Raw genomic sequence first — 115,343 nt, 5'->3', positions numbered from 1 at the left:
GACGACCCGGTGAGACATGGCGATGTCACTCCCGCGTTGTGCCTACGCCACATGTGTCCTATCGGACGGGATATTCGTCGAATGCTTAAGACGTTCAGTGAAACGAAGGCAGACATCAACGGCTTCTCACTTCACCATCCCGGCTTCCCGGTGAGCGGGAACCGGTCACCCGCCGACAATGCAAAACCCGTTGACGCGCAACCCGATGATTCAGAATCCGGATTACCGCAAAGCGAGGTGACTGAGCGTGGATCTCGGAACGATAGGAAAGGACGGCGAACAGGATGACGTCCGGCCGTCCGGCATGACCGATTGCATGTCGCAACGCAGCGAAAATCGGCTGGAAACTGGCGTGGATCAACAATTCCACAGTTTCCCTGCTTGACACCTTCCCACCTTTCCCGTAAAAAAACGGGTGCATGAACGTTGTATGGCGAGTCTTGTGTCATCTAATGTCGCCCTCTGCGTCAACTCGGTTGTACCTGATCAGCTTTAATGTCATGCGCTCGCTGAGCATCTCGCTCGCTCATTTGAAAACTTTAAGGATTTAAGAAATGGCAACTGGTACCGTCAAGTGGTTCAACGACGCCAAGGGTTTTGGTTTTATTACGCCGGACGAAGGCGGTGAAGATCTCTTCGCCCACTTCTCGGAAATCCAATCGAAGGGTTTCAAGTCGCTGCAAGAAAACCAGAAGGTCAGCTTCGAAGTGAAGATGGGACCGAAGGGCCGTCAAGCCAGCAACATCCAGGCCATCTAAGGTCTGCGATTCGCTGAGCGGTCGCTAACGCGATCGACGCGCCTCGGGCAGTACGCTAAACCCTAGCGACTGCCCGAACTGAAAACCCCGCCAAGGCGGGGTTTTTTCGTTATGGGATGCGACCGGATGGAGGCTCAGACAGCGCGCGGCTTCACCCGACTCGCCGCTTCCACTGCATTGCTGCGCGCAACGTCAAGATTCTCGTCGTACGCCAGCGCCACTCCCATACGACGCTTCACAAAGCTCTCCGGCTTGCCGAACAGACGAATGTCCGTCTGCGGCACCTGCAAGGCCTGATCGACGCCGTCGAACACGATGCCCTTGGCGTCCACACCGCCATAGATCACGGCACTCGCGCCCGGCGTCTTCAGCGTGGTATTCACCGGCAGACCGAGAATCGCACGCGCATGCAGTTCGAACTCGTTCTGCCACTGGGTGATCATCGTCACCATGCCCGTGTCGTGCGGACGCGGACTGACTTCGCTGAACCACACGTCGTCTCCCTTCACAAACAGCTCGACACCGAAGATACCCTGCCCGCCCAGATTGTTCGTCACGTCACGTGCAATGAGCCGCGCACGTTCAAGCGCGACGGACGACATCGGATGCGGCTGCCAGCTCTCCACGTAATCGCCACTCACCTGCTTGTGGCCGATCGGCGCACAGAAGTGCGTCTCGACCTGTGCATTGGCGCCGCGTGCACGCACGGTCAACAGCGTGATCTCGTAATCGAAGTCGATAAAGCCTTCGACGATGATGCGACCGTGACTCACGCGCCCGCCTGCCATGGCGTAGTCCCACGCGGCTTTCACGTCGGCTGCGCTGTCGATCTTGCTCTGCCCTTTACCCGAGCTGCTCATCACCGGCTTGACGATGCACGGATAGCCGATGCCCCCGTCGATGGCCGCTTGAAGTTCTTCCAGCGAATCGCAGAACTGATACGGGCTCGTCGGCAGGCCCAGCGTTTCGGCCGCCAGACGACGAATGCCTTCGCGGTCCATCGTCAGACGCGCGGCACGCGCCGTCGGAATCACGCGCACCACGCCGTCGGCTTCCAGTGCTTCGAGCATCGGCGTGGCGATGGCTTCGATTTCCGGCACGACGAGATCGGGCTTCTCGGCTTCGATCAGTGCCTTGAGCTGTTCGGGATCGGTCATCGCAATGGTGCGCGAATGATGCGCCACCTGCTGGCCCGGAGCGTTCTCGTAGCGATCGACGGCAATCGTCTCGACACCGAGACGCTGCAAGGCGATCAGCACTTCACGGCCGAGTTCGCCAGCGCCCAACAACATGACCTTCGTCGCGCTCGGCGACAGCGGGGTTCCGATAGTGGTCATTTGCGACCTTTGGAGAGTAAAAAATTAGGGAGGACGACGGGGGACGGCGAGCCCTCAGCCGCTCGACTGACGTCGTGGCCGTCGTACGTGAAAGCCGTATTGTAGCGAGCCATGCGCAAATCACATCAGCGCGCCTCGCAGCACGCGACGGCAGCTCGTCACCATGCACGCCTGCGTGTCCTGATAGCCCATGAGGACCCACGCTGTTCCCGCGTTGGTCATCGCGCCCACCAGCGCCAGCCCGACGATCCGGGCCTGCGCCTGCGCGTCGGCATCGGTCGGCGGTGGCGTCTCGGCCATGGCGAGGATCAGCTTCGCGAATTCAAAGATGTAGCGCTGATAGGTCAGGTCCGTCTCCGGGCTCACGCCCATCACTTCAAGCAGCAGCACGCGGGCCGCCTGAGGCTGACGCAGGAACGCGAAGAAGGCGTTCAGGCCAGCATCGAGCCGCGCGTCGAGCGTCGGGGCGCTATCGGCGATGGCGGCCTGTAACTGTTCGAGCAGCGTCTGCGCGTGATGCGCGTAGGTCGCCCGCAGCAGATGCTCCATGTTGTCGAACGCCGCGTAAAAGTACCGGTCGTTGAGCTTTGCCAGACCGCACACCGAGCGTACGGTGGCGCGGCGAAAGCCGACAGTGCCGAACACCTCGGTGGCGGCGTCGATCAGCGCGGTGCGGCGCGCCTGTTCCCGCTGCGCCTGCGCCACGCCGCCATAGCGCCGCCCTCCCTCCCGGGCCGTCGGTGCAGCATCCTTCGATTCGAGTCCTTGTTCCATTTCGCTATTTGACATCACCTTAATGGAAAACTAAAGTGGTGACACGCAACACCAAATTTGCGTGACCTCATTATAGGCAACGCGAGCGCCGCCGCAAGACGACTTAAGATCCATAAGAGGCGGCATGCGACAGGCATCCCCCAGGGGAGACAGGGAGACGGCACGATGAAGACGTTCACGGACAAGGTGGCGGCCATCACGGGTGCGGGATCGGGCATGGGACGCTCGCTCGCCTTGGAACTGGCACGCCGGGGAGCGCACCTCGCGTTATCCGATATCGACGAGGCAAGCGTCACGCACACCGCCATCGCGTGTCGTGCGCTCGGCGCGCGCGTGACGTCGCAACGCCTCGACGTCGCCGATCGCGACGCCGTCTTTGCGTGGGCGCTCGACACCGCCGCCGCACACGGCAAGATCAACCTCGTTTTCAACAATGCAGGCGTGTCGTTGTCCGTGCCGGTCGCGACCACACGTCTTGAAGATATCGAGTGGCTGATGAACATCAACTTCTGGGGCGTGGTGCACGGCACACAGGCGTTCCTCCCCTACCTCAACGCTTCCGGCGACGGTCACATCGTCAACACGTCGAGTCTCTTCGGCATCATCGCCATGCCGACGCAATCGGCCTACAACGCCAGCAAGTTCGCCGTGCGCGGTTTTACCGAAGCACTACGTATGGAGCTGGAGTTGGCGGGCTCCCCCGTGTCGTGCACGTGCGTGCATCCGGGGGGCGTCGCCACCAATATCGTGACGGCATCGCGCATCGACGACAGCATCGCCGCGTTCACCGGCATCGACGCGCAAACACATCGCCGTCGCGCCAACAAGCTGATCGACGTGACGAGCGCCGACGCTGCCGCGCGCCAGATGCTCGCCGGGGTCCAGCGCAATGCGCGGCGCGTACTCGTGGGCGCCGACGCGCGCCGCGTCGACAAGCTCGCCCGCCTGCTCGGCGCAAGTTACCAGGCAATGGTCGTCTGGTTCTACCGGCGCTCGGCCATGTCGAGCAAACGGTCTGCGGCCGCTGCAAACCCGCGAACCGCCGCGACCGATTCATCCACGAACTGAAAATTTCCGGCCGGAGGATTTCGTCATGACGGCAAATACAACCGTGTCCGATATCGCAAGCGCGTCCCGCACACGCAGGGATCTGGACGTCATCATTGTGGGCGCAGGACTCTCGGGCATCGCCGCCGCGCACTATCTGCGCGAGCGTTGCCCCGGCACCCGATTCGCGATGCTCGAAGCCCGTCAGTCACTGGGCGGCACGTGGGATCTGTTCCGCTACCCCGGCGTGCGCTCCGACTCCGACATGTACACGCTCGGGTTCAGCTTCCGTCCGTGGGCGAGCGATCAGGCCATCGCCGACGGCGGCAAGATTCTCGACTATCTCAAGGAGACGGCCCGCGAAGAAGGTCTCGATGAGGCGATTCGTTATGGACACAAGGTAAGCGAAGCACGCTGGGACTCCGGCATTGCCCGATGGACGCTCGACATCGAGCGCACGCACGAGGACGGTCGTTGCGACACCGAGACGCTCACATGCCGCTTCCTCTTCATGTGCAGCGGCTACTACGCCTACGACGCCGGCCACGCCCCCACCTGGCCCGGCATGGAGACGTTCGGCGGCACCGTGGTCCACCCGCAGCATTGGCCCGCCGATCTCGACTATCGCGACAAGCGCGTCGCCATCATCGGCAGCGGTGCGACGGCCGTCACCCTGCTGCCGAGCATGGCGACGAGTGCATCGCACGTCACGATGTTGCAGCGCTCGCCGAGCTACATCCTGTCGATGCCGCAGCGCGACGGCGTCGCCGAGCGTCTGCGCAAATGGTTGCCTGCGGGGGTCGCGCACCGGCTCGTGCGCACGAAGAACGTGCTGATCACGCTCGGTTTCTACAATGCCGCGCGACGCTGGCCGAACGCCATCCGCCGCGTATTGATCAAGCGTGCGGCACAACAAGCGCAGGGTCATGCCGACGTCGAACGCGATCTCACGCCGCGCTACAACCCGTGGGATCAGCGACTGTGCCTCGCACCGAATGGCGACATCTTCAAGGCGTTGCGCAGCGGTCGTGCCGACATCGTCACCGACGAAATCGCGGCATTCACCCCTGCCGGTCTCACGCTCAAGAGCGGCAAGACGCTTGAGGCCGACATCGTGGTGACGGCGACCGGCTTGCGCGTGCAACTGATGGGCGGTGCGCGATTGCGGGTCGACGGCCAGCCCGTCACGCTCTCCGACACAGTGGCCTACAAGGGGATGATGTACAGCGGCGTGCCGAATCTTGCGTCGGTCTTCGGTTATACGAATGCCTCCTGGACACTCAAGGCGGAACTGATCGCGCAGTACGTCTGCCGTCTGATCAACCATATGAATGCGCATGATGCCGACACGTGTGTGCCCTATCTGCGTGACGGCGAACACGGCGAGTTGCCCGCCATCGGTCTGACGTCGGGGTACATTCAACGCGCCGCCGGCGCGCTGCCCCGGCAAGGCGGACGCAAGCCGTGGGTGTTCTATCAGAACTACCTGCGCGACTTGCGACTGATGCGCTGGAGTAGCGTCGACGACGGTGCGATGCATTTCGAGCGTCGCGCAACGCTGCGACGTGTCGTCGCATCGTCGGACCTCGCAACACCTTGTTAGGATGCGTTTTGACGCGCACGTCGCGCACGCTTCATGCATCCTTCTTTGCCTGCTCTTCGGCCCGACACCATGCTCATCGTCTACTTGATCGCCTGCCTCGTCATCGCCTTCGCCACTGTGGTGCTCGTACTGGTGCGCTTTACGCGGCGTGTAGCCAAACGCGCCGAAGCGGCCGTGCCGCCGGACGGACAGTTTCTCGATATCGACGGCGAACGACTGCATTACGTCGATTTCGGACACGGCCCCGCCATCGTATTCATTCACGGGCTCTCCGGGCAATTGCGCAACTTCGCTTATTTGCCACTGGCCGCGCTGGCGCGCACGCATCGCGTAGTGCTCGTCGACCGCCCCGGCTCCGGCTATTCCACACGTGGGCCGCAACACGATGCCGCGATCGCATGGCAGGCGAACGTCGTTGCGCAACTGATCGACACGCTTGCGCTGGACCGTCCGCTGGTGGTCGGGCATTCGCTGGGCGGTGCGGTATCGCTGGCGCTCGCGCTCGACCATCCACATCGCGTAGGCGCGCTCGCGTTGATCGCGCCGCTGACGCAGCCGGTGTCCGAAGTGCCTGCGCCCTTCCGTGCACTCGCCATCCGGAGTGCCTGGTGGCGCCGCTGGGTTGGACGCACGCTCGCCGTGCCGGTCGGCATGATGACGGGACGCACGACGCTCGCGTATGTCTTCGGGCCTGAAGACGCGCCCGAGGACTTCCTCATCCGCGGCGGCGGCGTGCTGGGCTATCGTCCCGGCAACTTCGAAGCAAGCTGCGTCGACATCCTCGCGGCGGAGCGGGACATGCCCGCGCTGGCGGCGAGATACAACGACCTGGCAGTGCCCGTCGATGTGCTTTACGGCCGCAGCGACCGCGTGCTCGACTACCGCCAGCACGGCGAAACCTTGCCGGTGGCGAGCCCGCGTGCGCAACTCACGCTCGTCGACGGCGGCCACATGCTCCCCGTCACGCAGCCGGAGCTGACCGCCCAATGGCTGAGTGAGGTCGCTGCGCGCATGCCGTCTGCACAGAACTATCGTCCTCGTCACGATGTGACGATGGTGTCGACGCACGCCGCCAACGACGCCGCCTGATCGTCACGAGGGCATCACGATGCCCGTCCCGATTTCTCCTCGTCGATGACGTAACGCGCAGCGCGCCGCAAGTTGGGGATCGCCCCGCCTGCGGTGTCTCTATTCCGATGGCACACTAGGGGCTTTCCGATATTGCGCGCCCTCAGTGCGCACGTCTCATGGCAGATCGTCCCGAAGCGCAATCGTCTACGCCTGACGGCCAGCATTCCTCGCCTTCCCAGTCGCCCTCACAGCGCTCGCCAACGTCCTTGCGGATGGCGGCGAGTCTCGTCGTATTACGCGAACGCCCGAGTGGTCTGGAAGTGCTGCTGTTACGGCGTGCCGTCCGGGCCGGTGACTTCAGCTCCGACGCCTACGTCTTTCCCGGCGGTGTTGTCGACGCGGCCGATCGGCAAGGACACACGGCGTGCATCGGGCTGAACGACGCCACGGCGAGCGAACGTCTCCAACTGACCGATCATGGCCTCGATTACTACGTCGCGGCCATCCGCGAATGCTTCGAGGAAACGGGGGTGTTGTTCGCGGTCGATGCTACGGGTGTGCCAATCGATGCCTCCGCGCTCGACGACATGCGCACCCAACGTGACGCGCTGCACGACGGCAAGATCGATATCGCATCGTTGTGCCATGCGTCCAACGTTCGGCTGGCGCCCGACCGTCTGCACTATCTGAGTCACTGGGTCACGCCGCTCGCGCTGCCGAAACGTTTCGACACGCGCTTCTTTCTGGCGATGCTCCCCGAGGGCCAATCGGTCGAAGTCGATCAGATCGAGACCGCGGCACACCGTTGGATGCGTCCGCACTATGCGCTGACGCACGCGGACCAACTGCGACTGTTGCCGCCCACGCGCAAACTGCTCCAGTGGATCGAAAGTATGGGGACTGCCGAGCGGGCGATAGCGACGGCATCGACGCTGGCCGCGCGGCACGAAATCCCGCGTATCCAGCCGCGCCTCGCCAACGGCAAACGCGGCCGCTGGCCCGTCACGCCGGACGAGCCGGCGTGGGCCGAACTGACGCTGACCGATCCACAGGAGCAAGGCACCGGAAGCTACGACATCGTGCCGGGAAACGTCGTGACGCTCATGCCCGGCGTGCTTCGCGTCACCGCTTCGAATCCGGGGATGATGACCGGCCCCGGCACCAACACCTATCTGATTGGCGGCGGGCCTCAGAACGAGTGGGCTGTCATCGATCCCGGCCCCGACGATCCCCTGCATACAGAGACGATCCTGCGTGCAGCGCCAGGCGTCATCCGACAGATTTTCGTCACGCACACGCATCGCGATCATTCGCCCGGCGCGCGGTTGTTAAAGGCGAAGACCGGGGCCGTGACGTATGGCATGCACGCGCGTCATGACGAAGGGCAGGACACGGCATTCGTGCCGGACGTCGCCCTCTCCGACGACGACGAAGTGACGCTGCCGGATGGACGCATGCTGCGCGCCGTCCACACACCGGGGCACGCGGCGAACCATCTGTGTTATTCGCTTGACGACGCGAAGCTGGTCTTCACCGGCGATCACGTGATGCAAGGCTCGACGGTGGTCATCAACCCGCCGGATGGCCATATGGCGACTTATCTGGCATCGCTGGAAAAGCTGGCGGCGTTGGCGCCACAGTGGCTCGCGCCGGGGCATGGCTTCGTGATGGATCGTCCGGCGCAGCGCATCGCGCGGCTGGTGGCACATCGGCTTGCGCGGGAAGCAAGCGCGCTGGCGGCGCTCGCGGACGTCGGTCCGGCGAGCATCGACATGCTCACACCGGTGGTCTATGCGGACGTACCAGCGACGCGGCACGGTGTCGCGCGACGTTCGCTGCGCGCGCATCTGGATAAGCTCGCAGAAGACGGACGCGCCGTCCTCTCGGCGGACGGCGTATGGCGTTTGTGTGGCGAGACGGAGGCGGGCTAAATGACCAAGGGCGCGCGAAAGGTCACGCGTCCCCGTCACCGAGTAGTTCGTCGACGATGCGCTCACCGGCCTTGCGTCCAGCCATCTCGGCGTCGAGCCGGTTGTCGCGATGACCATCGGGAGAGCGCACTTCCGGCCCTTCCGGCTTGTCGTGTCGCAGCACTTGCACCAGATAGTCCCACGGTCCGGCGTACTCATTCTGAAACGCCTGAACGCGAATTCGATAGCCTGCACGGTAATCGTAGACCTGCTCATGCGATGCGTAGCTCATGAAGGACTCCGTGTTTCCGGTTAGCGGGATGCCGCCTGTCTGGCGGCAAGGTGCTGCGACGTTCAATTTGAATATCAAACGCTCATTGCTTGCCGACTTCGATTGGCTCGACGCTGGCACCCTGCGCAATCGCCTTGGCGGCGAGGTCGACGATTTCGTCTTCGAAGTCGACGAACTGATCGAATAGCGCCTCGCCCCCGGCATCGACGCCTGACAGGTGATTGAGCGCGGCGCGACCGATCTGGCAGGTCCAGACCTTGCCGTCGACATGCACATTAAAACGCACGGACTCGCCGTCGCTCCCCAAGCCGAGGCCACCGTGCAAAAAGGTACTCATTGCTATCTCCACACTATCCTGAAAGTCGAAAAACGCCCTGCGATGCCAAAAATCGTAGCACGTTCGAATTTCATAGGGGACATCGTAGCGTTACGCAAAGCGCACATTTCGGATCGTACCGGACATAAAAAAAGCCCGCCTGAGGGAGGCGGGCTTCAAAACCGGGACGCATGGGGCACCATGGGCACCGGGAAGACAGGGTCATGAAAACATGACGAGTCCATTATGGACGGCCCTGTACGGCACGGCGTAACCCATCGAGCGGGAAATTAGATGTAGATCAAACTTTGGCAGCATCAAAAGCGAATGCACGTCAGTAATCGACGGGGCACTCAGGAATAATGGGAACTTGCACGCCTGCCAGAACGCCGTCACCTAAGGCCTCGACGACCTTATGCCCCGCCCACTTGCGGCTGCGGCTTAAGCGCTCTCAAATCCGTTGGCGTCATGGCGTACGCAAGGGTATCGCTTTGCGGCGCAATCGATTTGATATCGATCTTCACTTCGTATCGATTTGCCAGCTTGGGAGGTGCGGCCGTCGCCAAGAATTCGCTATCGACGTCGGCCTGGAAAAATAGCGTACTGTCGGCTTGAGACCAATCCTGATAGTCCGTTTCGTGATCCTCGACGACATCGAGTGATTTTGAGAAGTTGAACGTCTTTTTCAGGAGCGACGTCAGTTCGGTCTGAAGTAAGGCCCGCCCCGCTGCGCTATCGAGATAGGTGAATGGGTCCTGCTTCCAGAAGGTGTTGACGGCCTGAATGTCCCACGCGAATGTCGGAAGATAGTGGCGCTTGAAAATGTGACTCCATGTCTCGGGCGGCACGCTCGCCGTCACCATGACGGGCACGTTGACCAGTGTCGGTCTGCTCCCGACCCGGGTCATGGATTTGACGATGAAGGTGAACTTGAGGTCGGTCCAGTCGTCCTGCTCCTCCACGTCCTCCTGCCCGATGTCCTCCGCCTCGTCGCTTTCGCCGGTGAGCCATGTGGCACTCCGCTTCTTCACCCAGCTTCCGTCGAATTGGTACCAATGCTCCTTCGTGTAAGACGAAATGGGTGCGGCATTGAGCTTGACCATTTGCGCCGTGGCTTCTTTGAGCAGTGCTACCAGATGCTCTTCCACGTCTGAATCGTGATGCGTCGCCTTTTTCGAGTCGGCCACCTTCGTCGGCAGAAAATCGTGCACCACAAGCTGATTGATCTGACGTATCGCATCGTCGAGCTTACGCATCTCCAGAGAGAATGCCGTCTCCTGGACAGTCGCGCCCTTCCCGCTCATTTCCGGATCGAAGAAGTTTTTTGCACCTTGCACCTGATTTGCCCGTCCCGGAACAATGTTCTCGGGAATGTTGATCAGGTGTTGCTCACTGAGTACCACGTGCGCTCCGGCGGTCTTGTTCGCCTCCGTTCTGAACGCCGCAAGCGCGGCGCCCAAGTCCGCCCAACGACTGCTCCCATCCATTGTCATTGGCGCCAGTGTCTTGGTTAGCGTTTCGCTGAACGTCCGCCAACTCTCTTGCGACACCATATGGTCAAGCTGCACGTCTTCCTTGTCGATGACCTGCTCTTCCCTGCGTTTGTCGTTCGCCGCATCGGGGAAATTGCCTTGCAGCACACGAGCCCCGCTCACTATTTCCCTGAGCGTAGAAGATGACGCGGGCCCCTGCCGCATCGCCAGCGCCCCCATGCGATCTGCTTCATGCTCGAGGGCGGGATCGTCGTTGATCTGCGTGGCTTGCAATTGCATTGTCGGCTGAACACGGCCCTGCGCCTGTTGCACGACGTGCCAGGCCTCGTGCGGGAGATGCTGTTCTTGCCCGGGGGCCAGGTGGATGTCAGTGCCCTGCGCGTACGCATGGGCATCGAGTTGCGCTGGCTGCGATGAGTTGTAATGCACCTTTACCGCGTCCATCGACATGCCGCTGAGGCTTTCAATGCCCGACTTTAGCCCGTCGGGAATACCGGTGTTGTTAGGCCTTGCCTCGCGCTGAACGGCAGAATCGGCAGATGTGCCGCCAGCCGTCAGTCCCTGAAGCGACTTCAGTTGCACGGCACGGGGACTGTGGTGAGCAATCGTCTGGAGTTGTCGGAGTGCGACCGTCGAAGGCCGGTTATCTGCCAATGGCGCGTCGGCGGCTTGCGCTTCGTCGCGCCCTAGGCTCGTTGCTTGCGTCCGATGTTCTTCGTCTTTGCCCGAATCCGAATACGTTCTCATGAGTTCGCAATCTCAGGATTTCCGCGGTCAAACCACAAACAATTGTGAAGTACGACGCACTATCGACGCGATGGCCGATCGTGAAAACCATGGAGCGCTTAGCGTGATTCAGCCCCGCCTTCGCCGCCTTTTGTAATGCTGATTGGCTGCGCGATGTGCTACGCAGACGGCAGCATAGCAGAGTTATTTGTATGTCTTGTGGCCGCAAAACACGGGCGTGGAATCTCTCGGCGCGTTGCCGAATAATGTCCAAACGGGCGTATCTCGAGCCGCTTAGACTGGATTTGATACGCCCGAATTGGCTATTCCATCATCTCGACGGACGAGACGCCACGGATTCCGCCCGCGTAACTTCAAAGGTTCTTGCGGTACATCACAAACCCAGGCTTCTCGGCGACGTCGTTGTAAAGCCGCATGGCGGTGAGGTTCGTTTCGTGCGTGTGCCAGTACACCCGCGATGAATTGGATGCCTTCGCGTGCGCGTAGACGGCCTCGATCAGCGCGCGTCCCACACCCTGCCCACGCGCCGCTTCGACAGTAAAGAGATCCTGCAAATAGCAGGTCGGCCCTTCCATCGTCGTGCTGCGGTGATACAGGAAGTGCACGAGCCCGAGCATATGTTCGCCACGTTTGGCGATGATGGCATGCATGGGCTCATACCCGTCGAAAAAGCGTGACCAGGTCGTGCGCGTGATGTGTTCCGGGAGAGCGGTGGCGTCGAAGCGTCCGTAGAAGCGGTTGTAGCCGTCCCACAGCGGCCCCCATGCATCGAAATCTTCCGGTGTGACGGCGCGGACTTCCAGCGTCGAATCGGTCATGTGTTATCTCCATTTGTCGGCTGATTCAAACCGCCAAGCGTAAGCGACACATGGTCCCCGTGTTAGTCCCAGGCAAGCCAAAAACTGTGGAGCCAGCGGTTGGGGGAACGTATGAGTGGTGACGACCGATGCGATGAATTCCACGCGCACGAAACCCGTGAGCATGCACAAACACGATGACCGTCGCTCAAGCAGAACGCACGTCGATTATCGACTGAGCAAGAGAACTTTTTTTTTCGGGAGAATTTCCCGGAACGGGAAAATGAAGGACGTGTAACGCTGAGAACTACAAGGGAATTTTGGGGTGACCGATGGGACTCGAACCCACGACGACTGGAATCACAATCCAGGACTCTACCAACTGAGCTACGGCCACCGCCGTGATCAGCGCTTTGACTTGCTCGCTGAACAGAAACAAGATTATAGCGACGTTTTTATCGCGTTGCCAACTCTTTTTTCACTTCTTCGAAATATTTCTTCTCTCACGTGCACGATCGGTGCGCGACATCGGCATCTCACGCGGCGAACGCTCGTCACCGAACGTCGCCACTTACACGCTACGTGTCACGCCGCAACGCTCGATTGCGCCTCGTCACGCTCGGAGAATGCGCCCGCAAGCAGCTGAGCGCGCGCGTCTTCGAACGCACTCACGCCAGCCTTCAAACGCTTCGGATCCGACAGCACGCGACGCCATCCGCGCGCGCCCGGCACGCCACGATATAAGCCCAGCGCGTGACGCGTGATCGCGCCGAGATACTGCCCCTTCTCCACTTGCGAGGCCGCGTATTCGATCAACGCGTCTTCCACTTCCTCACGCGACTTCACCGGCGACGCATCGCCATAAAAGCGCGCGTCAACCTCAGCAAGTACATACGGGTTGTGATACGCCTCGCGGCCCAGCATCACGCCATCGACGTGCTGCAAGTGCAGCTCGACTTCATCGAGTGTTTTGACGCCACCGTTGATCAGGATTTCGAGCTGTGGGAACACTTGCTTGAGACGGTAGGCATAGTCGTATTTGAGCGGAGGAATCTCGCGGTTCTCTTTCGGGCTCAGGCCTTTGAGAATCGCGTTGCGTGCGTGGACGATGAACGTCGAGCATCCGGCTTCCGCGATCTTGCCCACGAAGTCCTCGACGAACGAGAACGATTCGACGTCATCGATACCAATGCGATGCTTGACCGTCACGGGCACCTGTACCACGTCGCGCATTGCCTTCACGCAATCCGCCACCAACGCTGGCTCGGCCATTAGGCACGCACCAAATGCGCCGCGCTGCACGCGCTCGGACGGACAACCGCAATTCAGGTTGATCTCGTCGTACCCCCACTGCTCGCCCAACTTCGCCGCGCGCGCCAGATCCTGCGGTTCGCTCCCGCCCAGTTGCAACGCGACGGGATGCTCCACAGCATCGAAATCGAGATGACGCGCAACGTCGCCGTGCAGCAGCGCACCGGTGGTGACCATCTCGGTATACAGCCACGTGTGGCGCGAAAGCTGACGATGAAAGACGCGACAGTGCCTATCGGTCCAATCCATCATCGGTGCGACGCTAACGCGGCGGGCAGGCAAGTTCATGCAAATTCCTTAGATACGGCAAACGCCGCCTCGCGCGCGTCAAACATCGTTTGCGCAACTGAGATGACGTCTCTTAATAAGCGAAACCCAAAGTATACGTCATGGACTCATCGGCCGCCGGGACCCGCGGCATTGGGGAACGCACGTCAGTCGTCCGACCAGCAAGCCTTCCGACAGGTTTTTCCTCACGACAGGTCGACGCACCGGGAGTACACTTTCGCCTTCCGTCGATAACAAATTAACTATTCGGCAACAGGAGACGCCAACATGGCACCGAAGGACCTCTTGCAGGCACTGATCGTCGTACTCGCCTGGGGCGTGAACTTCGTTGTCATCAAAGTCGGCCTGCATGGCGTTCCGCCCATGTTGCTGGGCGCACTCCGATTTTTGCTTGCCGCGTTTCCCGCGATCTTCTTCGTCAAACGCCCGCAAGTGTCACTCGGATGGCTAATCGCCTACGGTGCCACCATCTCGTTCGGCCAGTTCGCCCTCTTGTTTACTGCGATGTACGTCGGCATGCCCGCCGGACTCGCGTCGCTCGTGCTGCAAGCGCAGGCCTTCTTCACGCTCGGGCTCGCAGCGATGTGCCTCGGCGAACGGTTTCGCGCGCAGAACGTCATCGGCCTGTTGATTGCTGCGGCGGGGCTCGCCGTCATCGGCATGCAAGGCGGCGGCGCCATGACGCTCATCGGCTTCGTGCTGACCCTGTGCGCCTCGCTCAGTTGGGCCACCGGCAACATCGTCACGAAGAAAATCGGCAAGGTCGATCTCGTCGGACTCGTCGTCTGGGCCAGCCTGATTCCACCGATTCCGTTCGTCCTGCTCTCTTATTGGTTCGAAGGCCCGCAACAGATCGCGCAATCGATCGAGCACATCTCGGCGTCGTCGATCTTCGCAATCGCCTATCTCGCCTTCATCGCCACACTCGTCGGCTACTCGCTTTGGGGACGCCTCATGACGCGCTACCCCGCCAGTCAGGTCGCTCCGTTCTCGCTGCTGGTGCCGATCATCGGACTGGCGTCGGCCGCATTGTTGCTGGACGAACAATTGACGACCCCGCAAATCGCCGGTGCCATGCTCGTCATGACGGGGCTCGTCGTGAACGTCTTCGGCGCGAAGATCAAACAGCGTCTGCTGCCGGCGCAGCAGTAGGTGAAGTAGGTGCAGTCGGCGCAACTGGTTTTGCCGTTGCAAGCCGCATATGCAGGATCGGGAACGGACGCCCCTGACCATCGAGTTCGGAGCGTCCCGTCACCTCGAAACCCTCGCGACGATAGAACGCCAGCGCCTGCGGATTCTGTTCGTTGACGTCGACACCGACACAGTCCAACTCACGCACCGCATACGCGAGCAACGTCGCGCCGATACCCTGCCGACGCGCCTCGGGAGCAACGAACAACATCTCCACATTGCCGGGCGACACGCCAAGAAAGCCGCGAACGATGCCGTCGTCATCGCGAAACACGCGCAACGTCACCGCGCCGAGATACTCGTTGCGAATGCGCGGACGCAACCACGCAATATCGTCGTCGCTTAGGAAATCGTGCGTAGCACGCACGGACGCCTCCCAAAGTTCGGTGATGGCGTCGAATTCGTTTTCGCTGGGAGTAGAGATGCCAGACATAGAGACCCGTAGTTGGATTTCATTAGCGTGACCGTTCGAGCTGCACCGCCTTGCTAATAATCCCTAGCGCAATCGAGGGACTCATCGCGAACATCACGCAAAGCAGAAGCCGAAACGCAAAAAGCCTGATTTCTTGTGGAAATCAGGCTTTCGAATTTGGTTGCGGGGACAGGATTTGAACCTGTGACCTTCGGGTTATGAGCCCGACGAGCTGCCAGACTGCTCCACCCCGCGTCTGAAGAATTAGATTATATGACAATTGCCATCGCAGTGCAACATGACACGCCGAATATTTTTCCAGTGATGCGCTCGCACATCCCGTTCGCATCGTCGCAAACCGTTGTACATCGCCAATACCGGGGGTTATCCCGGCACCCGGTGTGCGTCGCCGCACAGCGCGCGTCGCCGGTGATACACTCGCAGCAACCATGAACCGACGTCCTCCCATCCAATTCTGTTCCGCCTGCGGCCATACGGTCGAGTTGCGCATTCCGCCCGGTGACAACCGCGAGCGGCACGTGTGCACCAATTGCGGCACCATCCACTATCAGAACCCGCGCAACGTGCTTGGCACGGTGCCTGTCTGGGGCGATCAGGTGTTGCTGTGCAAGCGCGCCATCGAGCCGCGACTCGGATACTGGACGCTGCCCGCCGGCTTCATGGAAATCGGAGAGACGACGTCGCAAGCCGCCGCACGCGAGACGCTGGAAGAAGCCGGTGCCATCGTCGAAGTCGGTGCGCTGTTCTCGCTGCTCAACGTGCCGCACGTCAATCAGGTCCACATCTTCTATCTGGCCCAGATGCGCGAGCCGCAGTTTGCCGCCGGTGAAGAGAGCCTGGAAGTCGCCCTCTTCTCGGAAGACGAAATTCCGTGGGACGACATCGCGTTCCCGACCGTCGCCAAGACGCTGCGCTTCTTCTTCGAAGATCGCCGTGCGGGAGCCTTCGGCGTCCACGTCGAAGCTTCGGCAGACGCCGCCCTCCCGGGCGCACCGGCCCCCTCGCTGCCCGTGCACACGGCACACACCGAGGACATCCTCACGCCGATGCTGCGTGTCTGAACGCATCGTCGCCCGCTTCGTCGACATCTGCGCCCGTCCTGTGATGTCGAAGAAAACCCCGCAAGGTTGACGTCGTCATGGTCGTCTGGCTCGAAGCAAACGATCCCTTCCCTTCCGTAGACGAAGCGCTCGACGCATCGAGCGATGCGCCGGGATTACTCGCAGCCGGACTCGACCTCTCCCCGCAACGCCTGCTTGCCGCGTATCGGCAGGGCATCTTTCCGTGGTACTCGCAAGGCCAGCCAGTCCTCTGGTGGAGCCCCGATCCGCGTATGGTGCTGAGGCCCGAGAACTTCGTCGTCAGTCACAACTTCCGAAAATTGCTGCGCCGCGTGCTGCGCGACGACGCCTGGGAAATTCGCCTCGACGTCGACTTCTCCGCCGTCATGCAGGCGTGCGCCCAAGCGCCACGTCGCGGCCAGGACGGCACGTGGATCACCCCCGCCATCGTCAACGCCTACCGCGCGCTGCACGACGCCGGGCTCGCACACAGTGTGGAGACCTACTATGAAGGGGAGCGCGTCGGCGGCCTGTACGGGGTCGCGCTCGGGCGCATGTTCTACGGCGAATCGATGTTTGCCAAACGCACCGACGCCTCGAAAATCGCGCTGGCCGGGCTCGTCTCGTTTGCACGCACACACGCAATAGAGGTGATAGACTGCCAGCAAAGTACCGCGCACTTGGCGTCACTTGGTGGTGGCGAAATCCCCCGTCAGGCGTTTCTGGCGCATGTGCAAAAGGCGGTCGTGGCCCCCGCGCCGGTCTGGCGTCTGGACAAACAGATGCTCAGCGCACTGGCCTACGGTAACGCAGCAGACAAGGCTCACGAGGTTTCGCAGTGACCCATCCGAACGAACTGCCGCTCTCCCCGCTGTCCGCCCTTCAGTTCTACGCAACGGCGCCATACCCCTGCAGCTATCTCGACAATCACACCGCACGCTCGCAGGTCGCCACCCCCAGCCATCTGATCAATTCGGACGTCTATAGCGAACTCGTGCGCTCCGGCTTTCGTCGCAGCGGCGTGTTCACGTACCGCCCGTACTGCGACGGCTGCCGCGCCTGCGTCCCCGTGCGCGTGCCGATCGCCCGCTTCGTCCCCAATCGCACGCAGCGTCGTATCTGGAAGCGTCACGCAGCACTCGCCGTCAACGTTTCCGGACTGCACTACACCGAAGAGCACTACCAGCTCTACATGCGCTACCAGTCGCGACGCCACGCTGGCGGCGGCATGGATCACGACAGCCGCGAGCAGTATGAGCAATTCCTGCTGCAAAGCCGCGTGAACTCGCGTCTGGTGGAATTTCGCGAGCCGCCGGGCCACCAGGGGGCGGGCACGCTGCGCATGATCAGCATGGTCGACATCCTGAGCGACGGCCTGTCGTCGGTCTACACGTTCTTCGATCCGGATGTCGAAGGGGCGTCCTACGGCACGTACAACATCCTGTGGCAGATCGAGCAGGCGCGCGCGCTCGGACTCCCTCACGTCTACCTCGGCTACTGGATTCAGCAGAGCCGCAAAATGGTCTACAAAGCAAATTTCCGCCCGCTGCAAGGCCTGCTCGACGGCCAATGGCAAGACATGCCCGAGGCCATGCTCGACGCCGCCGGTCAGTCACCGGGTCAATAGTCCGCCCGCCTGTCGCACTGGCCGCTTCGCGTCAGTGCGCATCGCGCTCATCCGTCATCCGCAACTACGCAAAACAGGAGTACGCAGAGCGTAGAAAAAGACGCGCTCCGCGCCCGGGATACCGGTAAAATGGCGGTTTTCCGATTCTGCCGAACCCGACATCGTGCTTGCGCCTCTCTACCCTCTGGCCCGTCGCGCCCTGTTCTGCCTTGACGCCGAACAAGCCCACCATCTGACGCTGGCTACGCTGCGCGGCGCCGCCTCGCTCGGCCTGGCCGGTCTCGTCGGTCAGACGCTCCCCGAATCGCCTCGCACGGTCATGGGTATCCGCTTCCCGAACCCCGTCGGCCTCGCAGCCGGTCTTGATAAGGACGGCAGCTGCATCGACGGTCTCGCCGCCCTCGGCTTCGGTTTCGTCGAAGTGGGAACGGTGACGCCGCGTCCGCAGGCAGGTAATCCGAAGCCGCGCATCTTCCGTCTGCCGCAAGCCGAAGCCATCATCAACCGCATGGGCTTCAACAACGGCGGCGTCGAGCAATTCCTTCAGAACGTGCAGTCCGCGCGCTACAAGGGGCCGCTGGGCCTGAACATCGGCAAGAACGCCGATACGCCCATCGAGCGCGCCGTCGACGACTATCTGATCTGCCTCGAGAAGGTTTATCCGTACGCCACCTATGTGACGGTGAACATCTCGTCGCCGAACACCAAGAACCTGCGTCAGCTGCAAGGCGGCGACGAACTCGACGCGCTGCTCGGCAAGCTCAAGGAGAAGCAGCGCGCGCTGTCCGACCGTCTCGGCAAGTACGTGCCGATCGCCTTGAAGATCGCACCGGATCTCGACGACGAGCAGATCAAAGTGATCGCCGGAACGCTCACACGCCACGGTTTCGACGGCGTGATCGCCACGAACACCACGCTCTCGCGCGAGGCCGTCGCGGGCCTGCCGTACGCCAACGAAACGGGTGGACTGTCGGGGCGTCCGGTGTTCGACGCGTCCAACCGCGTCATCCGCGCGCTGGCCACCGAGCTGGGCGGCGCACTGCCGATCATCGGTGTCGGCGGCATTCTGTCGGGCGCGGACGCACAAGCGAAGCTCGATGCAGGCGCCAGTCTGGTCCAGGTGTACAGTGGCCTGATTTACCGCGGCCCCGAGCTGGTGCGAGAATGCGTGCAAGCGCTGCGTACGGCCTGACAGGCCGAACGTCAGCGTCCCCTTCATTTGACACAGGGATAACCAGACATCATGAAATCCTGGCTCAAGACGCTTTGCCTCGTACCGCTGGCCGCCGCTGCCCTCATCGGCACGTCGCCCGCTCGCGCCGCTGACCTGCTCGACACCGTGAAATCAGCGGGCGTGCTGAAAATCGGCATCGAAGGCACCTACCCGCCGTTCAACTATCGCGACAAGTCCGGTCAGCTCGACGGCTTCGACGTCGATGTCGCCAAAGCCGTGGCTCAGCGCCTCGGCGTGAAGCCCCAGTTCGTCACGACCGAGTGGAGCGGCATCATCGGCGGTCTTCAGGCAGGCAAGTTCGACGTCATCGTCAATCAGGTCGCCATCACCGACGAGCGTAAGAAGTCGCTCGACTTCAGCGAGCCTTACACGTACTCGGCAGCGCAACTGATTCGCCGCAAGGACGACAAGCGCGAATTCAAGACGCTTGAAGATCTCAAGGGCCATAAGCTCGGCGTAAGCCTTGGCAGCAACTACGACAAGATGGCCAAGGCAGTGGCCGGTATCGACGTGCGCACCTACCCCGGCGCGCCCGAGTACCTCGCCGATCTCGCCGCAGGCCGTGTCGACGCCGCGCTCAATGACCAATTGATGATGGCGTATCTGCTTCAGAACGCCAAGCTGCCGCTCCAGGCAGGCGCGGTGCTGCCGGGCACGAATCAGGCGGTCGGTATTCCATTCCGCAAGGGCAATCCGGCATTCGCCAAGGCTATCGACGACGCGCTGACCGGCATGAAGCAGGACGGCTCGCTCGCCAAGATCGCGCAGAAGTGGTTCGGCAAGGACACGTCCAAACCGGCGCAGTAATACGGTAACGACGGCGATAGAGACGACAATCGCGTCGGACTCACGGCCGGCATCACGCCAATGTTGCGGATGCCGGCCGTTGTCTATCCGTCGCAAGACATTCCCTAAGACACTCCCCCATGAATCCATTCGAACTCGCGGCCCAATCCTTGCCAGTGCTGTTGCAGGGCACCGTGCTCACCATCAAGTTCGCATTGATGTCGATGGTGTTCGGTCTGGCGATCGGCATCATCGTGGCGGTCATGGGCATCGGCAAGGTGCGCGTGTTCCGAGCCATTGCGCGTGCCTACGTCAGTATCATGCGCGGTACGCCGCTGCTGGTGCAGATCTTCGTCATCTATTACGGTCTGCCGGGCGTCGGCATCTCGCTCGAACCGACGGCCGCCGGCGTGCTAACGCTCAGCCTGAACGTCGGCGCCTATCTGTCGGAGAGCATGCGCGGCGCGCTCGAAGGCATGCCGCGCGGACAATGGCTCGCGTCGTACAGTCTCGGACTGTCGTACTGGCAAACGTTGCGTTACATCATCGGACCGCAAGCGCTGCGCATCGCCGTGCCGAGTCTCGGTAACAGCCTGATCAGCCTGATCAAGGACACGTCGCTGGTCTCCGTGATTACCGTGACGGAATTGCTGCGCTCGGCACAGGAAGTCATCGCGTCGACGTATCAGCCGCTGCCGTTGTACCTCGCGTGCGCTGCCATCTACTGGGTGCTGTCGACGGGACTGTCGGCATTACAACGTCGCATTGAAAAGCGCCTTGCCCTGCCCTCACGTACCTGAACGCACCTAAACGGACCTGAGCACAGCCGAACACCACCGACTTCGGCAGGACGTAAAAAAAGCTGGCACTCCGCAGGGAGGCCAGCTTCTTTATTGAGCGTCGACGCAATCAGCGCGGCGCGCGACGCTCACGATACATCGCGCGGAACGTTTTGCCGCTCGGCGCAGGCATCTCGCGTGTATCCGTCCATCCACCAGCGAAGGGCAGCTTGGAGATACTCCCCCGATCGCGCCCCATGCGCTTCAACGCCCACGAACCGAGGCCCGAGAGCGTAGCGTACAAGCGCGGTCGACGCGCAGTAAAGGCCCACGCCGCCAGCGCCGCCCGCTCGCGCCACGGACGCAGACCGCGATCCACCTGACGCTCGCGCAGCTTGCGCAGCAAATCCGAAATCGGAATCCCCACCGGACAAACGCGATTGCACTCACCACACAGGGTCGCAGCCTGCGGCAGATCTAGCGTCTTCTCCAGCCCGACATAGCTCGGCGTGAGCACCGACCCCATCGGCCCCGGATACACCCATCCATACGCGTGGCCGCCGATTTTCTGATACACCGGGCAGTGATTCATGCATGCACCGCAGCGAATACAGCGCAGCATCTCCTGAAACGCACCGCCAATCAGACCGGAACGTCCACCGTCGACGATCACGAAGTACATGTGATCCGGCCCGTCGACCTCGCCCTCGGCGCGCGTACCGGTGAGCAACGAGAAGTAGTTCGACGTGCCCTGTCCGGTAGCCGAGCGCGGCAGCAAACGCATCGCCGTGGCGAGATCCTCCAGCGTCGGCAGCACCTTCTCGATGCCGGTGACAGCCACGTGCACGCGCGGCATGATCGTGCACATGCCTTCGTTGCCCTCGTTGGTCACCACGGCCACCGAGCCGGTTTCTGCGACGAGGAAGTTACCGCCCGTCACCCCCATGTCCGCCGACAGGAACTGCGGGCGCAGCATCTCGCGCGCCTCGCGGGTCATCAGCGGGATTTCGGTCAGACGCGGCTTCTGGTGTACGCGCGCGAACAGGTCGGCGACCTCGTCTTTATCCTTATGCACGACCGGCGCGATGATGTGCGACGGCGGCTCGTTGTCGTTGATCTGAAGAATGTACTCGCCAAGGTCGGTCTCGACCGACTGCACGCCCATATCGGCGAGCACCTTGTTGAGTTGCAACTCTTCGGTGACCATCGATTTCGATTTGATCACCTTCTTGACGTCGTGCTTGCGCGCAATTTCGGCAATCAGACGCGCTGCGTCCTGCGTCGACTCTGCGAACAGGACGGTCGCACCGCGTCGCGTCGCTTCGCGCTCGAAGATCTCCAGCCAGACGTCGAGATTTTCGATCCCGCGATTACGACGCTCCTTGAGCGCCTCACGCGTCGCTTCGAAGTCGATCTCTTCCATGGCGCTCGCGCGCGCTGTCACAAACTTGGTCGAGAGCTTCTTGAGGTTGGCTTGCAGACGCTGGTCGGCAAGCTTCTGCCCGGCACGCGCCTTGAATTGCATCGATTGAACTTGCATCGCGACTCACGTGAAGTGATGACGGCCTGCGCGCGCAGCGGTGGCGGCGCACACAAGCCAGAAGGTCGGGAAGATGGCGGCGCGCTCAGGCATCGCCGGCGAGCACCTGCGCAATGTGCAGCACGCGCGTGCGCGTGTCGCCGGTGCGGCGCAGTCGCCCTTCGATGTTGAGCATGCAACCCAGGTCGCCCAGCACGACGGCAGGCGCACCGCTGGCAGCGATGTTGGCGCACTTCTCGTCGACAATTGCCGTCGAGATATTGCCGTACTTGAGCGCGAACGTACCGCCAAAGCCACAGCACGCCTGACAGTCCTTCATCTCCGTCATCTTCACGCCGGGCATTTTGGCGAGCAGCGCGCGCGGCTGTGTCTTCACCCCAAGTTCGCGCAGACCGGAGCAGGAATCGTGATACGTCACTTCGCCGTTGTAGTCGCCGGGCACGGTGTCGACGTGTAGCACGTTGACGAGGAAGTCCGTGAGTTCGTACACGCGCGGACGCAGACGCTCATAACGGCCCATGAGTTCGGGATCGTCGGCGAAGAGGTCGCCGTAATGCGCCTTGACCATGCCGCCGCATGAGCCGGACGGCACGACGACGTAGTCGAACGATTCGAATTCGTCGAGGAATTTCTGGGCGAGGTCGCGAGCGATGGCACGCTCACCCGAGTTGTAGCCCGGCTGACCACAGCAGGTCTGGGAGTCGGGAATCACGACCTCGCAACCGGCTGTCTCGAGCAGCTTGAGCGTAGAAAAGCCAATCTCCGGCCGCATCATGTCGATCAGACACGTGACAAACAGTCCGACGCGCATTGGGGGAATCCTCTTTTCGGGAATAATGGGCCATTATAAGTCGCCGGGCCGAACCGGCCCAGCGTGGATTCCCGTATTCACCGCTCGCGGCCGGCAACGCTTCACGCTCTGGGCTGCGGCGGCATTTGCCGCGGGCGGAACGTTTCAAGCGACGTGGCACGTGCCATCGGGGCACGAGGTAGCCCTTCGTCATGACCAGACGACACGGGCCTTCCCTCAGGAATCCCCGGTTGGCGAGACGATTTGTCAAACAGGATCGTGTTGCGCAGTTCCTTAAAATTCTTGCGCAACGTCGAGACGTCACCGCGCATCGTTGAGAGGTCACCGCCCATCATTGAGAAGTCGGCGCGCATCGTTGAGAAGTCGTCGCCCATCGCCGAGACTTCACCGCTCAACTTCGAGACGTCACCGCTCAACTTCGAGACGTCACTGCTCAACTTCGAGACGTCGCCGCGCAGCGACGTTGCAGTTTGCGCGAGCTCCTGCCTGGTTTGCGCGAGCCCCTGCTTGATCGAACTGACGTCGTCTTTAATGCTGCGCAGATCTTCCGAGTGCTGATTTAGCGTTGCCGAACGCTGATTTAGCAATGCCGAATGCTGCTTCAGCGTTGCCGAGTTCTCCTTGAGCGTTGCCGAGTTCTCCTTGAGCGTTGCCGAGTTCTGCTGGAGTGTCGCCCAGTTTTTTTGTAGTTGCTGCCATACCAATCGGTCCTGATCGGCCTGCGTTGTCGAAATTCGTCCAGCTAACGTTGTGTACATGGCGGTCTCCTGATTGTTAATGAATTCCTTCGTCTGATCGAGAAGGCTTTCTACGGCCTTCCATCCCTTTTCTCTATCGAAACCTCGAATACTCCCCAAGCTCACACACCGAATCACCATGGTGACGCAGAAGCCGATGATCGCCACCACCCAGCCCGAAACGAGTAATGCAACACCCGAGACGATCGCCCCGGCAGCGTAAAGTCCCCCGTTGATCCCTTCGCGCTTACCATGATGCTTCCTGTCCGGCTTCACACTTGAGCGCGCCGCGTCCACGGCGCGCCGCATGTGTTCGATGAACGGTGCCGTTTGAGTGCGAAACGTCATACACCTACGCTTTATGTCTTCCAACGCCTCCCAGTTGGCAACGACACCGTCAATCGTGTCATTCTGAAGACCACCGGTCTTCGACACGAGCGACGCATACTCGCGCAACATCGTTTGCTCGTGCTCAAGCGCCTCGCTAAGCGACGTCAGAATCGTGAGCAATCGCCTGGCGGATGACGTCATGCGCTCCGCGCACGGTTCATCGAGTTGGTCCGCGACCATCGAGCAAAAGAATCCTGGCGAATCCGGCACAGTGAGGCATCGCCAAAATGGATCCCGTAGGCCACCACGCCAATATCCGGACGTTGCCTTGGCGTAAGACTTCTCGAATGCCGATGACAGCCTGTCAACCGCATAGGTGCTCCCTCCCATGGCGTGCTGCGCGTTTCGAATTTGTGTGAGTTGCGATGCAATTTCTTGGCGTTTCTGTGCAATCGATGCGCCCTTTTTGTACATCCGCTCCGGCAGCACGGAGTGATCGGCCGCCATCGAGAAGATCGAATACCCCGGATAATTTATATATTCGTCATGCATGCATTCCCTCCTTGTTGGTATCGGCACCCGCCCTCGCTGCGTCAAGGGCCAGACATCGTCGCGGAACTGAAGTGCATGGTAATGAGGCGAGCGACCACCCACTTTAGATTTCTGTCACCGAATGAACGCTACTCGTCACTCAATGCACGTTGTGGCGGGAGGCACTTTGTGTGCGTGGTAGCCAGTGGATGCCCGGCTTTTTACAGGAATCGTCTACCCGAAACCTGCGAATTTTTCACCATATGATATAGAATCGACGCTATACGAAACTCGGCCCTACCTCATGAAAGACGACACCAGTCAAGGCGCGGAGTCGCGCACGTCCATTCAGGTAATCGAGCGCATGATGCGTTTGCTCGACGCCCTTGCCGGACATGCCGATCCCGTGAGTCTCAAAGAGTTGGCGCAAGCCACCGAACTTCATCCGTCGACCGCGCACCGCATCCTGAACGACATGGTGGCGTGCCGCTTCGTCGATCGCTGCGATCCCGGCACTTACCGTCTCGGCATGCGTTTGCTGGAACTCGGCAATCTGGTCAAAGCGCGCCTGTCGGTGCGTGACGCCGCCCTCACGCCCATGCGCGGCTTGCATCGCATCACCGGACAGACGGTCAATCTGTCGGTCCGTCAAGGCGATGAAATCGTCTATATCGAACGCGCTTACAGCGAGCGCTCCGGTATGCAAGTGGTGCGCGCCATCGGTGGTCACGCGCCGCTGCACCTCACGTCGGTCGGCAAGCTGTTTTTGGCGGCCGACGAAGCATCGCGCGTGCGCGCTTATGCCACGCGCACCGGACTCTCGGGCCACACGCGTAACAGCATCACCGATTTGCAAAAGCTCGAACGCGAGCTGACGCACGTGCGCAAGTCCGGCTACGCGCGTGACAACGAAGAGCTTGAGTTAGGGGTGCGATGCATCGCCGCCGGGATCTACGACGACAGCGGTAAGCTCGTGGCAGGACTCTCGCTCTCAGCCCCAGCAGACCGCCTTCAGGATGCCTGGCTGGCGAATCTGAACGAGACAGCACTGCAAATCTCGTCGTCGCTCGGCTTCCATTCGCCGAACCCGGATGTGGGTGGCAGCCTGTCGCAGGTCACAACGGCGGAGTGATTCGCCACGGGGTGTATAGCGTGATTTACTTGCGCTCTACACCCTGCGCCCATCCCATAGCACAAAACAAAAGGCGCTCCCGAGGGAGCGCCTTTCTTTTACATCTGCGGCGTGGCGCGAATTACAGCGCGTGTCCGTTGTTAGTCGCCACTTGTGCCGTCGGCGTGGTGCCTGCCGTACGTTGTGGCGTAGCGCCGCCGCCTTCCAACAGCCACTTGCGAACACGTGTGGCATCGGCGAAGCGAGAATACTTGCCGGTCGAGTCCAGCAGAATCATGATCACCGGACGGCCTTCGACGTTAGCTTGCATCACGAGGCACTGTCCGGCTTCGTTGATATATCCCGTCTTCTGCAGACCGATCTCCCAGCCCGAATGACCGATCAGATGATTCGTGCTCACGTAGTGCAGTTCGCGACGACCGGTGTTCACGTCGTAATTGCTGTCCGTCGAGAAACGACGAATCATCGGGTACTGATAAGCCGCCTTGACCATCTTCACGAGGTCACGCGCGCTCGACACGTTCTGGCTCGACAGACCCGTCGGATCGTTGAAGTGCGTGTCGTTCATGCCCAGTTGCTTCGCCTTGGCGTTCATCGCGGCGAGGAACGCCGGGCGGCCGCCCGGGAAGTAACGCGACAACGCTGCGGCCGCACGGTTCTCCGACGACATCAGTGCGATGTGCAGCATGTCTTCGCGCGACAGACGCGAGCCCACCGACAGGCGCGAACCCGTGCCCTTCTCGTAGTCGCGATCTTCGTCGGTCACTTCCATGACGTCGGTCATCGGCACGCCGGCGTCGAGCGACACCATCGCCGTCATCAGCTTCGAGATCGAGGCGATCGGCAGCACGGCTTGCGAGTTCTTGTCGAACAGCGATTCGCCCGTGCGCTCGTCGACCACGTAGGCGACCGAGGAACGCAGCGCAAGCGCGTCCGGCGTTTCATGCAGACCGAAAGCGCGGCCCGTCGAGAGACGCTCCGGGGCTTGCGGCGCAAAGTTGACGGTGCGATACGACGTCACGACACGGCGCTTGCCGTTCTTGTAGACGACGCGTTTGACGGCGACCTTCTTCGCTGCGGGTCCGTCATCCTCGACGGCAGCGAGCTTACGGGCTTTGCCGCTCGCCTTGGCGCTCTTCGTTTCACGAGCGGCAGGTGTGGCAGCGGCACGTTTGTTACCGGATTTGAACGTGGCGACGGCTTTCGTCGCCTTGGGATTCGCGCACGCGCGTTTCTGAGCGGCAGTCTTGGCCGTCTTCGGCGAGCATTCGCTCGTCTTACCAGCGGCGTGAACGACTGCCGGGGCACCGGCGGCGAGCGAGATCGCCACGACGGCAGCACCCCAGAGACGGGAGCGGCACAGACGCGCAAGGGTGGTGATCGCGTACATAGATTGGGAGTAGCGTGAGGTTGGCGGGCAACGAGTTTGGGAGAAGTTTAGTAACTTCCGAAAAAATAAGCAATATGAATGACTTAGCTGAAATACTTAAACCGGCATCTGGCAGTTTTGTGCAGTGCAACGCGCCAAATTACACATTCGCCAAATTTCGCAAAATTACGCCAACCTCTTGATATACGTCAGGTCAAAAAGTGCGCCCATTCGTCGAGCGGCGCGCGTTCGGTGACAAGACCGTTTTCCGCGGCAGCAGGGTCCGCATACCCCATCGCCATGCCACACACGACCATTCGGGTCTCCGGCAGATGCAGTTCCGCAGCAATGACCTGATGAATCGTGGCAAATGCCGCCTGCGGGCAGGTGTCCAGACCCCGCGCCCGCGCCGCGACCATCACGCTTTGCAGGAACATGCCGTAGTCCAGCCAGCTCCCCTGCTCCAGATGCCGGTCGATCGTGAAAAGCAACCCGACCGGCGCGTCGAAGAACGTGAAGTTGCGCGCGTGCTGTCCATGCATGCGCGCCTTGTCGGCACGACCGATGCCCAGCAAGCCGTATAGATCCCAGCCCACCTTGCGGCGCCGCGCCTGATACGGCTCAGTCCATTCGCGCGGGTAGTACGCGTACTCCTCCTGATGCATCAACCGCTGCGCCGGATCGTTGAACGCATCCAGCAGACGCGACGTCAACCGTTTCAATGCCTGTCCGCTGAGCACATAGGTTTGCCACGGCTGGATGTTGCTGCCGGAGGGCGCTCGCGATGCGACCGACAGGATGTCAGCGATCGTGGCTTGCGGCACCGGCGTCGGCAAATAGGCCCGGATCGAACGTCGACTACGAATCGCCTCGTCGACATATTTCACGCGCAGCCCGTCGTTCTCGTTGACAGACGAGGGATGCGTACTTTCCCCAGCCAGTGGCGTCGGTGCCGACGTCGATGTCTCGGCCGGGGCGCCATGGGGGCGCGCAGAGTGATGCTTCATAGCAATACGCTCACAACAAACTTCGAATGGAAGGCGGTGCCCTGCCCGGTTCGAACAAGGCGCGCAAAGTAGACGTCGCGCACGAGGCTTACGTCCCCGAAGACGTCGCGGCGGCCGTCGTCGCCCGCCGTTCGATGACGAGCGCGACGCCAAGGGCTGCGACGACCATACCGGCCGCACTCAGTGGCGAGAGCGTCTCGCCGAATAACAGCCACGCCATGACTGCGGTGGTCGGGGGCGTCAGATACATCAGGCTGGAGACCTTGGTCGCCGCGCCGTGACGGATCAGCAGAAAAAGCAGCGAAATCGCGCCGATGGACAGCGCCAGCACCGACCAGGCGAGCGCCCCGATCATCTCGAGATTCCACCGCACCTGCATCGTCTCCAGCGCCCATGCGGCGGGCAGCGTCACCACAAAGGCGGCGCCGAACTGCACGACGGTGCCCACACGTAAGTCGAAATGCGCACAGAAGCGCTTCTGATAGAGCGTGCCCGCCGTAATTGCGAACAGGCTCAACACGCACAGCAGTACGGCGCCAGTGCCGACGCCGCGAACGCCCACCTTGTTCGCCACCACCAGGCCGACACCGATAAAGCCGCAAAGCAACCCCAACCACTGGCGACGCGACACCGGCTCGCCGACAACGCGCGCGAAGATCGCCGTCAGGAGTGGCTGAATGCCGACGACCAGCGCCGCCAATCCTGCGGGTGCCCCCTGTTTGATCGCGGCCCAGACGCCGCCGAGGTACACCGCCTGAATGAGAATGCCGGAGACGGCCAGGTGCGCGAGCAGCGGCCAGTCGATGCGTTGGTGGTGAGTCGCCGTCGTCGCAGCCGCACGCGTTACGTCACCGTCTATCGCGACCGGACGCATCGGCCACGGCGTGCGTGTGAGCAGCGCAATCGGCAACATAACGACCAATGTAAAGCCGAAGCGCCACGCGAGGAACGTCAGCGGTTCGGCGTTCGGCATGCCGTACTTCGCGACGATGAACCCGGTACTCCAGATCAGCACGAACCACCACGGCATGGTCGCGCTCCAGATCGCCGTGACCGAACCGGTCGACGCCATTGGGGCGCGTGCTGAACTCGATGCCGAAGTGGCCGACGGGGGCTGCGCAGGCGGGGCCGTCCGATGCTCGCTCATACGAGAACACCACCAACGCTTGCATGAAATCTGCCGTGAACGGTCCGATGGAACCGACTGGCAAGACGAATCGTGGCGAAATGCGCGGCAACCGTCTGGTCGATATCGCGACCGTACCCACCCGCCATCGCAATCGCCACCGGCAACCCACGCTCTGCGCAAGCCGTCAGCACACGGTGGTCACGTGCGAGCAGGCCACCGTGCGTCAGCGAGAGACGGCCGAGCCTGTCGTTTTCCAGCGGATCGGCGCCAGCTAGGTAAATGACGAACGTTGGCGTGAATTGCGCGAACAGATCCGTCAGCGCATGGCCGAGCGCGACGAGATATTCGTCGTCGCCGCAACCGTCGGGCAACGCAACGTCGAGGTCGCCGGTCGCCTTATGAAACGGGTAATTGTGCTCGCCATGCAGCGAGAGCGTGAAGACGCTCGGATCGTGCTCGAAAATGGCTGCGGTGCCATTGCCCTGATGCACGTCGAGATCGATGATCGCCACGCGTGTCCCCGGCCCCAGCTCGGCTTGCATCGCTCGCGCCGCAACGGCAGCGTCATTGAAGACACAGAAGCCTTCCCCGCGATCGGCGTACGCGTGGTGCGTACCGCCGGCCAGATTGGCCGCCACGCCGTCGGCTAACGCCGCGCGGCACGCTGCCACCGTCGCCCCGGCGGAGCGTCGGGAGCGCTCGACCATCTGCGGCGACCATGGAAACCCGATACTGCGCTGCTCTTTCGGATCCAGCTCGCCTGCACTTACGCGCTCGACGTACTCCCGCGAGTGCACTCGCCCGAGCATCACATCGTCTGCGGGCAACGCCTCCGTCAATTCGACGTGCGGCAGCTCACCGGCGACGCGTTCGCGCAGCCGAGCGTACTTTTCCATCGGGAAACGGTGTCCAGGGGGAAGCGGCAGAACGAAGTGATCGCTGTAAAACGCTTGCATCGATGCGAGAGGCCGACGAAACGGCGCGCGAAAAAGCGTTGAATGACAGCGGCACTGGAGAACGGCAGTCGCGAAGCATTCCTCTAAACGCAGGCATGCCAGACGCACGTGACCGCTCCGCCAGTGCCGGAACGAATCGATAGTACCATCGGCCGCCGGGGTCCGTCGGGGCGCCAAAGTGGTGCAAAATCCGATGCCGCATACGGTGCAAAGCCGCACCACGACAGGATTTGCGTCTTAATGAATGCTCGCCGCAACGCGGTGTCATCGATCCGTCACGGGATCCCAAGTCGCTGATTTTGTAAGCTTTTGTTGAATTTGTGCAACGCACAAAAATGACTTGACAGTCACAAAAATATCTCTAAACTTGCAATTGTGCGATGCACAAAAGAGATCGCACTTACTGAGAAGGCCCCAACCGTGTTTTCACCGGGATAAGGTGAGAACCAACGAGCGAACACGGAGTGGGTCGATATGTTGTGTATGACACCATAGGAGAACGCCATGTCGTTTCTGACCCCCGAGCAACTCGCCGCCGCACACAAAGCCAATCTGGAAACCCTGTTTGGTCTGACCAACAAAGCCTTCGAAGGCGTTGAAAAACTGGTCGAACTGAACCTGCAAGCCGTGAAGGCATCGCTGGCCGAGTCCGCATCGACCGCACAAAAGGCTTTCGCTGTGAAGGACGCGCAAGAGCTGCTCGCCCTGCAAGCCAACCTGGTTCAGCCGGCTGCCGAAAAGGCACTCGCGTATGGCCGTCACCTGTATGAAATCGCTTCGTCGACGCAAGCCGAAGTGACCAAGGTGGCTGAAGCCCAACTGGCCGAAGGCTCGCAGAACGTGCAAGCGCTGTTCGACAACCTGGCCAAGAATGCACCGGCCGGTTCGGAGTCCGCCGTTGCACTGGCCAAGTCGGCCCTGTCCGCTGCCAACAGCGCGTTCGACAGCGTCCAGAAGGCCACCAAGCAAGCCGTCGAAATCGCCGAAACGAACTTCGCTGCTGCGACGAACGTCGCCTCGAAGGCTGCGGCTCAGGCTTCGCGTGCTGCCACCGCCAAGAAGTAATCGATAGCGTCCTGCAAGTCGTTACCCGGGACGCCAACCGTTTGTCGCTGCACCCCCAAGTTGTAGCAACACCCAGTTGTCTCCTCGGTACCGCAGGTACCTTTCGAACCCGGCCCTGAGCCGGGTTTTCTTTTTTGTGCCGCATCATTCGCGAAAGTAAGAGGCACGCCGACCCGCTAGCGACGCCTAATAAAAAACCGCCACTCCCGAGGGAATGGCGGTTTTCTGTTCCTGCGCGCTCGCGTGCGCAGGGTGCCGAATGCGCAGTCTTACTTCTTGCGCGGCGGCGGAACGTCGGTGCAAACGCCTTCGTAGATTTCGGCGGCCATACCGACCGACTCAGCCAACGTCGGGTGCGGGTGAATGGTCTTGCCGATATCGACAGCGTCCGCGCCCATCTCGACGGCCAGGCAAAGTTCACCAATCAGGTCGCCCGCATGCGTGCCGACGATAGCGCCGCCGAGAATACGGTGCGTCTCTTCGTCGAAGAGCAGCTTGGTGAAACCTTCGTCACGACCGTTTGCAATCGCGCGGCCCGATGCGGCCCACGGGAACACAGCCTTGCCGAACTTAACGCCCTCGGCCTTGAGTTGGTCCTCTGTCTTGCCCGCCCAAGCCACTTCCGGATCGGTGTATGCCACCGACGGGATCTGGATGGCATCGAAGAAAGCCTTTTCGCCATGTGCGGCTTCCGCAGCAACATGTGCCTCGTGCACGGCCTTGTGTGCCAGCATCGGCTGACCGACGATGTCACCGATCGCGAAGATGTTCGGCACATTCGTGCGCATCTGGTTATCCACCGAGATGAACCCGCGATCACCCACCACCACACCAGCCTTCTCGGCACTGATTTTCTTACCGTTCGGGCTACGCCCCACGGCTACCAGCACGAGGTCGTAACGCTGCGGCTCTGCCGGCGCAGCTTCGCCTTCGAACTTCACGTAGATGCCGTCGGCCTTGGCTTCCGCACCCACCGTCTTGGTCTTGAGCATGACACGACCAAAACGCTTGTCGTTCATCTTTTGCCAGACCTTGACCAGATCGCGGTCAGCACCCTGCATCAGACCGTCGAGCATTTCGACGACGTCGATCTCTGCGCCCAACGCGCTGTAGACCGTGGCCATTTCCAGACCGATGATGCCGCCACCAATCACCAGCATCTTCTTCGGAATCTGGCGCAGCTCAAGCGCGCCGGTCGAATCGACGATACGCGGATCTTCCGGCAGGAACGGCAGCTTCACGGCTTGCGAGCCGGCAGCGATGATGGCCTGCGCGAACTTCACGACCGTCTTCTTGCCGTCCTTGCCGACGACTTCGACGTGATTCGCATCGAGGAATGCACCGACGCCAGTCACGACTTCGACCTTACGCATCTTCGCCATACCGGCCAAACCACCGGTCAGCTTGCCAACGACGCTTTCCTTGTATGCACGCAGCTTGTCGAGATCGACCTCGGGCTTTGCGAACGAAATGCCGTGGTGGCCCAGCGACTGTGCCTCTTCAAGCACGGCTGCCGTGTGCAGCAAGGCCTTCGACGGAATGCAACCCACGTTCAGGCAGACACCGCCGAGCGTTGCGTAGCGTTCGACGAGCACCGTCTTGCGCCCCAGGTCCGCGCTGCGGAACGCAGCCGAGTATCCGCCCGGGCCTGCGCCCAGCACGAGCACTTCACATTCGATGTCGGCGCTGCCGCTGTGCTTGCCAGCAACCGGGGCCGGTGCGCTCGCGACAGCAGCGGGTGCCGCTGCAGGTGCCGGCGCTGCGGCAGGCGCGGCTGCGGGCGCGGCGGCCTTGGCGGCGCCCGCACCTTCCGCTTCCACGATAGCGATCAAAGTCCCTTCGCTGGCCTTATCGCCCACTTTGATCTTCACTTCCTTGACCGTGCCCGCCACTTCGGACGGCACTTCCATGGATGCCTTGTCGGATTCGAGCGTGATCAGCGACGCATCCTTGGCAATCTTGTCGCCGGGCTTGATCATCACTTCGATGACGTCTACGCCCTCTGCGCCGATATCCGGCACTTTGACTTCAATGAGACTCATGCGGGGTCTCCCTGTCGCATTTATGACTTGATGGTGGTATCGATCGGAAACTCATGTACCTGAAACGGGCCGGCCGAACTCTTGTCGAATTCCGCCCCCGCCTTCACGCCTGCTTCGGCGATGGCACGTGCGCTCAGATCCTGGTCGTAGAGGGCATACATGGCGCCGAGCGCGAAATTGCGCCCCGAACCGATCCCCCAGAACCGATCGAAAACGAACACTTCCCGGTAGGAATAAACCCCGTAGATCCCTGTCGGATTCGCGATCACGCTTGTGATCTGCGACGACTCGTACGGGTCGTCTTCCTCTTCCTTGGTGTTGAGGAAATACTCTTCCTTGAGCTTCTGATGGACCCGACAGAACGTGCGGAAAACTTCGTCTCGCGAATGGAGACGGCACTCATCCGCCATACCGGAAAGAATGGCACGCATGACCGGAAAATGCGCCGTCGTGCCAGCCAGACCGACATAGGAATCCCCCACGAGAAAAACCTTGCGGTTTTCTTCGTAGGATTGCGACAGCCGGGTATCGCCGAATGTGACGAGCGAATCGGCGGCAATGGCGATTTCCCCTGCCTTCTTGACGACTACCACGGTGGTCATGATGCCCTCCCCGTCCAGAATCCTGAAGCTTGCGCGAATGCCACCGACGCGCTCACGCGCCGTCGGCGGCAAAAGCCATTACAGCATCGCGCGACGGAAGTCCGCCAACAGTTGACCCAGGTAGGCGTTGAAGCGAGCGGCTTCTGCGCCGTCGATCACGCGGTGATCGTAGGACAGTGACAGCGGCAGCGTCAGTTGCGGCAGGAACTGCTGCTTGCGCTCATCCCACACCGGCTTCTGATACGAACGCGACAGACCCAGAATGGCGACTTCCGGTGCGTTGATGATCGGCGTGAAGGTCGTGCCTCCGATGCCGCCGAGCGACGAAATCGAGAAGCAGCCACCTTGCATCTGATCCGGCTTGAGCTTGCCTTCGCGGGCGAGCTTTGCCAGTTCCGACGTTTCGCGCGCGATCTCGAACACACCCTTCTTGTCCGCGTCGCGAACGACCGGCACCACGAGGCCGTTCGGCGTGTCAGCGGCAAACCCGATGTGGAAGTACTGCTTGAAGACCAGATTGTCGCCATCGAGGCTGGCGTTGAACGTCGGGAATTTCTTCAGAGCCAGCACGCAGGCCTTGATGACGAACGCAAGCATCGTGACCTTGATGCCAGCCTTTTCGTTTTCCTTGTTCAACTGCACGCGGAACGCTTCGAGTTCACCGATATCCGCTTCGTCGTTGTTCGTGACGTGCGGGATCATGACCCAATTGCGATGCAGGTTCGCGCCGGAGATCTTCTTGATGCGCGAGAGCGCCTTCGGCTCGACCGGACCGTACTTCGCAAAATCGACCTTCGGCCACGGCAGCAGATTCAACTCGCCACCACCTGCCGGCGCAGCGCCTGCAGCGGCCGGACGGTTACCGGAAAGCGCGCTCTTGACGAAGTTGCGCACGTCGTCGACGACCACGCGGCCCTTCGGCCCCGTGCCCTTGACCTGCGTGACATCCACACCCAGTTCACGTGCGAACTTACGCACCGACGGGCTGGCGTGGCTGATCGGCTGACTGCCTTGTGCTGCCACAGGGGCAGCGGCAGGTGCCGGTGCCGGTGCTGCTGCCGGAGCCGGAGCTGGCGCTGCGGCGGCAGGTGCCGGGGCGGCGGCCGGGGCTGCTGCCTTGGCGGGTGCGGCCGCCGACGCGGCAGCCGCACCTTCGAGCACGAGGATCAGTGAACCCTCGGAGACCTTGTCACCGACGTTCACCTTCAGTTCTTTCACCACGCCTGCGGCCGGGCTCGGCACGTCCATCGAAGCCTTGTCCGATTCCAGCGTCACGAGCGATTGCTCGGCGGTGACGGTGTCGCCCACCTTCACCAGCACTTCGATCACGGGCACGTCGTCATAACCGCCGATATCCGGCACCTTGACGTCGATCTTGCTGGTACCGCCGCTGGCGGCCGGGGCAGCAGGCGCTGCCGGGGCGGCGGCTGGGGCAGCCGCGGGTGCCGCTGCTTGCGGTGCCGCAGCCGGAGCGGCCGGTGCAGCCGCGCCATTTGCCTGTGTGCCCGAGCCGTTGGCGGTCTCGAGCGTCAAAATTACAGAACCTTCGGACACTTCATCGCCGACTTTCAGGCTCAGCGCTTTAATGACACCTGCGGCCGGGCTCGGCACGTCCATCGTGGCCTTATCCGACTCCAGCGTGATCAGGGCCTGCTCGGCGTCGATCTTGTCGCCTGCCTTCACCAGCACTTCAATTACGGGCAAGTCCTTGAAGTCACCGATATCCGGGACTTTCACTTCGATCACTTGACTCATTTTCCACAGTCTCCTCGAGGCTGCGCTTGACGTGCGGCACACGCCGGTCTGTCGCTGGGGGGCGACTGACCGGCACGCTCACCGCACGCAGCGGCCTTTAGACGGTCATCGGGTTGGGTTTGTTCGGATCCAGGTTGTACTTGGCAATCGCCTCGGCAACCTTGCTGGCCGGCAGCGTACCTTCGTCGGCCAGCGCCTTGAGCGCAGCAACCGTGACCCAGTTACGATCCACCTCGAAGAAGTGACGCAGCTTTTCGCGCGTATCCGAACGGCCATAACCGTCGGTGCCGAGCACGACATAACGGCCACGAACGAACGGACGGATCTGATCGGCATACGTACGAATGTAGTCGGTCGATGCAATGACCGGACCACGCGTATCGTTCAGGCACTTCTCAACGTGCGACAGGCGAGCCGTCTCGGTCGGGTGCAGCAGATTGTGACGTGCCACGTCGTTGCCTTCGCGAGCCAGCTCCGTGAAGCTCGGGCAGCTCCACAGATCCGATTCAACGCCCCAGTCGTTCTTGAGCATTTCGGCAGCGGCGATCACTTCGTTGAAGATCGTACCCGAACCCAGCAGTTGCACGCGCGGCGCCTTGCTGTTGTCCGTGCCGCGACGGAACGCGTACATGCCCTTCAGGATGTCGTTCTCCACGCCTTCCGGCATCGCCGGGTGTGCGTAGTTTTCGTTCATCACGGTGAGGTAGTAGTACACGTCTTCCTGATCCTGCACCATGCGGCGCAGACCGTCCTGAACGATCACGGCGAGTTCGTAGGCAAACGTCGGATCGTACGGCAGGCAATTCGGAATCGACGACGCCCACAGCAACGAGTGACCGTCTTCGTGCTGGAGACCTTCGCCGTTAAGCGTCGTACGACCGGCCGTACCGCCCACCAGGAAACCGCGCGCGCGCATGTCGCCAGCGGCCCAGGCCAGATCGCCGATACGCTGGAAACCGAACATCGAATAGAAGATGTAGAACGGGATCATCGTCTCGCCGTGCGTCGAGTACGACGTTGCGGCAGCGATCCAGTCGCACATACCGCCGGCTTCGTTGATGCCTTCCTGCAGAATCTGACCGCTCTCAGATTCCTTGTAGAACATCAGTTGATCCTGATCTTGCGGAATGTAACGCTGGCCGACCTGGCTCCAGATACCGATCTGGCGGAACAAGCCTTCCATACCGAACGTGCGCGACTCATCCGGCACGATCGGCACGATGCGCTGACCCAGCGCCTTGTCCTTGAGCAGCACATTGAGAATACGCACGAACGCCATCGTCGTCGAAATCTCACGGCCTTCGGCGGTTGCCTTGAGCAGTGCGTCGAATGCGTTCAGCGCAGGCACCGGCAGCGAAGCGGCCTTGGTGCGGCGTTGCGGCAGGTAGCCACCCAGCTCCATGCGGCGAGCGCGCATGTATTCCAGTTCCTTCGAACCTTCCTCGAACTTGATGTACGGCACGTCGGCGATCTGATCATCCGAGATCGGCAGCTTGAACTGGTCGCGGAATTTCTTGAGCGACTCCACCGGCATTTTCTTCTGCTGGTGGGTGATGTTCATGGCCTGACCGGCCTCGCCCATGCCGTAGCCCTTGATGGTCTTGGCCAGAATGACGGTCGGCTGACCCTTGTGCGTCGTGGCCGAATGATAGGCCGCGTAGATCTTGTGCGGATCGTGGCCGCCACGGTTCAGCGCCCAGATGTCTTCATCCGACCAGTCGGCAACCATCGCCTTCAAAGCCGGGGTGTTGAAGAAGTTCTCGCGAACGAACGCGCCGTCCTTCGACTTGTACGTCTGATATTCGCCGTCCACGCATTCCATCATGCGCTTCATCAGCAGGCCCTGCTTGTCGCGGGCAAGCAGCGAATCCCAACGGCTGCCCCAGACCACCTTGATGACGTTCCAGCCAGCACCACGGAATTCCGATTCGAGTTCCTGGATGATCTTGCCGTTACCGCGTACCGGGCCGTCCAGGCGCTGCAGGTTGCAGTTGATCACGAACACGAGGTTGTCGAGCTGTTCACGGCCAGCCATGCCGATCGCACCCAGCGATTCCGGCTCGTCCGTCTCGCCGTCGCCGAGGAAGGCCCAGACCTTGCGGCCCTCGGTCTTCACGATGTTGCGCGACTCGAGGTACTTCATGAAGCGAGCCTGATAGATCGCCATGATCGGGCCCAGACCCATCGAGACCGTCGGGAACTGCCAGAAGTCCGGCATCAGCCACGGATGCGGGTACGACGACAGACCGCCGCCGTCCACTTCCTGACGGAAGTTCTCGAGCTGCGTCATTTCCAGACGACCCAGCAGGAACGCGCGGCTGTACACGCCCGGCGACGAGTGGCCCTGCACGAACACCAGATCGCCACCGTGCTTGTCGGACGGAGCGTGCCAGAAGTGATTGAAACCAACGTCGTAGAGGGTCGCGGCCGAGGCGAACGAGGCGATGTGACCGCCGACGTTCGTGTCCTTACCGGCACGCAGCACCATCGCGATCGCATTCCAGCGGGTGTACGAGCGGATCTTGTGCTCGACGTCCTGATCGCCCGGAATACGGGCCTGCTGGTCGACGGGGATGGTGTTGATGTAGGGGGTATTTGCCGAGAAAGGCAGATGCTCGCCGTTGATGCGGGCGAATTCGATCAGCTTTTCGAGCAGGTAGTGCGCGCGCTCCGGGCCTTCGGCAGCCAGCACGCCTTCGAGCGAGGCCAGCCATTCTTGCGTTTCTTGGGGATCGGCGTCCGCAGGGGATACGATCTTCAGGGCTTCTTCAGGTACGGCGGACATGGTGTCTCCTTGTCTGTCGTTAGCGGGTTGGCGTAATGGTCGTAACCCGCTTCATGGACGGGCCTACCGGCATTTTTACCGGGGCATTGTACGAAGGTTATTCCCGCCTTCGCAAGCGAAATTTCAGATTACGATAGCAATTTTCATAATGCGGAAATCTGCTGCACTGCACATAAAATCAATGGGTTGCCGACACCATCAGATCACGATTTTTGGATGTACCGATCGGTCTCAAGGGTGATTTAAGCGGCCGTCTTACCAAAAAGATCGGACTCTTCCGAAAAGCAGTGCGCGACAGACTCGGACAGCGGGAAACCGGTCGGCCTGCGCTACAATCTCGCCATGCTTTCGCCACGCCTCGCAAACTCATCCCCGCCGTCCCGGTCCGCTGCTACGCCAGCCCGCTCCAACCGTTGGTTGCAGGGGTTTGCGGAGTCGCACTACTACTTGCTGGTACCGCTCGTCTCCATTGTGATCTTCCTGGTGGTGATGAGTTTGATTCTGTGGAGCCTGAACCGTCGCGAAACGGAGCAGCAGCAGGACACGCTTTATCGAAACGTCGCGTGGGCGCAGCAGCAGATCCGCCTCAATATGCTGGCCATTCAGGACCAGATCAGTTCCCTTGCCCGCGATACGGCGGCCAAACCTCAGGACGTGGCTCACTTCCAGAACACGGCAAGCGAGCTGATGCAAAATCATGCAGACATCGTCTTCATGAACTGGCTCGATGCCTCGCAACGGCCGAAGTGGGCCGTTCCGGCGGACTCCCCTTTCGCCTCGCGGCTACAAGGCTCGGCCCAGCATCCCATGGAGGACGAGCTGTTGGTGGCATTTCGCGCAGCGCGCGACTCGCGTCGCTCTGCCTACTCCACGCTGATCTACGACGCCTCGGGGGCCAGCTACATCGTCGTTCAGGTGCCCGTACTGCGCGAGCGCGAGTTCCTCGGCACGATCAGCGCGGTGTATTCCGTCGAGGGTCTGCTGATTCACGAGTTGCCCCAGGAACTCGGCGACAAGTTCAAGGTGTCGTTCATCGACACGCACAACAACGAACTGGCGACGACGTCTACTCGACCACCGCTGCCACGCGACGTGTCGTACGAGTTGTTACTCGATCCGCCCGGCCACAGTCTTGCTGTGCGCATCTACTCGTATCCGGCGGTCGGCAACTTCGTCAACAACACGCTGGTCTGGCTGATCGCCGGGTTGTCCTGCTTCGTGCTCTGGAGTCTTTGGAGTTTGTGGCGTCACACGCGCCAGCGATTCGAAGCGCAGCAGGCGCTGTTTAATGAGACGTCGTTCCGCCGGGCGATGGAGAACTCAATCGTGATCGGCATGCGAGTCCTCGACCTGCAGGGCCACATCACCTATGTGAATCCCGCGTTTTGCCGTATGACGGGCTGGGATGAGCCGGATCTCATGAACCGTGCGCCGCCCTACCCGTACTGGCCGAAGGACGATATTCACGAAATGCAGCGCCGCATCGATATGACGCTGCGCGGCAAGGCTCCGTCGCACGGTTTCGAAATTCGGGTACAGCGCAAGGACGGGACGATTTTCTACGCGCGTATGTTCGTCTCGCCGCTGGTCGATGCCCACGGCCGCCAGACCGGCTGGATGTCCTCACTGACCGACATCAGCGAGCCCAAACGCGCCCGCGAAGAACTCGCCGCTGCGCACGAACGGTTCACGACGGTGCTCGAAAGCCTCGACGCCTCGGTATCGGTGCTGGCCGTCGACAAGGCAGAGTTACTCTTCGCCAACCGCTATTACCGGCAACTGTTCGGCACGCGCCCCGAAGGCCACCTCGAGCTGTCGGGTGGGGGCGAATTGTCGCCGACGTCGCTCGACCACATCGACATGGTCGATGCTTTTGCCGGACTGCCCGCAGCGTCGCTGACCGATACAGCGGCGGAAACGCAGGAAATTTACCTGCCAACGCACCAGAAATGGTTCGAAGTCCGACGTCAGTACATTCAGTGGGTTGACGGTCATCTCGCGCAATTGCAAGTGGCGACGGACATTACAGCTCGCCGTCATGCGGAAGAGCTGGCCCGCCAGGAAGAAGAGCGGCTGCAATTCACCGGCCGTCTGACGACGATGGGGGAAATGGCATCGTCGCTGGCTCACGAGCTGAATCAGCCGCTCGCGGCCATCAACAACTACTGTATGGGCACGGCCGCCCTCGTGCGAGCTGGTCGCACGTCCCCTGAAACACTGCTGCCGGCGCTCGAAAAGACGTCTCAACAGGCGGTGCGGGCCGGGATGATCATCAAGCGGATTCGCGCCTTCGTGAAACGAAGCGAGCCGAAGCGACAACCGTCATCCATTTATGAGATCGTGGCGGATGCCGTCGGCCTCGCGGAGATCGAAGCACGTAAGCGGCGAATTCGTATCGTCACAGAGCTTCCGGCAGGACTGCCACAGATCAACGTCGACCCGGTGCTGATCGAGCAGGTCCTCATGAACCTGCTCAAGAACGCCGCCGAAGCGATGCACGGCTACACGCCCCCGCCGGGGCAACGACGCGACCCGACGGTGCGTTTGCATGTGGAGCGGCGGGATAAATCTGTTGAATTCCAGGTGTCCGATCACGGACCTGGGGTTGACGAAGCGACTATCGAACGATTGTTTGAACCGTTCTTTAGTACCAAGTCGGACGGCATGGGCATGGGCCTGAACATCTGCCGTTCGATCATCGAATCGCACCACGGCCGTCTGTGGGTAGAAAACAATGAAATCGACGGCGTGCGGAATGGTTGTACTTTTTGTATTCTGTTACCGTTAGAAAGCGATACGACATCCGGATCCGGGGGAGGACTATGACGACACCCAATATCAATACCGATCAAGAAACCGTCTTTGTTGTCGATGACGACGAAGCTGTCCGCGACTCGCTTCGCTGGCTTCTGGAAGCCAATGGATATCACGTGCGAGGGTTTGGCAGTGCAGACGATTTTCTGCAGTTTTGCGCAGATGTTACGCAAAGCAACCGCCCGAACAACCTGATTGGCTGCCTGATTCTCGACGTCCGCATGCCGGGCATGAGCGGACTGGAGCTTCAGGACGCCCTGATCGAGCGCGGCATCAACCTGCCGATCATTTTCGTGACGGGCCACGGCGACGTGCCGATGGCTGTCGAAACGATGAAGAAAGGTGCGACGGACTTCATCGAAAAGCCGTTCGACGAGGGCGAACTGCGCAAGCAGGTCGAAAACATGCTGAGAACCGCTCGCGAAGAGGCTGGCCGTCATCGCGAACAGCAAGCTGCGGAAGAACTGCTCAGGAAGCTGACGAGCCGTGAGCACCAGGTGCTCGAGCGCATCATCGCCGGTCGCCTGAACAAGCAGATTGCCGACGATCTGGGCATCAGCATCAAGACGGTCGAAGCACACCGCGCCAACATCATGGAGAAGCTCAACGTCAACACCGTTGCCGATCTGCTCCGACTGGCGCTGTCCAAGCGATAAATCGGATCGCCCTGCACCTCAGGAGGTGCAGGGTATCGAACCTTCGGGCACTGCGCTGATTCCCAGCTCGGTGCCCCTCCACCGACCGATCACCGGCCGCACCCTTCGGGTGTGTCCTTCCCCCTCGCCAACAGCACTTGCGCTAACACTGACGTTAACGCGTTACGCCGTGCGCCCCACTCCCGTGAGCCCCAGCGCGCCGGTATAATACGGTCTTTGCGCTTGTCGCCCGCCCGACCTGCGTCGCCGTATACGGCCCCTTGGGCCAGCCCCCTTCCTTCATACGATATCCACGCATCATGACCGCCACCCTCATCGACGGCAACGCCCTCGCCAAACGTATTCGTGCCGAAGTCGCCACGCGCGCCGCTGCACTCACCGCCCGCGGCCATCAACCCGGCCTCGCCGTGGTTTTGGTCGGCGAGGACCCAGCCAGCCAGGTCTACGTGCGCAACAAGGTCAAGGCTTGCGAAGACAATGGCCTGTATTCGTCGCTCGATCGGTACCCGGCGGATCTGACCGAGAGCGATTTGCTCGCACGAATCGATGAGCTGAACCGCGATCCGAAGATCAACGGCATTCTCGTGCAACTGCCGCTGCCGAAGCACATCGACAGCCACAAGGTGCTCGAAGCCATTGCGCCGGAAAAGGATGTCGACGGCTTCCACGTCTCGAACGCCGGAGCGCTGATGACGGGCGCACCGCTGTTCCGCCCCTGCACGCCTTACGGCTGCATGAAGATGCTCGAATCGGTGGAGTTCCCGCTGCGTGGCGCCGTCGCTGTCGTGATCGGTGCGTCGAACATCGTCGGCAAGCCCATGGCCATGATGCTGCTTCAGGCCGGTGCTACCGTCACCATCTGCAACAGCAAGACGCGCGATCTGGCCGCACATACGCGCAATGCCGACGTGATCGTTGCCGCAGTGGGCAAGCGCAATATCGTTACGGCCGATATGGTCAAGCCGGGGGCCGCGGTGATCGACGTCGGCATGAATCGTGACGACGAAGGCAAGCTCTGTGGCGACGTCGATTTCCACGGCGTCAAGGAAGTCGCAGGGTTCATCACACCGGTGCCCGGTGGCGTGGGCCCGATGACCATCACCATGTTGCTGGTCAACACGATCGAAGCGGCGGAGCGTGCGCTTGGCTGATCGCCAGGTGGACCGTTGACCAGAAGCGACGGTTTTTCACGCAGCGACGCCATATGGGGCGCGTACGGCCAACGGGTCGTACGCGCCCTCTTCATTCGTGGGCCACTCGCCACGCGGCCCCGATGAGAGATACCGTAGCGGGACGTCGGAATCCCCCGAAAACTCGGTCTACACCGAGTAACAAAACAGATCCCCGCATCAACGCGCGGCCTCGGCAAGACTCCGCCAAGTCAATGCCACTAAGGCTTTGCGCGCAATTCCCGGTTGGCGACGTCAATGACATCAGTTGAAAAAAACGACTGGAAAATTCGACAGGTTGCCCCCACACTCTTCGTAAGCCCCTTCAAGTGGATAACGAACGCATGAATACGCCGAAAAGCAATCCTCTTCTCGATATCGAGGGACTCCCCCGTTTTTCCGAAATTCGCCCTGAGCATGTCACGCCAGCCGTCGATGTGCTACTGGAGCAGGCGCGTGCGGCCGTCGATCGCGCAGCCGACCCCGCAACACCCGCGACATGGGCCAATATCCTCGACGCTGTCGAAGACGGCACGGAAGGCCTTGGACGCGCCTGGGAAATCATCGGACACCTGAACGCAGTCGCCGACACCCCCGAGCTGCGCGCCGCCTATAGTGAAAATCTGCCGCGTGTCACCGAGTTTTCGGCCAGTGTCGGCCAGAATCTCGCGCTGTTCGACAAGTACAAGTCGATTGCCGCCGGACCGGAATTTGCCGGACTATCGACCGCTCGCAAGAAGATTCTGGACAATGAAATGCGCGGCTTCCGCCTGGGCGGCGCAGAACTCCCCGAAGATCAGAAGCCGCGATTTGCCGAGATTCAGGAAGAACAGGCCGGCCTTGCGAAGAGCTTCTCCGATCACGTTCTTGATGCGACCAACAAGTTCTCCCTCGTCGTGACCGATGAAACGGAGATCGCGGGTCTGCCTGACGACGACAAGGCGGCCGCACGCGCCGCCGCCGAACGAGATGGCGTGGAAGGCTGGAAGTTCACACTGCACTTCCCGTCGTACTTCCCTGTGCTCCAATACGCCGACAATCGCGCCCTGCGCGAAAAGCTGTATCGGGCGAACGTGACACGCGCCTCCGAACTCGGACCGAAGTTCGGCGACGGCGACGCGGGCTGGGACAACACCGGCATCGTCGTGGAGCAACTCGCGCTGCGTCGCGAAGAAGCGCAAATGCTCGGGTTCAAGAACTACGCAGAAGTCTCACTTGAGCCGAAGATGGCCGAATCGCCCGCACAAGTGCTCGAATTCCTCGAAGACCTTGCGCGCCGTGCCCGTCCGTATGCCGAGAAGGACTGGGAAGAGCTTCAGGCATTTGCGGCCAAGTCGCTCGGCATCGACAAGCTGCAGCCCTGGGATACGGCATACGCGTCTGAAAAGCTGCGCCAGCAACGGTACGCTTTTTCCGAAACGGAAGTGCGTCAGTATTTCCCGCTCCCGAAGGTCCTCGACGGCTTGTTCCGAGTTGCAGGCACATTGTTTGATGTGACGATTCGTCCGCAAGAGGCTGAGACGTGGCATCCCGACGTGCGTTTCTTCCGCATCGAACGCAATGGCGAACTGGTTGCGCAGTTTTACATGGACCTGTTCGCGCGCGAAGGCAAACGCGGCGGTGCGTGGATGGATAGCGCGCGCACGCGCAAGCGTCTGCACGACGGCGCACTTCAAACCCCAGTCGCCTACCTCGTCTGCAACTTCCCCGCCCCAGTCGGAGAAAAGCCAGCCCTGCTGCCGCACGACGATGTCATCACGCTGTTCCACGAGTTCGGTCACGGCCTGCATCACATGCTGACGCAAGTCGAAGATGCTGGTGTTGCTGGCATCAATGGCGTCGAGTGGGACGCCGTGGAATTGCCGTCGCAGTTCATGGAGAACTTCTGCTGGGAGTGGGATGTCCTCGAGCACATGACAGCGCATGTCGACACGGGGGCCGCCCTGCCGCGCGCGCTGTTCGACAAGATGATCGCCGCACGCAATTTCCAGAGCGGCCTGATGATGCTGCGCCAACTGGTCTTCTCGGACTTTGACATGCATCTGCATTACGACTTCGATCCGCGTGGCCCGGAGTCGGTGCTTGAAGTGTCACGACGCATCAACGATCGTTTGCACGTCACCCCGCAGGTGGATTTCTCGCGCTGGCCGAACACGTTTAGCCATATCTTCGCTGGCGGATACGCTGCAGGCTACTACAGCTACAAGTGGGCTGAAGTGCTGTCGGCCGACGCCTATGCCGCTTTCGAGGAAGCGGCCAAGGTGAGTGGCACGGTGTTGGATACTGCGACGGGGGCACGCTATCGCGACGAGATTCTCGCCGTGGGTGGCAGCCGCGAGGCGATGGAGTCGTTCATCGCATTCCGGGGGCGCGCACCGCAAGTCGATGCTTTGCTGCGCCACAGCGGAATGTCGGCAAGTTGACGCCTCTCATCACATGAGGAATGAGGGCCGACGGGCGTCGGCTTTCAGTCCTCAGCTATCGTCGTCGCAACCGTTCGGCCGCCAAACATAGCTGTGTGTCTCCTTATCGAGGCAACGCGCGGCCTGAAAGCGAATGGTGCAGCCGTTCTCATATGTTCGCGTGCACTCACCGTTGACACATTGGGTGCGCATGCGGACCACCTGCCCGGTGGGTATCCGACACTGAACCGGGGCCGCCTGAGCGGCCTGTGGTGGCGGCAAGCGCTTCCCAGGACGCTGACCGATGTCGAACCACACTTGTGCGCCGTCCGTCGAACACTGTCCACCGCGCTGGCAAACGACAAAGGCGTCCTGCAGCGCAGAATCCTGCGTGTCGCCCAGCGCCACTCCAACCTCTCCATTACTGGCATGCACCACCGCCCAGTAGGCCGGTCCATTACCTGCCATCAGGACTTCGCATCGCCCCCCTCGACTTCCCGATGCGAGTTGGGTTCTGCATCGGTTCAGTGCCGCCAATTTGGCCTTCGCCATCGACGTCTGATTGGTGACGGAGACGTATCGAAGCCCGCTTGCCGTGTGGATGCCCGCCACAGCAGACGCCGCGAGACTCGACGGGCTCAGCGAGGCCAGCAGGCCCGTAAGCACAATCGCGCACGTCGCGGAAAAGAGGCGAAACAACCTGATCATGGCAAGAAGGCGCGAAAAGCCCTGCAAGGGGTGGTGTGAGCCCCCATCAGAACACATGGCGAAACGGACACAAGCGGCAATCAAAGGGGGAATTACCAGCTTATTGCGCTTGAGGCAGGGGTGAGCCCCGGGGCCAAGGCCAATCAAAGGGGATCAACCGCGGATGCAGCGATCCAAACAAAACAGGCGGTGCATCTTTCGATGTCACCGCCTGTGTCGCCCGAAGTCTCCCTCGGGCGGGGCGTCACCTCACGGTGCGCCAGATGCGTCGAAACGACTTAGGTACCGCGCTTGATCCAAGCCGCCAGATTGTGCGGACGCAGCGTGTCGTACTCCTCGAACGGCTGATGAATCCAAGGGTTCGTAGGCAGGAAATCGACTGCGTAATCCGGCGCTACCTTCGAACACGCCTTATGCCAAAGCACGGCCGAGCGCACGTCCGTCACCTTCGTGAAACGCTCCTTCAGGTGCTTGCCGACGCGCTCGAGCGTCACCCCCGAATCGACCAGATCGTCGACCAGCAGCACACGGCCTTCCAGCTCGCCGCGCGTAATGGTGATGTACTGAGCAATATCCAGGTCACCACGAATGGTGCCTTCGGCTTCGCGATACGAACTCGTCGCCAGGATCGCAAGCGGCACGTCGTAAATGCGTGCGAGCTGGTCGCCCACACGCAAGCCGCCACGCGCCAGACACAGGATCTTGTCGAACTTCCAGTTGGACTCATGGACCTTGAGCGCCAGACGCTCGATCAGCCGATGATATTCGTCCCACGAGACCCAGAGGTTCTTATCGTCGTTTTGGGGCAGATTCATGGTGTGTCTTGCTTGTCGTGCTGTTTTTAGTTCTTGAACGGGTGGCGCAGCAGGATCGTTTCGTCACGATCCGGGCCGGTCGACACCATATCGATCGGAATACCGCTCACTTCCTCGATACGCTTCAGGTAGTTCTGCGCCTGAACCGGGAGTTGATCCCATTGCGTCACGCCAACGGTGCTCTGCGTCCAGCCCGGGAAATCTTCGTAGACCGGCTCGCAGCGGGCCACATCCACCGCGCCGCGCGGCAGAATGTCGATCGCCTTGCCGTCGATCTTGTAACCGACGCACAGACGCACTGTTTCGAGACCATCGAGCACGTCGAGCTTCGTCATGCACAGACCGGTCACACCGTTGATCTGAATCGAACGCTTAAGCGCAGCCGCATCCATCCAGCCCGTGCGGCGCGGACGGCCCGTAACCGAACCGAATTCCTTACCCACCGTCGCGAGTTGCAGGCCAATAGCTTCCTGACGGGCGGGGTTGTCCGCGTCGTACAGTTCGCTCGGGAACGGACCGGCGCCAACACGCGTGCAATACGCCTTGGTGATGCCGAGCACATAGTGGAGTTGTTGCGGACCGACACCCGCGCCAGCCGAAGCAGCACCTGCCACGCAGTTGCTGCTGGTGACGAACGGATACGTACCGTGATCGATGTCGAGCAACGTGCCTTGCGCACCTTCGAACAGCAGCTTCTTGCCTTCGCGATTAACGGCGTAAAGCTCCTGCGACACGTCGGCAATCATCGGACGCAGACGTTCGGCGTAGCTGAGCATCTTGTCCAGCGTTTCCTGGAAGTCGACAGCCGGCGCGCCCAGATACTGTGTCAGGACGAAGTTGTGATAGTCGAGGTTTTCGCGCAGACGTTCAGCAAACGCCTTCGGATCGAACAGATCCTGCACGCGCAGTGCACGGCGGCCAACCTTGTCTTCGTAGGCCGGGCCAATGCCACGACCCGTCGTGCCGATCTTGCCCGCGCCGCGACGTGCTTCGCGCGCCTGGTCGATGGCAACGTGGTACGGGAGAATCAGGGTACAGGCTTCGGAAATGCGCAGACGGCCGCAAACGTTCAGGCCAGCGCTTTCGAGCTCTTCGATTTCCTTGAACAGGGCTTCGGGCGACAGCACCACACCGTTACCGATGTAGCACGTGACTTCCTTGTGCATGATGCCCGACGGGATCAGGCGCAGAATCGTCTTCTTGCCACCGATGATGAGCGTATGTCCGGCATTGTGGCCACCCTGGAAACGCACCACGCCTTGCGCGTGATCGGTCAGCCAGTCGACGACCTTACCCTTACCTTCGTCGCCCCATTGGGTTCCGATAACGACGACGTTGCGTCCCTGATTCAAAGCATTGCCGGACATAACAATAGTTGGTTTGGTTAAAAACGTATTCTACCCGTGTTGGCGCAGGGGAGTGCCGCTTTTTTCAGCGAATTCACCGGGGCGTCACAACCCACTGGCCATTTTTCTCGACAAGGACGCGGTCTCCCGTGAACTCCTCGAAATCCTGATCGTGCCCAGGCAGCATGCGGATCACAACTTCGCCCGCGTCGCGCAGACTGTCGATCTTGACGCGCAGGCCCGGCACATCGTCGGCAGGAGCCAAAATCGCGTTACTACGTGCTTCCACCGGCGAAATTGCCGCCAACTCACGCAAATCGAGCGAAAAACCGGTCGCCGGGCGGTCACGCCCGAACGCTTGCCCCACTTTGTCGTAGCGCCCGCCGCGTGCAATCGCGTTGGGAATGCCGTCGACATACGCCGCGAACATCACGCCGCTGTGGTACTGATAGCCACGCAAGTCCGCCAGATCGATCGACAGCACGGCCGGACCGTCCTTGCTTTGCGACGCCGCCAGATAAGCCAGATCGTCCAGCGCGGCCTTCACACCCGGCAGATCCGGCAAGACCTTACGGGCGCGCTCCAGCGTGTCCGCCGGGTCGCCATACAACGTGGTCAGACTCAGCAAGGCGTCGCGCACGTGCGCCGGCAGTTCGCGCGTCAATTCCTGCAACTGAGGCACATCCTTCGTCGCCAATGCACCGAACAGCTGGCTTTCGATGGCTTCTGCAGCCGGCACGCCTTCCAGCAGCGCCTCAAGCACGCCAGCGTGGCAAAGATCGATACGAATCTGCTTCAGGCCGGCGAGTTGCAGGCAGAACAGCAGCAATTCCTGGATTTCGAGATCCGCCTCGAGACCGCTATGACCGAAGATTTCGGCGCCGATCTGAAACGGCTCTCGGGTCGCCAGCAAATTACGCGGACGGGTGAACAGCACGCTACCGGCATAGCACAGACGCGTCACGCCCTTGCGGTTGAGCAAGTGGGCGTCGATACGGGCGATCTGCGGGGTGATGTCGGCGCGCAGGCCCATCGTGCGCCCCGAGAGCTGATCGACGAGCTTGAACGTGCGCAGGTCGAGGTCGTGGCCGGTGCCGGTCAGCAGCGACTCGACATACTCGAGCATCGGCGGCATAACGAGCTCATAGCCGTACGTACGGAAACGATCGAGCATCAGTCGGCGCAGATCTTCGATCTTGCGCGCCTCGGACGGCAGCACGTCGGCGATATTTTCGGGAAGTAGCCAGTTCGGCATGGGTATTTCGGAATTCAGACGGCGCGTGAAAGCGCCTTTTAGTAATCGGCCAGCAGCATCAGAATCAGCCCCAGCAGGACGGCGGCCAGGCCGAAGAAGCGAATCTGGCCGGACGGCATTTCCGTTATTTTACGAAAACTTTGCCGCCACCGTTCCGGCGCGGCAAACGGAAACAATCCCTCCACGATCAGCATGAGGGCAAAAGCGAGAATTATCGTGCTGCTGGTCACAGGAGGGCTCGGCCAAAACGCCACCGCCCGCGTTGACGCGGGCGGTGGCAGCTACTCGGATGTCAGAGGCGCTATTTTCCCGCTTTTCCGGCTGACGCGCCAGCACCACCGGAACTGCGCATAAATCGGAAGAAGTCGCTGTTCGGGTCGGCGATGATGACGTCCTTCTTGTCGCGGAAGGTCGCCTTGTACGCTTCGAGGCTCTGATAGAACTGGGCAAACTGCGGATCGCGGCCAAACGCCTGAGCGTAGATGCCGGCGGCAACGGCGTCGCCCTCACCCTTGACCTGCTGCGCCTTGGCATATGCCTCGGCGACCACCACATCACGTTGACGATCGGCGTCGGCACGAATCTGCTCGGCTTCGGCCGCGCCCGTCGAACGCAGTTCGTTCGCCACGCGCTTGCGCTCGGCGGCCATCCGGCTATACACCGAATCGCTGATACCGGCTGCCAGGTCCACACGGCGCATGCGCACGTCGACAATCTCGATACCGACTTGCGCAGCTTCGTCGCCCACCTTCTGCTTCACCCATTGCATGACCTGATCACGCTGCGTCGAGACCACTTCGGTCACGGTGCGCTTGGTGAACGCTTCCTGCAACGCCGAGCGAATCTGCTGCGTCAGACGATCCTGAGCGAGGCGGTTGTCACCCTTGAAGCTCACATAGAACTTGCGCGGGTCGATGATGCGCCACTTCACATACGAGTCGACGATCAGGTTCTTCTTCTCGGCCGTGATGAAGCGTTCCGGCTCCGGGTTGTCGATGGTCATGATGCGCTTGTCCAGATAAAGCACGGTCTGGAGCGGCGGCGGCAATTTGAATTTCAGGCCGGGTTGGCTGTAGACATCCTTGATCTCGCCAAGCGAGAACACCACGGCATAACGGCGCTGGTCCACCACGAACATGGTCGAGGCGAGCACGATCAGCAAAACGATCAGCGCGACGATAACGGTTCCAATACGGTTCATGCGCTTATCCCCTTAGCGTGAATCGCGGTCGCGGTTGCGCAGTGCCGCGCGCGATCGATCATGGTCGACATCACTGCTGTCGCTCGCGGCGGGCGCACCTGCCGCAGCCCCCGTGCCTGCACCGGATGCCGGTGCCGGGGTCGATGCGTCGCTACGCGAACGCTCCATGATCTTGTCCAACGGCAGATACAACAGGCTGTTGTTCTTCGAATCCACCATGATCTTCGTGGTGCGCGAGTAGATCTGCTGCATCGTATCGAGATACATACGCTCGCGAGTCACACCCGGGGCCTTGGCGTACGCCTCCTGCACCGACTTGAAGCGATCGGCATCGCCTTGTGCCTGCGACACGACACGCGCCTTGTAACCGGCCGCCTCTTCCGTCAGACGCGACGCCGTACCCTTGGCACGCGGAATCACGTCATTGGCATAGGCTTGCGCTTCGTTCTTCGCGCGCTCGAGATCCTGCCCGGCCTTCACAGCGTCGTCGAACGCTGCCTGCACCTGCTCGGGCGGCTGAACGCTTTGCATCGTCACGCTCGTGACGAGAATGCCCGTCTTGTAGCTATCCAGAATGCGCTGGATCGACGTGACGAGTTCGTTCGCGATCTCTTCACGACCGGCGTAGAGCACGAAGTCCATCTTGCTCTTGCCGACGATCTCACGCACGGCCGTCTGCGCAGCCAGATTCACCGACGATTCGGCGTCCACGTTATTGAACAGGAATTCGGTCGCGTCCTTGATGCGGTACTGCACGGCGAAGCGAACATCGATGATGTTCTCGTCGCCCGTGAGCATCGACGAATCCTTCAGATCGGTATCGCGAATCGTGTTCGAGCGGCCGATTTCCACCGATCGGATCTGCGACATGTTGACGATTTCGACCGACTGGAACGGGTACGGCAAGCGCCATTGAATACCCGAGGTGGTCGTGTACTTGTACTTGCCGAACTGGGTGACGACACCGACCTGGCCTTCCTGGACGATGAAGACGCCCGTGGCCAACCAGATCAGGAATGCCAGCGCGACGACAACGCCCACGCCGATCCCCGAACCACGCGAGCCACCGGAGAAATTGCTCGAGCCGCCATTGTTACCGCCTCCACCGTTCTTACGGCCGAAGATACGGTTCAGACGGCGATTGAAATCGCGCCACAGTTCGTCGAGATCGGGGGGGCCATCCTGCTGCGGTCCTTGCGGTCCGCGCGGCGGCTCCTTCTGATCCTGCGAATTCGGATTGTTCGCACGATCGGGGCGGTTCGGCTCCTGATTGCCGGACGGCGAATCGCCGCCGCCGTCCCGCCCCCAGCGCGGGTCGTTCAGGGAGAAAATCAAGCCAACTCGTCGCATCAAAGCTCTTGGAAGCATAGGTAGAAGCGTGGTGACTGAAGCGGGTTGGGCGTTGCGACCGGCGCGCCTCATATCGGAGCGCGCATGCTGCCGGTTCGCGCGTGTTTCCCGAATCTGGTTTGCCGATCGGTGGCCTTGCCCGGCCTCCGTCTAGTCTCTTGCCAGTTCGTCACCCGAGTCGAAGCGTGCTGCCGGTGTTCCCCGTGGCAACGCGCCCTTCACGGTGCGACGTCTCGTGTTATCTGTCTTCTGCGCGCGGCACATCGTCCCAACGGTCGATGAGCCGGACATCGGGCGCTTCGTGCTGCGATTGTAACCCACCAGTGCCAGCCACAACCGCCTCGCTGATGGCCTCGCGCAGCAGGTCGAGGCCCTGGCCGGTGCGAGCGCTCAAGAAGACTCGCGTAATGCGCCCGGCCTCGTCCCGTTCGATTCTCGGCCCTTGTGCGGCCAGTTCCGGCACCGCGTCGATCTTGTTCCAGACGAGAATCTGCGGGATCTCGGCCGCGTCGATCTCCGCCAAAACGGCGTTGACCTCGGCCATCTGCTCCTTGCGCACCTGACTCGACGCGTCCACCACATGCAGCAGCATGTCGGCGTGCACCGTCTCCTCAAGCGTCGCCCGGAATGCCGCCACCAACTGGTGAGGCAACTCGCGGATGAATCCGACAGTATCAGACAGCACGATGTTCCCGAGTTCACCAAGATAAACACGACGCGAGGTCGTATCGAGCGTGGCGAACAACTGATCCGCAGCGTAGGCGTTGGCTTTCGTCATCGCATTGAACAGCGTGGATTTGCCCGCGTTCGTATAGCCCACCAGCGAGATCGACATCGTGCCGCTGCGCTGACGCGCCCGGCGTTGCGTATCGTGTTGACGCTGAAGTTTTTCGAGTCGAATCTTGAGCGACTTCACGCGTTCGCCCAACAAACGACGGTCAGTTTCCAACTGCGTTTCACCCGGACCACGCAGACCGATACCACCCTTCTGACGCTCAAGGTGAGTCCAGGCGCGCACGAGGCGCGTGGACAAATACTGCAGCTGTGCGAGTTCGACCTGCAGCTTGCCTTCATGACTCTTCGCACGTTGGGCAAAGATATCGAGGATCAAGCTGGTACGGTCCACCACGCGGCATTGCAGGAGGTGTTCGAGGTTACGCTGCTGGCCAGGTGTCAGCGCGTGATTAAAAATCACCAGTTCGACGTCGAATTCGGCGATGGCTTCGCGTAATTCTTCTGCCTTGCCGCTGCCGATGAATAACTTGGCATCCGGGCTATGGCGACGGCCGGTGATGGTCACGACAGGCTTGGCGCCTGCGGATTGCGTCAGAAGGTCGAGTTCTTCGAGACTGGCTTCGAAATCGAGTTTGCCGAAATCGACGCCGACGAGCGCGGCATTGATGGTCAAGCTACGCTGGGATTGGGAATTGGGACTGTTGGACAAGAGCGGGCGGTGGGGAAGAGAAATTCGCCCGGCCGGAGACTCCCGGTCGGGCGAGCCTGAATCAGGACTGCTCGGCTTCCGGATGGAAATTCACCGGACGCGCAGGCACGACCGTCGAAATGGCATGCTTGTAAACCATTTGAGTGACCGTGTTGCGCAGCAGGACGACATACTGGTCGAACGACTCGATGTTTCCCTGCAGCTTGATACCGTTGACCAGATAGATCGAGACGGGAACATGCTCCTTACGCAAGGCGTTCAGAAACGGGTCTTGTAGAAGTTGCCCTTTGTTGCTCATAAGTTACTCCATTGTATTTTTAGCAAATGACCGTAAGCCAGGGCGTGTGCGCGCTTCCCACCCTGACTTCCACACTATAGCCGATTTTGCTAGCGTCGCCAGCAAAACCCCGCCCCAGGCGGGCTTTCACTCGCCCTTGGCGTAAGGGTTCGCGCTGTTGCGGAACTCTATGCGTAATGGAGTGCCCTTCAACTTAAAAGTTTCGCGGAAACGGTTCTCAAGGTAACGTCGATAGCTATCGGTCACGCCATCCAGACTGTTCCCGTGAATGACGATGATCGGCGGATTCGAGCCGCCCTGGTGGGCATAGCGCAGCTTCGGACGCGAGAAGCCCGCACGCCGCGGCTGCTGGTGCTCCACGGCCTCGATCAACGCCTTCGTGAGCTTCGGCGTAGGCAACTTCGTCATCGCTGCAGCGAACGCTTCGTCCACCGAACGCATCAACGGACCAATGCCCGTCGCCTTCGCGGCGGAAATGAAGTGGAAGTTCGCAAAACCGAGGAATTTGAGTTTTCTCTCCAATTCCTGTTTCGCCTGATCGCGGGTGTATTCGTCCAGGCCGTCCCACTTGTTCACGCCCACGACCACCGCACGGCCCGACTCCAGAATAAAGCCGGCAATATGCGCATCCTGATCGGAAATATCCTGACGCGCGTCGAGCATGAGGATCACGACGTTCGCATCGGCAATCGATTGCAGCGTTTTCACTACCGAGAACTTCTCGATGGCTTCGAACACTTTGCCGCGACGGCGCAGACCCGCCGTGTCGATCAGCGTGTAGTTCTTGCCCTGACGCTCGAAGTCGATGTGAATCGAATCGCGCGTGGTGCCCGGCATGTCGAACGCGATCACGCGCTCCTCGCCCAGCAGCGTGTTGACCAACGTCGACTTCCCGACGTTCGGACGGCCGACGATGGCGATCTTCACACGGCCATCGTGCTTGTCCTCGTCTTCGTTCTCGTCCGGATTCGCATAGAACGGCGCGAGGGCTTCGTCGATGACTTCCTTCACACCGTCACCGTGCGCGGACGAAATCGCCAGCGGATCACCCAGACCGAGTTCGTAGAAGTCGTTCGCGACCGCGGAGTACTTCATGCCCTCGGCCTTGTTGACCACGAGCATGATCTTGCGCCCCGTCTTGCGCAGATAGTCGGCGATGATCTGGTCTTGCGGCGTCAGGCCCTGACGGCCGTCCACGATATAGATCACCACATCGGCTTCGACCACGGCCTGACGCGTCTGCTTGGCCATCTCGTGGAAGATGCCCTCCTTGGCCACGGGTTCGAAGCCGCCGGTATCGATCACCAGATACGGATGCTCGCCAACACGCCCCTCGCCATAGTGACGGTCGCGCGTGAGCCCGGGCATGTCGGCAACGAGTGCGTCGCGCGAGCGGGTCAAACGGTTGAATAGCGTCGATTTGCCGACGTTGGGGCGCCCTACGAGCGCGATCACGGGTTTCATGAATAAGCCCTAAAAACGAAGACGGCCGGCGCGCTGCCGGCCGTTCCCGGAAAATGCCCGGGTGCTTGCCGGTTACCGGTTATTCCGGACGGAAGCCATAAATGTTGCCGTCGCGGGTTTGCACAACCAGCGTCTGACCGGCGATGACCGGTTGCGCGCTGATGGCTCCGCTCAGCTTGACGCGGGCGAGGAACTCGCCGTTGTCGCGAGACAGGAAATGCAGATAGCCTTGCTTGTCGCCCACGACCACCACACGGCCGAGCGCCAGAGGCGCCGACAGGTCGCGGTACTTGAGCTTGTCGTTCTGCCACAGTGTACTGCCATCGGCAGCGTTGAACGCGTACACGGCGCCATCGGTGTTGACCGCAGCCACCACACGCTCGTCCTGCGACACGCCGTTCGGTGACGAGAAATCGCGCGCCCACAGACCGTTACCGGTCTGCACATCGGCGCAACCCACGCGGCCCTGGAACGTCGCGCCACACACCTGACGACCGAACACGACCGGCGAGCCCGTGACGTCATTCACACGCTCGACTTCCGTCACACCCTTCGGGTACGACAACGGCGTGATCCACTGCGGATTGCCGGTATTGGCGTCGAGCGCCACCATCTTGCCACCCGGGAAGCCCGTGATGATCGAACGATCACCCACGAACGCCATGCCGGTGCCGGTACGCAGCGTAAGCGACGTTGCCGGTTGCGAGTACGACCAGCGCACCGAACCCGTGCCCGAATCGAACGCGGTCACACGGTTGTTGATGGCACGCACCACCACCAGACCACGCCCCACCAGCGGTGCCGTCAGCACTTCGCTGCCGGCATTCGCCTTCCACGATTGCTTGCCGTCGTGATCGAAGGCAATCACATCGCCCTTGTGCGTAGCGACCACCGTCGTTTCGCCGTCGCTGCCCGGACCTGCGGTGATGTTCGTATCCGCCTTGGCCGACCAGTTCGACGCTCCCGTTTCCGCATCCACGCGCACGATGCTGCCGTTCGCGCCAGCCGCAAACACGGCATTGCCCACGGCAACCGGCGCAAAGCTGTAGGCGCCGGCCTTGCCAACGCTTGCCGTCCACATCTGCTTGACGGTCAGCGCCTGCTTGATCTCCGTGAGCGGCGTGGGCTCATGCGCCGGCTTGGTGCCGAACAGCCCGCAACCACCCAGCGTGCCCAACACTGCCAGCGTCAGCACAGCGGTGCTCGCGCGCTTGAAAATGCCACGGCGCGGCGAAACCGTCTGGGCGACCTGCACGGACTGTGACATGGCCATCGTTTGCGGCATCGATCGACGGAAGTCGTTAAGGATCATCATGTACCCGGTTATGCGTTATGGGAGGGTAATACTTGCCAACGGAATGCCGACGCGCGTCAGGCCCCCAGCGCGTCGAGCTTGAATTGCACGAACTGGCGCATGCCCGAATCCTGCTTATCGAGCTTATCGAGCGCCAGCTTGTAAGCGGTCCGTGCGTCGGCCACCTTGCTCTGAGCGACGAGCACATCGCCGCGGCGATCGGCAAACAGCGCAGCGTACGGTGCCGGCGGGTTGTCGAGCATCTTGAGCGCTTCGTCGTAGGCCTTCTCGTCGAGCAGCACGCCCGCCAGACGCAGCTTGGCCAGTTGCTTGTACTCGTCGTCCTTGGCGTTCGACGCAGCCCATTGCAGTTGTGCCTTCGCGCCTGCCGTATCGCCGGCATCAGCCAGCGTCTTGGCGGCGAGCAGCGCGGTCATCTGCGCATACGGCGTGCCGCTGAACTTGCTTTCCATATCAGACGCGATTCGGGCAACCTTCGCCTTGTCGTTCGCATTGACGGCCGTTTCCAGTTCGCCATACAGCACGCCGGCTTCCACCGCCTGCTTGCGCTCGTAATAGCGCCACAGGTTCCAGCCGCCATAGGCCAGCATGATGACGACGAGCGTCCAGATAACGTAATTGCCGTACTGCTTCCACCAGGCCTTTACGTTCTCGATCTGTTCCTGTTCCTCGTGATAGCTGCTCATTCGCCGGGGTTCTCCGTGTCTGGCGTCGTGGATTAATGAAGCGTTTCGTTGCCTGCGCCGCCATCGGCCAGGCTTTCGTTCACGCTCTCGTCGGCACTGGCGACGATAGCGTCGATCAGATACTCGGCGAGGCCGTCGAACGGCACGCTAGTCTGGTTGTTCGTCTGCTCGGCGGCACGCAGATGCTTGACTTCGGCAGTGCCCGACGCCACTTCGTTCTCACCGATGATGACGGCGAAGTTGGCACCGCTCGCGTTCGCGCGCTTCATTTGCGACTTGAAGCTGCTGCCGTTGCCGTCCGGGCTGCAATGGAACACGACGTTCAGACCGGCATCGCGCATGCGCTCTGCCGCAATCAGCGCCGGTGCCACGGCCGATTCGCCCTGGTGCACAACGTAGACGTCAGCGCCTTCGGCCTGCGGCACGAGATCGTCTTCGCGCAGCAGTTCGAGAATACGTTCGACGCCCATCGCCCAGCCGCACGCCGGCGTAGCATCGCCGCCCAGTTGCTCGATCAGCGGGTCGTAGCGACCGCCACCGGCGACCGTGCCCTGCGCACCCAGCTTGTCCGTCACCCACTCGAACACGGTCAGATTGTAGTAATCCAGACCGCGCACGAGACGCGGATTGATCGTGAACGGGATGTTGTTCGCCTTGAGCAGCGATTGCACGCCCTCGAAGTGCTTGATCGACGCTTCGCCGAGATAGTCGATGAGCTTCGGCGCACCTTCGACCATTTCCTGCATCGCCGGGTTCTTCGTATCGAGCACGCGCAGCGGGTTCGTGTAGAGGCGACGCTTGCCGTCTTCATCCAGCAGATCGACGTGCTTTTCGAGATAGGCGATCAGATCGGCACGGTGACGCGCACGCTCTTCGCCCTGCCCCAGCGAGTTCAGTTGCAGATGGATACCGGTCAGACCGAGATCGTCCCACAGACGCTGGCACATCAGAATGATTTCGACGTCGGCATCCGGGCCCGCCAGACCGAGCGCTTCCACGCCGACCTGATGGAACTGACGATAGCGGCCGCGCTGCGGCTTTTCGTGACGGAACATCGGACCGAAGTACCACAGACGCTTCGGACCACCGTACAGCAGATTGTGTTCGAGCGTTGCGCGAACCGCTGCCGCCGTGCCTTCCGGACGCATCGTGAGTTGTTCGCCGTTGAGCGAGTCAGTGAAGCTGTACATCTCTTTCTCGACGATGTCCGTCACTTCACCGATACCGCGCGTGAACAGTTGGGTCTGCTCGAGGATCGGCGTACGGATCTGCTGATAGCCGTAGGCGCGCAACATGGCGCGCACCGATTCCTCGAAAAACTCCCACAGGGCTTCGTCCTGCGGGAGGATGTCGTTCATGCCTTTGACCCCGGCCAGTTTGGCGAGGCGATTCTTCTTTGCGTCAGTCATATTCTCTTGTGTTCTGCCTGCGTCCCTGCGACGCGCTGCTCACGGTGTGTCGGCGCGCCTTGTGAAGCCCGTGCATGTCAACTCAGGCGCCGACTTAGGCGGCCACTGCACCTTCCGCCTGACCGTAATGCGTCTTCACGTAATCGTCGACGATCTGCTGGAATTCCTCGGCGATGTGATCGCCACGCAGCGTGCGCACCTTTTCGCCATCGACGAAAACCGGCGCAGCCGGCGATTCGCCCGAACCTGGCAAGCTGATGCCGATGTTCGCGTGCTTCGATTCGCCCGGACCGTTCACGATGCAGCCCATGACCGCGACGTTCATGTTCTCGACGCCCGGATATTGAGCCTTCCACACCGGCATTTGTTCACGCAGGTATGTCTGAATATTCGATGCCAGCTCCTGGAACACCGTGCTCGTCGTACGGCCGCAACCCGGGCAGGCAATCACCATCGGTGCGAACGCACGCAGCCCCATCGTCTGCAGGATTTCCTGCGCCACAACGACTTCGCCCGTACGCGCGCCGCCCGGTTCCGGCGTCAGCGAAATACGGATCGTGTCGCCGATACCTTCTTGCAGTAGCACCGACAGCGCAGCCGTCGAGGCGACGATACCCTTCGAGCCCATGCCCGCCTCGGTCAACCCGAGGTGCAGCGCATAGTCGCAACGCTTGGCCAGTTCGCGGTACACCGCGATCAGGTCCTGCACTGCGCTGACCTTGCACGACAGCAGAATCTTGTCGGCAGCGAGACCCACTCGCTGCGCCAGTTCAGCCGATTCGAGCGCCGACGTGATCAGCGCTTCGTACATCACGCTCTGCGCGTCCCACGGCGTGGCACGTGCGGCGTTTTCGTCCATGATGCGAGCGAGCAACGACTGATCCAGGCTGCCCCAGTTCACACCGATACGCACCGGCTTGTCGTACTTGATCGCCATCTCGATCATTTGCGCGAACTGCGTGTCGCGCTTGGCGCCCTGCCCGACGTTGCCCGGGTTGATGCGGTACTTCGACAGTGTCTCAGCGCATTCCGGATAGTCGGCGAGCAGCTTGTGGCCGTTGTAATGGAAGTCGCCCACCAGCGGCACCATCACACCCATGCGATCGAGTTGCTCACGAATATGCGGCACGGCAGCGGCCGCTTCCGGCGTATTCACCGTGATCCGCACGAGTTCGGAGCCAGCCTGCGCCAGTTCCTTGACCTGAATGGCCGTACCGATCACGTCCGCCGTGTCGGTGTTGGTCATCGATTGCACGCGAATCGGCGAATCGCCGCCAACCGTCACCAGTTGACCGCCCCAGCGAATCCCGACTTTGCGGGACTGACGGCGGGGTGCCGGACCACCGATGATCGGCATGCATTCTACAGAAGCCATGATTACCCTCTTTCGGTCTTACTGGAGCGTCAGACGCGCCACGTTGCCCGCATTACGGGACTTGATCTCGACCGGTTGACCGTTGAATTCCAGCGATTCGACGCCCGCGACGTTACCCACAACGATCTTGAGCGGCGCATCGCCCGTAATTTCCTGTTCGGCACCTGCACGCATTAGTTGGGAGAACAGCACCTTGCCGTCCTTCGAACGCACTTCCACCCAACTGTCTGCCTTCAGATGCAACGCAATCTTGCCATTACCCGGCGTACCGGCGCTCGACGCCTTCGTCTCGGCCGGTGCCGCGGGTGCGGCCACGCTCGTCGCGGCCGCAGCACTCGCGATCCCAGCGACCACGTGCGTCGGATCGACGGCAGCGATCAGGCCTGGGCCTGCAGCCGCCGCACTGGCCGATGCGTCATTGACCGTGCTTTCTGTATTACCGTTGTTCGCCGCATTGGCGACGATCGTGGCGGCACCGCCTTCTGCCCCCGGCGGCGTGCCGTTGGCGTCGGCGACCACTGGCTGACTCGCCGGCTCAGCGGCATCTGCCGCACCTTGTGCCGACGCACCGCTCGCCAGATCAGCCGCCTCGATGCTCCCGCGCCCGGCTTTGTGTGCATTGCCGAAGTACCATGCAGCCCCCGCGATCACGACCAGCGCAGCCAGTGCCCAGGGCCACTTCGCCTGAGACGCTGCGACCGGCGAGCGGAAACGCACCGGACTCTTCGGAATGCTCGGTTGCCCAGACTGCGGTTGCGGAATATCGATGGGGACCGGCGCCGTGCCGCTCACGCGACGCAGCGATTCGATCATCGGCTCGGGGTCACCCCCGACCATGCGCGCGTAGCTACGCACCACACCCTGAATAAACGGCATTTCCGGCAAGGCATCCCACTCGCCGGCTTCGAGACGCTTGAGCTTCTGCACCGAGACCTTCAAACGCGCCGACACGTCTTCAACGGACATGCCACGCTTCTCGCGCAAAGCGGCCAGTTGCGCTCCCACTTGCGCGCCCAGCTCAGCCCATCCGGCAGGTGCTCCCTGCGGCAAGCCCTGGCCTTGAGCCCCGGTTTGCCCGCCTGCATCCGCCTGATTCTGGTTATCCATCGATACGCCCCCGTTCGTAAGCAGCCGCCCGCAGCGGCTGAGGATATGCTCGCGACAGTTTCGCTGCATCATCGCCCGTGCGCGCGGCGTGAAGATCTGCGCGGCGCATCGGGCGATTTTGCATGTCACTGACGAAATTGCGCGGAACGCGAAACGCGCCCCGCGCAAGGAATGCTTTAGTGCACAACTGATCCGACGCAAGGCATGGCACGTGCGGGGCCGACGGCCCTCGCCACGGTCCACGCCCGCCCATGCGCAGCCTCATACGCTACGCACCTCGACCGCGATTTTCCCGAATTTGCCGCGCTGTGCAAGCCGCGTGCGATCCTGCACTTCGCCAGCCAGCTGACCACAGGCGGCGTCGATGTCGTCACCGCGCGTCTTGCGCACCGTCGTGACGAGGCCTGCGTCGAGCAAAATCTGCGCAAATCGCTTGATTTGCGGATCCTTCGAGCGCAGCAGACCGGATTCGGGGAACGGATTGAAAGGGATCAGGTTGAATTTGCACGGCACGTCGCGCGTGAGTGCGACAAGCTCGCGCGCATGCGCTTCGGTGTCGTTCACACCGTCGAGCATGCAGTACTCGAACGTGATGAAATCGCGCGGCGCCACTTCCAGGTAACGCTCGCACGCGCCCATCAGTTCGCGTAACGGATATTTTTTGTTGAGCGGCACGAGCACATCGCGCAGCGCATCGTTCGGCGCGTGCAGCGAGACGGCAAGCGCCACGGGCAACTCCTGGCCCAGACGATCCATCATCGGCACCACACCGGACGTCGACAAGGTCACGCGACGACGCGACAACCCATAGGCGTTGTCGTCGAGCATCAGGCGCATGGCGCCGACCACATTGTCGAAATTGAGCAGCGGCTCGCCCATGCCCATCATCACCACGTTGGTGATCACGCGCTCGTTCTTACCTTCGCGCCCCAGATCGCGGCGCAATGCGAACTCGGCCATCCACAACTGACCGATGATTTCGCCAAGCGACAGATTGCGCGAGAAACCCTGCTTGCCGGTCGAACAGAACCGGCAGTTGACGGCGCAGCCCGCCTGCGACGAAACGCAAAGCGTGCCACGCGTCTCCTCAGGGATGTAGACGGTCTCGACGGCATTGCCGTTGCCCACGTCCAGCAGCCATTTGCGCGTACCGTCCGCCGACAGATGGTCGGTGATTGCGGCAGGCGCGGCGATGTGCGCGCGCGTTTTCAACTTCTCGCGCAGCGATTTGGCCAGATCGGTCATGCCGTCGAAGTCGGCGGCGCCCATCTGGTGGATCCAACGCTGGAGCTGGCGAGCACGGAACGGCTTTTCGCCGAGCGTGCCGCAATAGGCGGCCAGACCGTCCGGATCGTAATCAAGCAGATTCGTAAGGTTGGTCATGGCCCTGGTCCGTCAACATCCCTTCGGTAACTTCCTGCGATTGAGCGACTATACGCGGCTTAGCGCGAGTAGACGTTCATGCCCGGGAAGAAGAAAGCCACTTCCACAGCGGCCGTTTCAGCAGCGTCCGAACCGTGCACGGCGTTGGCGTCGATGCTGTCGGCGAAGTCGGCGCGGATCGTGCCCTTCTCTGCCTTCTTCGGGTCGGTGGCGCCCATCAGTTCGCGGTTCTTCGCGATGGCGTTTTCACCTTCCAGAGCCTGGATCATCACCGGGCCCGAGATCATGAAGTCGACCAGATCCTTGAAGAACGGGCGCTCCTTGTGCACGGCGTAGAACTGCTCGGCATCGGCGCGCGACAGGTGCACCAGCTTGGCAGCGGCGATCTTCAGGCCGGCGGCTTCGAAGCGGCTGTAAATCTGGCCGATCACGTTCTTAGCAACGGCATCGGGCTTGATAATCGACAAAGTGCGTTCGACTGCCATGAAAAACTCCAAAAAATTAAGCAGTTATATAACCAACATGAACCCGTAATTGTAGCACGAAGGCTGTTATGATGGGGATGGAACCTACAGCGCGCGTACCGCTCAAACGCAGGACGGCCGGGACGATCCGGCTTTTCGCGAAGTTGACACAAGGGTGTGATTCCGGCGCCTTCCCTCGATGGGAGGGTTGACGAGCACAACGGCCGATTGAAATTGGGACATTTGCCCCGAGATTTCGAGAATCGTCCGAGCGCTTTGCCAAGGAGATTTCGGTATCCTTGCACTTCGACGACAAGCCAGACCAACGGCTGCGGGGGATTCGCCGGCAAGGGTTGCCGGTCATCGTATGCGTCATCAGGCGCCTGACAGCCCCGCCAACAGGCACAACGACCACGGAGAACACAATATATGAACCAGGATTTCCAACGCTTCGGCTACGGCGGAACGGGGGGCGTCGCGACCGCACAGGTGCGCAACAAGGTACTGCGTAATACGTATTGGCTGCTCGCACTGTCGATGCTGCCGACGATTGCGGGCGCCTGGCTGGGTGTGACTTATGGCTTCGCCCTGTTTGCGGGCAGCCCGATGGTTAGCGTGATCCTGTTCCTCGCGATTGCTTTCGGCTTCATGTTCGCGATCGAACGCTTCAAGAATAGCGGCGTCGGCGTTGCCCTGCTGCTGGGCTTCACGTTCTTCATGGGCTTGATGCTCACACGCCTGCTGAGCTTCGTGCTGGGCTTTTCGAACGGCGCATCGCTCATCATGCTGGCGTTCGGCGGCACGGCCGTGATCTTCACAGTGATGGCAACGGTGGCCACGGTCAGCAAGCGCGATTTCAGCGGCCTGGGCAAGTGGCTGTTCATGGGCGTGATCGTGATCCTCCTCGCCTCGATCGCCAACATCTGGCTGCATCTGCCGGCGCTGATGCTGACGGTGTCGGTCCTCGCCATCGCGATCTTCTCGGCGTACATCCTGTTCGATGTGCAGCGCGTGGTGAACGGCGGCGAAACGAACTACGTCACCGCGACGCTTGCGATCTACCTCGATCTGTACAACATCTTCACCAACCTGCTCGCCATCCTCGGCGTGCTGGGCGGCAACCGCAACTAAGCGGCGAGCCAGCAGCAATAAAAAAGCCAGTCCTTCGGGACTGGCTTTTTCTTTGGCGGAATAGGATTCGCGGTGAACCGTCCCCCGCCCGCGAATACTCAGGTGTTTTCGTGGATCACACCCTCACCACCAACCGCACCGGCAACCGCTTCGACACCCTCGTCCGCAGCACCCTCGACGACATCCTCCGCCTCCTCCGACATACGCACGCGTGGCACCCACGGTTGCCCGATGCTCTCGTGCTCGAAGACGGCCATCGATTCCACGTGCGAAGTGTGCGGGAACATGTTGACGACACCCGCAAGCGTCAAACGATACCCAGCCTCATGCACCAGCAATCCAGCGTCGCGCGCCAGGGTTGCCGGACTGCAAGAAACATACACGATACGCTTGGGCAGCCCCTCGTACCCTTGCTGCGCCAGTTCGGCCAGCGCCTTCGACACCGCTAGCGCGCCCTCGCGCGGCGGATCGATCAGATAGCGGTCGAACGCGCCGAGCGCACGCATATCGTCCGCCGTGATATCAAACAGATTGCGGCACGCGAACTCCGTCCGCTCGGCCACACCATTGCGTTGCGCGTTGGCCAGTGCACGCTCAGTCAATGCCGTGCTGCCCTCAATGCCCATTACCGTACCGGCACGACGCGCCAGCGGCAACGTGAAGTTGCCCAGCCCGCAGAACAGATCGAGCACGCGCTCGTTCGACTGAGGCGCGAGCAGGCGCAGGGCACGATGCACGAGCACGCGGTTGATCTGATGATTGACCTGCGTGAAGTCCGTCGGTTTGAACGGCATCCGGATCTGGTATTCCGGCAGCGTGTAATGGAGTTCCGGTTCGAGCGGATAGAACGGCACGGCCGTGTCCGGCCCCTTCGGCTGAACCCAGAACTGGACGTGATTTGCATCCGCAAACGCGCGGAGAATGTCTTCGTCTGCAGGCGTCAGCGGTTCGAGAATGCGCAGCACGAGCGCCGTGACATCGGCACCGATCGCCAGTTCGATTTGCGGCAGACGCTCACGAATCGACAATGATTCGACCAGACGACGCAGCGGCACCAGCATGTCCGACACGTGACGCGGCAACACTTCGCACGAATCCATATCGGCGACGTAACTGCTCTTGCGCTCATGGAAACCGATCAACACGCCGCCCTTTTTGGGCACGTAGCGCACCGTCAGACGAGCGCGGAACCGGTAGCCCCAGTCCGGGCCCTGAATCGGACGAAGCATCGCCTCGGCCTTAACTTTCCCGAGTCGGGCGAGGTTGTCCTCAAGAACACGTTGTTTGATGGCGATCTGCGCGCGCGGCTCCAGATGCTGCATCGAGCATCCGCCGCACTTGCCGAAATGCGGGCATTGCGGCTTGGCACGCATCGAACTCGACCGAAGCACGCTTACCGTTTCTGCCTGCTCGAATTTGGGCTTACGGCGATAGCTCAGATATGTGACGCGCTCACCAGGCAGTGCGCCTTCGACGAAGATGACCTTGCCAGGCTTGAATTCCGGCGTACCCGGCTCGCCCTCAGGTGCGGTGCGGCCAACGCCGCGCGCTTCCATGTCGAGCGATTCGATATCGATGATGCCGGGCTCGGCACTGGGCCGGCCGCGCGAGGAGTTTCGGGAGGAGCGGGTCACGTCTTTGTTCTCATATGCGACAGCAAACCCGGCATTTTAATCGATTCGTCCGCACGTGAGACACGGGGAATGGAGGCTGGCCCGTCCAAATCGCCGAAATGGATGAAAGTGCGGGACAAAAGTGCGACGGATTACCCCCAGGCGCCCAGATACTCCTTCCAGTGCGCAGCAGGCTCCTGCTCAAGCGACCGCTTCACAAATTCGATCTCCTGCTCGTACTCAGCCTGACGCAGCCCCCCGCGCATTAGCTGATACCGGCAATAGACCAGATACGTATTCACTACGTCGGTCTCGCAATAATTGCGGATCTCTTCGAGTTTGCCGTCGCGATATGCCTCCCACACTTTGCTGCCGTCCATGCCGAGCTTGCCCGGGAAACCGCAAAGTTTGGCGAGATCGTCCAGCGGTGCATTTGCGCGTGCTTGATACATGGCGAGCACGTCCATGAGGTCCAGATGGCGCTGGTGATAACGGCTGATGTAGTTATTCCATTTGAACTCGCGGTCGTCCTCCCCCAGGTCCCAGTATCGCGGCGCGGAAATCCCGTGAATCATGGCGCGATAGTGCAGCACCGGCAGGTCGAAACCGCCACCGTTCCACGACACAAGTTGCGGGGCGTACTTTTCGATGGTGCGGTAGAAACCGGACACCAGCGCTCCCTCCCCGTCCTCCAGCGTGCCCAGCGACTTCACACGAAAGCCGTCGCGGTCGCGAAAGACGCAGGAGATCGCCGCCACGCGCTGCAAATGCAGCGGCAAAAAGTCGTGCCCCACTTTTTCGCGACGGGCCGCAAATGCCGCTTCGGCAACGGCGTCGTCCGACAGCCCAGCGTACGCGGGCTCAAGCCTGCGAAGCCCATCGACATCGGGAATCGTTTCAATATCGAAGACGAGAACGGGAGATGGCATGATGAAAATCAGAAGAAAAAATCAGAAAACGTCGGCATTCGACGCCGATGCATCAGAGAAATGAGCAGCAAGTGACGGCCACGCGCGCAACGGCGGCGCACCGAATTTCAGAGCACCGCGTCCTTGCGCACACCGTTCGAGGCGAAATAGCGCTTGAGCTTCACGAGTGCCTCTTGCTGGATCTGGCGCACTCGCTCACGCGTGAGGCCCATTTCGTCGGCCAGTTCTTCCAGCGTCGCAGGCTCGACACGGTTGAGTCCGAATCGGCGTTCGATGACATAGCGATGCTTGGTCGACAGACGCGACAACCACAGCCGCATGAGGTCTTCCAGTTCGCGATGCTGAACCTCATGCTCCGGCGCCTCGCTGCGATCGTCGGAAAGCAGATCGAGCAAACTGCTGCCGGGGTCGATTTCAAGCGGGGCGTCGAGCGACGCCACATGCTCGTTGAGCGCAAGGATGTCAGTGATTTCGTCTGGCGTCTTCCCCGTCAGATCGGCGATGTCTTCGATGCGCGCGTCGCGCTGCTCGCCACCATCGACATAAGCGGCACTCTTCTCAAGGTGACGCTTTGCGCGCAACACTTGATTGAGTTCCCGAATGACGTGCACCGGCAAACGCACCGTACGTGCCTGATTCATGATGGCGCGCTCGATGCTTTGACGGATCCACCAGGTGGCGTACGTCGAGAAACGGAATCCACGCCCCGGATCGAACTTTTCGATGGCATGCATCAGACCGAGGTTGCCCTCTTCGATCAGATCGAGCAATGGTACACCGCGATTGAGGTATCCCTTGGCGATGCTCACGACGAGCCGCAGATTGCGCTCGATCATGACCTGACGCGCCGCGAACTCGCCCGCTTGCGCGCGCGTAGAGTAGTCGAGCTCCTCCGCGGGCGTTAGCAGCGGTTTGACACTGATGCGATTGAGATAGTGCTGAACGGTGTCGGCCGTGAGTTCGGCCTGCAGCACGGTGCCGAAGTCGTCGCCATCGGCGGATTTGCGTTTGCGTCCGGTGGCGGAAGAGGACGACCCCTCTTCCCCGCCATCGGATGACGAGGCGTCGTCATCCTCCGCCTCGCGCTCGTCGAAAGCGTCGTCCACGTCCTCTTCCTGCCGGGACTGCCGATCGTCTGCTTCCTGATCGGACTCCGGGACAGCGAGGTCTTCCTCTTGCGAAGTGCGACGCTTTCTCTTGAGCATTCGACCCTGCCTATTTTATCGAGGCGGCAAATACTTCTCCGGATCCACAGGCTTGCCATCCTTGCGTACCTCGAAGTGCAGCATCACGCGATCTGCATCCGAGTTACCCATTTCGGCAATTTTCTGACCCCGTGTCACGGAGTCGCCTTCCTTGACCAACAGTTTGCTGTTGTGTGCATACGCCGTCAAGAAGGTGCCGTCGTGTTTAATGATGACGAGGTTGCCATAACCGCGCAGACCCGCCCCCGAATACACGACTTTGCCCGCACCTGCGGCAAAGACGGCGTCGCCGACCTTGCCACCGATATTCACGCCCTTGTTCTTCGAGTCGTCGAAGTGGCCGATGACGGTGCCGGCGGCCGGCCACGACAATTGCAGCGCACCGCTGGAGACCGCCGAAGGCGCGGTAGCATTCGACGACGTCGCAGGTGGCGGCACCACGGCAGGCGGCACGGCGGCCGGGCTGCTGCCATTACTCGGCGGCGTGCTGGCCACCGGCGGCGGTAGCGGCGTACCCGTGTCGCCGGCAGGCGGCTTCACGCGCAATACCTGACCGACCTCGATCTGATCCGGGTTCTGGATGTTGTTCCAGCGCGCGATATCTCGGTAGTTCTGCCCGTTCTCCAGCGCGATGCGATACAGGCGGTCGCCCGGCTTGACGCGATAGAAACCCGGCGGCACCGGCGTATTGTCGATCACCGGCGCAGTCGCGCCCGGCAGACTGCTGTCGGTCGTCGTACCGCCTACGGTACGGTCGACGACCGGCGCCCCGACTTGTCGCGATGCGCACGCTGCCAGCATGCTCAGCAACAGGACACTGGCGACGCGTTGTTGGAAACCCGCTCGCAAATTCACTCAATTCCTCCGCAGAATAGACCCGACGGGCTTAAATGATGCCCGATTTTAAGGGGACGAATAACACCCTATCAAGCTGCGTCTCGCGCCACTGGCGCGCACCGATGCGCTCGATGAGGGTCAAAATTTGTTGCTCGCCGCCCACCGGGGCGACAAGCCGTGCGCCGACAGCCAACTGATCGACCAGCGCGTCCGGAATTTCCAGGCCGGCGGCAGCGATCACGATACCGTCGAACGGCGCTACTGCAGGCAATCCGAGCCGCCCATCGCCGTAATGCAGACGAATATTCGGCACGCGCAACGGACGCAAATTGGCTTTGGCACGTTCATGTAACGGACGAACCCGCTCAATGGAGTACACGTCCCGCGCAACACACGACAACACCGCCGCCTGATAGCCGCATCCGGTGCCGATTTCCAGCACCTTTTCCAGCGGACGTCCGCTCGCGAGCAGCAGCTCGATCATGCGCCCCACGACCGACGGCTTCGAGATTGTCTGCCCATGACCGATGGGAAGCGCCGCATCCTCGTATGCCTGATTGGCAAGCGCGGCGTCGACGAAGCCATGACGCGGCACGGTCGCTAGCGCCGCCAGCACGCCCGGGTGTTTGACGCCCGATGCCGCGACGCGTTCAGCCATGCGTGCACGCACGCGCTCCGACGTCAGCCCGATGCCTTCCGGCGAATTCAGGACCGACGCGGTATTCGTACGCACGATGGCCCCCACGCCCACGCCCGCGGGCGGCTTGACCGCCCCGACTGGCGTCGTGGCCGCCTTCGTCATTGTCTTGACTGTGCCTTTTCCCACGACACCGCCAACGGCACCGCCCTTCTGGGCGGCACCCGCGCCATGCGCCTTGGCTACTGGCTTCGGTGCATGCTTAGCGGCATGCGAGCCGTGCGGTGCCGGTTGCGCATGCGGCGCGACGGCCGGCCGCGCCAACCCCTTCGGCACGACCGCGTGCGAGGTCTGTGCACCAGCAGGTCGCGCGGACGCGCCCGCCATCGGCGTCGACGCCACCCGCAAATTGTTACTGTTACCGCCGGACGGCGTCTTCCCACTTCCCTGATTCGCTTGCGACGTGCCACGCGTCATCGCGGCGGGCGGCGCACCGGCCGGACTCGCACGCGACGCCTTATCGAGCACCGGCGCTTTGCGCTGCCGGCGGGTCATCACTTCGGCCAGAGGGAGAGGAAAACGCTTCGGCGGTGTCGTCATCGTTGGGCCACCCCTGCGCTGGCCAGCCAATCGTGCACGACGCCAAGTCGTGCGGTATGCGTGAGATCCAGTTGCAAGGGGGTGACCGAGACGTAATCGTGCGCCACGGCATGGAAGTCGGTGCCTTCGCTGCTGTCGCGCGCGTCGCCAGCCGGACCGATCCAGTAAATTGCTTCGCCGCGCGGATTCACCTGACGGATGACCGGCTGCGATTGATGTCGCTTCCCAAGACGCGTCGACAGCGCGCCTTTGAGACGCTCGTACGGCAAATTGGGAATATTGACGTTCAACAAGAAAGGCGCGCCCAGCGGCCGCTCCATATAGCGCTCGACCACCTCGCGCGCCACACGAGCCGCGCTGTCGAGATGGTCCCAGCCTTTATTGACTTGCGAGAAGGCGAACGAAGGGATCCCGAACAGGAAACCCTCGGTCGCCGCTGCCACCGTACCGGAGTACAGCGTGTCTTCGCCCATGTTCTGGCCGTTGTTGATGCCCGAGACGACGATATCGGGCCGCTCGTCGAGTAGCCCGGTCAACGCCACATGGACGCAATCGGTCGGTGTGCCGTTGATGAAGGTGAAATCATTGGGCGCTTTGAACACAGAAAGCGGCCGTTGCAGGGTCAGAGAATTGGACGCACCGCTACAGTTCTGTTCGGGCGCCACCACGGTAATGTCGCCAAGCGGCGCCAGCGCTTCATAAAGCGCGGCCAGGCCTGGCGCCTGATACCCATCGTCGTTGCTGAGCAGGATTCGCATGCGGCAATTGTAACCGAGGAAAGGTGCTCCGATATGACGCCATCAAGGCACCGGTGGCGTTGCGCCCCGCCCGCTTCATGGCGCCAGTCCGTCACATCCGGTTACATCTTTTCGGTCTCTCCGGCTTGCGGTTGCCAGACCAGCAGGCGCCGCTCCACGACGCCGACGAGTCCATCGAGCACCAGCGCAAAGGCCGTGAGAATCAGCACCCCGGCGATCACCGCATTGATATCGAACGTGCCTTCGGCCTGCAAGATCAGGTAGCCGACGCCACGCGCCGACCCCAGATACTCGCCGACCACCGCACCGACAAACGCGAGTCCGACCGAGTTGTGGAGACTGGAGAACACCCAACTGGTGGCACTCGGCAAATACACTCGGCGCAACAACTGACGCTGATTGGCACCCAGCATCCGCGCATTGGCGAGCACCACCGGGCTGACTTCCTTCACGCCCTGATAGACGTTAAAGAAGACGATGAAGAACACCAGCGTCACCCCTAGCGCCACCTTCGACCAGATACCGAGCCCGAACCACACACCGAAGATCGGCGCGAGAATCACGCGGGGCATCGAATTGGCCGCCTTGATGTACGGGTCGAGCAAAGCACCTGCGCTCGGCGAAAGCGCCAGCCAGAGCCCCACGCCGAGTCCGAACACGGTACCGATGGCGAACGCCAGCACCGTCTCGAGCAACGTGACGCCCAAATGCAGATAGATCTCCCCGCTGGCGAACCACTGCCAGACCTGGAGCAGCACCTTCTGCGGCTCCCCAAAGAAGAACGCCGCCTTGTCGGGGCTATCGAAATAGAACGCGGGCAGCAGCGTCGGGCTGGTGAGCACATACCAGACGAGAAATGCCACGACCAGCAGCAGCCATTGCCACAGGCGCAGGTGCCGCATGATGGAACGATTACGCATGACGAACGAATTCCGGGAATATCAGACGTGCGGCCGGACCGGTCATCAGACCAGCCAGTCGAACAGGCCAAAGCCGTCCGGCAAATCGAACCAGTCCATCCAGTCGAGCCACCCCGGCCAGTTGAGCCAGTTCAGCGAGACCGTGAGAATGCCGGCGATTTGCCACATGACCACTCAGACCGCCTTTAACTGTTGTGCGTAGCCCTTGAGGACTTCCTCGCGAAGCACGTCCCATATCTGAGCGTGCAACTCGGTGAAGCGCGGATGGTTACGAATTTCCGCCACGTCGCGCGGACGCGGCAGATCGATCCGGAACTCCCCGATCGGATGCGTGCCCGGTCCTGCGGCCAGCACCACCACCCGGTCGGACAAGGCAATCGCCTCATCGAGGTCGTGCGTGATGAACAGCACAGCGCGGCGCTTTGCCGCCCACAGCTCCAGCAACTCGTTTTCCATGAGCTGACGCGTCTGGATATCGAGTGCCGAAAATGGCTCGTCCATCAGGATGATGTCGGGGTCGAGGATCAGCGTCTGCGCCATGGCCACACGCTTGCGCATGCCGCCGGAGAGCTGATGCGGATATCGATCGCCGAAACCGCCCAGGCCCACGCGCTTGAGCCATTCGTGCCCACGCGCCGTCGCTTCCTCCGGCGCGACACCGCGAAACTCAAGTCCCGCGGTCACGTTGTCGATCGCGTTGCGCCATGGCATGAGCGCTTCGGCCTGAAACATGTATCCAGCACGCGAATTGATGCCCTTGAGCGGCTCACCGAAGACCTTGATCGATCCGGAGGACGGGGAGAGCAAACCCGCGGCGACATTGAGCAACGTGGATTTGCCACACCCGGTCGGCCCGACGACCGAAACGAACTCGCCCGGCGCGATGTCGAGCGACGTGTCGGCTACGGCCGTATAACGCTTCGCGCGATCGTCGCGGGCGACGAAGATGCACGTAATGCTGTCGAAACTCAGAGCCGGCGCAGTCATCATTTGTACTTGGCGTCGGCCTTCTTCGTGAACTCGTTCGTGAACGTCTTCGACAGATCGATCGTCTTGCCCTTGACCGTCTCGTCGAACGCCTGCAACGTGCGCAGCGCCGTCGCCGGACCATCTGCCGGAATCAGACCGTCCGGAGAGATTGCCTCTTTCACGCGACTCCAGGCATCGAGATACAACGCGCGGTCGCCCAGCAGATACGCTTCGGGCACCGTCTTGATCAGGTCGGCCTGCCCGGCAGTCTGAAGCCAGCGCAGCGCACGCACCATCGCGTTGGTCAGGGCTTGCGTCGTATTCGGATTCTTCTGGATGAACGACTCGTTCGTGTAGAGGCAACCTGCGGGCATATTGCCGCCGAACACCGAGACCGTCTCCTTGAGCGTGCGCGTATCCGAGATCACGCGGATCTCCTTGTCGCGCTCCAGCATGGTGATGACCGGGTCGAGGTTGACGATGGCGTCGATGTTGCCTGAGCGAATCGCGGCCAGCGCGCCGGACGACGCCCCCACCCCGACGAAAGCGACCTCATTGGGCTTGATGCCGCCCTTGGCCAGCACGAAGTTCGCCATAATGTTGGTCGACGACCCCGGTGCCGTCACACCGATCTTCTTGCCGCGCAAGTCGGCAATCGACTTGTAGTTCGGCATCGTCTTGTTCGATACGCCGAACACGATCTGCGGCGCGCGGCCTTGCAGCACGAATGCGCGGATGTACTGGTTCTTCGCCTGCAACAGAATCGTGTGCTCGTAAGCCCCCGACACTACATCGGCACTGCCGCCGACCAGCGCCTGAAGCGCTTTGGAGCCACCGGCAAAGTCCGAGATTTCGACGTCGAGCCCTTCGTCCTTGAAGTAGTTCAGGCGTTCGGCAATCGTGAGCGGCAGGTAATAGAAAAGGTTCTTGCCGCCGACCGCAATCGCGACCTTGGTCTTCTCAAGCTTGTTTTGCGCGAAGCCGGGGCGAATGCCTGCGCCGATCAGGCCGGTCGCGGCCAGTGCCGTGACGAATTGACGTCTTTGCATGGTGTTGTTGTCTCCGTGGTTGCAGCGTTCATTCTTTGTAAGTTCGACGTGCTTTATAACGGGACGCGGTCGTTGCCGCGCCCGTGGCGCTTTGCGCGTAGTGGCGTGTCAGATGACGCCGCTCTCGCGCAATGCTTTGATTTGCCCGGCATCATAACCCAGTTGCCCAAGCACTTCGTCCGTGTGTGCGCCGAGTTCCGGGCCGAGCCACTGGGTCTGTCCGGGGGTCTCCGAGAGCTTCGGCGAGATGTTCGGCAGATCGATCGGCGTGCCATCCGGGAAGGTATGACGCTGGATCATCTGGCGCGCGATGAACTGCGGATCCTTGAACATGTCGGCCACGGTGTAGATGCGGCTCGCGGGCACGTCCGCGCCCTGCAGCACCGCCAGCGCTTCGTCGATAGGACGCATTTGCGTCCAGCCGCCGATAGCGTCGTCGATCTCCTGGGTGCGCGGCACGCGACCGTCGTTATGCGCCAGCCCCGGATCCTCCGCAAGATCAGCACGGCCAATGGCATGCATCAGACGCTTGAAGATCGGATCGCTGTTTCCGCCCACGACGATCATGCCGTCAGCGCACGGATAGGTGTTCGACGGCACGATCCCCGGCAGCGACGCCCCGGTGCGCTCACGCACCATCCCGGCGACGCTGTACTCGGGCACCACGCTCTCCATCAGGTTGAAGACGGCTTCGTAAAGCGCAACGTCGACAACCTGCCCTCGCCCGCCATTCACGTTGCGGTGATGCAGCGCCATCATCGCGCCGATCACCCCATGCAGCGCGGCAATCGAGTCGCCGATGGAAATGCCGATGCGCGGCGGCGGCAACTCCGGATAGCCCGTGATATGCCGTAATCCCCCCATCGATTCGGCGATGGCGCCAAACCCCGGCCGGTCGCGATACGGGCCGGTCTGACCGTAACCGGACAGGCGCACCATCACCAGCCCGGGATTGTCGGCGGACAACTGTTCGTAGCCCAATCCGAAACGCTCCAGCAATCCGGGACGGAAGTTCTCGACGACGATGTCCGCCTGCGCCGCCAGCTTGCGCACAATGGCCTGACCTTCCGGCGACTTGAGGTTGATCGTTACCGACTTCTTGTTACGCGCCTGCACGGCCCACCACAGCGACGTGCCGCCCGCATCGGGGTGCAACTTGCGCCATTTGCGCAACGGATCGCCGTGCTGCGGATCTTCGATCTTGATGACCTCCGCGCCGAACTCGCCCAGCATGCGTGCGGCGAACGGACCGGCAATGAGCGTGCCGAGTTCGAGCACCTTCACGCCAGCGAGCGCGCCGAAGCCGGGCATACCGGTGGACGACTTAGCCGCATTGGCCGATTCGGAAGTTTGACGGGATGCGTCGGAAGACTGATTGGCGGATGCCGCAGACGCATTGGCGCCCTGTGGCGAAGTGGATGTGTACGGCGTAGACGACTTGGACAACGCTTGGACTCCTGAGCCTCGTCGACGGCCATCACCGTCGAGTTCGGGACGCTGCCCCGAAGGCCGCATCCGTGCATATGGGTGGCAAATGAAGTTCGTATAGTAATTCGGCAGTCGGCGATCGGCCAATAGCCTCAAGGGGAATCCCGGACGATTCCGATGCAGTTCGTCGTCGATTCCGAAGACTGCACCGACTCAGCGCGGCTACAGCAGGGGGATGCGCGTTAGCGGTCGATCACGTCTCGAACAGATGACGCGCGCCACGTTGCGCTGCAATATAAATGGCCTCGCCACGATTGCGCGCCCCCAGACGCCGGTAAAGCGCCGAGACGTGCGTCTTCGCAGTGCCTTCCGAGATCACGAGCTGCTGGCAAATGGTCTTGATGGACAGCCCTCGGGAGAGCAGCGCCAGAATTTCGTATTGCCGCTGGGAAATGCCGAGCAACGCAGACTCGGCCAGTTGCGTCGCCTTGTCCCCGCCCAGCGGAAACACCGGCAGGCGAGAAAGCGGCAGCGCCTCGCCCAAAGCCTCCTGACGCCACAACACGAGCAACGCCGAGAGCGCCTCTTCCGGCACAAAGCGTCCACCGGAAAACGCCAGGTCGAACACCGAACGAATACGCGCCACCGAGTTCGGCCACGGCAGACATGCCGTGACGCCCGCTTGCAGCCAGCGGATGATTTCATCGGGAAAACCCGCATCGCCAACGACGATAACCGGCACGGGAGGAACACACTCGGCGGCTGCCGAGCACAAGGTGTCGAGCGCGGGCGTACGCGCCACGGACTCATCGAGTACGAGCGCACGACGCGAAGGCAACTCGCGCAGCCATACCCAGTCCTGCGTCGCCACGCTATCGACGTGACGCAAGACGGGTGGCGTCGCGTTCGCTTCGGTTTGCAACGCGACCTGGAGGCCGCTCAGCCAGGCGGCAGCCTCTCCTAGGACCAGCACACGCATGATTTCCCCTGTCATTCCGGTCGGCATCCCCATGCCGCCGCCCCGCTTTCTTCTCGAACGTGCTGCGCCTTTAGCGTTGTTTTTAGCAGGACGAAATTGAAGAAAATCCGAAGAAATCCTCCAACCTTCGTCACGATTTACACATAAGGCGTCATCTTGCTTTCAAGGCAGTTTATGCGCTAAGCCCGCATGGCGGCGAATCCGTTTCTCGCGGAGCCTTATCCCTGTTGCCTTAGCGCGACAATCCGCAATTTGCGTAAATTATTTACTCAATTTTCGGAAATTCCGCTATTACTTTTTCCCCTTCCATTTCTCATCTGACGCAATAAAATACAAAAAGTCTGAGAGGACAGTCAGCGGAGGCCGGGGGGCACGCCATGTTCAAAATTTCCGTCAGCACGACGCGCAGTGCGGTGTTTTGTCTTGCCGCCGCGTGCTTTGTGAGTACCGCGCAGGCCGACGTCATCGGCGTGGGCAGTATGCCCGCGACAGTGAGCGACGCCCTGCTCGCCAGCACCCATGCCGCCAACGTGGCTCGCAGCCTTGTCACCAGCATCGGCAACGCCGGACCGAACACCATCGCACCGGTCAATTCAACAACTGCTGCAGCAAACCACGTTCGTCTCTGGGACGAAGTGATTCCGCCCGCCCCGTCGCCTAAACCGACTCAGGCATCGCTGCCTGCCACCGCGCAGCCGCGCACGACGATTAACATCTCCTCGATGCCGCAAATGTCGGCTGGCATGATGGCCACGAACTTCAAAATCAACGCAAGCGGCCGCATGGGATCTGCAGCCGCTCGCTGATTTCTCTTACCCGATCAAGCCTCAGAACGTGTACGGGAAACGAACCCCGATCACGTAGTTCGGTGCGTCCGGCGACATGCCGGCATTGACGTAACCGTTGACCGTCCAATGCCTGTTGATGGCGTAGTTGATGCCGAAGTTGAGCGACGCCGCATTGGTGGTACTGCCTGCCACCGTGGTCCACGGGCCGCCCGGCGAAGCCGTCTTCGTTGCGCGCGAGATCGCCGTCGAATACGAGATCGACAGCGCAGTCTTATCGTTGAGCGCCAACGCCATCCCCGCGCCAACCTGCACGATATCGCCAAGCTTGACCTTCGCAGGCTGCACGACGCCTTCGATAGTCGAGATGTCGTCGAACGTCTTCGCCACGTTGTACGTGTACGCTACGTTCGCGAACAACACGATCGGGTCGTAGGTGCGCAGGAACGACAGGCCCGCCGTGATAGCCCATATGCCATTACCCGTGGGCAGGCGCGACGGCGTCGTCAAGTTGTTGTTCGTCGGATCGGGCGTACCCAGCTTGATGCCGAACGGCGACGTGCCGGTCGGTGCGGTCACGCGTAACGACGCCACGATATCGGGCCAGTTGGCGTTTTCCTTCATGAGCTGGTAGTACAACGACGCGTTCACGTCGCCGATATTCGCCGAGTTCTTGCTGATGTCGCTGATCGACGACGCCGCACCGCCCACCCCACCGGAGATGAAGTCGGAGTTGCGGTACAGATACGGCACGTCGAACGCCAGGCTCAACCGGTCGGTCACCCCGTAACGCGTGTTGACGTCGAACGTCCATACGTTGGCCTTAGTTTGGCCGAGGTTCAACTGACCGAGGAAAATGGCGTCGAGGGCGAGAAAGCCACTCAGCACCAGTTGGCGCCGGTCGTAGTAGCTGTAGCTGATACCGGCATCGATGGTGAGCTTGCGGTCGAACAACGGCGCGTGCTGCGCCTGAACGACAGCTTCTTCGGCAGGCGTGCGTTGCGAGTCGGTCTCGCTCTTCTGCATCTGCTGCGTCTCACCGATGGGCGTGGCGGATGTCGGTCCGGCCGCCCCGGCAGCGCCGCCGCCGGGTGTGCCAGCAGAACCGGCGGCCGAGCCATCGCCCGGTGAGACCTGCGCGATCTGCGCGGTATCCCACGCGGTCAGACCGCGACCGCGTTGCGCCATCTCGATATCCGTGAGGCGCTGCTTCAGAGAAGAAATTTCCCGCTGCTGCCGGTCAACCATGTCCATCAACATCTGGAGACGGTTATCCGGCGATGGGTCCGTATGCTCCTGAGCCTGGGCCGATAGCGTGAAAAGCAGTACCCCCAACGGAATAGCGGCAACGGGAAAAAAGCGGTGAGTGTTCATGATCCCCCCCGGGTGAAAAAGCGGACGGATGTCCGCGCGCAATCCAACAAACACGTGTTGCAACAACGGTTGTCCTTGCTGCTCGACTGCGGGGTGATGCGTACGGAACACGGACAGTGATCGAAAGCGTCAACAGCATCGCCGATGCCTCCTGCCCGGGCCCTGCCGACATCACCTTCTTGTACGCCGCGAGTGTTTTGCGGCGGCGCCCCACGTCTAGTTGTCATGGCGTCCGGTAAAGACCTGCCGGACGTTGCTGCCGGCGTCGCGTCGAATGCATCGACCACGACGCCGTCACTGCGCTTGCTATGCCTTACCTTTCACTTCACTTCACTTCAAATACGTTCACACACGCTCAATGCCGAATGGCAACCATGTTCGCCATCGCGTTCTGAATACCGAGCTGACGCAGTCCGCCCGACGTCAGCGCACTCGTCTGGAGGTTCAGCGTCATGGTGTTCATCACCTGCTGCGCATTGCCTGCCACCTGGACGACCTGCATGATCTGATTCATCGCCCCACCCGCGCCGCCTGCGACGCTCTGGCCGAGATTGCCGTTCGGGGTATTGAGCGAGAGCTGCATGCCGGCCGAACTGATCGCGACGTTCGCACTCAGGTTGCCGACCGTGGTGCTCGAGTTACTGGTCGACTGGTTACTAATGGGCACCAGCAGCGCGAGCGACACGCCCGGGCCGTACTGGATGATGGCCTTGTTCAGCGCGTTGTTGGCATCGCCCGCAACCTGCGTAATCTGTGCGACGCCGTTGACCAATGCGTGGGCGCCGGTCACTGCCTGCGTGGTCGGGGCGGCAGCATTCACCACGCCCGGGATGACGGTTGTCGACGAGCCGGTCTGCACCTGCCCCTGATTCACACCAAGCACACCAGTGGCGAGCAGGCTCGCGCCGGTGGGCATTTGCCACTGCGACTGCATCACGAGCTGAAAGCCCGTGATCATGTTCTGTTGTGCGTACTTGCCGGTCGCGTGCGAGAGCACTTCATCGCTCACAGGCGTCCAGCCCTCAGGCACCACGTTGGAAGCGAACGCCGGGACGGCGCTTGCGAACAACGGGATGGCCAGCATCGGGACGTATCGATTCATGATGGTCTGGTCTCAAAACAGGTCCGCCCGGATGATGCCGAAGTCCACCATCGGGGTCGGTGACGTCCCGGTCGCCAGCGCGCCATCGCGCAACTTGGCAGCCAGGGATTCGTTTCCTTTGAGCAGCGGTGAGTCCTCCAGGAAAGGCTTGCCGATGACCGCCAGCACCAAGCCATTCCACTGCTTGGCAAAATCGGCCTGCTCGATGATGCGATTGCCCAGCGCCGGATCGGACACGAACACACGTCCGTCCTTCGCTGCCTTGACGACCACAAAGTGCTGATAGCCGTTGACGTCGATAAGCGCAATGACCGGGATCTTCAGGTCGTAAAGCGCACTCACATCGACTTTGAATCCGCGCCCCTCGAGTCCGAGCGTCTCCACGAATTTCTTCATGTCGAGCATCGAGAACCCGTTCTTGATGACGGTGTCCGGGTTAGAGAACGCCATCATTCGCTGAATCATTTCGGTCTCGGGAATGTTGATCCCGTAGCCATAACGCAGCAGCGTTGCCAGTGCTGCGGAACCACAACTGAAGTCGTATTCCTGCTGGACCAGATTCACGTAGTGCATCGATTTGAACGAGCGCATCTTCTTGACCGCCGGTACACCAGTCGAAGACTCCAGGTTCACCGATGCATACTGCGCGTGCCCGGCCACGCTTGCGCACGCCAGAGCGCAAACAGTAGCGATCCTCACAACGGCACGACGCGCATCATTCATGACACACCTCATGAAAAAACCGGTCCGGAAGTTTCTCCGGACCGGCTAGCTACATCACTTGATTGCCGAGATCGACAGGTTGTTGGACTGAACGTTGCCGATACCGGCTGCCACGTTCACGCCCACATTGCCCGTTGCCATCTTGAGCGCACCGGCGCCGAGCGAGGCATTGGCGACGAAGTCACCCGAGGCCTTCATGCTGGCCGACTGGTCGGTTTGAGCCGTTGCGTTGGCTGCACCGCCCTTGTACCAGCCGGTCGACTGCGACACTGCTGCAGCCATGCTGTTGCCCTGCACGTTGCCGATACCCGAGGCCACGTTCACGCCGACGTTACCGCTGGCGTTGGCCAGTGCGCCGTCACCCACGCTGGCGTTGACCATGAACTGCGAGAGGCTTGCCGAACCCTTCGACGACTGGTTCGAGAACACCTGGGCCGAGGCATACACCGGCTGAGCGTTGAGCGAAGCGATCGCGACGTTGTTGGCCTGTGCGTTGTCGGCACCTGCCGCCACGTTCACACCGACGTTGCCGTTGGCGTTAGCCAATGCGCCGTTGCCGAGCGTTGCGCCCATCGTCTGGTATTGAGCCGTGTTCACGTGATACGTGATCGCGCCCTTCGCCCACGTGGTCGACTTCGTGAACGTATCGGTGAAGCCCCACAGTGCCGCTGCTGCCACCGAATCGCTTTCGATAGAGCTGCTGCCGTGGTTCAAAACGGCGTGGAACGCTGCATCGAAGCTCTTCTGCGTGTTCAGGAAGCCTGCAGCGAGGAACCCGGCGGCCTGTTGCGACTGCTGACCGTAGGCATAGCCGCCCCAAGCAGAACCCTGACCTGCACCGAAGTTGCCGACCAGATAGCCACCATAGAGTGCGAGGCCGCCAGGAATCGGAATCACGCCGCCACCGATGATGCCTCCGCCGCCAGCGATGTTCGAGTATTGATACCCGCCACCGGCGATGAAGCCACCCGAGCCGGAGCTCGACTGCCCTGCGACATATCCCGCGCCAGCCTGGAAGGCTTGACTCGTGTTCAGATGGCCGTTAGCCGATGCATTCACCCACGACGTGGTGTTGTCGAAGTGCGTTTCCGTCTTGCCAGCCAACAGGTAGGCGCTACCCTGATTCGAAACCGTGGTGGTCTTCGAATCGACGCCATACGTCACCTTGCCGGTGGCATAGCTGCCAAGCAGCGGTCCCTTCAGGTTGACGTGGTGCACGTCGACGCTCTGGTTGCTCTGCACGACGGCGTTGCCGGTGTTGTCCACCGTGACGCAGCCGCGAATGCCGACCAGACCGAAAATGCCGACCAGGTTCAGAACGTTGGTCTCGTTGCCGATGAACGAGAAGCTATATTGCTGGTGATTGGGGGAAGCCATCGCGGTTCCCGTTGCTACCAGCAGTGCAGCCGCTGCAATTGCTTTCGTTTTCATGACCATCTCCTTGACGAGAGAGTTACCCAGTTAAAAAGATGTGCCCGCCGGGGGACGGAGCACAAAAACATTTGCGGTTACATTGCCTATCCCAGCCGACTGGTTCACTTGCAACACACCGCTCACCCCGCGGAAGGCATCACCGGAAATCGACGCCGTGCGGAACTGATCGTTGAGGTTGTTGTGGCCAGTCGGGCCACCCTTGGAGATCGCAGCGGATAGTGCCGTATCCGATACGCTCGCCACTCCAGACGCATCGCCAGTCACAATGACGGTCGCGTTGCGTTGAAGATTGCCGGCACCGCTCGCCTGGTTGACTTGCGTCACCCCCGAGGTGCCTGAAAATGCATTGCCCTGAATTGCGGCGCTTGCTGCACCCGTCGTCGTGGTGACGAGTGCCTGTTGATTCGTGCTCGACGTACCGACCGTGAGGCCACCGCCGTTGGAAAGCACCGTGCTGTTGGCCTGCGCGTTATTCACGCCGGCTGCCTGATTCACACCGAGGGCGCCGGCCACACCGACCGCAGCGCCGTTTTCGATGGTGGCGTGCGTGCCGGTCAGCTCACCGTTCGTGATCCAGATGTCCTGTGCGCGAGACATGCCGCTGATGACAGTCAAAGCGGTCGTCGCGGCCAGCGCGATAGCGCGCAAGGCATTGCGTTGTGCGCTCATTTCGCCGCTCCTGCTGCACCGATCGTGGAGAGCGGCGCGAGCGCCGAGTTGATCACCGACGGGACGAGCGTGCCGATGCTGCCGATACCGCCGCCCGCCGATCCGGCCGCGAAGCCACCGCCGACACCATTGCTGGTATTCAGTGCGTTACCGCCGCGGGCGTTGCCAACGAGCACGCCCATCACCGGGTCCATCCCCGAGCGCACGGCACCGGTCACGAGTCCGGCCGAGGCGTGCGCCGTCAGATCGTTATCCGTCACCGCCGTCACCGCACCCAACGCGGTGCCGAACGGTCCCGTAGGAAACGCCGAGACGGCGAGACCGATCTGATTTTCATCGCGCGGCAGGCCGCGATAAGCGATCCGCGGGCCGATGTTGCGCTCGATCACGATATCGCCCGGCGTCGCCGGTTCGGCCTTGGCCTGGCCGGGGAGCATTGCCGGTGTGAGCGCCACGAGCAACGTGGCGAACACAGCAGGCGAGAATGAAAGTTGGGTCATGTCGATCACCGCGTGGTGTAGGTCACACGCGTCACCTGGACATTGCCCACGCCGTTCGACAGTTGCTGCGGACGCGGCGTCGGCGTGATACCGCCGGGCAGTTCGTCCCACAACGTCACACCATTGGCGAGTGCCATGCCGGGCGACTTGACCATCGCGGCGCCCTGCAAATTGCGGCCGCGCTGGCTTCCCAGTTGTTCGTCGTCGATACGGGCAGCGGCGAGCGGCATATTCGACGCGCCGATGGTCTGGCTGTCGTCGTTGCCTGCCACTGCGGGGGCTTGCTCCGGCGCCACGGAGGTGGCGTCGGCGACCGGCGCCGCGATGGCGGCATCCGCGTCGGAAATCGGGGCGGCGAGCATCGACGGCGTCGTGAACGATGCCGGCACCATCGAGCCAGTGAGCATTGCCAGCTGCATGAGCGGCGAGCGCGAGATGTTGTCCTGCGCTTGCGCCGGTGCAGCGCACAGTCCGAGTGCCACAACGATGGCAGCACTCAGTGCGCCTGCGCCGTGTCGTACGCGGTACTGCATTTCGGTGGTGAGAATTCGCATCGCTATGTCCTCCTTGCCCGGACCAATAAAGCGACTTCCGTGCCACCCCGCTTAAGTGCTTGAAAACATTGACGTTAAATTTTCAGCCCTGCTGGCACACCGGGGCGAGTGGCCGAAAACGTTTCAGCATTGATACGTGGGGGGTGCCAGGCGGCGTTTGTCACGTCATCGACGCACAACCCAAACATTCCGAACTACGAACGATATCGGCGCGAGCAGCGACGCGTGCCGAAAACGCCCTATTTACAAGGGTCTCGCGTGACAGATTTGCGGCAGATTGTGGGGGAAGGAACGAAACGACACGGGGCCGTCACAGTCGCCCGATTTTTTCGACGCCGCGATTTCCACCCCGGATGTTTCATCTTTGATGTGTGTTCGGGACAACCCTCGCACGCGATATTTCGAAACTTGAGGCAACGCAAAGCGTATGAAACGGTGGCGTCGAAAGACATCATGGGAATGCCCGGAATCGCCCGTCGTTATTGGCGATGCCAGCAGTCGCAAAATGCGACGATGGGGCAAAACGGGGGAGGGAAATGTGTTTGACGCGCGATGTTTCCGCGCGCCACGGACGCATCGATCGATGCATCTCGCGGCACATTGAACAGCGCATTGCACAGCACATCGACCGCGCAATACTCAGGAGCCCAAAAAGAAACGACCGCCCTGCTCATCGCAGGACGGTCGCCCTCTCTTCGCCAGAAGATATCAGGCCGGCACGCCCGATTCGTCACCGCGCAATCCGTACCGGCACATGAGGCGGTACAGCGTAATGCGCGAGATTCCCAACTCTGCAGCCACTTCCGTCAAACGGTGACAGTGGCGCAGCAACGCTTGCTCGATGGCCGTTTTTTCGGCCTCCGCGCGAATTTCCTCCAGCGTGCGCACCAGCGTCGGCACCCACGGCAGAAGGTCGAGATCCTTGGCCGAAATCATGCGACTGTCGGCCATCACGATGGCTCGTCGAACGCGGTTGATCAACTCGCGCACGTTACCCGGCCAGTGATATTCATACATCGCCTGCACCGCGCACTGCGTGAAGCCGCGGATCTTGCGATGGTTGTCGCCTTTGAAACGCTGGAGTACGTGATGGGCAAGAATCTCAATGTCCTGCCCGCGCGCGCGCAGCGGCGGTTCGTCTACACGCAGCACGCACAGACGATGGAACAGATCCATCCGGAAGCGCCCTTCTTTCACGGCCGTCTCGAGATCGACGTGTGTCGCGGAAATGATGCGCACATTGACCGGGATGACTTCGTGGCCGCCCAGACGCTCGATCGCGCCCTGCTGCAGGAAGCGCAGCAGACTCGCCTGACTCTCGATGGGCAGGTCGCCGATTTCGTCGAGGAACAGCGTGCCGCCATTGGCAGACTCGACGCGACCGACTTTACGCGCGTTGGCGCCGGTAAAAGCCCCACGCTCGTAGCCAAATAGTTCGGACTGCATCAGATGTGGCGGAATCGCGCCACAGTTGATGGCGACGAATGGCCCCTTCGCACGCAACGAGCGCTCGTGGATCGCTACCGCGCTCAGTTCCTTGCCCGTGCCCGACTCGCCCGAGATGAAGACCGGGGCATCGGTGTTGGCCACTTTGCGAATGGTGCGAAAGAGTTGCTGCATCGCTTCACACGTGCCGACCATTTCCTGGTCGCCGCCGACTTGCGGCGTGATGATCGGCACTTCACACAGCGATGCCATGCCCCATGCATGCCCGATCGAATGCGCGAGCTGGTCGTTCGTGCAAGGCACGTTGACGTAGTCGAAGCAATAGTCGCGAATAAGGCGACGGATCGACGTCGTCGAAAGTTGTTCGGGATTTGTTGCGGCAACCCAGCCGACCGTGGCCGGTTGCATGCAGGACTCGAACGCGCCCATCTCGCGGTCGCTATAACCGCTCGCCAGGTCGATGAGTGCTGCGCTGGTGACCCCCGGATTGAGAATGCGACCGACGTCGCTGGCGCTCTTGGCCGGTACGACTTGCCAGCCTTGCTCTCCCAAAAACGACAGTAAACCGTCGTTGTGCTTTCGGGAAGCGTAAATCAGGGTGCGCCCGGTATCGTTAGCCATACCTTAACTCCCTGCCTAAGCAGTGCCTGCGCGCAAATTATTAGGTCTAAGACCGGGATATGCACAACAGGTTAAACGGCCCCACGCCGCCCGGGAGTTATAGGTGTTCCCCGTGTTGTTGGGTCCCCAAGTCGGCAGGTTCAGTCTAGAAGACGGGGGTATGCCCAGATATAGCGAATAACAGCTAATCCGATTGGATGAGAGTACGAGTACCTACGCGCAAAGGCGGACGGCGTCACGTCCGCGTCATGCTCAGAGCGTATGTCTGTCGAGGACTGCACGGGCGATTGTGCCGGCGTCCACATACTCCAGTTCGCCTCCGACCGGCACGCCTCGCGCAAGCCGGCTGACGCGCAATCCGCGCGCCTTGAGCGTCTGTCCGATGTAGTGGGCGGTGGCTTCGCCTTCGTTGGTGAAGTTGGTGGCGAGCACCACTTCCTTGACCACGCCGTCGGTGGCGCGGCGAATCAGTTGCTCGAAATGGATCTCGCCCGGCCCCACGCCGTCGAGCGGCGACAGATGGCCCATTAGGACGAAATACAGACCCTTGAAGGTCATCGTCTGCTCAAGCATGTTCTGATCGGCGGGCGTTTCCACCACACACAACAGGCTTGTATCGCGCTCGGGATCGAGGCACGTCTCGCAGATTTCCACTTCGGTAAAGGTATTGCAGCGCGCGCAATGGCGGATCTGCTCGGAGGCATGCACCAGCGCCTCGCCCAGCCGCACCGCGCCTTTGCGGTCACGTTGCAGCAGATGGTAAGCGATACGTTGGGCGGACTTCGGGCCGACGCCCGGCAACGCGCGCAAGGCGTCGACGAGTTCCTGAAGGCTCGAGAGCTGGAGCTGGGGCATGCGTCGTCTTTCTATGGAAGCTGACCGGTCAGGCTCAGAACGGCATCTTGAAGCCCGGCGGCAGCGGCAGACCGGCGGTCAGGCCGCCCATCTTTTCCTCAGCCGTTGCTTTAGCCTTGCGAGTGGCGTCGTTGATCGCCGCAGTCACGAGGTCTTCCAGCATGTCCTTGTCGTCGGCCAGCAGGCTCGGATCGATGCTCACGCGACGCGCTTCGTTCGCACAGGTCATCACGACCTTCACCAGACCCGCGCCCGACTGACCCTCAACTTCGATCTGAGCCAGCTGTTCTTGCGCCTTCTTCATGTTTTCCTGCATTTGCTGAGCCTGTTTCATCAGACCCGCGATGTTTCCTTTCAGCATCTTGACTCCTAGTAAATCGTGTGGGGTGCCTGTTGGGTGCTTTCACGCAGGGCGTTCATGGCCTGTCGGATCGACAGGAAGACACCAAACGTGCGTTTAGGGATAAGGATTCGAAAATCCGTCATCCATTTACGAAAGCGAACTTGCTTATTGTACCGGGCGAATGCTTCCCGGAAGGATCTGGGCGTCGAATTCCTCGATCAGCTCACGCATGAGCGGATCGTCGGCAATCGCCTGTTCGGCGGCCCGCTGCCGCGCCGCGGCCGCTTCCGCTGCCAGCGAAGCGGCGGTGGTGCCGACCTGACCCAGTTCGACGTGCAGTTGCACGTCGTCGCCGAAATGCTCCGAGAGCACCTGACGCAGTTTGTCGGTGGTCGCCGCGTCCGCCAGTTGGCGCAATGGCACGCGCAAGTGCAAGGCGCGCCCCGCCACCTCCGTCAATTCGCTCTGAAAGGCCAACTGTTGTGCGAGACCCCGTGCCGGGATCTCAGCGGCCAATGCTGGCCATTCGCCCGAAAAGACCGGGGCGACGCCGTCGGCTTCGCGATAGACGCAGGCGCGCGGTGCCGCCGCCGGGGTGGGTGCTGCGGCTGACGTCCCTGCAGATGCAGCAGGCTCGGGCTCCGGATCGGCACCGGCCGGTGCTTCGTCCGACGCGCGTGCCGTGCCAGCGCGATTGGCGTTGGTGCTGCCACCGGCGCGCCCTGCCGTGCCCTTGCGTCCCGCGTTCAGCGCAGCGAGCGCGGCACGTGCAGGCGACATCGGTGCACCGTCGGTCGGTGCACTGGTGCGTGCGGCCGGTGCGCGGCGCGCTTCCGGTTGTGCTGCCGGTGCCGATGTGGCTGCAGGTGCGGCCGATGCGCGCGGCGTCGACTCGCCGCCCATCGGGGTGCGCGAAGGCGCTGGCGCGGCCGACGCGGTCGCAGGCATCGCACGCGCAGCACCTGCGGCCTGTGGCGTCGGCGGTTCGGCGAGCGTGCCTCCCGCGAGCAACGGCGTGAACGCCGCCATGCGCAACAGCGCCATCGAGAAACCGGTGTATTCGTCGGGTGCCAGGCCGAGTTCGCCGCGCGCACGCGTGGCGATCTGGTAATAGAGCTGAACCGCTTCGGGCGACAGCGCTTGGGCCAGACGTCGCACGTCCGCCGCTTCGGGCCAGTCGTCGGACACGGCCTGCGGCGCGTATTGCGCCAGTGCGATCTTGTGGAGCAGGCTGCCGAGATCCTGCAGCCCCGACGCGAACGAGAAACTGCGCTCGGCCATTTCGTCGGCAATCGCGAGCAGATCTGTGCGCGACTCGTCTTTGAGGGCGTCGAGCAGACGCACCAGCACGCTCTGGTCGATCGCGCCGAGCATGCCGCGCACGGCCGTCTCGGTGAGCGGTCCGGCGGCGTAAGCGATGGCCTGATCGGTGAGCGATAGCGCATCGCGCATGCTGCCGCCCGCCGCTTTGGCGAGCAGGCGCAACGCTTGCGGTTCGTTCTCGATCCCTTCTTCGCCGAGGATGTTCGTGAGGTGCGACACGATATGCCCTGCCGGCATCTGCTTCAGATTGAATTGCAGACAGCGGGAAAGCACGGTGACCGGAATCTTCTGGGGATCGGTCGTCGCGAGAATGAATTTGACGTGCGCGGGCGGTTCTTCGAGCGTCTTGAGCATCGCATTAAAGGCGTGCCCGGTGAGCATGTGCACTTCGTCGATCATGTAGACCTTGAAGCGCGCGTCCGCCGGTGCGTAGACCGCCTTTTCGAGTAGCGACGTCATTTCGTCGACGCCACGGTTCGAGGCCGCGTCCATTTCGACGTAATCGACGAAGCGCCCTTCGTCGATGGCCTTGCACGCCTTACAGACGCCGCAAGGTTCCGCCGTAATCCCCGTCTCGCAATTGAGCGCTTTGGCCAGAATGCGCGAAAGCGTCGTCTTGCCGACGCCGCGCGTGCCGGTAAACAGATAGGCGTGATGCAGGCGCTGTTGCTCGAGCGCGTGCGTCAACGCACGCACGACATGCTCCTGGCCCACCAGGGTCGAGAAGCCTTTGGGGCGCCATTTGCGCGCGAGTACTTGATAGGTCATGCCAAATTGTAACAGTTCGGCGTTGGGCTTCCGCACCGATGTCAACGCCCGATCGGACGTTGATCGGGCACGATTTTCCGGCCAGATTCGGCAGGCTATCGCTGCGATAGAAAAAAATGTGGGGCGATTCTACCAAGCCCTTCGACACCACGCGAGACGCGGGATGAGGCGAACGCTGCCATCACCACGACCTGGCGCATATCGACGACGAACGCATCCCGTCCCTGGACAATGAGGGCAACGCGACGAGGCTTCAAGGGGAATCGTGAGTGCGCAGAACGCGCGAGGAACATCGATGAAACAAGGAGATAGGTGACGAGCCTGACCCTCGGCACTGGTAGAAAACGGCTGTGGCTGCTTCGTTCCCGACCTGACCAGATTGGCCGCGCCACCATGCGAGGAGGCCCGTCAGGGAAAGATTCTACCAGAACGGACTCCCCAACAGAAGCCCATTACGCCAAATTTCGACACGCAACGCGCATGCGCCGAGCCATTTCCCGTTATCAGGGAACGGGCCAAAGCCCATCGAACAAGCCTCTAGCATGAAATTGGACTGCATTCGCACATGCAACCGCGCAACGCTATTGCAGCCTCCCCGAGGAGCATGTGTCGACACCCTTAGGGCCACGTTACGCCAGCGACTCGCGAAATGGCGTCCACTTTTTCCGCAATTTAACGGAGCTGACCACCTATGAACAACGTCACAACCATTAGTGATTTCGCACAATTCAGAACATTCATTATCGAGACCGACAAACTGACAGTCGCTTGTTTCGAACAATGTTCGAGCACGGCGGACAAACAGTTCGCCGCAGAATTCGAGGCAATCGCAAACAAATACTGCGACAGCGCGCGCTTCCTCAAAGCCTATCTGAATGAATGCGAGAACGTCGCCAACGACCTTGGCATCCAAACGACACCCACCGCCGTATTTTTTCAAGGATGGCAAAGAAGTCTGGAATGTGCCTGGGGTAACCCCTGAACTGTTGTCACAAAGTATCGACTACGTCCTGAAAAATTGAATCGACCGTAGATTTCGCGGGCGACGCACGCCGCGATGCGCCGCCCCTGGCGCTTCCCCGGCGTTAGCACACGCGACGTCATGACTTGCCGCGCCTCGGGCAAGCCTTGGCAATTTCCGCTAAGATGAGCACAAACTGCATTGGCGAACGCTATTGAAGCCCGCGATTGCAGCCTCCATATGGAGAATGCACGCCCGCGAAAGCTGGGTGACATCTCCAGCGTCGGTGAAAACAAGCGGCGTATGGCGCCATTTTCATCGGACGTTTCCGAATAGTCAGACGAGGCAACAATTCTCATGAGCGAAACTATCAAGCACATCACCGACGCCAGCTTCGACGCGGACGTTTTGAAATCCGACAAGCCGGTGCTGCTCGACTTCTGGGCAGAATGGTGCGGCCCCTGCAAGATGATCGCCCCGATCCTCGACGAAGTGTCGAAGGAATACGGCGACAAAGTGCAGATCGCCAAGATCAACGTGGACGAGCACCAGGGCGTGCCGGCCAAGTTCGGCATTCGCGGCATCCCGACGCTGATCCTGTTCAAGAACGGCGCTGTCGCCGCTCAGAAGGTCGGTGCCCTGTCGAAGTCGCAACTGACCTCGTTCCTCGACGGCAATCTGTAAAACGTCGATGACAAGTGCCGGGGCCTTTGTCGCCACAGTGCGACACCCCGGCAGGGCTCAAGCAGCGCAGTGCTTGCGCCTGACGCTGCTTGCTATATAATCCGCCCAAAAGCACCCCAAAGTTCTTCGAGCGTTCGCTCACTTTTCCCTGATCATTCACTTGTCGTCCAGCGGACGGCACCTCCGTATGCATTTATCCGAACTAAAGTCCCAGCACGTCTCCGAGCTGCTAGAAATGGCGAACGGTCTCGAAATCGAGAACGCCAACCGCCTTCGCAAGCAGGAGCTGATGTTCGCCATTCTTAAGAAGCGCGCAAAGTCCGGCGAAACCATCTTTGGCGACGGTACGCTCGAAGTGCTGCCGGACGGCTTCGGTTTCCTGCGCTCGCCCGAGACGTCGTATCTGGCCAGCACGGACGATATCTATATCAGCCCGTCGCAGATCCGCCGCTTCAACCTGCATACCGGCGACACGATCGAAGGGGAAGTGCGTACGCCGAAAGACGGCGAGCGTTATTTCGCGCTGGTGAAGGTCGACAAAGTCAACGGCCACCCGCCTGAGGCCTCGAAACATAAGATCATGTTCGAGAACCTCACGCCGCTGCACCCGAACAAGCCGCTGCTGCTTGAGCGCGACATTCGCGGCGAAGAGAACGTGACGGGCCGCATCATCGACATGATCGCCCCGATCGGCAAGGGCCAGCGTGGTCTGCTGGTTGCTTCGCCGAAGTCCGGTAAGACCGTGATGCTCCAGCACATCGCTCACGCGATCACGGCCAATCACCCGGAAGCCAAGCTCTTCGTGCTGCTCATCGACGAGCGCCCGGAAGAAGTGACGGAAATGCAGCGCTCGGTGCGCGGCGAAGTGATCGCGTCGACGTTCGACGAACCGGCCACGCGTCACGTTCAGGTTGCGGAAATGGTCATCGAGAAGGCCAAGCGCCTGATCGAAATGAAAGAAGACGTGGTGATTCTGCTGGACTCGATCACGCGTCTGGCCCGCGCCTACAACACCGTGATCCCGGCATCGGGCAAGGTGCTGACCGGCGGCGTGGACGCCAACGCCCTGCAACGCCCGAAGCGCTTCTTCGGTGCGGCGCGTAACGTCGAAGAAGGTGGCTCGCTCACGATCATCGCCACGGCGCTGATCGAAACCGGCAGCCGCATGGACGACGTGATCTACGAAGAATTCAAGGGCACGGGCAACATGGAAGTGCACCTTGAGCGTCGCCTGGCGGAAAAGCGCGTCTATCCGTCGATCAACCTGAACAAGTCGGGTACGCGTCGCGAAGAACTGCTGATCAAGCCGGAAATCCTGCAAAAGATCTGGGTGCTGCGCAAGCTCATCTACGATATGGACGAAGCCGAAGCAATGGAATTCCTGCTTGGCAAAATCAAGCAGACGAAGAACAACGCCGAGTTCTTCGACCTGATGCGCCGCGGCGGCTGATCGGTACGATCCCACTCCCGCGCATCATGAGAAAAGCCGCGACATCCCGTCGCGGCTTTTTCATTGCACCGCTACGGCGCGTGCCTCCCCTGCCCCGAACACCCCACCGTGCCGCCCACGCGTTGACTCGCCCTGCGACGATGCTGGCTGTCACGATGCCTGTTATATGATGGGACGATACCGCGCGATCGCTGCCGGTACGCCTTCCCCCAAAGCAGTTCCCGAAGGAGAAATTGCAATGTCCGAGAAAGACGAATTGATGGCGGAAGCCTTCGCCCACCTGGAAGCCGGCGATCCCGAAACGGCCCTGGAGATCGGCAAACGGCTTGAGTCGATGCAGTACTCGGGCGCCTATGAGGTGCAGGCGATGGCCTACGCCGACATGGACGAAATGGAACAGGCAGTGACGGTACTCGAAGCCGGTGTCGCCCACGCGCCCGGCGTCTGGCTGCTCTGGCAGTTGCTCGGCAACTATCGCTCCGATCTCGGACGCTTCCCCGCCGCCATCGAAGCCTACGAGGCCGCAGGCAATTGCGCGCCGGACGAAGACCTCGTCATCGTCGACTTCAATCACGCCAACGCCCTCACCCGCCAGGGCGATTTCGCGGCCGCACAGACGCGCCTCGACCGCACGCTCGAAAGCCCGTATCTCGCCCAGACCGGACGCGCCTTCATCGAGAACGCCATCGCACTTCGCATGCACCTGTTCAACGCACAGGGCGAGCCGAAGGCGGCCATCGCCACGTACGAAGCACTGCACACGCAGGAGCACGACGAAGAAGGCAGCAATGTCTCGATGGCCGACGTGCTGGCCGAGCTCTCGCACGCTTACAAGCAGTCCGGCGACCACGACAAGGCGCTCGCGACCGCGCTGGAAGCCGTGCAACTCTACAAGTGGAGCGACGCCGCCCTGTGGGCCCTGCGCGCCGCCCGCGACGAACAGTCCGACACTGCCCGCGCGATGCATCTGATCGTGGAAGGTCAATGGTACGAGCCGCTGGAAGACGAAGATCCGGATGGCCCCGCCCCTGAGTTCGTGACCACCTACGACGTCGTGGCGGACGACGAAGCCGAGGCGCTGCGTCTGATCGCCGAATGCGAGCCGCCGCAGGTCCGCGAGTCGCTTCGCATTGCGGAAACGCATCCAATCGAGACCCATGACGACGAAGATGCCGAAGCCGCATCGTCGACGGCTTACAAAGGTGTCTACGCCACCGGCGATTACCACATGTATCAACCGGGCGAGGAAGGTGACTTGCTGGAAGAGTGAGCCGATATGACGTCGTCGGGCATCGCTCGATCGACGTCATGAGCGAGCAACACCCCAAACGAAAACGGGCACCGGAATCTCTCCGGCGCCCGTTTTTTTCAGGACGTCATGACTTCACGACGCTCCTCCCATCACTTCATCATTTATAGCCAGCGCGATCCAGAATGCGCTGTGCTTCCGGCAGATTCCTGGCAATCGTGCCGATGGGCACGTCTTCCGCCTTGAACTCGCCGAGGGCGACGAGCGCCGCATTGTCGACCTTCGTCGTCGGCACGGCCGGCCACTCGTTGTTGCCGTTGGCGAAGTATTGCTGCGCTTCGTCGCTCGCCAGATATTCGAGGAACTTGACCGCATTCGCGTGATTCGGCGCGTGCTTGGCAACGCCCGCCCCCGCTACGTTCACGTGCGTGCCCTTGCCCGCCTGATCCGGCCAGATGAAACCGACCTTCGACATGAGCGCCTTGTCTTCAGGCTTGTCCGAGCGCGCCATGCGCACGTAGTAATAGGAGTTGGCGAGTGCTACGCCGCACTCGCCCGTCGCCACGGCCTTGATCTGATCGGTGTCGCCACCGCGCGGCGCGCGAGCAAAGTTCGCTACCATGCCCTCAGCCCACTTCTGCGTGGCCTGAGCGCCTTCGCGTGCGACCAGTGCCCCCACCAGCGAGAGCATGTACGGATGCGATCCCGAGCGCGTGCAGACCTGTCCCTTGTGCGACGGATCGGCCAGCGATGCATACGTCTGTACCGTCTTCGGATCGACCTTGTCCTTGTTGTAGACGATCACGCGCGCACGCGTCGAGAAACCGTACCAGTCGGTGCCTGCCTTCGAACTCGCAGCGTGCAGCTTGGCCGGAATACGCGTGTCGAGCGTGGCCGACTTGGTCGGCTGGAACAGACCGGCTTCGTCCGCCTTCGCCAGACGCGCCGCGTCGACCATGAGAATGACGTCCGCCGGGCTCTTCGCCCCTTCGCTCTTCAGACGCTCCAGCAGCGCCGCGTCGTCCGCTTCGATGCGATTGATCTTGATGCCGGTCTGCTTGGTGAACGTGCCATAAAGCTGCTCGTCGGTCTGATAGTGACGCGCCGAGTACAGGTTCAGCACGCCATTGATGTCCGCTTGCGCGCCGAATGCCGCAGCCATTGCAGTGCCGAGCACCGTCAGTCGCGCCAGTTTGCCGATCGTCTTCGCCTTCATGGGCTATTCCCCTCGCAGTCATGGTTTTACAGAGAGGAACAGGATAATGAAAAATCATTATCAACGCAAATGATTCCCATTTGCATTAATTCATATATTCACTATCGGAGACGGGAAAATCGCAGGAGGGAGGAAAGATGCCGAACGGCGACGAGGAGCGAAGCGAAACCTCTCGAGTAACGGCAAATAAGACGAAGTGCTGTGCCAAAGGTTCCACATCAGGTCACCTTCCATTGATGACACCCTCGAAAAGTGAACTGATGAGTGTCCTCGACGCTCCAATCGCCGTAAAATTGCGCGTCGACGCACCGGCCACCCCATCACAACGATTCAAGGTGCCGCGCGCGTCTGTCCTGCCCTGCCGGAGTTTCCCCTTGTTGTCGTTGATCCCAAATCTGCGTCGCGCACGCACCTCGTTCGCCGCGCTTGCCGTGGCCGCCCTGATCGCCGGGTGCGCCAGCGCACCTCCGATGAATTCGCAAGGCCCGTCGGCCTCGGTTCCGACGACGGTCCCGCCGACCGCTCAGTCACAAACGGTCCCGGCCACGCCCATCGCCCCGCCCAAGATCATCCGCCCGTTAAAGATCGGTCTGGCGCTCGGCGGCGGTGCCGCACGCGGCTTTGCGCACGTTGGCGTCATCAAGGCACTCGAAGCCCGCGGGATCCATGCCGACATTGTGGTCGGCACCAGTGCCGGGAGCGTCGTGGGGGCGATGTACGCCTCGGGCCTGAACGGCTTCCAGCTGAACCGTCTGGCATCGACGATGGACGAAGCCTCGATCAGCGACTGGACGATGCCGTTCCGCTCGCGCGGCATGTTGCGCGGCGAGGCGCTCCAGTCGTACGTCAACAAGGTGCTCAAGGACCGCACGATCGAACAGATGCCGCGTCAGTTGGGCATCGTCGCCACCGATTTGCAGAGCGGCGCACCGATTCTGTTCCGTCGTGGCAACACCGGGCAGGCCGTGCGCGCGTCGAGCAGCGTGCCGGGCGTGTTCGAGCCGGTGCATATCGGCAATCGCGATTATGTCGACGGCGGCCTGGTCGCACCGGTACCGGCGGAGTATGCGCGTCAGATGGGGGCGGACTTTGTCATTGCCGTCGACATCTCGGCCAATCCGACGGCACAGGCCACGCAAGGTCAGTTCGACATCCTGATGCAAACGTTCACGATCATGGGTCAGTCGATCAAGCAGTACGAGCTGGAGAAGAATGCGGACGTCGTGATTCGTCCGTCGCTGGCGAAGATGGGGGCCTCGGACTTCCAGGGGCGCAACCGCGCGATTCTGGCGGGCGAGGAAGCCGTCGCCAAGATGTGGCCGGAGATCCAGCGTAAACTGGCCGATGCCCAGTCGGAAGCGCCCAAAGGCATGCCGCAGGCCTCACGCTAAGCCAGTGCTCCGCTGCGCCGCCCGCCTCAAACAAAAATGCCGCCCAATGGGCGGCATTTTTTCTTGCATCGAACCCTGCACTGTTCGCGGGGATCGACGACTTACATCGGGTGGTCGTTCTTGAAGAGCTGCTCGACGCGCGTGAGTTCGGCGCTGGCCTTGAGCGTCTCGACACGGCGAGCGCCATTGTAGCGAGCCGACCAGTACGATTCGCGCAAGTCTTCCACGCGGATCTTGCCTCCCGTTGCCGGGGCGTGCACGAACTTGTCGCCACCAATATAGATACCGACGTGGGAGAAGCTGCGACGCATGGTGTTGAAGAACACCAGATCGCCCGGTTTCAGATCGGTCTTGGCAATGCGCTCGCCCACCTGGCTCATTTCTTCCGAGCGGCGCGGCAGCATGAAATTGAGCGTGTCCTGGAACACATAGCGCACGAAGCCGCTGCAATCCAGGCCGCTGTCCGGCGTGTTGCCACCGTATTTGTAACGAACGCCGATGTAATTCAGCGCGCCAAGTACGACGTCCGACGCCTTGTCCGTCACATTCGACAACAGCTTCTGCGCACGTTGCACACGCGACTCTTCGACGACCGGCTGGGCGGCGTCGGTGGACACGGTGGTGACGTTTGCGGTGTTCGGGGAAGCGTTGCTGGCCTGAATAGCCGCTGCGGCAGCGCGGGCTGCGGCGGTCGGGCCATTGTTGTAGTCGTCAGCCTTCGCCGTCAACGAGGCGGTGACGAGGCCAGCGGCAGTGAACGCGAGAAGGAGTGTCTTGCGGGTGCGCGGAGGTTTCGTCTGCATTGGTCGCCGGGTTGGTTGAGTCGGATGGCCGATGAGTAGCTCGTCAGTTGCAACAGGATGCTGCTGTGTTGAAAACCTTCGAGTCACGCCCGGCTGACCCACCGCCGAACTTGTTGTCTGAACCGACCTCTGACGAGACCGGTTAACTCGTTGAATAATCAACTTAATTGGTACGCGATAGTAATGTGAACGTCACATGATGTCAAAAGGTAATAGAAAAAAACAATCAGCGCAATCAGGAAATTTTCATTAACAATCAATCGTTTGCGATTTAGCCGATGTTCTACGACGTTGTGTGACGTTTCACGGCAATGTCACGGACCTACAGCATGGCCGCCGCGACCAGCTCCCGGGTGTAGGCGTTTTGCGGATCAAAAAATACCGATTCCGTATCGCCCTGCTCCACCAGATGCCCGTCTTTGAACACCAGAACCCGGTGCGCCATCGCTCGCATGACCGCCAGATCGTGGCTGATGAAGAGGTAACTCAGGTTGTACTTGATCTGCAATTGGGCCAGCAGATGGAGCACTTGCTGCTGAATCGACACGTCGAGCGCACTCGTCGGCTCATCGAGCACCAGAATCTGAGGATCGACGATGAGCGCCCGGGCAATGGCAATCCGTTGCCGTTGACCACCGGAAAACTCATGCGGGTAACGCGACATGGCGCGCGCGTCGATGCCGACCTCGCGCAGCGTTTCTGCCACCTTGGTCCGCCGCTCGTCTTCGCTCATCTGCGGGCGATGTAACGCCAAACCCTCGCCCACGATTTCCTCGATCGTCATACGCGGCGACAGCGAGCCGAATGGGTCCTGAAACACGATCTGCATGCGTGAGCGCAAAGTGCGCTGCTTCGTGCCGCGATACGACGCCAGCGGTTCCCCCTGGAACTCGATCTGCCCCGCGCTCGTGTGCTGAAGACCGAGCATGGCCATCGCCAACGTCGTCTTGCCCGAGCCCGACTCACCGACCACCCCGAGCGTCTCGCCCTGACGCAGTGACAAATCGACCGGATGCACGGCCCGGAACCGACCGCGCTGGAACCAGCCGCGCACGCCCGGCTGCGCCGTCGCATAGTCCACAGTCACGCCTCGCCCTTCGAGCAACACTGGCGCAATCGGCAGCACCGGATGAATCTCCCGCTGCGGACGGCTGTCGATGAGCTTGCGCGTGTACGGGTGCTGCGGATTCGTGAACAGCGTCTCGGTGTCGGCGCACTCGACCAGCACGCCCTTCTCCATGACCGCCACGCGCTGCGCGAAACGTCGCACCAGATTCAGATCGTGCGTGATGAGCAGCACCGCCATACCGCGCTTCTCGGCGGCATCGCGCTGCAATTCCAGCAGCAATTCGATGATCTGCGCGCGGATGGTGACGTCGAGTGCCGTGGTCGGCTCATCCGCCAACAACAACTTGGGACGGCAGGCAAGCGCCATGGCAATCATGGCGCGCTGACGCTGACCGCCCGACAGCTCATGCGGGAAATGCGACACGCGCCGCTCCGGCTCGGGAATGCCCGTGCGGCGCAGCAGTTCGATGGCGCGCGACCTGGCGTCTTTCTTGGACAGCCCTTCGTGCAGCTCCAGCGCCTCGGCAATCTGCTCACCGATCGGATAGAGCGGATTGAGCGCCGTCATCGGCTCCTGGAAGATCATGGCGACGTCGTTGCCGCGCAGCCCGCGCATTTCGCGCTCGCTCACGGAAGCGAGATCCACACCGTCGAGCAGAATGCGCCCCTGAATCTGCGCGTCCTGCAACAGACGCAGAATGGCGAGCGCCGTCACGCTCTTGCCCGAGCCCGATTCACCGACGAGCGCGACCCGCTCGCCGCGCTCGATGGCAAGGCTCACATCCTTCACGGCTTCGGTATCGCCGAAGCGCACCGAGAGGTTTTCGATACTGAGGAGCGGCGCGTTCACATCGCCCCCCCGGCCGCAGCCTGCTTGTCCGCGACACGCGTGTCGAGCGCATTGCGCAAGGCGTCTCCCATGAACGTGAGCAACAACAACGTGAGCACGAGCACGACGAACGTCGCCAGCGAAATCCACCACGCGTCGAGGTTCGCCTTGCCCTGATTGAGCAGTTCGCCAAGGCTCGGTGTCGGCGGTGGCACGCCGAGCCCGAGGAAGTCGAGACTGGTGAGCGCCAGAATCGCCCCGCTCATCCGGAATGGCAGGAACGTGATCACCGGCGTCATGCTGTTGGGCAATACGTGACGTCGGATGATCTGCCAGTTCGACAGCCCCATCGCCCGCGCCGCGCGCACGTAATCCAGCTGACGGTTACGCAGGAATTCGGCCCGCACATAATCGGAAAGACCGATCCAGCCGAACAGCGACAGCAGCACGAACAACAGCCACAAATGCGGCTCGAAGATCGACGCGAAGATGATGAGCAGATACAGCTCGGGCAACGACCCCCAGATTTCGATCAGCCGCTGCAACGTGAGGTCGATGCGTCCGCCGTAAAAACCCTGCACCGCACCGGCGAGCATGCCGAGCAGCGTGCCCGAGACCGTGAGCGCCAGCGCGAAGATCACCGACAGCCGGAAGCCGTAGAGCAGCCGCGCGAAGACGTCGCGACCACGGTCGTCCGTCCCCAGCCAGTTTTCGGACGACGGCGGCGCCGGGTTCGGCACCTTCGAGAAATAGTTGATGGTGTCGTAGCTATAGCGCACCGGCGGATAGATCGCGAAGTTATCGCCCGCGCGAATGCGGTCTTCGATGAACGGATCGAGATAGTCCGTCGGCGTCGGGAAATCGCCGCCGAAGGTCGCTTCGGGATACGTCTTCACCAGCGGGAAGTACCACTGCCCCTCATACCGCACGACCCACGGTTTGTCGTTGGCGATGACCTCGGCAAACAAGCTGATGCCGAACAGCACGACGAAGGCGATGAGGCTCCAGTAACCGAGCCGGTGACTGCGAAAACGCCGCCAGACACGCCAGCGCGGCGAGCGCGATGCGGCATAGGACGTCGGGCGTTGCGATGGCGTGGCGGATCGGGTCACGTCAGTGCTCCACTCGATCGAATTGAATACGCGGATCGACCAGCACGTAGCAGAGGTCGGAGATGAGCTTGGTCACCAGCCCGATGAGCGTGAACAGATACAGCGAACCGAGCACGACCGGATAGTCGCGGCGCTGTACCGATTCGTACGACAGACGGCCGAGTCCGTCGAGCGAGAACAACGTTTCGATCAGCAGACTGCCCGCGAAGAACGCGCCGATGAACGCCGCCGGGAAGCCGGTGATGAGCGGAATCAGCGCATTGCGAAACACGTGCTTGAACAGCACCTTGCGTTCGGACAAACCTTTGGCACGCGCCGTGAGCACGTACTGACGGCGGATTTCATCGAGAAAGGCGTTCTTCGTCAGCATGGTGATGACGGCGAAGCTGCCGACCACGGACGCCGTCACCGGCAACGTGATGTGCCACAGATAGTCCATGATCTTCGCTGGCCACGACAGATCGCTCCAGTTGTCCGAGACGAGTTCTCGCAACGGGAACAACTGCCAGAATGTGCCGCCGCCGAACAACACCAGCAGCAACACGCCGAGCACGAAGCCAGGGATGGCGTAGCCCACCAGTACGACCAGACTCGTGAGCGTGTCGAAGCGAGACCCGTTGCGCACCGCCTTGGCGATACCCAACGGCACCGATATCAGGTAAGTGAGGAAGAACGTCCATAGCCCCAGCGAAATCGACACGGGTAGTTTCGAGACGATCAGCGACCACACGCTTTGGTGATGGAAATAGCTCTGCCCGAGATCGAAGCGCGCGAAGCGCTTGAGCATGAGCCAGTAGCGCTCCATCGGCGTTTTGTCGAAGCCGTAGAGTGCCTTGATCTGAGCGAGCTGCTGGGCGTCGATACCACGACGTCCGCGATAGTCGCTGCCGCCTCCACCGCCACTGGCCTCACCGCCACCGCCGCGCCCCTTGAGTTCGAGCATCACCTGCTCGACGGGGCCGCCGGGCACGAATTGAATCACCGCGAAGGTCAGCGTAATCACGCCGAGCAACGTCGGAATCATGATCAGCAGTCGTTTGAGAATGTAGGACCACATGATTAGCGGGTCACTCCTTTCGAAGCTGCTGAAGCTGCTGAATCTGCTGAAGTTGCCGGGGCGGACGCGCCTTGCGGTTCACCCTTCGTCGCCTTCTCTCCCTTCACACCGCCATCCCACCACATCGAGACGAGCCAGCCTTCAGCGGTGAAGTACAACGGCAATTTTTCAGGGAATTGCAGATTGCGTTTGTACGCCATGCGATGCGTCGACGAGAACCAGTGCGGCACGATGTAATAACCGTGCATCAGCACCCGGTCGAGCGCGCGCGCAGCGGCGACGAGATCGTCGTAGGTATGCGCGCGCACGAGGCTACCCAGCAGCGAATCGACCGCCGGATCCTTCAGGCCGATCACGTTATCCGACCCGTCCACGTTCGCCGATTGGCTGCCGAAGCGGTCGAGCAACTCGGTGCCGGGAATCTGCGAATCGGGATAGCGCAGCGAGATCATGTCGAAGTCGAACGTCTCGATGCGCTTTTGATAGAGCGCGAAATCGCTCTGACGGAAATTCAGTGTGATGCCGAGCTTCGCAAGATTGCGGGCATACGCCGATGCCACCGGCCCCATCGCCCCGCCATCGTCGAGAAATTCGAAGACGAACGGCTCGCCCTTCGCGTTACGCAGCGCGCCGTCGCGGTACGTCCAGCCCGCCTGCGCCAGCAGTTCACGCGCCTCGCGCAGGTTGTCGCGCAGGCTCGCGGGAGGCGTCGTCGTCGGCTGCACGACCATCGGCCCGAACACCGCCGGGTCGAGCTTCTTGCGCAGCGGTTCGAGCAGCTTCAACTCCGCCTCGCTGGGCATGCCGCGCGCGGCGAGGTCGCTGTTCGTGAAGTAGCTGTAGATGCGCTGATACTGGTTGTAGAACAGTTGACGGTTCAACCACTGATAGTCGAGCGCGAGGTCGAGCGCCTTACGCACGCGCACATCTTTGAACAAGTCGCGGCGCGTATTCACAATGAAGCCCTGCATGCCCGCCGCGTTGTGATGCGAGAACTCGCGCTTGATCAGCTCACCATCCTTGAAGCGCTTGCCAACGTAGCTGCGCACCCAACTCCGGGCACGGTATTCGGTGATCGCGTCGAACTCGCCCGCCTTGAAGCCTTCGAGCCGCACGATGTCATCGGAGTACAGCTTGTAGACGATGCGCTCGAAGTTGTACGTGCCACGTCGCACCGGCAGGTCGTTGCCCCAGTACTTCGGATCGCGCCGGAAGGTGATGCGACGCCCGCCGTCGTACGATTCGATCAGATAGGGGCCGCTCGCCACCGGACGCTCGAACGTCAGCGCATCGAACGCCTTCTTCTTGCCGTCCGCCCCCACGTTCCACTTGGGCGAGAAGACCGGGACCGACGCCACGAGCAGCGGCAGATCGGGGCTCACGCGCTTGAAATCGAACCGCACACGACGGTTGTCGAGCACACTCACGCCCTTCACATCGGCCAGCATCACCTTGAAGCCGGGCGCCGACTGCGGGCTCATCAGTGTGTCGAAGGAATATTTGACGTCCTGCGCCGTGACCGGGTCGCCATTGTTGAAGCGCGCCGCCGGGTTGAGGTGGAACGTGACGGAGGCGCCGTCGGGCGCGACGGCGATGTCGTCGGCCAGCAGACCGTAGACGGTCGCGGGCTCGTCGGCGCTGCCGATGCCGAGCGTCTCGAACATGAGCCCGGACACGCCCGGCGCTGACGTGCCTCGCAACGTGAACGGATTAAATTTATCGAAGCTGGTGCGGCGATCGGGGTTTGCGAGCGTCAACGTGCCGCCGCGTGGCGCATCGGGATTGACGTAATCGAAGTGCGTGAACCCCTGCGGATACTTCGGCTCGCCGTACTGGGCGATGGCATATTTCGCGTGGGCCGGGGACGTCGCCAGCAGACCGGCGGCCAGTGCCGCAGCAACGGGCGCGGTGCGCGACACCGTCAGTACTCGGGAAATGCGCCGGAAGCCGAAGCGTACGGCGCGAACGGAAGAGACGGCGAGATCGGCGCGCGGCGTCGGGAAAATCGAGGACGCCAGAGAGGTCACGAAACTGCGGAGCGAGCCCCGGGTCGTGTGTGGATGCCGTGTTGTGCGCGCGTTCATGCGTCTCCTGTGTTGGTCGGCCAGCGCCAGCCTGCCCCGGGATCCGGACGCATCCAGCCCCACCCCTTCGATCCGCCCGAAACATCTCGTAACCACTGCCTCACGCACATTTCCCGCATGAGGCTTGGCGTCACGGCCGGACCGCGCGACAATTGTACCCAAAAGCCCGGCGTTCACCGCACTGAAAGACACAGGCGCGCCGGTCCGGTTCCCTCATTTCCGCCCTGGAGGCCGACGTTGAGTGCCACACGATCGCCCGTGCAGAACCCCAACCGTACCCTGCCCCGCTGGCTCGCCAAATTTTTCTTTCAGTGTGTGGAAGCGGCGCAACGCAGCATTGCGCGTCACTCGCTGGTTGGCGACAAGCCCATTTTCGATAACGCCCAGTTCCCCTGGGTCGAAGCGATCGAGGCACAGGCACCGGCCATCGCCCGCGAACTCGAAGCCGTACTCGCCACACCAGGACGTCTGCCCGCGTTCCACGAGATCTCTCCCGACGTCGCCACCATCACGCAAGACCATCAGTGGCAGACGTTCGTCTTCCTCGGTTACGGCATGCGTGCCGAGCGCAACCTCGCCCGCTGCCCGGCAACTGCCGCTGCCCTCGATGGCATTCCGGGTCTTCGCACGGCCTTCTTCTCGATCCTGTCGCCGGGCAAGAAGATTCCCCTGCATCGCGGCCCGTATAACGGCGTACTGCGGCTGCATCTGGCACTGAAAGTGCCGCGCGAGCGCGAGAAGTGTTGGATTGAGGTCGACGGACAACGCTATGTCTGGCAAGCGAATCGCGCTGTGATCTTCGACGACGCTTACGAGCATCAGGTGCACAACGACACCGACGAGACGCGCGTGGTGCTGTTCGTCGACTTCGAGCGCCCCTGCAAAACGCCCGTGTCTTGGCTCAACAAGCTGCTGCTGTCGTTTGCCCCGCTCACGCCGGAGTTGCAGCAGGCCAAGACCAATCACGAGAAGTGGGAGCGCGACTACTACGCGACGCCTGCGCCAGCGGCACCTGGATCACCAACGACACGGGCCGGGGGCGCGACGACAGCCAACCCGCCGAACGACAGCGCAGAGACCTCTGATGCTGGACACGCAGAAACAGTGGGCGACGAACGCGCTCACAGTTGATGCACCACCCTAAAAAAAACCAGCGATTTACCTTCGCTGGCATTTTTTCGCTTGATCTCGAATGCACGGACCGAACAAGTGAACGCGTGTGTCTGAGGGGGGCGCTTAGGTCATGAGGACAAGCCCATGCCACGTCTGAAATCGCGTGCTGCCGCGATGGTTTCCTCTTCGGCTTCCTGCACATCGGGCAGCGCCGAACAATAGCGGGCCACAGCATCGTCGGCCAGAGGCTCCCACTTTTTCAGCCAGCCTGCGATGACGGGCCGGTTCGCCTCCTGCGTCAACGCCATTTCCACCAGCTTGGCGGCCCAGCGTCGATGTCGTTGAGCGTCGGCAACGTGGGAGTCGATCAACAACCCAAGTAACGTATCACCGTTTTTTCTGGCCGCCTGGCCCAGGCCGCGCAACACTGCACCTTCCACTGCGGGCCTTATCAACAGATTCAGTGCCACGAAGCTCTCGCCCCAGTCCCAGGCAACAAGCGCATGCTCGACAAGCTTGCGCCAGCCCTGCCATGCAGGGTCTTGCTCCCAGTACCGGCGCTCGTCGCTACCGAATCCCATACCCTCGAAAGTGGAGGAAAGCTCCTTGGTTCGGTACGCCGTATGCGTCAACCAACGCAGGGAGTCGGCGGCCTGAAAGACCGCGCAATTCACAATGGTCGAGACTGGCGCCATCTGCGCCAGATACGCAGATCCCATCTGCAGGGCATGGAACAAGAAACGCGCCGGGGTGTATAGACGCGCCAGCGTACCGGCCCAGTGGCGCTCAAGCATGACGTCGTGGCCCCGGGCGGAAAACTGGTCCAGCAGGCCAAATACATAGGCTTCCTGTCCGTCCTGGAGCAGATTGTAGGTGCGATACACCAACTCATCCGGATCCCGAAATGCTTCCCAGTCGGGGTGCTTCAACGCTGCGCCATGGCGATATTGCCTGAACCATTGCGCCATCTCCATGTTCGGATCAAGCTCGAACGGGGCTTCCGGATTATCTCCGTCATACGTGAGATTGGTCGATACGATTTCGTATTCGCTCGGTTTGCGCCGCCGCGACGCCAGATGACTCCAGGTCTTCAATGGCTTCAGGGTTTCGGAATTGTCCATTTCCGCCTCGCATCAAAGATGTCTCGCCTGGCCAGAATTCGTCAAGAGAACAAACTCTCCGGATTCGCATGGCCCACTCACTTATCGCAAAAAATGAATTCAAGCGCCTCCATCGGCTTAATGTCCGTTTCGATCAACTTTGCCTCTCGCGGAAAGAAAGACTCTCCCCCCTGGCGACGCACCCTCACAACTTTGTCCGGCCGAGGCGCGACGCGCCGACCGACGGAATGAAATGCCGCCTTGGCAGCCACTTCGTCCATCGTATCTTCGGTATCGACGGTGACCAGCAGCAGCACAAAGTCGTACTGAAAGTTTGAAATCATCGGAAAGTCGGCCATATGCGCGCTCCCATTGCCCCGGCCTCATGCGGCCTTTCGCTCGTAAGGATTATTGCGGTAGGTTTCAACCCAGCGGTATCCGTGCGCGTCATCGCCCATTTCGCCGGGAGCCAGGCCCATATATTTGAGTGCGCCGGCCAAATCGGGCGGGACAATCTTGCCTGCGAGCAAGCGGTCCGCCAGACTCAAGTGATCACGGTAGCGTCTCGGATCCTGCTCAAACACCCACCGTTCGATTTCCGAATTGAAGTGATAGGTGCGGCCGTTATATTCCAGAGGATGGTCCTTGACGCTCCACCCGTCGCCAGGGATCGCGCAGATCGGCAACTGATTCAAGTTGCAGATGATCGGAACCGTCTCGGGCAATGTCAGTTCATGCTTTCCCGCTAGCAGATTCTCGATGATGACGTCCCAGGCTTTACCAAAGGTGTCGTTCCATCCCGGGTATTTTTCCTCAAGCCAGTCGCGACACCCATGCGTCACGCCGGCCGCCGGGTTCCACGACATGGCCGGGCGCCAGAACCATGCGGCAAGCTGATAGGCATGGTGCTGATACTGCGACTCGGCGATCATCTGATCCCAGTACCACGGGCGGGAAAGCCCCATCTCGATCAGCGAACGTTCAAATTGATCGAAAATCCATTCCTGCATGAACTCCCGGAATGACTGCTTTCTGCGATCCAGGGGCATCCCATAATCCATCGCCGTACCGGCAGGCACACAGAAGACGTACCAGGAGCGTGCGATGGCGATATCGACGAGCTTTTGTGCCTGCGCCACGCGGCCGTTGTCGATCATGATTTTCAGCACCGAGCCGCCGATCTGGGCATGACGGGCTTCGTCGGTCTGAATGCTGGATATCAGGCTGGAGAAGGTAAAATCCCCGACCTCGGCAGCATCGGAGGCCAGGCCGAGGAACTGCATATTGGTGAAGCTCGTTTCGAGCCCAAAGCTCAGCATCACTGCGATTTCGGCCGCGCTACGCGAATGGGCCACGTCATCGGCGCTAGAACGCGTCGCGACACTGGCTAACGAATTGGTGTGGAGAAGCTTGTGCGTCCAATCGAACTGTCGGTCTTTCGTACAGTATTCATGGGCGAAATACAATTGAATTTGCGTATGCCGGCTCTCGTCGAGCATGCCGAAGGTCGCCATGTTCCGCATGCCCGGCGCGCGGCCGAATCGCACCATGCGCGCTTGTGCATGCATACCAACGTATTCGACCAGCGCCAAAGTGCTGTAGTGAAGCTTGAGAACCGACAACCACCCCGGGTCCGCGCTCTCGTACAGTTGACTGCGCTCGAGTGCCGCCTTGACAGAATAAACGCCGGCGTCCTTGTCACGTTGAACACGCACGTACTCTGGATAGCTAATCTTGTACGGTTCGTCGAACGCTTCCCAGCTTTCGACCGCAATACCCATACTGCCCGTCATCAGATCCGGGAACAGTTCCGACTCTTCTACATACGTCGAAGTCCAATTGGTAGACCGGGCAATGTCGTACCATTCCGCGCGTTCCAATAGCGCCATGACTGAATATGGGCACTTCCCGACTGAGAAGGAATCCGCGCGCAAGAATTCTGCTTATTTGGTCCGTTCTATTTCTGTTTGCACCCGTCTGCCAACGCAACCTTTCGACACCCATCCTTTGCAAGGGTTAAGAAATAACCAATGGCTGCTTCGCCATTAACACTCCCCGCATCCACTCGAACTACGTATCTATTAAGTTCGCAACGTTCATGTGGAGGTTAGTCGAATGGTTTTCTGAACTCCATGGAATGACGGGCTTTTAGGTGATTCGCTGAATTCAGGAATCTGCACTCGATCGGACAGGCCGAAGCGCCATCGATTTCGACGTCTTTTGCCGCAAACCGCACGAATGCGGAATTATTGCGGGAAAAGAGATAAGTCGCGGCGACCACCCCGGCCTTCCGAATCGCTCACGGCGACCGACTCGATTGCGCGAGCGTGTCCTGCGCAGGCGGCGGAACGAAATTCGCCGCGAGCACTGCAACAAGCGCCGCCGCCAGCATCGCACCGATGCCAAGCGCGGCATCGCCGAAATGCAGGTAAGCGAACTTCATCGCCTCGATCACGGCCACGGCCACGACGATGGTGATCATGCTGAGCATGCCTGCGACCGTCGCCCGGTTGAGACTGTCGACGGCGAACAGCGACTGGCGATACACCACGCCGTAGCACATGCCCATACCGAACGCATGCAGCGTCGTGCCGATGAGCAACGCCGGATAGCCCGGCGCGAGGATGGCGGTACCGACGAGCGACACCGCCGCGCCGATCAGCATGGCTGCCACTCCGGTCGCCAGCAGACGCCCGTTCGACCAGCGCCCCACCTGACGCGCGAGCAGCACGTTGCCGAGAATCAGTGCCGCGAACACCGGCACTTGCAGCATGGCGTACTGCATCTGCGACAGCCCGGCGCGCTCGATCAGGAACACCGGCCCCAATGCGATCCACGTGAGCAATGGCGTCACAGCGAGCCCCGTGAGCACCGCGCCGCGCCAGAATCGTCCACTGGAAAGCGGCAGCTTGTAACCCGCCCAAAGTTGCTTGGCGTTCAGCGCATTACGATCGTGACGCGACAGCTCCGGCATCGTGCGATACAACCCGACGAACGAGAACACCGCGACGATGGCAATCAGCCAGAAGATGCTGCGCCACGGCCAGAACGACACGACGGCAGCACCGGCGAGTGGTCCGAACAGCGGCGAGAGCAACGACACGTTCGCCATGAGCGCCATCACACGCACGGCAGTCTTCTCCTCGAACGCCTCATGCACCGTCGGATACCCCACCGTCAGCACGAAGCAGCAGCCCATGCCTTGCAGAAAGCGTAGTGCAATGAACTGCGGCATGGTCTGCACGTAGTGCACCGCCAGACACGCGACGATGAACATGACGAGGCCGGAGAGCAGCACACGACGGCGACCGAAGCGGTCGGCAAGCGGGCCGAGCAACCATTGCAGACTCGCGTTGCCGAGCATGGCGGCGGTCAGCGCCAGCGTGGTCATTTCCGCAGACGCGCCGAACTCGCGCGTGACGAGCGGCATGCCGGGCATGATCATGTCGTTCGAGATGTAGACCGCGAACTCGAAGAGCACCAGCGAGAAGGGGAACCAGAATCGCGAGACGGGGGACCTGGGGGAAAGCGGACTTACAGAGTGAGACACCTCGTAAAGGCTCCTTTGTGCAACCCACGCTCGTGACGTCGGCACACATGTATGAACTCCAAAAGACAACACCCCCGGTGCCTGCGAGGCACCGGGGGTGTCTGTTGCTTCGACTGTGCCGCCTCAGTGTGGTTCGGGCGGCGTTTCGATGCTTCAGACGTCCAACAGATCAACCTCGAAGACCAGGGTGGCGTTCGGCGGAATCACGCCGCCTGCACCGCGTGCACCGTAGCCAAGTTCGGCCGGAATAATGAGTTTGCGCTTGCCGCCAACCTTCATGCCGGCAACGCCTTCGTCCCAGCCACGAATGACCATGCCGCCGCCAAGCACGAAGGCGAACGGATCGTTACGGTCTTTGCTGGAATCGAATTTCTTGCCGTCGGTCAGCCAGCCCGTGTAATGAACGGTCACGGTCTTGCCCGGGGTGGCTTCAGCGCCATCGCCCACTTGCAGGTCTTCGTATTGCAGGCCGGAATCGGTAGTGACAGTCGACATGGTTGTTCTCGCTCGAAGAAGAGAGGATATCGACGCGCGAGGTATCGCCAACGCGCGAACTCGGGAAAGAAAAAACCCCCGGCTCTCCGCGAAGAGCCGGGGGTGTTCCGCCAAGGCGACTTGGCGGAGACGGAGGGATTCGAACCCTCGATCCAGGTTTTGGCCCAGATGCTCCCTTAGCAGGGGAGTGCCTTCGACCTCTCGGCCACGTCTCCCAAACTTGTCGTCGCACCAGGGAGGTGATGCGACGAGACCGTGATACTACCGGCTGTTCTCGATGCCGTCAAACATTATCCGCATCGAAACCCAACTTTTTTTGCGTACCTGTCATGCACCCGACACGTACACGGGAATTTTCCCGCATCGCTGCCCGAAAATCCCGTTGCGCGCCGCATGCATCACGCTCACATGCGGCACGTCTTTTTGCCGTCCGAAGTGACGGCGTGCGATCAATGACGATCGCTTCGATCGATTAGGCCTGATCGAGTTCGAAGGCCTTGTGCAGCGCGCGCACAGCGAGCTCCATGTACTTCTCGTCGATCAGCACCGAGATCTTGATTTCGGACGTGGAGATCAGCTGAATGTTGATGCCCTCTTCCGACAGCGTGCGGAACGCCTTGCTGGCGATACCCACGTGCGAGCGCATGCCCACACCGACGATCGACACCTTCGACACCTTCGGGTCGCCGATGACTTCGGCAGCGCCGATGTGACCCTGCACGTCGCTTTGCAGCAGCGTCATGGCGCGCTGGTAGTCGCCGCGCGGTACGGTGAACGTGAAGTCGGTCTTACCCTCGACGCTCAGGTTCTGGATGATCATGTCGACATCGATGTTCGCGTCGGCGATCGGGCCGAGAATCTGGTACGCAATGCCCGGGCGATCCGGCACGCCACGCACGGTGATCTTGGCCTCGTCGCGCTGGAATGCGATACCCGAGATGATGGCCTTTTCCATTTGTTCGTCTTCCTCAAAAGTAATCAGCGTGCCCGAGCGCGCTTCTTCGTCGAGCGCGATCATCGGATCAGTCAGGCTCGACAACACGCGAGTCTTGACTTGGTACTTGCCGGCGAATTCCACCGAGCGGATCTGCAGCACCTTGGAACCGAGGCTGGCCATTTCCAGCATCTCTTCGAAGGTCACCTTGTCGAGGCGGCGGGCCTCGTCGACCACACGCGGGTCCGTCGTGTACACGCCATCGACGTCGGTGTAGATCAGGCACTCGTCGGCCTTGAGGGCGGCCGCGACCGCCACCGCCGAGGTGTCCGAGCCACCGCGACCGAGCGTGGTCACGTTGCCGTTCGGATCGATCCCCTGGAAACCGGTGATGACGACCACGCGGCCGGCATTGAGATCGGCCATGACGCGCTTGTCGTCGATTTCCGAAATGCGAGCTTTGGTGAAAGCGCTGTCGGTCTTGATCGGTACTTGCCAGCCGGCGTAGCTCACGGCATCGACGCCAGCCTCTTTGAGGGCCATTGCCAGCAGGCCAACGCTCACTTGCTCGCCCGTGGCGGCAATAGCGTCGAGTTCGCGCGGATCCGGATTGGCCGAAATCTCTTTGGCCAGGCCCAGCAGACGATTGGTCTCGCCGGACATCGCCGACGGCACCACCACCATCTTGTGACCGGCCTTATGCCATTTGGCCACGCGCTTGGCGACATTCTTGATGCGCTCCACCGAGCCCATCGACGTGCCGCCGTATTTGTGTACGATCAGAGCCATAACATTGCTAACACATTGATTTAAAACCGTTTATGAATCCTGCGCGGATACCCCTTCATGGGTATCGGTGACGTTTCGATTCGCGGAACTTTTGATTATCGCACGAATGTATCGCGTTGGCGTCGGTTTGACGCACATTGCGCTGCGATGAACCCACGAAGCCGCATCTGGCAGCAGGTTATGCTGAATTTCACGGAAGTTTTAGTCGGCGGTGCCTCGTTGCTCCTCAGGCTCCGCTCAATTTCCTTGAGCCGAGGAACATCCCAGGTTTGTCGCTCTGGCTAATTCCCGCTCAGCCCTCTCAATCTTCCGGGCCGCGGGGATTGGCAGCACCCGGCTAGGCTCCACTGAAAATTGGAACACGCAGGTTGGTCGCTCCGGTCAATTCCCGCTCAGCCCTCTCAATCTTCCGGGCTGCGGGGATTGGCAGCACCCGGCTAGGCTCCACTGAAAATTGGAACACGCAGGTTGGTCGCTCCGGTCAATTCCCGCTCAGCCCTCTCAATCTTCCGGGCCGCGGGGATTGGCAGCACCCGGCTAGGCTCCACTGAAAGTCGCTACGCCAGGGCGCCACCAATCCCCGCCACTCAAATTTCCGAATCCCCCTTCACGCCTCGTCGCGCCACTCCATCACCCATCGTGCGCCACCCTCTTCCCGCTGCGCTGCGCCGTCAACGCCAAGTCTCGGGACGAAGACGATCGCGCCCGCCTGCCACACAATCGGCACGTTTCTCAACCACGCCGCAACACCTCGACTCTGATACCAGTGCTTCAGCGACCGCGAATGCCCCTGCGCATGCTCCCGCCAGCGCTCGCCACCCGCCCTCGCCTTTGCGACCAACGCGGATGCGCGCAATATCCGCTCGTCGATGCTTCCTGCCGCCTCTTCATCGTCGCCCAGCGGCGTGAAAACGATGCTGCCCTTCCACTGCGGCAAATGCCATGCTCGCTCGCCCGCCCAGCGCAGCATGACGTCGGACACTACATCGTCCGGATCCGCCATCTCGTAGATCGCAGTCCACTGCAATTCGTCGCGATACAACCGCAGCACCGCTTCGCCATGCGGCAATTCAAGCGACGCCTCAGCCTGCGCATCGCGAATCTGACGCACCCACTCATCAAGACGCGCTTCCGGTGGCATCGCCAGGCCGCGACGTGCCGTCCAGTAACGCAGCAGGTTCGCCAGACGCGCAGCATCGAGGCCCTGCAACTGCGTTCGCTGCAAACGCTCGTCGTCGCCCACCGTCGGCACACGCGCCCTCGCGAAGTCGAGCTCCGCCAATTGGTCGAGCAATGCCTGCGCTTGCGCAGCATGACGCGCAAATCGCGCCAACGTCTCGCGATAAGCAGGCACGTGCGACGCAATCGCAGGCATCACGTCGTGACGCAACGCATTGCGCAAATAGTGGCGGTCTTCGTTGGACGGATCTTCGACCCACGTCAGCGATCGCGCCTTGGCGTAAGCACGCACCGTCTCGCGCGAGACATCGAGCAACGGTCGCAACAACCGCACACGATCCGTGCGATGCCCAACGACCGGCAACACGCCTTCCAACGCCATCGCGGCCACACCCGGCAATCCGGCACCGCGCAACATCTGCAATAGCACGGTCTCCGCCTGGTCGTTGGCATGATGCGCTGTCAGCAGCCAGCCGACGTCATTCGCCAGACAGATCGACGCCAACGCTTCGTAGCGCGCTGCACGCGCCGCGCCTTCGATACCTTGTCGCGCATCCCTCGGCACACTCACGCGTCGCGCTTCGAAGGCGAACCCGCGCAGGCGCGCCTCGCGCTCGCACACAGCGAGCCAGTCGTCGGCATGCTCGGAAAGCCCGTGATGGATGTGGATGGCCAGCGGTTGCGGCATTGGCTCGACCGCCTCACTCGACGGCCCGGTTTCGCGACGCTTTTGCACCCAATGCGCCAACGCATCGAGCAGCACCATCGAATCTAGGCCGCCACTGAGCGCGATTGCGAGACGTGGCCGTGATGCGGAGGAATCGCGATGAGGCAGGACGTGCGCCGTCAATGCCAGACGTAAAGCGACGTCCACATGTGCAACTGCCGCGTCGCATCGGGCAGATGCGAACGCGGCAGCAGAGGATTCGTGATGAGGCATCGGATTCGACGTCATCGCCACCACGGGCGACGACGCATCGGCTTGCGCTTTACTTCGCGCCGGCTTCCTTGAATTTGCCATAGCTCATCAGGCGCTCGAAACGACGCTCAAGCAGCTCCTTGTGGCTCATGCCCTGGAACTGACGCAGCGAGTCGGCCAACGCGCGCTTGAGCATACCGGCCATACCGAGCGGATCGCGTTGCGCACCACCCAGCGGCTCGTTGACGATCTTGTCGATCAGACCAAGCGCCTTCAGACGATGTGCCGTCAAGCCCAGCGCCTCGGCCGCCTCAGGGGCCTTCGCTGCGCTCTTCCACAGAATCGACGCGCAACCTTCCGGCGAAATCACCGAGTACGTCGAGAACTGCAACATCATGACGGTATCGGCGACAGCCACGGCCAACGCGCCGCCCGACCCACCCTCACCGATGATCGTGGTGATGATCGGCGTTTTGAGTTCGGTCATCGCGTACAGATTGTGACCGATGGCTTCCGACTGACCGCGTTCTTCGGCATCGATGCCCGGATAGGCACCCGGCGTGTCGACGAACGTGAAAAGCGGAAGACCGAACTTCTCCGCCATCTTCATCAGACGCAAGGCCTTGCGATAGCCTTCCGGACGCGGCATACCGAAGTTGCGCATGGCGCGCTCTTTGGTGTCGCGCCCCTTCTGATGACCGATGACCATACAGGCCTGGCCGTTAAAACGTGCCATGCCGCCCACAATGGCGTGATCGTCCGAGAACGTACGGTCGCCATGAAGCTCATGAAAGTCGGTGAAGATGTCGCGGATGTAATCGAGCGTGTAAGGACGCTGCGGATGGCGTGCGATCTGCGAAACCTGCCAGGGCGACAGGTTTGCGTAAATGTCCTTGGTGAGCTGCTGGCTCTTCTTGGAGAGGCGCTCGATCTCTTCGGAAATATCGACGGCTGAATCGTCTTGCACGAAGCGCAACTCTTCAATCTTCGCGTCGAGTTCGGCGATCGGCTGTTCAAAATCCAAAAAGGTGTTCTTCATCAGGTTTCCCCGGAAATGCGGCAGCGTATTGTACCGCCGGTAACGTCTACCCGGATGAGATAGGCAACTTTCATCGCCTGTCGATCCGCAATAGCCGTCAAAAATGACTGGATGAGACGGAATGGACGCGGATTATACGTCCTCGCGTCTATAGAAACCGTAAATGATCGCAATCGATCAGTACGATCAATATTCGACCGGCACAGGTTCGAGACTCCGCCACATGTACCACGTGGCGACGGAGCGCCAGGGCTCCCAATTGGCAGCGACTTCGCGTGCTTCGCTTCGCGTGACAGGCTCGCCGCTGAAATAGTTGACGCTGATGGCGTTGATCAGCCCGACATCGTCGAGCGGCAGAACGTCGGGACGCAGCAGGTTGAACATCAGGAACATTTCCGCCGTCCACCGGCCGATGCCTCGGATACCGGTCAGCTCGGCAATGACTGCCTCGTCGTCCATGCTCGCCCACGCATCCACGTGCAGCACGCCGGACTTGAAATGTGTCGCCAGATCGAGAATGTACTCGGCCTTGCGACGCGACAGCCCACACCCGGCGAGCGCATCGTGCCCTGCCTTGATGAACTGCGACGGCGAAAGCTTCGGGCAGATCGCCACGACGCGATCCCACACAGCCTGCGCCGCCTTCACGGAAATCTGCTGGCCCACGATCGAGCGCGCAAGCGTGACGAACGGCTCGCCGCGTCCGGTCAGATGCGCCGGGCCAAACTGGGGAATCAGCTTCTTAAGAATCCGATCGCGTTTCATGAGATCGGCACACGCCTGATCCCAGAAGTCGGGACGCGTGGCGCCCGGCGCAACCGGCAAGGGCACAACGCCCGTCACCGCCTGCTCGACCACCTCATGTTCGAGACGTTCGATCTCCGGCGTGACGATGCGCGTCTCGCCGTCGCGCTTGGCGATAACGCGCCGCGTGGTGGCCGCGCTGGACGCGTCCGGCTTTGCGTTCGGCTTCGCGGCGGTCTTGCGCGGCGTCTTCACAGGCGCCTTCGAAGCGGCCTTCTTTGCGACGACCTTCTCGACCTTCTCGACCTTCCCGGCCTTCGACACCGACGCCTTGCGGGCTGCGCCCACGCCGGACGACTTCGCAGGCGCCTTTGCGGTCTTGCCCGCCGCGGTCTTGCCGGTCGGCTTGGTTGTCACCTTGACGGCCGCCGTTCGCGTCGCTGTCGACGCGCTCGAACCGGTCGACTTCAGCGGACTGCGACGCGCGCCGTCGACCGGTGCCGACACCGGCTTCGCCGTCGTCGAACCTTTTGCCGAACGCTTGGCCGCCGGGGTCCCGGTTGCGACCTTCGCGGCTACGGATTTACGAGTCACCATGAGTGTTTTGCCTCGATGCGTCGCGCTCAGGCACGACGCCATTCGGTGGCGCCTCCGGGACGGTCTTCCAGCACGATCCCCTCGGCCAGCAACTCGGCACGAATACGATCGGCTTCCGCAA

Annotated in this window: 101 protein-coding genes, 3 tRNA genes and 1 other RNA gene (1 of these 105 running past the window's edge); 26 read left to right on the top strand and 79 right to left on the bottom strand. The window is 61.4% G+C overall.

What is annotated here, in order from left to right:
• Positions 1 to 554: 554 nt before the first annotated feature.
• Entirely contained in the window at positions 555 to 758 is a 204-nt protein-coding gene (locus NTU39_RS11265) for a cold-shock protein (protein WP_150664962.1), read from the top strand.
• A 134-nt stretch (positions 759 to 892) separates the two neighbouring features.
• On the opposite strand, the gene purT is transcribed toward NTU39_RS11265, so the two are convergent.
• Positions 893 to 2,095 carry a formate-dependent phosphoribosylglycinamide formyltransferase gene (gene purT, locus NTU39_RS11260; protein ID WP_257959834.1) on the bottom strand — a complete coding sequence of 401 codons (1,203 nt, stop codon included), beginning with the start codon at positions 2,093 to 2,095 and terminating at the stop codon, positions 893 to 895.
• A 120-nt stretch (positions 2,096 to 2,215) separates the two neighbouring features.
• Positions 2,216 to 2,869 (bottom strand): TetR/AcrR family transcriptional regulator, encoded by a 654-nt coding sequence (locus NTU39_RS11255; RefSeq protein WP_150664960.1) that lies wholly within the window; start codon positions 2,867 to 2,869, stop codon positions 2,216 to 2,218.
• A gap of 165 nt (positions 2,870 to 3,034) precedes the next feature.
• On the opposite strand from NTU39_RS11255, the gene NTU39_RS11250 reads away from it, so the two are divergent.
• The 4 genes from NTU39_RS11250 to NTU39_RS11235 all read left to right on the top strand — a co-directional run bounded on the left by NTU39_RS11250 (position 3,035) and on the right by NTU39_RS11235 (position 8,521).
• Positions 3,035 to 3,937 (top strand): SDR family NAD(P)-dependent oxidoreductase, encoded by a 903-nt coding sequence (locus tag NTU39_RS11250; protein ID WP_257959833.1) that lies wholly within the window; start codon positions 3,035 to 3,037, stop codon positions 3,935 to 3,937.
• 25 nt (positions 3,938 to 3,962) lie between these two features.
• Positions 3,963 to 5,519: a flavin-containing monooxygenase gene (locus NTU39_RS11245; protein WP_257959832.1), complete on the top strand. Its 1,557-nt coding sequence runs from the start codon at positions 3,963 to 3,965 to the stop codon at positions 5,517 to 5,519.
• Between the two features lie 69 nt (positions 5,520 to 5,588).
• On the top strand, positions 5,589 to 6,608 hold the full coding sequence (locus tag NTU39_RS11240; RefSeq protein ID WP_257959831.1) for an alpha/beta fold hydrolase: 1,020 nt from the start codon (positions 5,589 to 5,591) through the stop codon (positions 6,606 to 6,608).
• Positions 6,609 to 6,766: 158 nt separating this feature from the next.
• The gene (locus NTU39_RS11235) at positions 6,767 to 8,521 is read left to right on the top strand and encodes an MBL fold metallo-hydrolase (protein WP_257959830.1); all 1,755 of its coding nucleotides are present in this window, start codon (positions 6,767 to 6,769) and stop codon (positions 8,519 to 8,521) included.
• A gap of 22 nt (positions 8,522 to 8,543) precedes the next feature.
• On the opposite strand, the gene NTU39_RS11230 is transcribed toward NTU39_RS11235, so the two are convergent.
• The 6 genes from NTU39_RS11230 to dusA all read right to left on the bottom strand — a co-directional run bounded on the left by NTU39_RS11230 (position 8,544) and on the right by dusA (position 13,744).
• Entirely contained in the window at positions 8,544 to 8,792 is a 249-nt protein-coding gene (locus NTU39_RS11230) for a hypothetical protein (RefSeq protein WP_039399007.1), read from the bottom strand.
• Positions 8,793 to 8,874: 82 nt separating this feature from the next.
• On the bottom strand, positions 8,875 to 9,129 hold the full coding sequence (locus NTU39_RS11225; RefSeq protein ID WP_150664955.1) for a DUF1488 family protein: 255 nt from the start codon (positions 9,127 to 9,129) through the stop codon (positions 8,875 to 8,877).
• 392 nt (positions 9,130 to 9,521) lie between these two features.
• A complete protein-coding gene (locus tag NTU39_RS11220) occupies positions 9,522 to 11,348 on the bottom strand; it encodes an eCIS core domain-containing protein (RefSeq protein ID WP_150664954.1) in 1,827 nt (608 codons plus the stop codon).
• 353 nt (positions 11,349 to 11,701) lie between these two features.
• A complete protein-coding gene (locus NTU39_RS11215; RefSeq protein WP_257959829.1) occupies positions 11,702 to 12,166 on the bottom strand; it encodes a GNAT family N-acetyltransferase in 465 nt (154 codons plus the stop codon).
• Positions 12,167 to 12,466: 300 nt separating this feature from the next.
• Positions 12,467 to 12,542 (bottom strand) — tRNA-His (locus NTU39_RS11210).
• 188 nt (positions 12,543 to 12,730) lie between these two features.
• Positions 12,731 to 13,744, bottom strand: a complete 1,014-nt coding sequence (gene dusA / locus NTU39_RS11205; protein ID WP_150664952.1) for a tRNA dihydrouridine(20/20a) synthase DusA — start codon at positions 13,742 to 13,744, stop codon at positions 12,731 to 12,733.
• Between the two features lie 267 nt (positions 13,745 to 14,011).
• Here dusA and NTU39_RS11200 point away from each other — a divergent pair, with 267 nt between their 5' ends.
• Entirely contained in the window at positions 14,012 to 14,896 is an 885-nt protein-coding gene (locus NTU39_RS11200; RefSeq protein ID WP_257959828.1) for an EamA family transporter, read from the top strand.
• Here the strand turns inward: NTU39_RS11200 and NTU39_RS11195 are convergent.
• Both NTU39_RS11195 and NTU39_RS11190 read right to left on the bottom strand, forming a co-directional pair.
• Complete coding sequence (locus NTU39_RS11195) at positions 14,865 to 15,368, bottom strand: GNAT family N-acetyltransferase (RefSeq protein ID WP_150664950.1); 504 nt, start codon at positions 15,366 to 15,368, stop codon at positions 14,865 to 14,867. The genes NTU39_RS11200 and NTU39_RS11195 overlap by 32 nt on opposite strands.
• Before the next feature lie 157 nt (positions 15,369 to 15,525).
• Positions 15,526 to 15,602, bottom strand: a tRNA-Met gene (locus NTU39_RS11190).
• A gap of 212 nt (positions 15,603 to 15,814) precedes the next feature.
• On the opposite strand from NTU39_RS11190, the gene NTU39_RS11185 reads away from it, so the two are divergent.
• From NTU39_RS11185 to NTU39_RS11160, 6 genes are all read left to right on the top strand, one after another.
• A complete protein-coding gene (locus tag NTU39_RS11185; RefSeq protein WP_246184623.1) occupies positions 15,815 to 16,429 on the top strand; it encodes an NUDIX hydrolase in 615 nt (204 codons plus the stop codon).
• A gap of 77 nt (positions 16,430 to 16,506) precedes the next feature.
• On the top strand, positions 16,507 to 17,271 hold the full coding sequence (aat, locus tag NTU39_RS11180; protein ID WP_150664948.1) for a leucyl/phenylalanyl-tRNA--protein transferase: 765 nt from the start codon (positions 16,507 to 16,509) through the stop codon (positions 17,269 to 17,271).
• Positions 17,268 to 18,056, top strand: coding sequence for an arginyltransferase (locus NTU39_RS11175; RefSeq protein WP_150664947.1), 789 nt, complete (start codon positions 17,268 to 17,270; stop codon positions 18,054 to 18,056). The genes aat and NTU39_RS11175 overlap by 4 nt, the downstream gene beginning before the upstream one ends.
• Before the next feature lie 163 nt (positions 18,057 to 18,219).
• Complete coding sequence (locus NTU39_RS11170; RefSeq protein ID WP_257959826.1) at positions 18,220 to 19,248, top strand: quinone-dependent dihydroorotate dehydrogenase; 1,029 nt, start codon at positions 18,220 to 18,222, stop codon at positions 19,246 to 19,248.
• A 51-nt stretch (positions 19,249 to 19,299) separates the two neighbouring features.
• Positions 19,300 to 20,097 (top strand): transporter substrate-binding domain-containing protein, encoded by a 798-nt coding sequence (locus tag NTU39_RS11165; protein WP_150664945.1) that lies wholly within the window; start codon positions 19,300 to 19,302, stop codon positions 20,095 to 20,097.
• 119 nt (positions 20,098 to 20,216) lie between these two features.
• Positions 20,217 to 20,876, top strand: a complete 660-nt coding sequence (locus NTU39_RS11160; RefSeq protein ID WP_150576883.1) for an amino acid ABC transporter permease — start codon at positions 20,217 to 20,219, stop codon at positions 20,874 to 20,876.
• A gap of 109 nt (positions 20,877 to 20,985) precedes the next feature.
• On the opposite strand, the gene NTU39_RS11155 is transcribed toward NTU39_RS11160, so the two are convergent.
• The 3 genes from NTU39_RS11155 to NTU39_RS11145 form a co-directional block, all read right to left on the bottom strand.
• A complete protein-coding gene (locus NTU39_RS11155; RefSeq protein WP_039399033.1) occupies positions 20,986 to 22,395 on the bottom strand; it encodes a lactate utilization protein B in 1,410 nt (469 codons plus the stop codon).
• A gap of 85 nt (positions 22,396 to 22,480) precedes the next feature.
• A complete protein-coding gene (locus tag NTU39_RS11150; RefSeq protein WP_039399035.1) occupies positions 22,481 to 23,206 on the bottom strand; it encodes a (Fe-S)-binding protein in 726 nt (241 codons plus the stop codon).
• A gap of 101 nt (positions 23,207 to 23,307) precedes the next feature.
• Positions 23,308 to 24,825: a hypothetical protein gene (locus NTU39_RS11145; protein ID WP_257959825.1), complete on the bottom strand. Its 1,518-nt coding sequence runs from the start codon at positions 24,823 to 24,825 to the stop codon at positions 23,308 to 23,310.
• Positions 24,826 to 25,108: 283 nt separating this feature from the next.
• Between NTU39_RS11145 and NTU39_RS11140 the strand changes: the two genes are divergently transcribed.
• Positions 25,109 to 25,936, top strand: a complete 828-nt coding sequence (locus tag NTU39_RS11140) for an IclR family transcriptional regulator (protein WP_150664943.1) — start codon at positions 25,109 to 25,111, stop codon at positions 25,934 to 25,936.
• Positions 25,937 to 26,057: 121 nt separating this feature from the next.
• On the opposite strand, the gene pbpG is transcribed toward NTU39_RS11140, so the two are convergent.
• The 4 genes from pbpG to NTU39_RS11120 all read right to left on the bottom strand — a co-directional run bounded on the left by pbpG (position 26,058) and on the right by NTU39_RS11120 (position 30,397).
• Positions 26,058 to 27,326: a D-alanyl-D-alanine endopeptidase gene (pbpG, locus tag NTU39_RS11135; RefSeq protein ID WP_150664942.1), complete on the bottom strand. Its 1,269-nt coding sequence runs from the start codon at positions 27,324 to 27,326 to the stop codon at positions 26,058 to 26,060.
• 188 nt (positions 27,327 to 27,514) lie between these two features.
• A complete protein-coding gene (locus tag NTU39_RS11130; protein WP_257959824.1) occupies positions 27,515 to 28,312 on the bottom strand; it encodes a nitroreductase in 798 nt (265 codons plus the stop codon).
• 88 nt (positions 28,313 to 28,400) lie between these two features.
• Complete coding sequence (locus NTU39_RS11125) at positions 28,401 to 29,459, bottom strand: DMT family transporter (protein ID WP_174984767.1); 1,059 nt, start codon at positions 29,457 to 29,459, stop codon at positions 28,401 to 28,403.
• A complete protein-coding gene (locus NTU39_RS11120; protein ID WP_257959823.1) occupies positions 29,456 to 30,397 on the bottom strand; it encodes a histone deacetylase family protein in 942 nt (313 codons plus the stop codon). The genes NTU39_RS11125 and NTU39_RS11120 overlap by 4 nt, the downstream gene beginning before the upstream one ends.
• A 504-nt stretch (positions 30,398 to 30,901) precedes the next feature.
• Between NTU39_RS11120 and NTU39_RS11115 the strand changes: the two genes are divergently transcribed.
• Positions 30,902 to 31,462, top strand: a complete 561-nt coding sequence (locus tag NTU39_RS11115) for a phasin family protein (protein WP_150576875.1) — start codon at positions 30,902 to 30,904, stop codon at positions 31,460 to 31,462.
• A gap of 269 nt (positions 31,463 to 31,731) precedes the next feature.
• On the opposite strand, the gene lpdA is transcribed toward NTU39_RS11115, so the two are convergent.
• The 4 genes from lpdA to aceE form a co-directional block, all read right to left on the bottom strand.
• Positions 31,732 to 33,504, bottom strand: coding sequence for a dihydrolipoyl dehydrogenase (gene lpdA / locus NTU39_RS11110; protein WP_257959822.1), 1,773 nt, complete (start codon positions 33,502 to 33,504; stop codon positions 31,732 to 31,734).
• Between the two features lie 20 nt (positions 33,505 to 33,524).
• Positions 33,525 to 34,106, bottom strand: a complete 582-nt coding sequence (locus tag NTU39_RS11105; RefSeq protein WP_039403532.1) for an Ntn hydrolase family protein — start codon at positions 34,104 to 34,106, stop codon at positions 33,525 to 33,527.
• A 78-nt stretch (positions 34,107 to 34,184) separates the two neighbouring features.
• Positions 34,185 to 35,861: a dihydrolipoyllysine-residue acetyltransferase gene (gene aceF, locus NTU39_RS11100; protein ID WP_150664939.1), complete on the bottom strand. Its 1,677-nt coding sequence runs from the start codon at positions 35,859 to 35,861 to the stop codon at positions 34,185 to 34,187.
• A 97-nt stretch (positions 35,862 to 35,958) separates the two neighbouring features.
• Positions 35,959 to 38,646, bottom strand: coding sequence for a pyruvate dehydrogenase (acetyl-transferring), homodimeric type (gene aceE / locus NTU39_RS11095; protein ID WP_150664938.1), 2,688 nt, complete (start codon positions 38,644 to 38,646; stop codon positions 35,959 to 35,961).
• A 342-nt stretch (positions 38,647 to 38,988) separates the two neighbouring features.
• On the opposite strand from aceE, the gene NTU39_RS11090 reads away from it, so the two are divergent.
• From NTU39_RS11090 to NTU39_RS11075, 4 genes are all read left to right on the top strand, one after another.
• Positions 38,989 to 41,472: a PAS domain-containing sensor histidine kinase gene (locus NTU39_RS11090; RefSeq protein ID WP_224786829.1), complete on the top strand. Its 2,484-nt coding sequence runs from the start codon at positions 38,989 to 38,991 to the stop codon at positions 41,470 to 41,472.
• A complete protein-coding gene (locus NTU39_RS11085) occupies positions 41,469 to 42,116 on the top strand; it encodes a response regulator transcription factor (protein ID WP_039399048.1) in 648 nt (215 codons plus the stop codon). The genes NTU39_RS11090 and NTU39_RS11085 overlap by 4 nt, the downstream gene beginning before the upstream one ends.
• Positions 42,117 to 42,415: 299 nt before the next feature.
• The gene (gene folD / locus NTU39_RS11080; protein ID WP_150664937.1) at positions 42,416 to 43,267 is read left to right on the top strand and encodes a bifunctional methylenetetrahydrofolate dehydrogenase/methenyltetrahydrofolate cyclohydrolase FolD; all 852 of its coding nucleotides are present in this window, start codon (positions 42,416 to 42,418) and stop codon (positions 43,265 to 43,267) included.
• Between the two features lie 362 nt (positions 43,268 to 43,629).
• Complete coding sequence (locus NTU39_RS11075; RefSeq protein WP_257959821.1) at positions 43,630 to 45,708, top strand: M3 family metallopeptidase; 2,079 nt, start codon at positions 43,630 to 43,632, stop codon at positions 45,706 to 45,708.
• A gap of 51 nt (positions 45,709 to 45,759) precedes the next feature.
• Here NTU39_RS11075 and NTU39_RS11070 read toward each other — a convergent pair whose 3' ends face one another.
• The 17 genes from NTU39_RS11070 to ndk all read right to left on the bottom strand — a co-directional run bounded on the left by NTU39_RS11070 (position 45,760) and on the right by ndk (position 63,328).
• Positions 45,760 to 46,395 (bottom strand): DUF4189 domain-containing protein, encoded by a 636-nt coding sequence (locus NTU39_RS11070; RefSeq protein WP_174984765.1) that lies wholly within the window; start codon positions 46,393 to 46,395, stop codon positions 45,760 to 45,762.
• Positions 46,396 to 46,673: 278 nt separating this feature from the next.
• A complete protein-coding gene (locus NTU39_RS11065) occupies positions 46,674 to 47,210 on the bottom strand; it encodes a phosphoribosyltransferase (protein ID WP_046291611.1) in 537 nt (178 codons plus the stop codon).
• 26 nt (positions 47,211 to 47,236) lie between these two features.
• Entirely contained in the window at positions 47,237 to 48,577 is a 1,341-nt protein-coding gene (locus NTU39_RS11060; RefSeq protein WP_150664934.1) for an adenylosuccinate synthase, read from the bottom strand.
• Positions 48,578 to 48,650: 73 nt separating this feature from the next.
• Positions 48,651 to 49,811 carry an ATP phosphoribosyltransferase regulatory subunit gene (locus NTU39_RS11055; RefSeq protein ID WP_150664933.1) on the bottom strand — a complete coding sequence of 387 codons (1,161 nt, stop codon included), beginning with the start codon at positions 49,809 to 49,811 and terminating at the stop codon, positions 48,651 to 48,653.
• A 38-nt stretch (positions 49,812 to 49,849) separates the two neighbouring features.
• The gene (locus NTU39_RS11050) at positions 49,850 to 50,005 is read right to left on the bottom strand and encodes a DUF2065 domain-containing protein (protein ID WP_039403536.1); all 156 of its coding nucleotides are present in this window, start codon (positions 50,003 to 50,005) and stop codon (positions 49,850 to 49,852) included.
• A gap of 107 nt (positions 50,006 to 50,112) precedes the next feature.
• Positions 50,113 to 51,012: a protease modulator HflC gene (hflC, locus tag NTU39_RS11045; protein ID WP_257959820.1), complete on the bottom strand. Its 900-nt coding sequence runs from the start codon at positions 51,010 to 51,012 to the stop codon at positions 50,113 to 50,115.
• A 12-nt stretch (positions 51,013 to 51,024) separates the two neighbouring features.
• Positions 51,025 to 52,347 (bottom strand): FtsH protease activity modulator HflK, encoded by a 1,323-nt coding sequence (gene hflK / locus NTU39_RS11040; protein ID WP_150664932.1) that lies wholly within the window; start codon positions 52,345 to 52,347, stop codon positions 51,025 to 51,027.
• 253 nt (positions 52,348 to 52,600) lie between these two features.
• A complete protein-coding gene (gene hflX, locus NTU39_RS11035) occupies positions 52,601 to 53,764 on the bottom strand; it encodes a GTPase HflX (protein WP_425495021.1) in 1,164 nt (387 codons plus the stop codon).
• Positions 53,765 to 53,867: 103 nt separating this feature from the next.
• Positions 53,868 to 54,104 (bottom strand): RNA chaperone Hfq, encoded by a 237-nt coding sequence (gene hfq / locus NTU39_RS11030; protein ID WP_010807283.1) that lies wholly within the window; start codon positions 54,102 to 54,104, stop codon positions 53,868 to 53,870.
• A gap of 126 nt (positions 54,105 to 54,230) precedes the next feature.
• Positions 54,231 to 55,568: a ribosome biogenesis GTPase Der gene (gene der / locus NTU39_RS11025; protein WP_150664930.1), complete on the bottom strand. Its 1,338-nt coding sequence runs from the start codon at positions 55,566 to 55,568 to the stop codon at positions 54,231 to 54,233.
• Positions 55,569 to 55,647: 79 nt separating this feature from the next.
• Complete coding sequence (gene bamB / locus NTU39_RS11020; RefSeq protein WP_174984758.1) at positions 55,648 to 56,835, bottom strand: outer membrane protein assembly factor BamB; 1,188 nt, start codon at positions 56,833 to 56,835, stop codon at positions 55,648 to 55,650.
• 104 nt (positions 56,836 to 56,939) lie between these two features.
• A complete protein-coding gene (locus tag NTU39_RS11015; protein WP_150664928.1) occupies positions 56,940 to 57,569 on the bottom strand; it encodes a YfgM family protein in 630 nt (209 codons plus the stop codon).
• A gap of 32 nt (positions 57,570 to 57,601) precedes the next feature.
• Entirely contained in the window at positions 57,602 to 58,978 is a 1,377-nt protein-coding gene (gene hisS, locus NTU39_RS11010; protein ID WP_046291602.1) for a histidine--tRNA ligase, read from the bottom strand.
• A 94-nt stretch (positions 58,979 to 59,072) separates the two neighbouring features.
• Positions 59,073 to 60,353 carry a flavodoxin-dependent (E)-4-hydroxy-3-methylbut-2-enyl-diphosphate synthase gene (gene ispG / locus NTU39_RS11005; protein WP_039399076.1) on the bottom strand — a complete coding sequence of 427 codons (1,281 nt, stop codon included), beginning with the start codon at positions 60,351 to 60,353 and terminating at the stop codon, positions 59,073 to 59,075.
• Positions 60,354 to 60,371: 18 nt separating this feature from the next.
• Positions 60,372 to 61,460, bottom strand: a complete 1,089-nt coding sequence (locus NTU39_RS11000) for a helix-turn-helix domain-containing protein (protein WP_257959819.1) — start codon at positions 61,458 to 61,460, stop codon at positions 60,372 to 60,374.
• 261 nt (positions 61,461 to 61,721) lie between these two features.
• The gene (gene rlmN / locus NTU39_RS10995) at positions 61,722 to 62,843 is read right to left on the bottom strand and encodes a dual-specificity RNA methyltransferase RlmN (RefSeq protein ID WP_039399078.1); all 1,122 of its coding nucleotides are present in this window, start codon (positions 62,841 to 62,843) and stop codon (positions 61,722 to 61,724) included.
• Positions 62,844 to 62,902: 59 nt separating this feature from the next.
• On the bottom strand, positions 62,903 to 63,328 hold the full coding sequence (gene ndk / locus NTU39_RS10990) for a nucleoside-diphosphate kinase (RefSeq protein WP_150576858.1): 426 nt from the start codon (positions 63,326 to 63,328) through the stop codon (positions 62,903 to 62,905).
• A 408-nt stretch (positions 63,329 to 63,736) separates the two neighbouring features.
• Here ndk and NTU39_RS10985 point away from each other — a divergent pair, with 408 nt between their 5' ends.
• Positions 63,737 to 64,438 (top strand): Bax inhibitor-1/YccA family protein, encoded by a 702-nt coding sequence (locus NTU39_RS10985; protein WP_150664926.1) that lies wholly within the window; start codon positions 63,737 to 63,739, stop codon positions 64,436 to 64,438.
• A gap of 98 nt (positions 64,439 to 64,536) precedes the next feature.
• Here NTU39_RS10985 and rlmD read toward each other — a convergent pair whose 3' ends face one another.
• The 12 genes from rlmD to NTU39_RS10925 all read right to left on the bottom strand — a co-directional run bounded on the left by rlmD (position 64,537) and on the right by NTU39_RS10925 (position 76,362).
• On the bottom strand, positions 64,537 to 65,994 hold the full coding sequence (gene rlmD, locus NTU39_RS10980; protein ID WP_246184622.1) for a 23S rRNA (uracil(1939)-C(5))-methyltransferase RlmD: 1,458 nt from the start codon (positions 65,992 to 65,994) through the stop codon (positions 64,537 to 64,539).
• A gap of 209 nt (positions 65,995 to 66,203) precedes the next feature.
• Positions 66,204 to 66,980 (bottom strand): 3'-5' exonuclease, encoded by a 777-nt coding sequence (locus NTU39_RS10975; RefSeq protein WP_039399083.1) that lies wholly within the window; start codon positions 66,978 to 66,980, stop codon positions 66,204 to 66,206.
• A 107-nt stretch (positions 66,981 to 67,087) separates the two neighbouring features.
• The gene (gene rpoS, locus NTU39_RS10970; protein WP_150664925.1) at positions 67,088 to 68,185 is read right to left on the bottom strand and encodes an RNA polymerase sigma factor RpoS; all 1,098 of its coding nucleotides are present in this window, start codon (positions 68,183 to 68,185) and stop codon (positions 67,088 to 67,090) included.
• Between the two features lie 15 nt (positions 68,186 to 68,200).
• Positions 68,201 to 68,986, bottom strand: a complete 786-nt coding sequence (locus NTU39_RS10965; RefSeq protein WP_150665007.1) for a peptidoglycan DD-metalloendopeptidase family protein — start codon at positions 68,984 to 68,986, stop codon at positions 68,201 to 68,203.
• An 85-nt stretch (positions 68,987 to 69,071) separates the two neighbouring features.
• Positions 69,072 to 70,259, bottom strand: a complete 1,188-nt coding sequence (locus tag NTU39_RS10960; RefSeq protein ID WP_257959818.1) for a protein-L-isoaspartate(D-aspartate) O-methyltransferase — start codon at positions 70,257 to 70,259, stop codon at positions 69,072 to 69,074.
• Positions 70,256 to 71,017 (bottom strand): 5'/3'-nucleotidase SurE, encoded by a 762-nt coding sequence (surE, locus tag NTU39_RS10955; RefSeq protein ID WP_039399092.1) that lies wholly within the window; start codon positions 71,015 to 71,017, stop codon positions 70,256 to 70,258. The genes NTU39_RS10960 and surE overlap by 4 nt, the downstream gene beginning before the upstream one ends.
• Before the next feature lie 101 nt (positions 71,018 to 71,118).
• On the bottom strand, positions 71,119 to 71,937 hold the full coding sequence (locus NTU39_RS10950) for an ABC transporter permease (protein WP_150664923.1): 819 nt from the start codon (positions 71,935 to 71,937) through the stop codon (positions 71,119 to 71,121).
• Positions 71,938 to 71,982: 45 nt separating this feature from the next.
• Entirely contained in the window at positions 71,983 to 72,105 is a 123-nt protein-coding gene (locus tag NTU39_RS10945) for a hypothetical protein (RefSeq protein ID WP_257125701.1), read from the bottom strand.
• Positions 72,106 to 72,111: 6 nt separating this feature from the next.
• A complete protein-coding gene (locus tag NTU39_RS10940) occupies positions 72,112 to 72,924 on the bottom strand; it encodes an ABC transporter ATP-binding protein (protein WP_257960071.1) in 813 nt (270 codons plus the stop codon).
• Positions 72,924 to 73,955, bottom strand: coding sequence for an ABC transporter substrate-binding protein (locus NTU39_RS10935; protein WP_150576852.1), 1,032 nt, complete (start codon positions 73,953 to 73,955; stop codon positions 72,924 to 72,926). The genes NTU39_RS10940 and NTU39_RS10935 overlap by 1 nt, the downstream gene beginning before the upstream one ends.
• Before the next feature lie 108 nt (positions 73,956 to 74,063).
• Positions 74,064 to 75,266, bottom strand: coding sequence for a CaiB/BaiF CoA transferase family protein (locus NTU39_RS10930; protein ID WP_257960070.1), 1,203 nt, complete (start codon positions 75,264 to 75,266; stop codon positions 74,064 to 74,066).
• Positions 75,267 to 75,636: 370 nt separating this feature from the next.
• Positions 75,637 to 76,362 (bottom strand): response regulator transcription factor, encoded by a 726-nt coding sequence (locus tag NTU39_RS10925; protein ID WP_150576851.1) that lies wholly within the window; start codon positions 76,360 to 76,362, stop codon positions 75,637 to 75,639.
• Positions 76,363 to 76,739: 377 nt separating this feature from the next.
• On the opposite strand from NTU39_RS10925, the gene NTU39_RS10920 reads away from it, so the two are divergent.
• Positions 76,740 to 77,168, top strand: coding sequence for a hypothetical protein (locus NTU39_RS10920; RefSeq protein ID WP_150664922.1), 429 nt, complete (start codon positions 76,740 to 76,742; stop codon positions 77,166 to 77,168).
• 21 nt (positions 77,169 to 77,189) lie between these two features.
• On the opposite strand, the gene NTU39_RS10915 is transcribed toward NTU39_RS10920, so the two are convergent.
• The 12 genes from NTU39_RS10915 to ffs all read right to left on the bottom strand — a co-directional run bounded on the left by NTU39_RS10915 (position 77,190) and on the right by ffs (position 89,269).
• Entirely contained in the window at positions 77,190 to 78,521 is a 1,332-nt protein-coding gene (locus NTU39_RS10915; RefSeq protein ID WP_257959817.1) for a hypothetical protein, read from the bottom strand.
• A 355-nt stretch (positions 78,522 to 78,876) separates the two neighbouring features.
• Positions 78,877 to 79,623 carry a peptidase C39 gene (locus NTU39_RS10910; RefSeq protein WP_150664920.1) on the bottom strand — a complete coding sequence of 249 codons (747 nt, stop codon included), beginning with the start codon at positions 79,621 to 79,623 and terminating at the stop codon, positions 78,877 to 78,879.
• A gap of 12 nt (positions 79,624 to 79,635) precedes the next feature.
• Positions 79,636 to 80,346: a C39 family peptidase gene (locus NTU39_RS10905; protein ID WP_370855755.1), complete on the bottom strand. Its 711-nt coding sequence runs from the start codon at positions 80,344 to 80,346 to the stop codon at positions 79,636 to 79,638.
• Positions 80,347 to 80,400: 54 nt separating this feature from the next.
• On the bottom strand, positions 80,401 to 81,777 hold the full coding sequence (locus tag NTU39_RS10900) for a FapB/FapC family functional amyloid domain-containing protein (protein WP_150664919.1): 1,377 nt from the start codon (positions 81,775 to 81,777) through the stop codon (positions 80,401 to 80,403).
• Positions 81,778 to 81,807: 30 nt separating this feature from the next.
• Complete coding sequence (locus NTU39_RS10895; protein ID WP_257959816.1) at positions 81,808 to 82,449, bottom strand: FapB/FapC family functional amyloid domain-containing protein; 642 nt, start codon at positions 82,447 to 82,449, stop codon at positions 81,808 to 81,810.
• Positions 82,446 to 82,949, bottom strand: coding sequence for a FapA family amyloid fibril periplasmic chaperone (locus NTU39_RS10890; protein ID WP_257959815.1), 504 nt, complete (start codon positions 82,947 to 82,949; stop codon positions 82,446 to 82,448). The genes NTU39_RS10895 and NTU39_RS10890 overlap by 4 nt, the downstream gene beginning before the upstream one ends.
• A 5-nt stretch (positions 82,950 to 82,954) precedes the next feature.
• Entirely contained in the window at positions 82,955 to 83,503 is a 549-nt protein-coding gene (locus tag NTU39_RS10885) for a hypothetical protein (RefSeq protein WP_150664916.1), read from the bottom strand.
• Positions 83,504 to 84,211: 708 nt separating this feature from the next.
• Entirely contained in the window at positions 84,212 to 85,570 is a 1,359-nt protein-coding gene (locus tag NTU39_RS10880) for a sigma-54 dependent transcriptional regulator (RefSeq protein ID WP_039399105.1), read from the bottom strand.
• A 252-nt stretch (positions 85,571 to 85,822) separates the two neighbouring features.
• Positions 85,823 to 86,425: a recombination mediator RecR gene (recR, locus tag NTU39_RS10875; protein ID WP_039399107.1), complete on the bottom strand. Its 603-nt coding sequence runs from the start codon at positions 86,423 to 86,425 to the stop codon at positions 85,823 to 85,825.
• Between the two features lie 34 nt (positions 86,426 to 86,459).
• On the bottom strand, positions 86,460 to 86,786 hold the full coding sequence (locus NTU39_RS10870; protein WP_150664915.1) for a YbaB/EbfC family nucleoid-associated protein: 327 nt from the start codon (positions 86,784 to 86,786) through the stop codon (positions 86,460 to 86,462).
• Positions 86,787 to 86,933: 147 nt separating this feature from the next.
• On the bottom strand, positions 86,934 to 88,859 hold the full coding sequence (gene dnaX / locus NTU39_RS10865) for a DNA polymerase III subunit gamma/tau (protein ID WP_257959814.1): 1,926 nt from the start codon (positions 88,857 to 88,859) through the stop codon (positions 86,934 to 86,936).
• A 311-nt stretch (positions 88,860 to 89,170) separates the two neighbouring features.
• An RNA gene (gene ffs, locus NTU39_RS10860) (signal recognition particle sRNA small type) lies at positions 89,171 to 89,269 on the bottom strand.
• 281 nt (positions 89,270 to 89,550) lie between these two features.
• On the opposite strand from ffs, the gene NTU39_RS10855 reads away from it, so the two are divergent.
• The 4 genes from NTU39_RS10855 (at position 89,551) to NTU39_RS10840 (ending at position 93,224) form a co-directional block, all read left to right on the top strand.
• Positions 89,551 to 89,841 carry a thioredoxin family protein gene (locus tag NTU39_RS10855; RefSeq protein ID WP_257959813.1) on the top strand — a complete coding sequence of 97 codons (291 nt, stop codon included), beginning with the start codon at positions 89,551 to 89,553 and terminating at the stop codon, positions 89,839 to 89,841.
• Positions 89,842 to 90,177: 336 nt separating this feature from the next.
• Entirely contained in the window at positions 90,178 to 90,504 is a 327-nt protein-coding gene (trxA, locus tag NTU39_RS10850; protein WP_039399110.1) for a thioredoxin TrxA, read from the top strand.
• A 187-nt stretch (positions 90,505 to 90,691) separates the two neighbouring features.
• Positions 90,692 to 91,954 carry a transcription termination factor Rho gene (rho, locus tag NTU39_RS10845; protein ID WP_039399112.1) on the top strand — a complete coding sequence of 421 codons (1,263 nt, stop codon included), beginning with the start codon at positions 90,692 to 90,694 and terminating at the stop codon, positions 91,952 to 91,954.
• Positions 91,955 to 92,192: 238 nt separating this feature from the next.
• Positions 92,193 to 93,224, top strand: coding sequence for a tetratricopeptide repeat protein (locus NTU39_RS10840; RefSeq protein ID WP_174984751.1), 1,032 nt, complete (start codon positions 92,193 to 92,195; stop codon positions 93,222 to 93,224).
• Positions 93,225 to 93,363: 139 nt separating this feature from the next.
• Here NTU39_RS10840 and NTU39_RS10835 read toward each other — a convergent pair whose 3' ends face one another.
• Positions 93,364 to 94,419, bottom strand: a complete 1,056-nt coding sequence (locus NTU39_RS10835) for an extracellular solute-binding protein (RefSeq protein WP_373275374.1) — start codon at positions 94,417 to 94,419, stop codon at positions 93,364 to 93,366.
• 236 nt (positions 94,420 to 94,655) lie between these two features.
• Here NTU39_RS10835 and NTU39_RS10830 point away from each other — a divergent pair, with 236 nt between their 5' ends.
• Positions 94,656 to 95,810, top strand: coding sequence for a patatin-like phospholipase family protein (locus NTU39_RS10830; RefSeq protein ID WP_373275373.1), 1,155 nt, complete (start codon positions 94,656 to 94,658; stop codon positions 95,808 to 95,810).
• Positions 95,811 to 95,911: 101 nt separating this feature from the next.
• Here NTU39_RS10830 and NTU39_RS10825 read toward each other — a convergent pair whose 3' ends face one another.
• The 5 genes from NTU39_RS10825 to NTU39_RS10805 form a co-directional block, all read right to left on the bottom strand.
• Entirely contained in the window at positions 95,912 to 96,613 is a 702-nt protein-coding gene (locus tag NTU39_RS10825; protein WP_150664910.1) for a C40 family peptidase, read from the bottom strand.
• Positions 96,614 to 96,935: 322 nt separating this feature from the next.
• Complete coding sequence (locus tag NTU39_RS10820; protein ID WP_257959812.1) at positions 96,936 to 98,531, bottom strand: ABC transporter ATP-binding protein; 1,596 nt, start codon at positions 98,529 to 98,531, stop codon at positions 96,936 to 96,938.
• Positions 98,528 to 99,622 (bottom strand): ABC transporter permease, encoded by a 1,095-nt coding sequence (locus NTU39_RS10815; RefSeq protein WP_150664908.1) that lies wholly within the window; start codon positions 99,620 to 99,622, stop codon positions 98,528 to 98,530. The genes NTU39_RS10820 and NTU39_RS10815 overlap by 4 nt, the downstream gene beginning before the upstream one ends.
• A gap of 1 nt (position 99,623) precedes the next feature.
• Complete coding sequence (locus NTU39_RS10810; protein ID WP_046291582.1) at positions 99,624 to 100,679, bottom strand: microcin C ABC transporter permease YejB; 1,056 nt, start codon at positions 100,677 to 100,679, stop codon at positions 99,624 to 99,626.
• 2 nt (positions 100,680 to 100,681) lie between these two features.
• The gene (locus NTU39_RS10805) at positions 100,682 to 102,763 is read right to left on the bottom strand and encodes an extracellular solute-binding protein (protein WP_257959811.1); all 2,082 of its coding nucleotides are present in this window, start codon (positions 102,761 to 102,763) and stop codon (positions 100,682 to 100,684) included.
• Between the two features lie 237 nt (positions 102,764 to 103,000).
• Between NTU39_RS10805 and NTU39_RS10800 the strand changes: the two genes are divergently transcribed.
• Positions 103,001 to 103,894, top strand: coding sequence for an aspartyl/asparaginyl beta-hydroxylase domain-containing protein (locus NTU39_RS10800; RefSeq protein ID WP_246184612.1), 894 nt, complete (start codon positions 103,001 to 103,003; stop codon positions 103,892 to 103,894).
• 110 nt (positions 103,895 to 104,004) lie between these two features.
• On the opposite strand, the gene NTU39_RS10795 is transcribed toward NTU39_RS10800, so the two are convergent.
• From NTU39_RS10795 to cysS, 11 genes are all read right to left on the bottom strand, one after another.
• A complete protein-coding gene (locus NTU39_RS10795; protein ID WP_257959810.1) occupies positions 104,005 to 104,997 on the bottom strand; it encodes an aromatic/alkene monooxygenase hydroxylase subunit beta in 993 nt (330 codons plus the stop codon).
• Between the two features lie 77 nt (positions 104,998 to 105,074).
• Positions 105,075 to 105,335, bottom strand: coding sequence for a toluene-4-monooxygenase system B family protein (locus NTU39_RS10790; protein ID WP_150664905.1), 261 nt, complete (start codon positions 105,333 to 105,335; stop codon positions 105,075 to 105,077).
• 24 nt (positions 105,336 to 105,359) lie between these two features.
• On the bottom strand, positions 105,360 to 106,865 hold the full coding sequence (locus NTU39_RS10785; RefSeq protein ID WP_257959809.1) for a ferritin family protein: 1,506 nt from the start codon (positions 106,863 to 106,865) through the stop codon (positions 105,360 to 105,362).
• A 410-nt stretch (positions 106,866 to 107,275) separates the two neighbouring features.
• Positions 107,276 to 108,526 (bottom strand): MFS transporter, encoded by a 1,251-nt coding sequence (locus NTU39_RS10780; protein ID WP_257959808.1) that lies wholly within the window; start codon positions 108,524 to 108,526, stop codon positions 107,276 to 107,278.
• 153 nt (positions 108,527 to 108,679) lie between these two features.
• On the bottom strand, positions 108,680 to 109,021 hold the full coding sequence (locus NTU39_RS10775) for an FKBP-type peptidyl-prolyl cis-trans isomerase (RefSeq protein WP_039399124.1): 342 nt from the start codon (positions 109,019 to 109,021) through the stop codon (positions 108,680 to 108,682).
• 121 nt (positions 109,022 to 109,142) lie between these two features.
• A tRNA-Ser gene (locus NTU39_RS10770) sits at positions 109,143 to 109,236 on the bottom strand.
• Between the two features lie 257 nt (positions 109,237 to 109,493).
• A complete protein-coding gene (locus NTU39_RS10765; protein ID WP_039399126.1) occupies positions 109,494 to 110,744 on the bottom strand; it encodes an aspartate kinase in 1,251 nt (416 codons plus the stop codon).
• Between the two features lie 607 nt (positions 110,745 to 111,351).
• Complete coding sequence (gene tilS, locus NTU39_RS10760; protein ID WP_257959807.1) at positions 111,352 to 112,689, bottom strand: tRNA lysidine(34) synthetase TilS; 1,338 nt, start codon at positions 112,687 to 112,689, stop codon at positions 111,352 to 111,354.
• A gap of 223 nt (positions 112,690 to 112,912) precedes the next feature.
• Positions 112,913 to 113,881 carry an acetyl-CoA carboxylase carboxyltransferase subunit alpha gene (locus NTU39_RS10755; protein ID WP_150664901.1) on the bottom strand — a complete coding sequence of 323 codons (969 nt, stop codon included), beginning with the start codon at positions 113,879 to 113,881 and terminating at the stop codon, positions 112,913 to 112,915.
• Between the two features lie 186 nt (positions 113,882 to 114,067).
• Complete coding sequence (locus NTU39_RS10750; RefSeq protein WP_150664900.1) at positions 114,068 to 115,222, bottom strand: endonuclease III domain-containing protein; 1,155 nt, start codon at positions 115,220 to 115,222, stop codon at positions 114,068 to 114,070.
• 26 nt (positions 115,223 to 115,248) lie between these two features.
• Positions 115,249 to 115,343, bottom strand: partial view of a cysteine--tRNA ligase gene (gene cysS, locus NTU39_RS10745; RefSeq protein ID WP_150664899.1) — the 3' end only. The gene runs 1,309 nt beyond the window's last position; the window shows 95 of its 1,404 coding nt (coding positions 1,310-1,404); its start codon lies beyond the right edge, outside the window; it ends in the stop codon at positions 115,249 to 115,251.

This window comes from Pandoraea commovens, assembly GCF_024704525.1.
GTDB lineage: Bacteria > Pseudomonadota > Gammaproteobacteria > Burkholderiales > Burkholderiaceae > Pandoraea > Pandoraea commovens.
The sequence above is the reverse complement of the archived record's forward strand: the minus strand, read 5'-3'. Positions and strand labels throughout refer to the sequence as shown.

Bases quoted from the DNA above. Each gene is read 5' to 3' on its own strand.
- NTU39_RS11250 (WP_257959833.1), top strand. From the start codon at position 3,035: ATGAAGACGTTCACGGACAAGGTGGCGGCCATCACGGGTGCGGGATCG.
- NTU39_RS10915 (WP_257959817.1), bottom strand. From the start codon at position 78,521: ATGAACACTCACCGCTTTTTTCCCGTTGCCGCTATTCCGTTGGGGGTA.
- NTU39_RS10785 (WP_257959809.1), bottom strand. From the start codon at position 106,865: ATGGCGCTATTGGAACGCGCGGAATGGTACGACATTGCCCGGTCTACC.
- NTU39_RS10910 (WP_150664920.1), bottom strand. From the start codon at position 79,623: ATGAATCGATACGTCCCGATGCTGGCCATCCCGTTGTTCGCAAGCGCC.
- NTU39_RS10755 (WP_150664901.1), bottom strand. From the start codon at position 113,881: ATGAAGAACACCTTTTTGGATTTTGAACAGCCGATCGCCGAACTCGAC.
- NTU39_RS11090 (WP_224786829.1), top strand. From the start codon at position 38,989: ATGCTTTCGCCACGCCTCGCAAACTCATCCCCGCCGTCCCGGTCCGCT.
- NTU39_RS11155 (WP_039399033.1), bottom strand. From the start codon at position 22,395: ATGCAAGTTCAATCGATGCAATTCAAGGCGCGTGCCGGGCAGAAGCTT.
- NTU39_RS11255 (WP_150664960.1), bottom strand. From the start codon at position 2,869: ATGGAACAAGGACTCGAATCGAAGGATGCTGCACCGACGGCCCGGGAG.
- NTU39_RS11265 (WP_150664962.1), top strand. From the start codon at position 555: ATGGCAACTGGTACCGTCAAGTGGTTCAACGACGCCAAGGGTTTTGGT.
- NTU39_RS10880 (WP_039399105.1), bottom strand. From the start codon at position 85,570: ATGGCTAACGATACCGGGCGCACCCTGATTTACGCTTCCCGAAAGCAC.
- surE (WP_039399092.1), bottom strand. From the start codon at position 71,017: ATGCGAATCCTGCTCAGCAACGACGATGGGTATCAGGCGCCAGGCCTG.
- NTU39_RS11225 (WP_150664955.1), bottom strand. From the start codon at position 9,129: ATGAGTACCTTTTTGCACGGTGGCCTCGGCTTGGGGAGCGACGGCGAG.
- NTU39_RS11220 (WP_150664954.1), bottom strand. From the start codon at position 11,348: ATGAGAACGTATTCGGATTCGGGCAAAGACGAAGAACATCGGACGCAA.
- NTU39_RS10930 (WP_257960070.1), bottom strand. From the start codon at position 75,266: ATGCCCGGCTTCGGCGCGCTCGCTGGCGTGAAGGTGCTCGAACTCGGC.
- NTU39_RS11145 (WP_257959825.1), bottom strand. From the start codon at position 24,825: ATGCATGACGAATATATAAATTATCCGGGGTATTCGATCTTCTCGATG.
- NTU39_RS10805 (WP_257959811.1), bottom strand. From the start codon at position 102,763: ATGAACGCGCGCACAACACGGCATCCACACACGACCCGGGGCTCGCTC.
- NTU39_RS11150 (WP_039399035.1), bottom strand. From the start codon at position 23,206: ATGCGCGTCGGACTGTTTGTCACGTGTCTGATCGACATGATGCGGCCG.
- NTU39_RS10950 (WP_150664923.1), bottom strand. From the start codon at position 71,937: ATGCGTAATCGTTCCATCATGCGGCACCTGCGCCTGTGGCAATGGCTG.
- NTU39_RS11115 (WP_150576875.1), top strand. From the start codon at position 30,902: ATGTCGTTTCTGACCCCCGAGCAACTCGCCGCCGCACACAAAGCCAAT.
- NTU39_RS10905 (WP_370855755.1), bottom strand. From the start codon at position 80,346: ATGAATGATGCGCGTCGTGCCGTTGTGAGGATCGCTACTGTTTGCGCT.
- aceE (WP_150664938.1), bottom strand. From the start codon at position 38,646: ATGTCCGCCGTACCTGAAGAAGCCCTGAAGATCGTATCCCCTGCGGAC.
- NTU39_RS10795 (WP_257959810.1), bottom strand. From the start codon at position 104,997: ATGGACAATTCCGAAACCCTGAAGCCATTGAAGACCTGGAGTCATCTG.
- NTU39_RS10945 (WP_257125701.1), bottom strand. From the start codon at position 72,105: ATGTGGCAAATCGCCGGCATTCTCACGGTCTCGCTGAACTGGCTCAAC.
- NTU39_RS11245 (WP_257959832.1), top strand. From the start codon at position 3,963: ATGACGGCAAATACAACCGTGTCCGATATCGCAAGCGCGTCCCGCACA.
- ispG (WP_039399076.1), bottom strand. From the start codon at position 60,353: ATGGCTTCTGTAGAATGCATGCCGATCATCGGTGGTCCGGCACCCCGC.
- folD (WP_150664937.1), top strand. From the start codon at position 42,416: ATGACCGCCACCCTCATCGACGGCAACGCCCTCGCCAAACGTATTCGT.
- rho (WP_039399112.1), top strand. From the start codon at position 90,692: ATGCATTTATCCGAACTAAAGTCCCAGCACGTCTCCGAGCTGCTAGAA.
- NTU39_RS10835 (WP_373275374.1), bottom strand. From the start codon at position 94,419: ATGAAGGCGAAGACGATCGGCAAACTGGCGCGACTGACGGTGCTCGGC.
- der (WP_150664930.1), bottom strand. From the start codon at position 55,568: ATGAAACCCGTGATCGCGCTCGTAGGGCGCCCCAACGTCGGCAAATCG.
- NTU39_RS11060 (WP_150664934.1), bottom strand. From the start codon at position 48,577: ATGTCCGGCAATGCTTTGAATCAGGGACGCAACGTCGTCGTTATCGGA.
- NTU39_RS10940 (WP_257960071.1), bottom strand. From the start codon at position 72,924: ATGACTGCGCCGGCTCTGAGTTTCGACAGCATTACGTGCATCTTCGTC.
- lpdA (WP_257959822.1), bottom strand. From the start codon at position 33,504: ATGAGTCTCATTGAAGTCAAAGTGCCGGATATCGGCGCAGAGGGCGTA.
- NTU39_RS11105 (WP_039403532.1), bottom strand. From the start codon at position 34,106: ATGACCACCGTGGTAGTCGTCAAGAAGGCAGGGGAAATCGCCATTGCC.
- NTU39_RS10775 (WP_039399124.1), bottom strand. From the start codon at position 109,021: ATGTCGACTGTCACTACCGATTCCGGCCTGCAATACGAAGACCTGCAA.
- rlmN (WP_039399078.1), bottom strand. From the start codon at position 62,843: ATGACCAACCTTACGAATCTGCTTGATTACGATCCGGACGGTCTGGCC.
- NTU39_RS11240 (WP_257959831.1), top strand. From the start codon at position 5,589: ATGCTCATCGTCTACTTGATCGCCTGCCTCGTCATCGCCTTCGCCACT.
- NTU39_RS10960 (WP_257959818.1), bottom strand. From the start codon at position 70,259: ATGACGACACCGCCGAAGCGTTTTCCTCTCCCTCTGGCCGAAGTGATG.
- NTU39_RS11085 (WP_039399048.1), top strand. From the start codon at position 41,469: ATGACGACACCCAATATCAATACCGATCAAGAAACCGTCTTTGTTGTC.
- NTU39_RS11160 (WP_150576883.1), top strand. From the start codon at position 20,217: ATGAATCCATTCGAACTCGCGGCCCAATCCTTGCCAGTGCTGTTGCAG.
- aceF (WP_150664939.1), bottom strand. From the start codon at position 35,861: ATGAGTCAAGTGATCGAAGTGAAAGTCCCGGATATCGGTGACTTCAAG.
- NTU39_RS11075 (WP_257959821.1), top strand. From the start codon at position 43,630: ATGAATACGCCGAAAAGCAATCCTCTTCTCGATATCGAGGGACTCCCC.
- NTU39_RS10925 (WP_150576851.1), bottom strand. From the start codon at position 76,362: ATGCGTGTGCTGGTCCTAGGAGAGGCTGCCGCCTGGCTGAGCGGCCTC.
- NTU39_RS11000 (WP_257959819.1), bottom strand. From the start codon at position 61,460: ATGGATAACCAGAATCAGGCGGATGCAGGCGGGCAAACCGGGGCTCAA.
- NTU39_RS11120 (WP_257959823.1), bottom strand. From the start codon at position 30,397: ATGCAAGCGTTTTACAGCGATCACTTCGTTCTGCCGCTTCCCCCTGGA.
- NTU39_RS11215 (WP_257959829.1), bottom strand. From the start codon at position 12,166: ATGACCGATTCGACGCTGGAAGTCCGCGCCGTCACACCGGAAGATTTC.
- NTU39_RS10965 (WP_150665007.1), bottom strand. From the start codon at position 68,986: ATGCTGGCAGCGTGCGCATCGCGACAAGTCGGGGCGCCGGTCGTCGAC.
- NTU39_RS10885 (WP_150664916.1), bottom strand. From the start codon at position 83,503: ATGCGAATTCTCACCACCGAAATGCAGTACCGCGTACGACACGGCGCA.
- NTU39_RS11235 (WP_257959830.1), top strand. From the start codon at position 6,767: ATGGCAGATCGTCCCGAAGCGCAATCGTCTACGCCTGACGGCCAGCAT.
- purT (WP_257959834.1), bottom strand. From the start codon at position 2,095: ATGACCACTATCGGAACCCCGCTGTCGCCGAGCGCGACGAAGGTCATG.
- NTU39_RS10870 (WP_150664915.1), bottom strand. From the start codon at position 86,786: ATGCTGAAAGGAAACATCGCGGGTCTGATGAAACAGGCTCAGCAAATG.
- NTU39_RS11055 (WP_150664933.1), bottom strand. From the start codon at position 49,811: ATGCCGAACTGGCTACTTCCCGAAAATATCGCCGACGTGCTGCCGTCC.
- NTU39_RS10985 (WP_150664926.1), top strand. From the start codon at position 63,737: ATGAACCAGGATTTCCAACGCTTCGGCTACGGCGGAACGGGGGGCGTC.
- NTU39_RS11070 (WP_174984765.1), bottom strand. From the start codon at position 46,395: ATGATCAGGTTGTTTCGCCTCTTTTCCGCGACGTGCGCGATTGTGCTT.
- rlmD (WP_246184622.1), bottom strand. From the start codon at position 65,994: ATGGAAGCGCGCGGCGTTGGCCGCACCGCACCTGAGGGCGAGCCGGGT.
- NTU39_RS11015 (WP_150664928.1), bottom strand. From the start codon at position 57,569: ATGAGCAGCTATCACGAGGAACAGGAACAGATCGAGAACGTAAAGGCC.
- NTU39_RS10830 (WP_373275373.1), top strand. From the start codon at position 94,656: ATGACACCCTCGAAAAGTGAACTGATGAGTGTCCTCGACGCTCCAATC.
- NTU39_RS10895 (WP_257959816.1), bottom strand. From the start codon at position 82,449: ATGAGCGCACAACGCAATGCCTTGCGCGCTATCGCGCTGGCCGCGACG.
- NTU39_RS10935 (WP_150576852.1), bottom strand. From the start codon at position 73,955: ATGCAAAGACGTCAATTCGTCACGGCACTGGCCGCGACCGGCCTGATC.
- hisS (WP_046291602.1), bottom strand. From the start codon at position 58,978: ATGACTGACGCAAAGAAGAATCGCCTCGCCAAACTGGCCGGGGTCAAA.
- NTU39_RS10790 (WP_150664905.1), bottom strand. From the start codon at position 105,335: ATGGCCGACTTTCCGATGATTTCAAACTTTCAGTACGACTTTGTGCTG.
- pbpG (WP_150664942.1), bottom strand. From the start codon at position 27,326: ATGTACGCGATCACCACCCTTGCGCGTCTGTGCCGCTCCCGTCTCTGG.
- hflC (WP_257959820.1), bottom strand. From the start codon at position 51,012: ATGAACCGTATTGGAACCGTTATCGTCGCGCTGATCGTTTTGCTGATC.
- NTU39_RS10765 (WP_039399126.1), bottom strand. From the start codon at position 110,744: ATGGCTCTGATCGTACACAAATACGGCGGCACGTCGATGGGCTCGGTG.
- bamB (WP_174984758.1), bottom strand. From the start codon at position 56,835: ATGTCACAGTCCGTGCAGGTCGCCCAGACGGTTTCGCCGCGCCGTGGC.
- tilS (WP_257959807.1), bottom strand. From the start codon at position 112,689: ATGGTGCTGCTCGATGCGTTGGCGCATTGGGTGCAAAAGCGTCGCGAA.
- NTU39_RS10750 (WP_150664900.1), bottom strand. From the start codon at position 115,222: ATGGTGACTCGTAAATCCGTAGCCGCGAAGGTCGCAACCGGGACCCCG.
- NTU39_RS10920 (WP_150664922.1), top strand. From the start codon at position 76,740: ATGTTCAAAATTTCCGTCAGCACGACGCGCAGTGCGGTGTTTTGTCTT.
- NTU39_RS10825 (WP_150664910.1), bottom strand. From the start codon at position 96,613: ATGCAGACGAAACCTCCGCGCACCCGCAAGACACTCCTTCTCGCGTTC.
- NTU39_RS11200 (WP_257959828.1), top strand. From the start codon at position 14,012: ATGGCACCGAAGGACCTCTTGCAGGCACTGATCGTCGTACTCGCCTGG.
- rpoS (WP_150664925.1), bottom strand. From the start codon at position 68,185: ATGCTCAAGAGAAAGCGTCGCACTTCGCAAGAGGAAGACCTCGCTGTC.
- NTU39_RS11165 (WP_150664945.1), top strand. From the start codon at position 19,300: ATGAAATCCTGGCTCAAGACGCTTTGCCTCGTACCGCTGGCCGCCGCT.
- NTU39_RS11140 (WP_150664943.1), top strand. From the start codon at position 25,109: ATGAAAGACGACACCAGTCAAGGCGCGGAGTCGCGCACGTCCATTCAG.
- NTU39_RS10810 (WP_046291582.1), bottom strand. From the start codon at position 100,679: ATGTGGTCCTACATTCTCAAACGACTGCTGATCATGATTCCGACGTTG.
- NTU39_RS11050 (WP_039403536.1), bottom strand. From the start codon at position 50,005: ATGCTGATCGTGGAGGGATTGTTTCCGTTTGCCGCGCCGGAACGGTGG.
- NTU39_RS11130 (WP_257959824.1), bottom strand. From the start codon at position 28,312: ATGAAGCATCACTCTGCGCGCCCCCATGGCGCCCCGGCCGAGACATCG.
- ndk (WP_150576858.1), bottom strand. From the start codon at position 63,328: ATGGCAGTCGAACGCACTTTGTCGATTATCAAGCCCGATGCCGTTGCT.
- recR (WP_039399107.1), bottom strand. From the start codon at position 86,425: ATGCCCCAGCTCCAGCTCTCGAGCCTTCAGGAACTCGTCGACGCCTTG.
- NTU39_RS10855 (WP_257959813.1), top strand. From the start codon at position 89,551: ATGAACAACGTCACAACCATTAGTGATTTCGCACAATTCAGAACATTC.
- hfq (WP_010807283.1), bottom strand. From the start codon at position 54,104: ATGAGCAACAAAGGGCAACTTCTACAAGACCCGTTTCTGAACGCCTTG.
- dusA (WP_150664952.1), bottom strand. From the start codon at position 13,744: ATGAACTTGCCTGCCCGCCGCGTTAGCGTCGCACCGATGATGGATTGG.
- NTU39_RS11230 (WP_039399007.1), bottom strand. From the start codon at position 8,792: ATGAGCTACGCATCGCATGAGCAGGTCTACGATTACCGTGCAGGCTAT.
- trxA (WP_039399110.1), top strand. From the start codon at position 90,178: ATGAGCGAAACTATCAAGCACATCACCGACGCCAGCTTCGACGCGGAC.
- NTU39_RS11065 (WP_046291611.1), bottom strand. From the start codon at position 47,210: ATGAATCTGCCCCAAAACGACGATAAGAACCTCTGGGTCTCGTGGGAC.
- dnaX (WP_257959814.1), bottom strand. From the start codon at position 88,859: ATGACCTATCAAGTACTCGCGCGCAAATGGCGCCCCAAAGGCTTCTCG.
- NTU39_RS10840 (WP_174984751.1), top strand. From the start codon at position 92,193: ATGTCCGAGAAAGACGAATTGATGGCGGAAGCCTTCGCCCACCTGGAA.
- NTU39_RS10900 (WP_150664919.1), bottom strand. From the start codon at position 81,777: ATGAAAACGAAAGCAATTGCAGCGGCTGCACTGCTGGTAGCAACGGGA.
- NTU39_RS10975 (WP_039399083.1), bottom strand. From the start codon at position 66,980: ATGCCATCTCCCGTTCTCGTCTTCGATATTGAAACGATTCCCGATGTC.
- NTU39_RS11125 (WP_174984767.1), bottom strand. From the start codon at position 29,459: ATGAGCGAGCATCGGACGGCCCCGCCTGCGCAGCCCCCGTCGGCCACT.
- NTU39_RS10890 (WP_257959815.1), bottom strand. From the start codon at position 82,949: ATGACCCAACTTTCATTCTCGCCTGCTGTGTTCGCCACGTTGCTCGTG.
- aat (WP_150664948.1), top strand. From the start codon at position 16,507: ATGGTCGTCTGGCTCGAAGCAAACGATCCCTTCCCTTCCGTAGACGAA.
- NTU39_RS11195 (WP_150664950.1), bottom strand. From the start codon at position 15,368: ATGTCTGGCATCTCTACTCCCAGCGAAAACGAATTCGACGCCATCACC.